The following is a 113,630-nucleotide window of genomic DNA, read 5'->3' as shown; positions in this document are numbered from 1 at the left end:
GGCCCGCGTGCAGGCTGATCACCTCGTTGATCGGGCGCATCAGGTCCGACACGGCCAGATCGCTGAAATCGAGCGAATGGGCCAGGATGTTGCGTTCGTCCTTGTTGTATTTCTCACCAGGCTGGCTGGTGCGCAGGATCATCTTCAATTCCTCGACCGAATAGTGGCTGTCGTGGCCGCCCTTGCCGGCAAGGCCGGCCAGCCGCAGCACCAGGTTGGCGCTGCCGTTGAGCACCCAGATGAACGGATACATGGCCCAGTAAAAAGCGTACAGCAGCGGCGCGCACCACAGGCCGATCGCTTCCGGCATGCGGATCGCCAGCGACTTGGGCGCCAGCTCGCCGACAACGATGTGCAGGAAGGAAATCACGCCGAAGGCGAAGACGAAGGCGATGCTGTGGACCAGCTTGGGCGAATCGATGCCGATGGCGGTCAGAAACGGTTCGAGCAGGCTGGCGAAGGCCGGTTCGCCGACCCAGCCCAGACCGAGCGAGGCGAGGGTGATGCCGAGTTGGCAGGCCGACAGGTAGGCGTCGAGCTGGCCGTGTACTTTGCCGAGGATGCGACCACGTAGTCCCTGGGTCTTGGCGATGGCGCGAACGCGCGTCTTGCGCAGCGTGACGATGCCGAATTCGGCCGCCACGAAGAATCCATTGAGCGCGACCAGGAATAGGGCGAGCACGACAAGCATAACGTTTTGCATAGGGGCCGAGCGGCGATAAGGTAGTTAAAACATGCATCTTAAACGACTGCGCGGAGATGGGGCGCAAATTGCCATTTATCAATCGAAAATGTCTTTGGAGTCGCAGCCGCAGCCGATGAGCGGTTTTCAGTCGCCCGCGCGAATTCCCGCGCGCGTCGTGGTGGAAGCCGGTGCACTTGATGGCTGTCAACCATGCCGATGGTAGGCTGGCCGTGTGGGAATGTGTGATTTTTGCTGCTCGGCGCGGTGATATTCTCGAGACCGGATCAGGAAACGACGGAGAAGACCAAGTGGCATTCACTTTCAAAACCATCAAGCCGTTGGCGGAATCGTCCAGCGCGCGAGAGCATGTCATCAAAATGTTGTCGGCCAGCGCCGAAGATTTTGTGAACGTTGTTTGGCCAGGCATCTCGCAACTGCCGATTGTGGGCGGAGGTAAGCTACAGCCGGTGGAAGCCGTTTCAGACAAAAACTTCATTGACCAGTTGGACCTGCTTGCGGGCATCGACGCCTGGCATATTCAAGCCAATCCGTCGTCGATTCGTGGGTTGGCGAGCCGGGTGCAATGGGGCGTGCCGCGGCGCACCTTCACCATCCGTACGCGGTCCAAGGGCGGTGGAGAGACGGAATTGGAGAAGCGCGCCAGGGCCATTGCGAATCGGGAAGAAGGTCATCTGTATCCGCACCTGACTGTCCAGGCATATCTGGATAAGAAAGGAGGAACGTTGCTATGCGCCGCTGTCATCAAGACGACCGATCTGATCGCACGGGCAAGTTTTCTTCAGGAAAAGATGAAGCACAACAGCAATTGGTTCGGTTACATCGACAATCCCGACGGTAGCCAATTCATGTACATCGCATGGGATGACCTTCTCGCACAGAAGTTCCAATTAGGCATTTTATGAAACGATCGCCAGCGATGGGGGTCAAGTCTGTCATTCGGACACGGTCACATCCGACAGGTCGTCAAGTCGGTCTGCCGGCCCTCGTGAGCGTGAACGCGGCGTCGCGGTCGTTCAACACGGTGCGCGTCCACCCCTGGGCGGCGTAAAACTTGTCGGCGCGCGTGCCGGCCGAGGTGCTCAGGTGCACGCCGTCGTGCCCGAGCGCGAACAACCAGTCCACCGCGACGCCGAGCAAGCGCTTGGCCGCTCCCTTGCCTTCATGCGCCGGCGACACGAACAACGCCCAGATCGATGCGTCGGTCTTGTCGGCATAGGAAAATCCGACGACCTCGCCCGCAATTTCCGCAACCCAGCCGCGCCCGAGCAGGTCCAGATAGTCCAGGTACATCTGCTGCGTCACCCGGCTTGGATCGGTCAGGACGTTTTCCTTGACGTCCAGACGAATGGCCGACATCGCCGCGATGTCGTCGACGGTGGCCTGGCGCACGTGGAGCGTGTCGAAAAACCGCATGCCGGCGTAGGGCTTTTCACGGCAGCGCGCCATGCGCGAAGCGAGCGATCCGACATGTGCTTCGAGCTGATGGCCGTCCGGATCGAGGAAGTAGAACGATTCGCCTTCGCTGCGATTGGCTTTCCATTCCACAACACCCGCAGCCAGCAGGCGCTGGCGAAACCCGGCGAAATCGCCCTCCCGGATCGCGAACGCATAGTGGGTGTATCCGGATGGCTCGGCGCCGGCTCGATCGGCCTCGAGCGACAGGCAAATCCACAACCCGCCCACGGTCAGGTAGGCGCCGGTGTCCCACGTGGCGATCAACTGGAAATCGAGCAGGCGCGTGTAGAAGTCGACGCTGCGCGGCAGATCCGAGGAGGCAAGGGTGAGATGGGAAATTCCAGTAAGCACAAAGATTCCGGCGATCGACTATTTACAGCTATCATTTTAGCAAATGACGCCGAGCCCTCCGTCAGGCCGGGTGCGCCGGATGGTTTTGGTATTTTTATGGATGGGTTCGTGTCCGAATGACAGACTTGACCCCCCTTGGATGGTGGAACGGGAAAATGAAACTGAGAACAATTACCGGTACCACGGCGTCGGCGCTTGGTCTGCTGGCGCTCTTTCTCACATGGCCGGTGGGGGCGCATGCCACCGATGTGCTGCGCCGGCATTTGACGGGCACCTGGGGGACGGCGGCGTCGCTGCACGCCGGCGCCACCGGACAAACCGAATTGCTACTACTGGCGGACGGATTCGGTGTGCTGAGCGGCTCGACCCCGCCCGCCGTGCGACGCGACGGCATCGATGACGGAAAGGCGCCGCCGCGTGCGATCATCGGTTTTCCGTTGCGCGCCACCGCCGACGGCGACACGATCACCGCCAATCAGTTGCCGCTCCGCAACGATTCGAGTATCGAGTCGTCGCCGGGCGTGCGTCCGGGGAACCGGCCTTTTTCGTAGCGTAGGCAGAGGCCCAGCCGTTGCGTCGAGGCCAACCTGCCGTCTTTCAACGTCAGCGTGACCGTGCAAATGAATGGATCGCCGACAAATTCCCAACCTTTGCCGGGTACTTGCACATCGGCGTCGAAGCTTAATTCGACCTTGGCTTCCGCCAGCTCATTTAATGGTATGTCCTTTTTGAGCGCTGCGCGGCGCAGGAATTCCGCATAATTTCGGGCGACCAGCCGCGCGATGTCGGTTGGTGGAATGGTGGTGTGGTCAAGCAGGTTCAGTTGCACGCGCAGGTCCGCCGGCGCGTCGCGGTACAGCAATCCAAGCGCCCACTGGCCGCCGACATCGTTGTTGCGATGGAAGAAGGCGCTCGCCAGGCCGCCCGCGACGTGCCTCAGCCTTTTTACGCTGATCGTCGGCGCGTCGCTCACCTGGTCGGCAGCCAGCGCGGCTTGGTGTCGGTGTGCAGTTCGCGCTCCACCGGGGCGTCGTATTCCGGTTCCATCGTGCCCAGGGTGAGGGCGATGCGGTCCGGACTTTGCGTGCTGCGCCAGAACAAGGTCGAACCGCAGACGCGGCAAAAGCCGCGCCGTCCGTCGCCCGACGACGCGTATTCCGTCACCAGATCGGCGCCGCGCTCGAAGGCGAAGCCGGCTGCGCCGACGTTGGCGTAGGTGCCGGCCGCCGCGCCGTGCTGTTTCTGGCACATGGTGCAGTAGCAGTGGCTGGCGTGGGACACCGGCCCGTCCGCGCGGTAGGCAACGCCGCCGCATAAGCAACTACCTTTCAACATCGCGTCCTCCCATTTCATCAGTGGTCGATAAACTGTAACCGATTTGATAACGCTTGTCAGCTTGCCACCGCGAACGGTCCGCCGTGCACCGCCGACAGGATCGCTTCGACCGCCGGGTGCTTGATCTTGCGGGCGTTGGAGATGGCGTAGAAATGCTCGCGCAACTCGGGCGCGTCGCCGACCAGCACCGCGCCGAATTGTTCTTCGATGTCGTGCGCCAGCGCCGACGTGGCGAAGAACAGCCCCATGCCGTTGCGGCCGAAGGTGTTGAGCATGGCGTTGTCCTCGAATTCGCCGACGATCTCCGGCCGCACCTCGTGCTGCACCAGCCAGGCGTCGATGCGGCCGCGCAGCGCGTTGTTGCGCGTGGGCACGAGCAGCGGCGCGTGGTTCAGGCTGGCAGGAAACCCGGGCCGGTATTTATCGGCCAGGCGCGGCACGCCGAACAGCTTCATGTCGCTTTCGCCCAGCAGGTGGCTGAACACCTTGAGGCTGCCGCCGGCGTGCACCGTGCGGTCGGTCAGCACGACGTCGAGCTTGCCCAGCGCCAAGTCGGCCAGCAAGTCCTCGAACTCGGCCTCCATGCACACCAGCCGCACCTGCTTGTCCATTTCCTGCGTCGCTTGCAGCAGGCGGAAGGCGATCAGCTTGGGCAGCGAATCGGAGATGCCCACCGTCAAGCGCATCTTGCCGGCCTCGGCTTCATCGAGCGCGTCCTGCAATTGCTCGCCGAGCAGGAAGATCTGGTCGCAGTAGCTCAGCGCTAGCCGGCCGGCCTCGGTCGGCACCAGGCGCCGCCCCTGCGGCTCGAGCAATTGCTTGCCGACCGATTGCTCCAGCGACGCCAGCTGCATGCTGATCGTTTGCACCGCCAGCCCGAGGCGCTCGGCGGCGCGCGTGACGCCACCCTCCTTGGCCACCATCCAGAAAAAATACAGGTGCCGGAAATTCAATCCACTGGTCTTCAAAATGCTTCCTTCCCGCTGATCTTCTGTTTTTACGAAGTAATACTTCAATTATCTTCTATTTTTAAATTGTTCGTACGCCTATACACTGCGCTACATCAACTTATAACTGGGGAAAAAATCAATGAAGCATTTTAGAATTTCCTTCCTGGTCAGCTTCATCTGCCTTGCGGCGGCTGGCTGGTGGGGATACTCGCTCAACGGCTGGCCTGGCGCCTTGTCCGCTTTCGGCGTCGCGCTGATTTTGGCGGCGATGGAAGTGTCGCTGTCGTTCGATAACGCGGTGGTCAACGCCTCCGTGCTGAAGGATTGGGACGAGTTCTGGCAAAAGCTGTTCCTGGGCCTGGGCATCATCATCGCCGTGTTCGGTATGCGCTTGCTGTTCCCGCTGGTCATCGTCGCCGTCGCGGCCGACATCGGCATCATGGATGTGTGGACGTTGGCGTTGAACGATCCGAAGACGTATTCGATGCACCTGACGAACCACCACGCGGAAGTGGCGGCGTTCGGCGGCATGTTCCTGCTGCTGGTGTTCCTCAACTTCCTGCTCGATGAAGACAAGGAAGTGCATTGGCTGGGTAACTTCGAGAAGAAGCTCGGCTCGCTGGGCAAGGTCTCGTCGATCTCGGTGATGATTTCGCTGGGCGTGCTGATGGCCTGTATGGGCCTGGTGACCGAGGCGCAAAAGCTGGTGGTCTTGATTTCCGGCCTGTGGGGCATCCTGGTGTACGTCGGCGTGGACGCGATCAGCGGCCTGCTGGAGAAGGAAGAGTCGGGCGGCAGCGATGTCGGCGACATGGTCAAGAAGGGCGGCATCGGTGGTTTCCTGTACCTGGAAGTGCTCGATGCCTCGTTCAGCTTCGACGGCGTGATCGGCGCGTTCGCCATCACCACCGACGTCGTGATCATCATGCTGGGCCTGGCCATCGGCGCGATGTTCGTGCGCTCGATGACGGTGTACCTGGTCAAGAAGGGCACGCTCGACCAGTTCGTTTTCCTGGAGCACGGCGCGCACTATGCGATCGGTATCCTGGCGGCGATCATGCTGGCAAGTATGAAGTTCCACGTGCCGGAACTGTTCACCGGCCTGATCGGCGTGGCCTTCATCGCCGCCTCGGTGTGGTCGTCGGTGCGCCACCGCCGCAAGGAAGCGGCGGCTGAAAAGCTCGCCGCGTGACGGTGGCGTAACAACGCGGTAGTCAAACAAAGTTAGAGTTGTAATAGAACACGGAGGGTCGTTAAATACGGACACGACCCGCCGCATGCAGTACCCAAGTCCGGTTTCTTTAAGGAGTATCACATTATGGCAATCAGTCTGCAAAAAGGCGGTAACGTTAATCTGAGCAAGGAAGCCCCGGGCCTGTCGCAAATCGTCGTCGGCCTCGGCTGGGACGCGCGCGCCACCGACGGCAGCGCCTTCGATCTGGACGGCTCGGCCTTCCTGTTGAAGGTCGACGGCAAGGTCCGCGCCGACAACGACTTCATCTTCTACAACAACCTGAAATCGTCCGACGGCGCCGTCACCCACTCGGGCGACAACCGCACCGGCGCCGGCGACGGCGACGACGAAACCGTCACCATCGACCTGACCAAGGTGCCGGCCGATGTCGAGCGCATCGCCATCTGCGTGACGATCCACGACGGCGACGCCCGCAAGCAAAACTTCGGCATGGTGCAGAAGGCCTACATCCGCACCGTCAACGCCAGCGGCAACGCGGAAATCGCCCGCTACGACCTGTCCGAAGACGGTTCGACCGAATCGGCGATGGTGTTCGGCGAGGTGTATCGTAACGGTACCGATTGGAAGTTCAAGGCCGTCGGCCAGGGCTTCAAAGGCGGTCTGGGCCCGCTCGCCGCCTCGTTCGGCGTCGGCGTTTAATTGTTGTAAAGTAGTGTTTTAATTGAAAGGACTCAGTCATGCCAAAATTTTCGGTCACCGGTGATGTCGACCCGTTTCTGCACGTAACACTGGCGCAGGGAGAGAAGATCTACTGCGAGTCGGATGCGATGGTGATGATGGAGGCGACGCTCGATTTGAAGGGCAAGGTCACCGGCGGTATCGGTGCGGCCATCATGCGTCGCTTCGCCAACGGTGAGTCCTTCTTCCAGCAACACATCGAGGCGGTGCGCGGCGGCGGCGATTGCCTGCTCGCGCCCACCCTGCCGGGCGCCATGCAGGTGCTCGACGTCGGCCAGGTGCAGTACATGCTGAGCGACGGCGCCTTTGTCGCCGCCACCGCCAGCGTGGAACTGAAGGTGCGCACGCAAAGCCTGGGCAACGCCTTGTTCGCCCAGAGCGGCGGTTTCTTCATCACGGAAACGGCCGGCACCGGCCAGGTGGCGGTGTCGGGCTTCGGCTCGATTTCGGAGCTCGACGTCACGCCCGGCAACGATGTGGTCATCGACAATTCGCATGTGGTGGCGTGGGATAACCGGCTGCGCTATGAAATCTCCGTCACCACCGGCGGCAACAGCGGCTTTTTGAGCAATCTGGTCAACAGCCAGACCAGCGGCGAAGGCATGGTGCTGCGCTTTTCCGGAACCGGAAAGATCCTGGTGTGCTCGCGCAACGGCGCGGCGTTCCGGGCTTGGGCCCAGCGCCCGGGGTCGCAGTAATCCATGATCGCCAACTACACCAACTAAGGAGCACACAATGTCAGTCAATTTGAGCAAGGGCCAGAAGATTTCTCTGGAAAAAGAAAGCGGCGGCGCGCTCGGCAAGGTCACCATGGGCCTGGGCTGGGATGCGATCAAGAGCAAGGGTTTCCTGGGCTTCGGCGCCAAGACCGAGGCGGTCGACCTGGACGCTTCCGTCGTCATGTTCGACGAAGGCCAGCGGCCGGTGGACGTGATCTGGTTCCGCCAGCTGAAGAGCAAGGACGGCAGCATCGTCCATACGGGCGACAACCGCACCGGCGCCGGCGACGGCGACGACGAGCAGATCAACGTCGACCTGAACGCCGTGCCGGCCAACGTCAAGAGCCTGGTGTTCACCGTCAACAGCTTCACCGGCCAGACCTTCGCCCAGGTCGAGAACGCCTACTGCCGCCTGCTGGACGCGTCCAACGGCAAGGAAGTGGCGCGTTTCAACCTGTCCGTGCAGGGCCCGCACTCGGCGCAGATCATGGCCAAGGTGTATCGTCACAACGGTGAGTGGAAGATGCACGCGATCGGCGAAAACGGCAACGGCCGTACCTTCGACGACCTGCTGCCGCAGATCGCCGCGCACCTGTAAAGAATTGGGGCGCGTGCGCCCCGATAATAGTTGTACCCGCAGTTGAAGCGCAACACCGTACCGGCGGTGTTGCGCTTTTTTGCGTTAAAACGCGTGGCGGATGCCGAGGCTGACGATGGTGGTCTTGGCGTCAAGGTTCTGGCCGGCGCCGGCGAACAGCGGCACTTCCTGCGAACCGAGCGGCAGCAGCAGCGCGCCCGGACCGCCGGCGATCGGCAGCGGCGTGATGGCGCCGCGGACGATGTTGCCGCGCTTGTCCTTGACGCCGCCGAAACGGGTGTACAGCGCCGTGCGCTTGGAGAAGTTGTAGTCCAGCCCGAACATCAGGCCGCGCTCGCGTCCGCGCGTGTAGTTGGTGAAGCGCGTGTCGAGCAGGTGGGCGCTGAGGTCGACCTGGCCGATGGCCTGCTTGATCGTCGCGCCCCAGGTGTTGACGGTCGGATCGGTGTTGCCGCCCAGATTGAACTTGCCCTGGTGGCCGACCAGGGCGACGGTGGTGCCGGTGCCGGCGAAGATGTACTTGAACGAGGCCATGTAGGCGCGGTAGTTCTCGACGGTGAACAGCGGCACCAGGGTCGAGCCCGAGACCACGCCCAGCGGCACGCCGCCAAAATCGTTGCGGTGGTAGGAGGCGAGCGCGGTCAGGCTCTCGCCGCGCCAGGCCAGCATGGCGCCGACGGCGCGGCCGCGGTCGTCGGTGGTCTCGGCGCCGGCGGTCAGGCCGCCGACGATTTGTCCGGTGGCGGCGGTGGCCACCGGCGTGCTGGCGGTGGCCACCGAGCGCGCGGCGCTGACGCCGCTGCCGACGCCGGCGTTGGTCGAGAACGACGCGATCGCCGTCCACGGCCCCTGCTTGACGGCATAGCTGATCTGGTTGTCCTGGAAGGTTTGCAAGGTGTTCACGGCCAGGCCTGCGCTGAACAGGTCGGTGCTGCCGATCGCTTCCGGCGTGACCAGGTAATAGGCGATCAGCATCGGGCTGGCCTGGCGGCCGAGCTTGACTTCGCCGACCGGCGTGGTCAGGCCGACGTAGGCCTGGCGGCCGAAAATGCGCCCATCGTTGGCGACGCCGCCGTTGTCGAGCGTGAGGCCGCCCTCGAGCACGAACAGGCCGCGATAGCCGCCGCCCAGGTCCTCGACGCCGCGCATGCCGAAGTTGCTCTGCCGCGTGTGCGACGGGCTGACCCGCACCGAGGTGCTGGCCGGCGAGGCGATCGAATTGGGAATCGGCGTGGTGCCGCGCAGCCCGAACAAGGTGCCCTGGACGTTGCCTTCCCCTTTTTCGATGCGGTCGACGCCGACATCCAGGGTGCCATAGAGGGTGACGGACGATTGCGCGAAAGCGTGGCCCATGCCGAGGAGGGCGAGCGCGGACAGGCATGCTGCGGATGCGGCGGTTCGTTTCATATTCTTGTCTCCAGATTTTTTATAGTGGCTATCAAAACCGACCATATGCTCGGTCGTGTTGACGTTTTAAGTGTAGAGCAACATGCCGTGTGTTACGCACAGTTGTCATTAAAAGAAGGCGCGGTGCGTATAATTTGTGTACCGCAAACAACGCCCCTTATTCCATGCCTTCTTCCCGCCTATCTTCCCGGGTGTGCGCGTGACCGGCCACGGCGCGCCGCCGGCCGCCAGCAAATGGATCGCGTTGCTGGTGGCCGGCGCCTTCTTCATGGAGAACCTGGACGGCACCATCATCACCACCGCGCTGCCGGACATCGCGCGGTCGTTCGGGGTGGCGCCGCTGGCGCTGAACATCGGCGTCAGCGCCTATCTGCTGACCCTGGGCGTGTTCATCCCGATCAGCGGCTGGGTGGCCGAGCGGCTGGGCGCGCGGCGCGTGTTCGCGGCGGCGCTGGCGGTCTTCACGCTGGCCTCGGTACTGTGCGGCATGGCCGACAGCCTGACCGGATTCGTCTGGCTGCGCGTGCTGCAAGGCGTGGGCGGGGCGATGATGGTGCCGGTCGGACGCCTGCTGGTGCTCAAGAACACGCCCAAGGAAAAGCTGATCGGCGTGATCGCCACGCTGACCTGGCCGGCGCTGGTGGCGCCGATACTGGGGCCGCCGGTGGGCGGCTTCATCGCCAGCTACCTGTCGTGGCGCTGGATCTTCTATCTCAACCTGCCGCTCGGGCTGATCGCGCTGGCGCTGGCTTGGTGGCTGATCCCGGAACAGCGCGCGCAAACGCGGCGGCCCTTCGATTGGCCCGGCTTCGTGCTCAGCGCGGGCGGGGTGCTGTTGCTGACCTGGGGCACCGAGTCGGTCGGCGGCGCCCATCCGGACTGGTTCGAGGCGCTCTCGTGCATGGCCGCCGGCGCCGTCATGCTGGCGGCGATGGTCTGGCACCTGCGCCGCGCCGCCCATCCGCTGATCGACCTGGGCGCGTTCGCGATCCCGACCTTCGCCATCACGCTGGTCGGCGGCTCGCTGTTCCGCATGGCGATCGGCGCCGTGCCCTTCCTGCTGCCGCTGATGTTCCAGCTGGGCTTCGGACTGGACGCCTTCCAGTCCGGCCTGCTGGTGGTGGCGGTATTCGCCGGCAACCTGATGATGAAGCCGGCCACCACGCCGATCCTGCGGCGCTTCGGTTTCAAGCCGGTGCTGCTGGTGAACGGCCTGGCCAACGTCGCCTCGCTGGCGGCGTGCGCGCTGCTGTCGCCGGCCACGCCGGTGTGGCTGATCGCCGCCGTGCTGTTCGTCGGCGGGCTGACGCGCTCGATGCAGTTCAGCGCGCTGAACACGCTGGCCTTCGCCGACGTGCCGCAGCAGCGCATGGCGGCCGCCAACACGCTGTTCAGCACCTCGTTCCAGGTGGCGGTGGGGCTTGGCATCGCGATGGGGGCGGGCGGGGTGCGGCTGGGCCACTGGAGCGCGCAGCGGCTGGGCATCGCCGACTGGCCGGCGATCGAATACCGGCTGGCGTTTTTACTGGTGGCGCTGGTCAGTTTGCTGGCCATGCTGGACGCGATGTTCCTCAAAGCGGGCGCCGGCGCACAAGTTGTTACAAAGCGGGCTGGCCTTTAACGCTATAATCTTGCTATGGAAAAACTAAAAGACATCTCGCAGATTGTTACGCAAGCCTCACGCGGCGAGTTGGTCTTTCCTACCAGCGTCAACGCGGCGTTGCGGCTGCAATTTGCGCTGTCCGATCCCGATTGCGACACCGAGGACGTGATCCGCAAGGTGCTGGCCGAGCCGTTGCTGGCGGCGCGCACCGTGGCCTTGGCCAACGCGGCCGTGTTCAACCGCGGCGGCGTGCCCGTCACCAGCGTGCGCTCGGCCGTGGCGCGGGTCGGCTACCGCCACCTGTACACGATGGCGGCGGCGATGGTGGTGCGCCAGTTCGGCAGCCGCATCCGCGACGCCGGCCTGCGCGCCAAGGCCGAACAGCTGTGGCGCCACACGGCGCACGTGGCCGCGCTGTCGCACGTGATCGCGCGCAAACTGACCGCCACCGACGCCGACACGGCGATGTTCGCCGGCATCGTGCACGAGGCCGGCGGCTTCTATCTGCTGTCGCGCGCCGACGAGATCCCCGGCCTGCTGGACGATCCGGCCGACTGGATGGGCGCCGCGCACGAAATCATCACCCGCGAGATGATGAAGAAAATGGCGATCCCCGAACCGGTGAGCCTGGCCATCGTCTCGCTGCGCGGGGCGACGTTGACGCCGCCGCCGCTGGGCCTGCGCGACACCTTGCTGATCGCCAAGCGGCTGGCGCCGGTGGCGTCGCCGTTCGCGCCGATGCAGGAGCACGCCGGCCTGGCCGGCTTCATCGACGACAACGCGGCGCTGGAACAGATGCTGGCCGAGTCGGCCGAGGAGGCCGCGACCATGAGCGCGGCCTTGCTGGTGTAGCATTTCCCCGCCAGCGCTTCATGTGGCGAAAACGATGTATAAGCCATCATTTTTGTCGAAAGTCTGGCAATATGCACATCGCACGACCCTCATGGGCGATAATGCCGAATAGTCGTCATACAACAAGCCCTCAGCCATGACTCAAACCGCAACAGTCCCATTGTCCGCCGCGCCGGCGCCCTTGCCCAAGAAGAAGCACCGCAACCTCGCCCAAGGCGTGGTCGAGAGCTTTACCCACAGCATCCAGGCCGGTACCCTGAAACCGGGCGAGAAACTGCCGACCGAATCGGTGATCATGGAGATGCACGGCGTCAGCCGCACCGTGGTGCGCGAGGCCATCTCGCACCTGCAGGCGGCCGGCCTGGTGCAAACGCGCCACGGCATCGGCACCTTCGTGCTGGAGCCGCAACCGGCCAACCTGCGCATCTCGTCCGACACCATCCGCACGCTGGGCGACGTGCTGGCGATCCTGGAACTGCGCATCAGCCTGGAAACCGAGGCCGCGTGGCTGGCGGCGAGCCGCCGCAGCGAAGAGCAGGCGCAGGAAATGGGCGTGGTGCTCAGGCGCATCCAGGAATCGCAAACCCGTCCTGGCTCGGTCGAGTCGGACGTCAAATTCCATCTGCTGATCGCGCAGGCCACCGGCAACCGTTATTTCGTCGATATCTTGAGCGACTTGGGCAACACCATCATCCCGCGCACGCGCGTCGATTCGGCGTCGCTGGCGCACGACGATCCGGTGGTGTACCAGGAGCGGGTCAACCGCGAGCATGACGATATTTACAACGCCATCCTGCGCAAGGATGCGGAAGCGGCCCGCGCCGCCATGCGCACCCACCTGAGCAATAGCCGCGAGCGCCTGCGCCGCGCGCAAGAGGATATCGCCGCCAAGAACGGCTGAAAACGCCGCACGCGGCGGCGGCGGGCGCGGCGCGCAGCGCGGCGGGCCAGGCTTCGGCGCCCGCGCAACAACGTCACGGCCGGCGATCGGCGAGTTTTCGCTAAATCGCTTGCTCCCGTCCGAATATGGTTGTACGATGTCATACAACACGCGACGGGAAGCCCGTCGAACTTCCCCTTCACACAATAGACGTCGATTATTGGAGACCTTATGCAACCGAATGACCTGAAAAAAATCCTTTCCTCTGGCCTGCTGTCGTTCCCGATCACCGACTTCGATGCAGAAGGCAACTTCCGCAAGTCGACCTACATCGAGCGCCTTGAGTGGCTGGCACCGTACGGCGCGACCGCGCTGTTCGCCGCCGGCGGCACCGGCGAGTTCTTCTCGCTGACCCCGAACGAATACACCGACATCATCAAGACCGCCGTCGACACCTGCGCCGGCCAAGTGCCGATCCTGGCCGGCGTCGGCGGTCCGACCCGCGTCGCCGCCGCCTACGCCAAGGAAGCCGAGCGCGTTGGCGCCAAGGGCTTGCTGCTGCTGCCGCACTACCTGACCGAAGCGTCGCAGGACGGCCTGATCGAACACGTCGCCGAAGTCTGCAAAGCCACCAACCTGGGCGTGGTGGTGTACAACCGCGCCAACTGCCGCCTGACGGCCGACTCGCTGACCAAGCTGGCCGACCGTTGCCCCAACCTGATCGGCTTCAAGGACGGCGTCGGCGACATCGAACTGATGGTCTCGATCTGGCGCAAGCTGGGCGACCGTTTCAGCTACCTGGGCGGCCTGCCAACGGCCGAAGTGTACGCGGCGGCCTACAAGGCGCTCGGCACCCCGGTCTACTCGTCGGCGGTGTTCAACTTCATGCCGAAGCTGGCGATGGACTTCTACCACGCGGTCGCGTCGGACAACCACGCCGAACAAAACCGCATGCTGGACGAGTTCTTCCTGCCGTACCTGGAGATCCGCAACCGCAAGGCCGGCTACGCCGTCAGCATCGTCAAGGCCGGCGCCCGCCTGGTCGGCCACGACGCCGGTCCGGTGCGCGCACCGCTGACCGACCTGACCGCGGAAGAGTGCGACATGCTCGACAAGCTGATTCGCAAGCAAGGCGCGCAATAATCCGGTAAGCTAGCGTCATACAACGTCATACAACATAAAGCGCGGCTGGTCCGCGCTTTTCACACATCTAAGGAGTCGATATGCAAGTAGCTGGCGAAATGATCATTGGCCGCAGCGCCGTGGTGGGTAAAGAGGGCACGATGAAGGCGATCGATCCATCGCGCAACGCCGAAATCGAACCGGCGTTCGGCCTGGCCGGCGCCGCCGACCTGGCGCGCGCCTGCGAACTGGCCGACGCCGCCTTCGACGTCTACCGCGCCACCGGCCTGGAAGCGCGCGCCAAGTTCCTCGAAACCATCGCCGACCGCATCATGGATCTGGGTCCGACCCTGATCGAGCGCGCGATGCAGGAAACCGGCCTGCCGCAGGCGCGCCTGGAAGGCGAGCGCGGTCGCACTTGCAATCAACTGCGCCTGTTCGCCAAGGTCGTGCGCGACGGCCGCTTCCAGTCGGCCACCCTGGACAGCGCGCTGCCGGAACGCACCCCGCCGCGCAGCGACCTGCGCCTGCGCAAAATCGGCCTGGGCCCGGTCGCCGTGTTCGGCGCCTCGAACTTCCCGCTGGCGTTCTCGGTGGCCGGCGGCGACACCGCCTCGGCACTGGCCGCCGGTTGCCCGGTCGTCGTCAAAGCCCACTCGGCCCACCTGGGCACCTCGGAACTGGTCGGCAAAGCCGTCGCCAAGGCCGCCGAGGAATGCGGCATGCCGGAAGGCGTGTTCTCGATGCTGATCGGCTCCGGCCAGACCATCGGCCAGGCGCTGGTGAGCCACCCGGCCATCAAGGCGGTCGGCTTCACCGGCTCGCGCGCCGGCGGCATCGCGCTGATGAAAACCGCGGCCGAACGCAAGGAACCGATCCCTGTGTACGCCGAAATGAGCTCGATCAATCCGGTATTCCTGCTGCCGGGCGCGCTGGACAACGCCAAACTGCCGCAAGCCTTCGCCGACTCGCTGACGATGGGCGCCGGCCAGTTCTGCACCAACCCGGGCTTGCTGATCGGCCTGAAAAGCGACAAGCTGCAAGCGTTCGTCGCCGCCGCCGCCGGCTCGCTGGCCGCCAAGCCCGCCGCCACCATGCTGACCCCGGGCATCCACAAAGCCTATGTCAACGGCGTCAACGGCCTGGCCGGCATCGACGGTGTTTCGCAACAGGCCGCCGGCCTGACCACCGAAGCGCCATGCGCCGCGCAAGCGTTCCTGTACCAGGTCGACGCTAAGACCTTCCTGGGCAACCCAGCGCTGGAAGGCGAAATCTTCGGACCGACCTCGCTGCTGGTGGTCGCCGACGACGAAGCCGAGCTGCTGGCCGTGGCCGAACACGTCGAAGGTCAACTGACCGCCGCCGTCCACGCCACCGCCGACGACCGTCAACTGGCCGCGCGCCTGATGCCGGTGCTGGAACGCAAAGTGGGCCGCATCCTGTTCAACGGCTTCGGCACCGGCGTGGAAGTCTCGCACGCGATGGTGCACGGCGGCCCGTTCCCATCGACCTCGGACAGCCGTTCGACGTCGGTTGGCGCCGGCGCCATCGACCGCTTCCTGCGTCCGGTTTGCTACCAGGACGTGCCTTCCTACCTGTTGCCTGAGTCGCTGGCTGACGAAAATCCGCAAAAGCTGCCGCGCATCGTCAACGGTGACCTGGTATGGAACGCGTAAGCGACATCCAATGCGCGGTGGGCGAGAGCCCGACGTGGAGTGCGGCGGAATCGGCCTTTTACTGGACCGATATCCCCGCCAAGCGCGTCTGGCGCCTGGACCTCGCGTCCGGCGCCACGCGTTTCTGGAGCCTGGATGAAATGGCCGGCTGCGTCGCGACCAGGGCCGGTGGTGGCCTGATCGCCGGCATGGAGACTGGTGTTTTCAGCCTGGCGCTGGGCGAAGGCCCGGCCGCCGTGGCCACCAGGCTGGCGGCGCCGTCGGCGGAGTCGGGCGCGCTCGGCGAGGGCAAGCGCTTCAACGACGGCCGCTGCGACCGTCAAGGGCGCTTCGTGGCCGGCACCATGTTCATGGACATGTCGGCCAATCGTGCGGTCGGCAAGCTGTTCCGCTACGACACGGCGCACGGTATCTCGGCGCCGCTGGTGGTGGAGCTGCTGACGCAGAACGGCACCGCCTTTTCGGCGGACGGACGCACGATGTACCTGTCGGATTCGCATCCGCTGCGGCGCATGGTGTGGGCGTTCGATTACGACATCGCCGACGGCGTGCCGTCGAACCAACGCGTATTCGCCGATTTGACGAAGGAGGTTGGCCGTCCGGACGGCGCGGCGGTCGACGCCGACGGCTGCTACTGGGTCGCCGGCAACGACGGCGGCTGCCTGCTGCGGTTCACCCCGGACGGCAAGCTCGATCGCCGTCTCGAGGTGCCGATGAAGAAGCCGTCGATGTGCGCCTTCGGCGGCAAGGATCTGGACACGATGATCGTCACCTCCATCCCGTCCGGCAAGCCGGAGGACGCGGAGTGGGGCGGGGCGGTGTTGCTGCTGCGGCCCGGCGTCAAGGGGCTGGCGGAAACGCCGTTCGCAGGATGATAAAAGGGCAGACGCCTACAGCGTCTGCCCTTTTTCAATCCGCGGTGACGGTGTGCGGCAAGTTAATTTAGCTCGAGCTTTTTGCAGCCATCTCGCGTTCCAGCTTGGCGTGATTGGCCAAATACTCAGCGTGTTGCGCTTCGGTGCGTTTTGGTCCCAGCTTCTCGAAAAGCCCGGTCAGTTTGTCTGCGGTCAGATCGGCACCGTAAGCTGGCGTACCCGGCTGCTGCCGCCACGACTCGTGCAGACTGCCGTCGTCGACGGCGTCAAAGCCCAGTTCCTCGACCAGCGCCATGACTTTTTGCTTCGCCGCGGCGTCGTCGCTGGCGACCGGCAGTGCCACACGGCCGGCCGTGCCTTTTGGCAGACCCTTGGTTGGAATGTGTTCGGCGTGGATGTTGTTGAACACCTTCACAACCTTGCGGCCCAGGTGCTGCTGCACCCACTCGCTTTCGGTGAGATCGCCGGTTTCGAGCTCCGGCATGCGACCGTCGCGCAGGATCGGGTAGTAGTTGCTCGTGTCAATAACCGGCACGTTTTCCGGGACATTCGCAAACAGGTCCTTTGGTAAGTCGGGAATGTTCTTGAGAGGAATGGTGACCACGATAATTTCGCCGTGGCTGGCAGCCTCCTGGATCGTGACCGGCGTCGCGCCGGTTTTTTCTGCCACGTCTTTCAACGTCTCCGGTCCACGCGAGTTGGCGATGTGTACCGAGTGGCCAAGCTTGGTCAGCTGCATGGCAAGGGCGCTGCCGATATTACCTGCACCAACGATTCCGATTTTCATATAAACCTCAACTTTAAGTGTTTTGCAAAACGAGCCTATGTGTTCATCAAACGAAGTTGAAAAACTGGCTCGATGTTATACAACGACCTTGCAGCGTGTCGGTACGCTTCTGCACGCTCAGATCGGGGTCAAGTCTGTCATTCGGACACCGCTCAGATCGGGGTCAAGTCTGTCATTCGGACACGGGCCCGTCTGTAGTCGGCGGCGTCCAGCCGCCCAACACCCACGACGGCGTTTGGTACATGTTGATCAGCTCCGCATCCCGCTCCATCGTCAACTGGCGCGACGCCGGATGGCGCTTGCCAACATCGACCGGGGTCCCATCCACATTGCGGCTGTTGTACTCCCAGAAGCGCACGTTGGAAGCGTCGCCGCCGATCTCACCCCAGCCCTGCGGACTGACGCCGCTCAACGTGGCGTTGATCAGCACCGCCTCCGCATGCGGATAGCCCTTGCCCTTGTTGACCGGCGAGCGCGCAAGGTGCGGCTGACCATCGCCAATGGCGCTGAAGCGGCAATCGACAAAGACGTTTCCGTGGTTGGCGGACGTATTGCGTATCCACATGAACGGCCCGCGCGATTCGATCTCGCAACGGCGGAAAAACGCCGGTCCCCGACCGAGAATGGTATCGCCGTGGCCGACGATTTTTACGCGTTCAAGGTAGGTGCTGCCGTTGACTTGCAGCGCGTCGCCGGAGCCGATGACGGTGACGTCGCTGACGACGTTCTCTTCACCGGTGATCAGCAAGCCTTCCGCCTGACCCTCCAATGTCGTCTGCAGCGTCATGTTCTTCAGATGGACGCCCTTGACATTGTCGGCGGCGAAGGCCGCGCGGCGCGACGGAAAAGTACCCGGCGCCTCGTTGGTGCTGATATTGGCCGGATGCGGATTGAATACCTCGTTGTTGGCATAGTGGACGCGCACCTTGTCGCGATGCTCGCCCTCGATCGTCAGGTTCGACTTGCGCCGGAAGTAGACGATCTCCTCGTAGTCGCCGTTGTGCACGAAGATCGTGGTGCGCCGCGCGGGATGGTCCGGAACGAAGTCCAGCGCACCTTGCAAGGTACTGAAATCGCCGCTGCCGTCGGCGTTGACCGTCACGCGTTCGCTGTCCGCGCGCGGAGGCTTGGCCTTGGTGCTGAAAACCCACGCCGTCTTTCCTCCGATGCCCTTGAAGCCGGCGATCACGCCCGGATCGACCTGCACGTAATAACGCTTGCCGTATTCAAGCAGATTGTGATGCGGGTAGATGGTCGCCGTGTTCCCCTTGACGATCACCGGATGGAAATGGAAGCCGTCCGTAAAGCCACCGATGATGGTGAGCTGGTAGCCTTCCGCCGCCGGTTCCGCGCCGGCCGAAGGCGTGCCTGCCCTGGTGTTTGCATTGGTGCGGCGCGGCCCGTCCGGATAAGGGTAGGGCGTTGCCAGATAAGGCGCGGCCGGCAGCTTGGTGCGTTCGGTCGGACCCGCCGGAATGCCCAGGTCCAGCGTATCGACCAGCCGGTCGTCCGCCGCATCGTAGATGCGGATGCGGCCGGACTTTCCGAGCACCGGCGGCTGCGCGAAACGCAGCACCAGAAGGGTATCCGGGTTGACGTCGCGCGCGCCGCTGGCGGGCGACGCCAGCGGTGCCACCTGCCTGGCCAGGGCGGGCGCCCCGGCGGCCGGCAACGTCATGGCAACCAGCAGCGCCGGCAGCCTCCTGAGCAAAGCACGCCGGTCGATCATGGCTATCCTCAGGCGTTGAGCGTGGTGTTATGGACCTTGCCGCCGATGGCGACGTTCTTCAAGGTCAGCCCTTTGACGTTGTACAGGAACCAGGGCTGCGCGGCGTTGACCGGCATGCCGAAATCGCAGTCGGTGATCGTCACGTCCGTGACCGGCACCACCGGCGGCATCGGCCCCGGACCGTTGTAGTCCGACGCCACCGGCCCGAGGATCACGATGGCCTGGAAGCACGACGCCGTCTTGCCGTCCTTGGTCACGTTGCCGACCTTGATGTTCGAGATCTGGATGTTCGACACCACCGGCGGGCGCGTACGCACGTTGTCGCTGATCGGCGTGTAGTCGCAATCGAAGGTGACGATGGCGCCGGCCGCCGTGGCCACCGTCTTCGACTGGATCGGCGACCCTGGCAGCGAAGCGTAGAACGACGGCGACAGCTGCACGCCGTTCGGTACCGTGCAATCGCGCACGTAGAAATTGCGCAGGTAGCCGCCGCGGTTCATGTTGGTCTTCATGCGGATCGCGGTGTTGAGCGGGTTGGTCTTCCAGTTGGCGTTTTCGAACACCAGCTTTTGCGCGAACACGTTCTGGATGCCGCCGGCCATCTCGCTGCCCAGGGTCACGCCGCCATGGCCGCTGTGCATGATGCAGTTCTGGATCACGATATTCTGCGACGGGCCGAATTGCGTGTCCAGATCCTTGCCGGCCTTGATGGCGATGCAGTCGTCGCCGGTGTCGAAGGTGCAGCCGTCGACCAGCACGTGGTCGCAGGCTTCCGGATCGAAGCCGTCGCTGTTCGGGCCATGGCTTTCGCAGTGCACCTTGCGGATGACGATATTGCGGCAGTGGACCGGGTGATGCATCCAGAACGGCGTGCGCGTGACGTGATAACCCTGCAGCAGCACGTTGGTGCAGCCGATCAGCTGGATCATCGGCGGGCGCAGGTAGTGGCCGATGCCGAACACGCGCTTCGACAGCGGCACGCCCGCTTCGGACAACGCCGGCAGATACTGGGCGTCGGCGCGCCAGCGCTGGCCTTCGCCCTGGATCAGCAGGCGCTCGGCCTCGGTCAGGTTGGGCGCGATGGTCGCCAGCGACACGGCGTTGAGCGGGTTCTCGGTGTTCTCCGACATTTTGCCGGCCTTGAAATTGGGCGTGGTGCCCTGGCCGATCGAGTTGATGGTTTTTTGCTTGCCCTTCCAGGTCCACCAGCAGTCGCCTTCTTCGTTGAACGGCACGCCGCCCTGGCCGTCCAGGGTGCTGGTCCAGTCGTCGCCGGTCAGCGCGATGTTGTGCTGGTTGTAGGCGTACACCATCGGCGAGTAATTCAGCACGTCGTTGCTCTGCCAGCGCGAGATCGACAGCTTGCCATGCTTGCCGCAATCGATGTCGCCGTACCTGGCGTAGTCCGCCGGGTTGTGGCTGAAGTAGACGTGGGCCTTGGCGCTCAGGTGGACGTTCACGTTCGACAGCAGCACGATCGGACCGGCGCAGTACCAGTCGCCGGCCGGGATGACCACGCGGCCGCCGCCGGCGTCGCTGCAAGCCTTGATGGCGTCGCGGATGGCGGCGTAGCAGTCGGGCGATCCGGCCACCGGCGTGGCTATCGTGTCCTGCTCCTCGAACGAGATCCAGGCCTTGACCGTGGACAGCTTGCAGGTCTTGGCGCCGTAGGCGGTGATGTCGAAATCCTGCTTGCGGAACTTGAGCGGCCTGGAGACGTGGTCGACGATCGCCTGCGCCTGCAGCCATGGGTCGGGCGCGGTGGCGGCGTTGACGGTGACGGGAAGGCCGAGCGTCAGGCCGGCGGCCGGCAGGGCTTTCATCAAACTGCGGCGCTGGGTGTTGATAGACATGCTGTATTCCTTATTCGTCCTGATTGTTGAATTCACCGATGAAGATATCGGCGGGAGTAGGTTTTGCGGTATAGCCCAGATCCTTGACCGGATCGATGCCGGCCCTGGTCAAATTGTTCCAGTAGTCGTCGGAGCTGTATTGCGCCGGGCGGTAGGGCAGGCCGCCCGGCTTGTTCCAGTCCGACCACGGCTTGCCGCGGTTGATATGCGCGCCGATGCGGGAATTGAGCACGACCATTTTGCCGACGGCTTCCAGCGAGACGCGGGCGATCGTGCCGGTCGGCGCTTGATAGCCATTGGTGTCGCCCAGCAGGCAGGCGTAGCCCTCGACCGGCACCGGGGCGTAGGGCGTGCAGCGCGCGCTGTGGAACCACTGGCGCAGCAGGTGGAACGTCCCCTGGCGCGCGTTGGCGGAACCGTCGTGCGTGAAGCGGCAGTTATCGAATACGAAGCCGTATTTGCTTTTCAGATGCGTGTCCGGCGCCGCGACATACGACAGGCCACGGTCGCCGATCGACCTGATCTCGGTTTGGTAAAAGTAGGCGGTGCTGTCGCCGAAAATGAAATCGACGTCGCCTTCGATATAGGAGTTGTGGAAGAAGCTGCGCGAGGTGCTGCCGATGCGCGGCGACTTGAGGTACAGCGTGTCCTGGAAGCCGATCAGGCGAATGTTCTCGAACTGCGCCTTGTCCGCGCCATCCACCTGCAACGCCAATGCCTGGTGGTGCACGTTGTTGACGTTCGGGAGCGACTCGGCGCGGGCGTTGCCGATGTCCTTGTTGTAGCCATTCTCGAAGGTCAGGTTGCGCGCCTGGAAGCCGTTGTTTTGCACCCAGACGGTGGCGGTGCCGAAGGTGCCGATGACGGCGCGGTCCTTGACCGTCGCGTACATCGCCTGCGCGCCCGGCGCCGCCTTGGCGAACTGCGCGCCATACCGCGCCGCATAGGCCGCGCCGGTCACCGAGGCGTCCAGTTTCGCGGTGATTTTGGTGGCGGCGGGGTCCTTGCCGTCGCCGTACATCGTCAGCGGCGCGGTGCTGGCGGGCACGTAGACCAGTTCCTGATAGGTGCCGGGTTTGACCAGCATGTACAGGCGCTTGGCGGGGTGCGCGGCGCTATCGAGCACCGCGCGGTTGACCGCCTGCTGCACGGTGTTGAAGGTTTTCACGCGGTCGGCCTTCGCGGCCTGGTCGACGATGTAGTCGGGTGCGAACGCGGCGCCCTTGGCCAGCGGATCGGCCAGCGGGTCCCACGGATCGACGGTTTCCTTGCCGGCGGCGCCGACGTACTTGAGCACCTCGCCGTAAGCGAATTGCTTGGCTTGCGCCGCGCTCAGTTGGGGGCGCGGGCCGGAGCCGGGCCCTGGAACGGCCTGCCCGGCCCACGCGGCGGTGGCGGCCAGCAGCGCGGCGGCGGCAAAACCCGATCGCACCAGCTTCATTGTTCGCCCTCGCGCTTGAACATGCCCACGCTTTCGGGCACCGCGCGCTTCATCTCTTCCACCACCATGTTGGCGAAGAACGCAGCGCCTTTCGGCCCGACGTGGGTGCGGTCGAACGCGGACTTGGCGGCCCCGGCCACTTCGACTTTTCCGGCCGCCGGCGCCGGCGTGGCCTCGGCGGTTTTCTCCGGGCGCGGCGCCATCGCCAGCGTGTCGGCTTCGTCCTGGCCCATCGCCTGCACGGCGGCGTAGCTGTCGGCGTTCAGGTCCAGCAGCGGCACGCGCTGGGCGGCGGCGCTGGCGCGGATCACGTCGGCCCACGGCTGCAGCGTGTTTTCCAGGACGTTGTCCTTGAAGGTGCGGCGCGTCAGCGGCGTGACCAGCACGGGGACGCCGCCAAGCGCCTTCACTTCCTGCGCGTAGCGGTTGATGTTGACCGGGAATTCGGTTTTGAGGTCGGTCGAGCGGCCGGGTTTTCCCGGCTGGTCGTTGTGGCCGAACTGGATCAGCACATAGGTGGCGCGGTAGGCGGCGCTGCCGCGCAGCAGTCCCTCGACCTCGTCCCAGCGGCCCTCGGCGCGGAAGCTGCCGGAGCTGCGGCCACCCCGGGCCAGGTTGATGCAAGTGTTCGAGCGTAGTACGCGGGCGCAGAAGGCGTCGCCGTAGCCGCTGTTGTTGGCCATCGTCGAGTCGCCGACGAGGACGAAGCGCACCGGCTTTGCCGCCGGTGGCGGCGGCGCCGGGTCGGCGGCGTGGGCGCACATCGACATGGCGACGGCGGCGAAAAAGCTGATCGGGAGTTTCATGGGCTTCTCGAATAAAAAAAGGCGCCGGCCGCAATCGCTGCGGTCCGGCGCCGTTGATCAAGCATCGATCGACATCGTCAGATTAATAGAACTTGTAGGTGGCGCGGAAGTTGAAGGCGCGGCCGATCGGGCTGGCGGCGCTGCTCAGATAACCGTTGCTATACTGGCTGCTGTTGGTGACCGGCGGCTTGGCATCGAACAGATTGGTGATGCCCGCGGTCAGCGACAGGTTTTTGAAGCCGGTGTAGGTGGTGGTCCACTGCCAGTTCTTGTACGAGTTGATGTCGCGCCAGTACTGCTGCGCCACCAGGTTCTGGTCTTCGTACTTCGAATTGTAGTTCTGGGTCAGCGTGCTGTTCCAGTTGCCCAGCGCCCAGTTCAACTTGGCCACGTGCTTCCAGCGATAGGTGATGATCGGGAAGCTGCTGGTGGTGCCGTTCGACGCCAGGCCGAAGCGGCCGACGTTGGACACGTACGGGCTGCCGTTGTCGAGTTGGTTGTCGAACTTGGTCAGGTAGGTGCCGTCGATCGATACCTTGAAGTCGCCGAAGGAGCTGCGCGGGAAGGCGTACGAGGCCGACACGTCGATACCGGCCGCCTTCTGGCCACCCAGATTCATGATGGTGTTCTGGATGTAGTTGATGGTGCCGTCGGCGTTGCGCACGAAGTAAGACGCGTACTTGACCGGATCGAGGAAGTAGACCTGCTCCGGCAAGTTCGCCAGCATGTCGGTCATGCGGATGCTCCAGTAGTCGATCGACACCATCGAGGTGGCGGTCGGCTCGAACACGGTACCGAGCGTGAAGCCCTTCGATTTTTCCGGCTGGACGTCGGCGTTGCTGCCGGTTTGCTTGGGCAGCTGCACGTTACAGACGGCGGCCGAGACGTAGCCCGGCTGCGCGGTGCCGGTGCCGGCCACGCCCGGACGGCCGCCGGGGCACAGCACCGGATCGTCCCAGCGCGCCGAGGTCAGGCCGGTGGCGCCCGGCAGGCGGTAGCCGTAGCGGTCGAACAGCGTCGGCGCGCGGAAGCCGGTGTTGGCCGAGCCGCGGAACATCAGCTGCTTGGTCGGCTCGTAGCGGAAGCTGACCTTTGGATTGATGGTGTTACCGAAGTCGCTGAAATGGTCGTCGCGCACGGCGACGTTGACGTTCAGCTTTTTGGTGAACGGCATATCCAGTTCGGCGAACAGCGCGGCGACGTTGCGGCCACCTTCGCCGTGCGACGGGCTGGCGTTGGCGTAGGTGACCTGGCGCACGATGTCGAGGCGCGTGTCCTCGTTGGTGTCGCGGCTAAAGCTGGTGCCGACCGCCAGCGCCAGGTCGCCGCCGCCCAGTGCCATCACGGCGCGGCTGGCGGTGAAGTCGACACCCTTGTAGGTGCTCTTCGATTCGCGGTTCTTCTGGCCGTCGACGTTGATGCTCTCGAGGTAGGCGCGGCCGGCGGCGTCCTGCAGGCCGAATGGATTGAGCTGGCCGTTGCGCAGGCCGTCGAGCAGTCCCTGGCCGGTGAAGTAGCCGTTGTCGTAGTAGTTGTCGCGGTTGGAGATACCGATCACCAAACCGGTCTTGTAGTCCCAGCCCTTGATGGTGCCTTCGGCGGTGAGCGCCACGCGCTGGTTCAGCTGCACATCCTTGGTGGCGGCGGCGCCGTAGTCGGCGACGGCCCAGGTGGGGATCAGCGTGGCGCCGTTCAGGCCCGACATCGCCGGCACGCCGCCGCTGTTACCCGGATACCATTTGCTGGTCGACGGCAGTTGCGGCTGGACGCCGTTGACCGCCAGCGCGTTGGTCGGATTGCGGGTGCCGATGATATGCTCCTCGCCGCGCGAGTAGTCGATCGAGACCACGTGGTCTTCGCCGAATTTCTTCGAGGCGCGGGCGTAGAACGTCACCTGCTGGTTTTCGTACAGCGCGTTGCCGTAGGCGTTCGCGTCCAGCACGCAGGTGTTGGAGCGGCCCGGCAGCGAGTACGGCGCCACGCAGCCGGTGGCGGCGTACGGATTGCGCGCGGTGCGGTTGGTGGCGGTGGTGAAGTTGGCCGGGGTGGCGTTGCCGCCGGTGCCCAGCGACGGCGAGCGGCCGATGCTGGTCAGCAGTTCCGGGGAACTGAGGCTGGCGCGGTCGATCGCGGCCAGGGCCGAGCGCTTGTGCGCGTCGACCGTGCCCCAAACGCTCCAGCCGTCGCGTTCCAGGTTGCCCTTGCCCCATGTCAGGGTGCCGCGTTCCTCTTCGCCGCCGCCGCGACGGCCCACTTCCACGTGCTGCACGGTCGCTTCCAGGCCCTCGTATTGGGTGCGGGTGATGAAGTTGACCACGCCGCCGATGGCGTCGGAACCGTAGATCGACGAGGCGCCGTCGCGCAGGATTTCGACGCGCGCGATCGCGCTCATTGGAATCACATCCAGGTTGGCGTAGCCGTCGGCGATCGCCTCGTTGGCCAGGCGGCGGCCGTTCAACAGCACCAGCGTGCGGTTCACGCCCAGGCCGCGCAGGTTGATGTTGGTGCCCGAGCCGGCGTTGGACGGCGCCAGCGACGCCGATTGCGGCAGCGCCATCATCAGGTCGGCCAGCGTGGTCATGCCCTGCTTGACCAGGTCTTCGGCCTTGACGGTGCTGACCGGCAGCGATGCCTCGGTGGCCAGGCGCTTGATGCTCGAACCGGTCACTTCGACGCGCTGCATCGGCGCCTCGGCTTCCTGCGCCAGCGCGGCGGTCTGGTTGGCCAGCGTCAGCACGGCCAGGGTAATGGCCGACAACATCAGCCGTGGTTGCGCGGGGCGGCTTTGGACCGGGTGCTCGGGCTTGTACATTCTAGTCTCCTTCGTTTTTTGAATAAAGTTAAACGCTTAACCGCCACGGCGGCATTGAACGTGATTGGAGCACCTCGCGTACTCCGCGCCGTTGAGACGAGGGTCGCTGTGCTGGGCACAGTCCGGGGTCGCAAACGGTCAATAACTTGATTACTTTTTTTAGCGGGCAGCTTCGAGGCCGCTCCTGCTTACTACGGGGTGCTGCAAATCGTTGGCGGGGAAGGGCGTCATCCCCGCGAGAAGGTGCGCGTGACGCGTTCGAGGTGCGCGCGCATGGCCTTGCGCGCGGCCGCCGGATCGTGGGCGGCGATCGCCTCCAGGATGCGGCGGTGGTCCTTCAGCGTTTCCTGGCGCAGCTCCTCGGTCTGGAAGTGTTCCTTGAGCTTGTGCCACAGGCGCCCGCGCTGGTCCCACAGGTAGTCGAGCGATCCCACCAGCGCGCTGTTGCCGGTGGCGCGCGCGATCGCGATGTGGAAATTGCGGTCGGCAGCCTCGTTGCTTGAATAATTGGAGTGGTTCTGTTCCATCTCGACGACCGCCTTGAGGATGGCGTCGATGGCGCCGTCGGTGGCCACGCGGGCGGCGATGGCCGCGATCTCCGACTCGATCAGGCGGCGCGCGGACAGCACTTCGAACGGACCCGGGCCGGCTTCGGGCAGGTCGGCCGGGGCGGGGCGTTCGCTGACGTAGACGCCGGAGCCGCCGCGCACCTCGATCACGCCGCCCAGTTCCAGCGCGATGAGCGCTTCGCGCAGCGAGGCGCGGCTGACACTGAGCTTGGTCGCCAGGTCGCGTTCCGACGGCAGGCGCTCGCCGGGGGCGATGTGTTCGTCGCGGATCAGTTGCTGGATACGGTCGGCCACGAGACGGTATAAGCGCGTCTCCGGAGTGGTGCCGTCATTGGCCGCTAAAGTTCTCTTCAGCATCGTTCTTGTCTCGTAGTGTTATGGTCGTGGCGTTTTTGATACTGCCATCTGGTCAGGCCATTCTAAGGTGGTCTGACCAAAAGGGCAACGTGGACTAGCCAAATTTATTTTTAGCTGTCATACTAAATTCGTCAGGTAACCGCTTTCCGACCGTGTTTTCCAGATGAAGAACCTCTAAAAACACGGTAGAATCAGGGCTGTACGGTTGTGGCGCCCCGGATACACACAGAACGCTGGCCGGCCAATATTCAAATTGGTCTGACCAATTTATGCTACCAAAAAACAACGTTAGCCGGGCAGAGACTCCCGGAAAGGAAGCCAGAATGATGCCACCGACTAGCGCCGCCACGCCGCGCTACATCCTCATGCACGACAATGACAACGTCGCCATCGTTGTCAACGACGGCGGCCTGCCCGCCGGCGCGGTGTTCGACGGCGGCCTGACCTTGTTGGAAGCGGTCCCGCAGGGCCACAAGGTCGCGCTGCGCGACGTCGCCAAGGGCGAGGCGGTGATCCGCTACAACGTCACCATCGGCTTCGCGGCCGACGACCTGCCGGCCGGCAGCTGGCTCAACGAGCAGAATGTGCAGATGCCGGCCGCGCGCGAACTGGTCAACCTGCCGATTTCGACCCGCTTGCAACCGCCGGCCGAACCGCTCGAGGGCTACACTTTCCAGGGCTTCCGCAATCCGGACGGCAGCGTCGGCACGCGCAACATCCTGGCCATCACCACCACCGTGCAATGCGTATCGGGCGTGGTGGAATTCGCCGTCAAGCGCATCAAGGAAGAACTGCTGCCCAAGTATCCGAACGTCGACGACGTGGTGGGCCTGGAGCACACCTACGGCTGCGGCGTGGCGATCGACGCGCCGGGCGCGATGATCCCGATCCGCACGCTGCGCAACATCACGCTTAATCCGAACTTCGGTGGACAGGCCATGGTCGTCAGCCTCGGTTGCGAGAAGCTGCAGCCGACACGCCTGTTCCCCAAGGGTTCGATCCCGATCCAGAACGGCGGCGGCACCGAGCCGGCGCTGGTGTGCCTGCAGGACGCGCAGCACGTCGGCTTCATGTCGATGATCGATTCGATCATGAAGCAAGCCGAGTCCAACCTGGTCAACCTGAACCAGCGCCAGCGCGAAACCGTGCCGGCCTCCGAGCTGGTGGTCGGCGTGCAGTGCGGCGGCAGCGACGCCTTCTCCGGCGTGACCGCCAATCCGGCGGTCGGTTTCGCCACCGATTTGCTGGTGCGCGCCGGCGCCACCGTGATGTTCTCCGAAACCACCGAGGTGCGCGACGGTATCGACCAGTTGACGTCGCGCGCGGCGACGCCGGAAGTGGCCGACGCGATGATCCGCGAGATGGCCTGGTACGACAATTACCTGCAGCGCGGCGGCGTCGACCGCAGCGCCAACACCACGCCCGGCAACAAGAAGGGCGGCCTGTCGAACATCGTCGAGAAAGCCATGGGCTCGATCGTCAAATCCGGCAGCAGCGCCATCTCCGGCGTGCTGTCGCCGGGCGAGAAGCTCACGCAGAAAGGCTTGATCTACGCCGCCACGCCGGCCAGCGATTTCATTTGCGGCACCCTGCAGCTGGCCGCCGGCATGAACGTCCATATCTTCACCACCGGCCGCGGCACCCCGTACGGCCTGGCGGAAGTCCCGGTGATCAAGGTCGCCACCCGCAACGACCTGGCCAACCGCTGGCACGATCTGATGGACATCAACGCCGGCCGCATCGCCAGCGGCGAGGCCACCATCGCCGATGTCGGCTGGGAGATGTTCCAGCTGGTGCTGGACGTGGCCAGCGGCCGCGAAACCTGGGCCGAGAAGTGGAAACTGCATAACGCGCTGGTGCTGTTCAACCCGGCGCCGGTGACCTGACGCCCGATTGGCGTCGGCGTCCGCAACGATCATTCCCCAATAAAAACCGAACGAGAGACAAACAACAATGAGTAAGCCATTCAAACGATTGCTGCTGACCGGCGCCGCCGGCGGCCTGGGTAAAGTTCTGCGCGACCGCATCAAGCCCTGGGCCGATGTGGTGGTGCTGTCCGATATCGCCGACATGGGCGAGGCGCGCGAGGGCGAGGAAATCATCCAGTGCGACCTGGCCGACAAGGCGGCCGTCATGAAGCTGCTCGAAGGCGTGGAGGCGGTACTGCACTTCGGCGGCATCTCGACCGAGAACACGTTTGAAAACATCATGCAGGCCAATATCCTCGGCACCTACAACCTGTACGAGGCGGCGCACAAGCAGGGCACCAAGCGCATCATCTTCGCCAGCTCCAACCACACCATCGGCTACTACAAGTGGACCGATTACATCGACGCCGACAGCCCGACCCGCCCGGACAGCTTCTATGGCGTCAGCAAGTGCTTCGGCGAGTCGCTGTCGCGCTATTACTACGACCGCACCGGCCTCGAGACGGTTTGCCTGCGTATCGGTTCGTCGTTCCCGGAGCCGGCCAATCCGCGCATGCTGGTGACCTGGTTGAGCTACGACGATCTGGAGGAGGCGTTGCGCTGCTCGCTGTTTACGCCGCGCGTCGGCCATACGATTTTGTTCGGCGCCTCCGCCAACCCGGCCAGCTGGTGGGACAACAGCAAGGCGGCGCACCTGGGCTACGTGCCGAAGGATAGCTCGGTGCAGTTCTCCGACAAGTTCCCGGATACCGGCGTGTATCCGGCGGCCGACGATCTGGCGACCGTGTATCAGGGCGGCGGCTTCGCGGCCGTCGGTCCGCGTTACCAGGACTGATCCAGGGTCAGGCGCCGGCGTGGGATGAAAACCGGTCGCGGTACTGGCCGGGACTTACTCCCAACTGCCGCTGGAACACGCGGCGCAAATTCTGCTCCTCCACATAGCCCGTGTTGGCCGCGATCGCCTTCAACGGCAGCGCGGTTTTCTCCAGCGCGCGGCAGGCCGCTTCCAGCCGCATCGCCTCCACCATCTTTGCAGGCGTGCGGCCCGACTGCGCGGCGTAGGCCCGCGCGAAGGTGCGCGCCGACATCCCGGCCTGCTCGGCGAGGCGCTCCACCGTCAGGTTCTCGCGCAGGTGCGTGGCGACCCAGGCATGCAATGCGTCGAAACGTCCGCCCTCGTGCGACTGCGCCGCAAGCGGCACGCTGAATTGCGATTGTCCGCCGGTGCGCTTCATGAACACGACCAGCTGGCGCGCCGTTTCGATGGCGATCTGGTGGCCGTAGTCCTCCTCGATCAGCGCCAGCGTGAGGTCGATGCCGGCGCTGACGCCGGCCGAGGTCCATATCGAACCATCCTTGACGAAGATCTTGTCGGCGTCGACGTCGACGCGCGGGTGGCTGTCCCGCAAGCGGTCGGCCCATTCCCAATGGGTGGCCGCGCGCCGGCCTTCGAGCTGGCCGGCGGCGGCCAGCAAGAAAGCGCCGGTGCAAACGGAGCAAAGCCGGCGCACGTGCGGCGCGCGCAGCGCGATCCAGTTCACCAGCGCGGGCGAGGCGTTGAATTCCTGTCCCCTGCAACCGCCGGGCGCGATCAAAGTATCGATGGCGACGCCGTCGAGGGTGGCGATGGACACGGTCGCCAACGGCAATCCGGCGCTGGTGGTGATCAGGCCACCGTCGGCGGAGGCGACGATGGTTTCGTACAAGGCCGGACCACCGCCGGGATGGCGCTTGCTGGCGGTCGCCAGCGCCTGCAGCGGGCCGCACAGGTCAAGCAGGTTCATGTCGTCGTAGGCGAGCAGCACCACGCGCAGCGTTTTTCTTGGATTGGACATTTTCATGGTGCTCAGTCTAGCGCGATCGGCCGCGCCCGGGGCGCGCTTGCGGGGATGTATTCGAATTCGAGCGCTACCAGCTTCGCCGTGCTGGCGCCGTAACGACCGGCGATCGCGCGCAACGACTCGTCCAGGGCCTCGCCGGCCGGGGTGGCGGCCGGCAGGGGTGGCAGCAAGCGCAGTTCCTCCACACCTTCGCCGTCCGGCAGCAGCATCAAACCGTGCATGGTCGGCAGCGCCGAACTGTCGGCGGCGACCGCGTAGACCCTGCTGCGCTTACTGCGCGCCCAGGCGTCGGCGGTGTAGGCCAGCGCGATCTCGTCGACGCCGGCCGCCACCGGCAGGCCAAGCCGGTCGACCGCGTGGAACCATTGATTCGTGTATCCGGTGAGGTAGGCCGCCAGGTTGGTGCCCAGGCGCGGCTTGAAGATGTCGCTGTCGTGTGCCGTGCCCCAGTCGCCGGCGCCGAGCTGCCGCGACACTTCTTCGGCGCGCTCACGGCCGGCGATCGCCTCCACCAGCGCCAGCGCGGTCGGCATGGCGGCGCTGACGCCGGCGCTGGAGACGACTTTGCCGTCGGCCACGTAGCGGACATTGGTGAGCCATTGCGTATCCGGATAGCGCTGCTTGCGATGTGATTCGGTGGCCCAGTGGCCGGTGGCGCGTCGGCCCTTGAACAAGCCGCTGTTGGCGACCACCAGCGCGCCGTCGCAAATACTGACCACGGTGGCGCCCTTGGCGCCTTGCGCCGCGACCCACGCCAGCAGCGCGGGATCGCTGGACTTGGCGACGGCGGGCACGATCAGGTAATCCGCGCCGTCCGGGTAGCGGGCATCGAATTCCTCGATGGTCGCCTGCGGATCGATCTTCAGCGCGGGAAGCATCCTCACCGGACCGGCTTGCGTGGCCACCGCCACCAGTTCGGCGGAGCGCGAACGGGCGACGACGCCATATGGGATGACGAAGTCCGTCAGCTCGGTGCCGTGGTTTTCGGCGATGACGGCGACCACCGGCTTGACGCGGCCGAAACGGTTTTGGTAAGGATCGATTTCCCCCGCGATGGCCAGGCGGCCGATCAGCAGGACGAGTAAGAACAAAGTGCGCATGACATTCCCTGACGGTTGTTGGTCAGGCATTATCGAAGGTGGCAAGGCTGGCGAAATGCCATTAAACAGTCAATTCCTGCCACGCTCCGCTCCCCCTCCGCCATGATTCATAACTGGATTACGACCATCGCGGCGTTGTAGGCCGCGTGCACCAGCATCGGCGCCAGTAGCGTCTTGCTGCGCTCATATACCCAGGCGGTGCACAATCCCACCACGAACACCGGCAGCAGCGACAGGGCCGGATGCACCGCCGCGAAGACCGCCGCGCTGATGACGATCGCTTGCGCGGCCGGCATCGAACGGCGCAGCCCCCCGAAAATCAAGCCGCGGAAGATGAACTCCTCGCACAGCGGGGCGGCCAGCACGGTGAGCGCGAACAGCCATACGCGCGCGTCGGCGGCCGGCGGCAACGCCGGCAGGTGCGCCGCCAGCGACGAATGCTTCAGCGCGTACAGATAGCCGAAAGCCACGGCGCAGCTGACGGCGATGGCGACGGCCGCATCCCGCAGCGACGCGCCGAGCCGGATGCCGCGCCAGATCACCGGTACGTTGGCCGTTTTGCTGCGCCAGTAGATCAGCCGCATCAACGCATAGACCAGCAGGCCTGACAGGCCGAAGGCCAGCGTGACGATGTCCAGGCCGGGCGCCCTGGCGTCATCGGCAAGGACCAGCACCAGGATACCCTGCATGATGAAGAAGGCGGTGGCGGCGATCAAGCCGTCCGAGGTCGACACGCGCGCCGGCGGCGCGGCGGCGGGATCGAGCAAGTAGGGCAGGGCGTCGCGCGCCTTCTGCCACAGGGCCAGCGCGAAGGAGGCGATGAGCACCATCGTGACCAGCTTTTGCGCCCAGTTGTCGCTGTAGATCGACCACGTGTAGAAGCTCGCCAGCAGCATGTACAGATAGGCGTACGTGGGCCGCACCCGCGTGCGCACTTCCACCGCCGTCGGATCGCAAGCGAAGACGCCGAGCGAGACGGCGATCATCGAATAGATCGGAATACCGGCGAGCACCGTCAACGCGAGCACCGGCGCGCGCCAGTCCCACACGTCGGTATGCATGGCGGTAAACACCAGCACGATCAGCGGGTAGGTCATCGCCAGCACGCCCCACAGTTGGGCTTTTTCCTTCAACACGCTCTGCATCGACCGTGGCACCGTGTACAGCAGCCAGAGGACGTGGCCTTCGTTGTTCAAGGTCTGGAAGGCCGACAGCATCAGTACATAGACGCCGATGCCGAACGCGATCGCGGCGGCCACGGTGTGGTGCTGGCCCAGTTCCCCGATGCTGTTCAGCGTACCGTTGAACACCACCTGGCTGCCGACGATGATGAGCGGCAGTAGCAGCGTTTGCACCAGGAAGTTGCGGTCGCGGCTCAGTAGACGCAGTTCGCGGCGCTGGATCGTCGACAGCAGCGATCCGGCCACGGAAAGCGCGCCGGCGGGCGGGCTGACGGCGGCGGCCTTGCCGCGCGTGCTCTCGCGCGAGCTGGAGCCGACCACGCCATTGCGCAACTGGTAGCGCATCAGCGCCACGCCGCTCCACAACAGCACCAGTAGTTGCGCCAGCAGCAGCGCGGCGGCGGACGCGAACTGCGCCAGCGTCTGCGCCTGTATCGCTTGCAGCACGACGCCCGGCGGCGTCCAGAGCATCCACGCCGGGAAGCTGCGCGCCCATTCCATCGCGAAGCCGTCCGCGCGCGGCATGGCGAGCGCCATCACCAGATAGATCAAAGGCATGTTGAACAGCGATGCCACCGCCTGCAGATTGCGCAGCTGCGACGCCGGCAGCCACATGCGCAGGCCGGTGTCGGCCAAGGTGTGCAGCAGCGCCGCCAGCGGCAGCAGCAGCGCCGTCGCCAGCAGCGCGATCGGCAGCGCGGCCCACTTGAAGCCGGAGTACCAGGCGATCATCACGTACGGCGCGGTGAGCGCGACGATGCCGGCGCTGTTGCTGGCGCTGCGTTCGAGCAGCCGCCCCCACAACAAGGTGGAACGCTTGATCGGCAAGGTGACCAGCCATTCCAGATCCCAGTCCGGCTGCGCCATCTCCTTGCCGCCCAGCGGGAGCAGCACGGCGACCGCGAACAGGATCGCCAGCTCCATCGTCAGTCCGTTGAGCAGCGTGGCATCGAACGGCGCCGCGTGCAGTTCGTCGGCCGCGATCTCGACGTCCACATGCCGCCGCCCCTGTTTGTCCACGCTCTGGCAGGCGCTGGCCTCGACCAGCCGGCACTGCATGTTGACGATCACGGTGCGTGCCAGGCTGCCGAACGAAAACGAAAACAGCAACGCCATCACCAAGGTCAGTATCCACAGGTTGCCGCGCTTGGCGGCGATGCCATCGCGCGGCGTCTTCTTTTTGAAGCGGTTGAACACGGCGCTGGCCATGATCTGGTTGGCCTGGCGCGTCAGGCGCATTTTCGCCATCAGCCAGATGGCGCGCGCCGCCGTCGGTTGCCGCATCATTGCTGAATCTCTGCGCCGGCTTCGTCGGTGATCTTCAGGAAGACGTCTTCGAGCGAGCCGCTGGTGGCGGCCTTGGCGCGGATCTCGTCGAGCGTGCCGGTGGCGGCCAGCTCGCCGCGGTGGATGATGCCGACCCGGTCGCACAGCTTCTCGGCCATGTCCAGCAAGTGGGTCGAGACGAAGATGGTCACGCCCCGCGCGGCCGCCGCCAGCAACCGCTCCTGCACTTCGCGCGAGGCGCGCGGATCGAGGCCGTTGATCGGTTCATCGAGGATCAGCACCGACGGCTCGTGGATCAGCGCGCAGGCCAGGCCGAGGCGCTTCTTCATGCCCAGCGAGTAGTTGACGGCGTAGTCCTCGCCGGCTTCGCGCAGGCCGAATTCGTCGATCAGGCGCGCGCCGCGCCCGGCCGCTTCGGCGCGCGAGTAGCCGTGCATCTCGCCGACGAATTGCAGGATTTCGCGCCCGCGCAGGTAGTCGTAGAAGATCGGCGTGTCGGGCAGGTAGCCCACGCGGCGTTTGACTTCGGTCGCCTCGGCGTGGCAATCGAGGCCGTCGATGAGCACCTTGCCGCCGCTCGGCACCAGGATGCCCATCATCATGCGGATGGTGGTGGTCTTGCCGGCGCCGTTGGGACCGAGGAAGCCGAACACTTCGCCGCGCCGGACGGTCATCGACAGCGGCTTGACGGCGTCGAAGCCGCCATAGGTTTTGGACAGGCCCTGAAATTCGATCATGGGTTCTTCGCAGCCGCGGCAGGCAGTCCGCAATGTTAAGGAATTGATATCCATCATAACACCGGTCGCGGCGGCGAAGATAGCCCGCTATGGCGCCTTGTACAGGCTCATGCCGAAGCGTTCGGTGCGCGGCAGCCAGTTGCCCTCGATGTCGGCCGAGGCCAGCACGCGCTCGGCGCGGCCGATCAGCAGCGCGCGCGGCACCAGGCCGATGTAGCGCGAGTCCTCGCTGTTGTCGCGGTTATCGCCCAACATCATGTACTGGCCGGCTGGTACGGTGACGGCGGCGAAGTCGCGCCGCGCGATCACCCGCGGCAGGATCTGGATCGCGTGGCTGCGGCTGTCGCCGCCCAGCGATTCGCCCAGGCGCACGGCGTCGGTGTCGCCGATGCCGGCGAGGGTTTCGGTGGCGGTGCCGATCGGCGCGTAGCTGGCCGGCTGGCCGTTGATGACCAGGTTCTCGTTGCGCATCTCGACCCGGTCGCCCGGCACGGCGATGATGCGCTTGATCAGGCGCGTGCCGTTCTTCGGCGAGGAGAACGTGACGATGTCGCCGCGTTGCGGCTCGCCGGTGGCGCCGAGCACGATGTCGGTCAGCGGCACCTTGACGTTGTAGGCCAGGCGATTGACGAAGACGACGTCGCCCTCGAGCAGGTTGGGGCGCATCGACGCGGACGGGATAGGATTCCAGTCCGCGACGGCGGTGCGGAAGATCCCGAACAGCATCAGGAACATCAGAAAGCCTTTATTCGCGCGCAGCCATTTGTTCATCACGTCTCCGATTTGCGTGGGGTGGGGGAGACGTGATCATGTGGCGAAAAAATTAAGCCTGGCTTAGTGTGGTTTTTTCTGCACCAGCGCGCTGCCGATGCCGTGGCGGCGGCCCTCGCTGACGGCGGTGACGGTGCCGTCGGGGTTGAACACCAGCGCGTTGGCGGCGCCGATTTCCTCCGGCGTGGCGCTCCAGCGCTGGCCGCTTTTTTCCAGCGCGACCGCCTGCGCGCTGCCGGGGAACCCGGGCTCCACATCGGTCGCCTCGCCGTTGCGCTCGGACAAGCGCGGCGCGTTCAACGCGTCCGGCATCGCCATGCCCAGGTCGACGTGGTTGACGATGGTCTGCAGCACGGTGGTGATGATGGTGGCGCCGCCCGGACTGCCGATGGAGAACGCCGGCTTGCCGTTCCTGAACGCCAGGGTCGGCGACATGCTGCTGCGCGGCCGCTTGCCCGCCTCCGGCACGTTGGGACGCGGGCCGGAGAAATCGAAATCGGTCATCTCGTTATTGAGCAGGAAGCCGTAGCCCGGCACCACGATGCCGCTGCCGCCCCAGTCTTCGATCGTGTAGGTGTAGGCGACGATATTGCCGTCCTTGTCCGACACCGTCAGGTGCGTGGTGTGCGCGCTTTCCTTGAGCATTTTGACGGGGGAGGCCGTGGCGGGGCGCAGCGGCACGCTCTGGTCGGACTGGAACGCGTACGGATCGCCGGCGGCCGCCGGCTTGCGCGCCTGCGCCGGATCGATCTGCTGGCGGCGCAGCGCGGCGTAGTCTTTGCTCAGCAGGCCCGCCACCGGTGCGTCGACATATTCCGGGTCGGCCAGATAGGCGTTGCGGTCGGCGAAGGCCAGGCGGCTCGCCTCCAGATACAGGTGCTCGGCGCGCGCGCGCGGCATCGATTTGAGGTCGTAGCCTTCGAGGATATTGAGCGCCTCGGCGATGGCGATGCCGCCGGAACCGGGCAGCGGCATGCCGTAGATGTCGTAGCCGCGATAGGTGCTGTGCACCGGCTGTCGCAGCCGCGCTTCGTAATTGGCCAGATCGGCCAGGGTCATGTTGCCGCCCCGGACCCGCACATCCGGCGCGGTGGCCGGACGGTTGACCGCGTCGACCACCGCGCGCGCCATTTTGCCCGAATAGAAAGCCTTGACGCCGCCGGCCGCCAGTTCGCGATACGCCTTGGCCAGGTCGGGATTGCGCAAGGTGCCGCCGGCCGCGACGGCCTCGCCGTTTTTCAGGTACAGCGCGGCGGTGGCGGGGAACATGGAGAACTTGGCTTTGTTCTCGCCCGCCATGCGCGAGAAATTCTCGCTGACCGCGAAGCCGTCGGTGGCGACCGCGATGGCCGGCGCCAGCACCTGCTTGAACGACATCGAGCCGTAGCGGTCCAGCGCCTCGTGCCAGCCGCGCACCGTGCCGGGCACGCCAACCGACATGCCGCTGTCGCGCACCGTCTCGAACTTCATCGGCGCGCCGTTTTCCTGGAACACGGTGGGCGTGAAGCCGGCCGGCGCCGTTTCGCGGTGGTCGATGGTGATGACGCGCTTGTCCCTGGCCAGGTAGATCACCATGAAGCCGCCGCCGCCGATGCCGCAGCTGAACGGATCGGTCACCCCCAGGGTGGCGGCCGCGGCGACGGCTGCGTCGATGGCGTTGCCGCCCTGGTCGAGAATGGCCAGCGCGGCCCGCGACGCCGGCTCGCTGATGGTCGCGACGGCGCCGCCGGTGCCGGTGACGACCGGGGTTTTGGTCCATGCCGCGGACGGCAGGACCAGGGTGGCGATAAGCGAGTAGAGGAGGACGGTGCGGGCGGGATGGCGGTCAGGTGTCATGAGGGGCGCGGTGTCGGGTCTGAGGGTGGCGTGTTGCTCACTCTCAAGCTTACCCGATAATCCGGCGCCGGTTCATTTTTTGCTGGGACCGCTTGCGGCTCGACGCCGGCCAGCGCGAAGGTCAGGCCGTCCTGGGTCACGCTGGTTTTGCCGTTGGGCATACTGTCGGACAGCACGAAATTGCTGGTCGTGCCGTCGGCCTTGGTCAGGGTGAAGCTGTAGCTGATGTAGCCGGCCCAGACGCAGACGGCGCCGACGCGGCAGCGGCTGTCGTTGACGCGTTCGAGCTTGATGGTGGGCGCGGTGGCGCCGCCGGCGATGCCTTGGGCGGCGGCCGGGGTGATGACGGCGCTGGCGCCTTGCTGCAGCACGTACGTGGTATTGAACGGTTTGTTGGCGGTGGCGCCGGCGCGGCCGTTGGCGGTGCCGCAGGCGTACAGCATGGCCATGACGCCCATTATCACGGGCAGAACGATCAGCTGCCGCAGTATTGTCTTGATCATGCGCGACCTCTTGAATGCAAAGTGGCCGTTAGCTTAGCAAAAGTATCATTTTGATGGCGCACGAACCGCATGCCGCCACGGTTTGCGCAATAAAGGCCACGCGCGGTGGATAAGCTGCGTAGAATGTCTGCTCTGAATTATTTTTGGATTAAAGACATGAAAAAAACGGGCCTGGCAAAGAGTGACGCCAAAAAGTTGATGGGCAAGATGGCCGGGCCGAGCGCGGCGACCTTCGGCAAGGTGGCCGAGGTGGTCGACAAGCGCGAGCAGCGCCGGCGCGATCAGGCGGCCGGTCTAGTGCCGTTCGCGGTGAAGTTGAACGGCGACCTGGTGGCGCAGTTGAATGCGCAAGCCACCGAGCGCGGCGTCGATATGAATCAGTTGGTGGCGGAGTTGCTGGCCAAGGGTTTGGCCGGCGCGTAATTTCCGAGGCACCAAATAAAAAAGCCGCGCGGTTCGCACCGCGCGGCTTTTTGCTTAAACGCCCACGTTTTATACGAAGGCGGCCAGCGAGCCCTTCATTTTCTTCAGCGCGGCCGATTCGATCTGGCGGATGCGCTCCGCCGACACGCCGAACTCGTCGGCCAGCGTATGCAAGGTGGCGCCGGAGCCGTCGTCGTTGGCCAGCCAGCGCGCTTCGACGATGCGGCGCGAACGCGGATCGAGCTTGCCCAGCGCCTGCTCCAGACCTTCCGATTGCAGACGGGTGACCTGTTCCGCTTCCAGCACGCGGGTCGGCTCGCTTTGCTCGGACGACAGGTAGGCGATCGGGGCGAACTTGTCGTCCTCGTCGTCGTTCGGCGATTCCAGCGCGATGTCGCGGCCGCTCAGGCGGGTTTCCATCTCGATCACTTCTTCCCGTTTGACATCCAGCAGCTTGGCCAGGTTGTCGATCTGCGCCGGGCTCATCGCATCCAGGCCGGTCTTGTGGCTGCGCAGATTGAAGAACAGCTTGCGCTGTGCCTTCGTCGTCGCCACTTTGACCAGGCGCCAGTTTTTCAGGATGTACTCGTGCATCTCGGCTTTGATCCAGTGCATCGCGTACGACACCAGGCGTACGCCCTGGTCCGGGTCGAAACGCTTGACCGCTTTCATCAGGCCGATATTGCCTTCCTGGATCAGGTCGGCGTGCGGCAGGCCATAGCCCAGATAGCCGCGGGCGATCGACACCACCAGACGCAGGTGCGACAACACCAGCTCCTGCGCGGCGCCCAGGTCGTTATTGTCCTTGAGGCGCTTGGCCAGCGAGATTTCATCGTCGTGCGTCAGCATCGGCAGGCGATTGACGGCGGAAATATAGGCGTCCAGGTTCCCCAGGTTGCCAGTGAACCCGAGTCCCAAAGCGCCCTTGTTGGTGGGGACCAACGCAGCAGGTGCGGACATCATAGTCATTTTCATTCCTTCGCTCGAAGATTGCCTAGTCTCGATGGGCCGGGGCCATAAGACGGAAATATTGCCTAATTACCATTTCCGCAGAGTGTTATGAACTCTGCAGTTTTCATATATTAGCACTCTCCTCGGTTGAGTGCCAATCACCTTATTTTTATCGCCACGATAGTAAAAATACTATCGGGTTGGTTTGAACAATGGCTTTTGATAAACACAGCATGCGCCATGGAGCTTAGGCCTGACTTAATGCAGAACGGGGGGGATGTGTAGATGGTAGGCGGGTGCGGCGGGGCTTTCCGTGCGCGGGCGCACGGAAAGGCGGACAGAATCAACGGGGCGATTAATTCAGGCGGGACAGGTGGCGTTGCACCGACAGCAGCGCGGCGATCAGGCCGAGGCCGGCCGAGAGGGCCAGCAAGAACGCCATCATCGGCGGTTGCAACGGCACCAGCTGGAATTCGGACGCGTACAATCTTGCGAACTCGGCGATCGCGACGTTCAACGGGCGCAACGCCAGCGTCACCGCGCCCAGCGCCAGCCCGCCGGCGCACAGGCCCAGCAGCGCGCCGGTGTAATAGAAGGGGCGGTGGATGAAGCTGTCGGTCGCGCCGATCAGCTTGGACACCAGGATTTCCTCGCGCTGCGTCATCACCTGCAGGCGGATGGTGTTGAAGATGACGGCCACCACCACGGTGCCGAGGGTTACCGCCAGCAACAGCAGTCCCAGATGCAGGATATTCAGCAGTGCCGCCAGGCGCTTGACCCAGGCCGAGTCGACCTGCACCGTGTCGACGCCGGGCAGGGCGCGGATCTGCTCGGCCAACTGGTCGACGTCGCCGCCGGACTGGGCCAGGCGGAAGGCGTCCAGCTTCAGCACATAGCTGTCCGGCAACGGGTTTTCGCCCAAGGTGGTCAGCACGTCGGCCAGGCCGCTTTTCTCGCGCATGCTCTCCAGCGCTTTCTCGCGCGGGGTGAAGATGATTTTGGCCTGTTTGTCCGGCAGCGTCTGGCGCAGCTGCACGGCCAGCGCCTCGGCCTGCTCGCGCGGCGTCTGCTGTTTGACGAAGACGCTGATTTCCGGATCGACCGACAGTTGCTCGGACATGGGGCGCACGTTGTCGAGCAGGGTCACGCCGGTGAACGGCAGCGCCAGCGCGATCGCCACCACGATGATGTTGAACAGGAAACTACCCGGCGAGCGGCGCAAATGCACCAGCGCGGCGGACAGCGCGTAACGGTGTTGGCGGAACCAGTATGTCATGCCGCCACCTCCAGTTGACCCTGGTTAAGGTGGATGACGCGCGCGGCCGCGTCGAGCATCTGCTCGTCATGGCTGGAAATCAGGCAGGTGACGCCGACCGAATGGAAGGCCTTGAGCGCGTCGAGCACCTTGTTGGCGCTGGCCCGGTCGAGGTTGGCCGTCGGCTCGTCGGCCAGGATGACCTGCGGCCGGTTGACGATGGCGCGCGCGATCGACACGCGCTGCTGCTCGCCGCCGGACAGGGCCAGCGGATGCGAGCTGGCGCGGTCGGCCAGGCCGACCTTGTCGAGCGCGGCGCGGGCGCGTTGCTCGGCCTGGTGGTGCGAGGCGCCCGTCACCAGCAGCGGCAACATGACGTTGGCCAGGATGGTGCGGTCGTTGAGCAGGCGTTGTTGCTGGAAGATCAGACCGAGATTGCGGCGCAGAAACGGCACGGCGGCCGGCTTGATGCGCGCGATGTCCTGGCCGTTGACGATGACGTGGCCGGCCGTGGGCCGCTCGATGGCGGCGATCATCTTCAACAGCGTGGATTTGCCGGCGCCCGAGGGGCCGGCAAGAAACACCAGTTCGCCTTTTTCTACCGTGAGCGAGATGTCGCGCAGCGCCATCGCGTCGGGGGAGTATTGTTTCGAGACGTTCCGGAATTCAATCATGTAATGGGGGTTATCCGAGCAATTTGGGGAAAACTACGGCAGCAAAGCATCGACGAACTCGGTGGCCACGAACGGCTGCAAGTCTTCGATTTTTTCGCCGATGCCGATGAAATACACCGGCACCGGACGCACGCGGGCGATCGCCGCCAGCACGCCGCCCTTGGCGGTGCCGTCCAGTTTGGTGATCACCAGGCCGGTCAGCTTGAGGGCGTCGTCGAACGCTTTCACTTGCGCCAACGCATTTTGCCCGGTATTGCCGTCGATAACCAGCAGCGTTTCGTGCGGTGCGCCGTCCATGCCCTTGCCGATGACGCGCTGCACCTTCTTCAACTCTTCCATCAGGTGCAGCTGGGTCGGCAGGCGGCCGGCGGTGTCGATCATGACCACGTCGAGGCCGCGCGCCTTGCCGGACTGCACGGCGTCGAACGAGACGGCGGCCGGGTCGCCCGACGCTTGCGAGATGACGGTGATGTTGTTGCGCTGGCCCCAGACCATCAATTGCTCGCGGGCGGCGGCGCGGAAGGTGTCGCCGGCGGCCAGCAGCACCGATTGGCCGTTCGATTGCATGTGCTTGGCCAGCTTGCCGATGGTGGTGGTCTTGCCGGCGCCGTTGACGCCGGCGATCATCATCACCATCGGCTGATGGCGGCCCAGCTCGAACGGACGCTGGAGCGGGGTCAGCAGTTCGACCATCAGCTGCTTGAGCGCGGTCTTGACGGCGGCGGCGTCGAGCAGCTTGTCGTCCTTGACCTTTTGCTTGAGGGCGTCGAGCAGGTATTCGGTGGCGTCGACGCCGGCGTCGGACATCAACAGCGCCCCCTCGAGCTCGTCGTAGAGGTCGTCGTCGATCTTGGCGCCGACAAACAGCAGCGACAGGTTATTGGAGGTTTTGGACAGGCCGGCCTTCAGCCGCGTCATCCACGACTGTTTCTGCGCCGGCTCCTCGATCGGCATCAGCGCTTGCTGGACGTAGCTGTCGCTGGCGGCGGGGCTGGAAACAGAGTTGGAAACCGGGCTGGAAACAGAGCTGGAAACCGGGCTGGCAATCGGGCTGGCAATCGGGCTGGAAATCGGCTGGCGCACCGGCGCCGGCGCGGGGATCTGGACCTCTGGCGCCTCGGGGGCGACAGGTTTTTTCTTGAAGAAACTAAACATGGATATGTGGTTGGGGGCGCTTCAAGCTGATGCCCGGCAGCGCCGGACACGGGGAAATGCGGCTATTTTACCAGAGCGCGGCCGGGCGCCCGCGGGCCGCTACCGGAATGACAACTTTTTCAGCCGGTCGCGACGTTGGCGTTGCGCATGCGCCATTCGGCGATGGCGGCGCTGATGTCGGACAGCGCGAACACCCGCACATAGGATGGACGGCGCCGTTTGAGCGCGGCGTTGCCGCCGCCGGCCCACAATTCGACGCTGCCGTTGAGGCGCGTATGCAGCTCGGCCAGGCCGTCGAGCGCTTGGCGCGGATTCATCGCCACCGAGAACGACAGCGCGATGATGTCGACCCGCTGCACCCGCGCCGCCTCGACGATGTCGAGCAGCGGCGTCTGCACGCCCAGCGAGATGCAATGCGCCCCTTCGGCCACGCACATGGCTTCGGCCATCAGCAGTCCCAGCCCGTGGCGTTCCTGCGGCAGGGTGGTCAGCATGACGCGCGGCGCGCCTAGGTTGCTGGCGGCCGCCTGCGGCATGGCGAAGATGGCGCTGCGCATCACCACCGTCAGCGACTCCGTGTACAGGTGTTCCTCGAACGTGGCCAACTGGCCGCTGGCCCAGGCGTCGCCGACCAGGGAGGTCAGCGGCGCCACCAGGTCGATGACGAAACTCTTCAAACCCATCATCAGCAAGGCTTGCGACAACTGGCGGCGCAGCGCCTCCATTTGATGGGTTTTGCACAAGTCGAGATAGCGCTGCAGCTCGGGCGGCGGCAGCGACGGGCCGTTGGCGCCGGTGGCCTGTCCGGTCAAGGTCTGCAATTCCTCCGCGCTGAACTGGATCACCTTGCCGGGACGGAAGCCGAGGTCGATCAAGCGCTTGACCAGACGCAGCTTCTGCACCTGCTCGATCGGGTAGACGCGCTCGCCGTTGGGGTCGCGCAGCGGTTGCGGGAAGTCGTAGCGGCGCTCCCATACCCGCAGGGTTTCCTTGGCAACGCCGGTGTCTCGCTCGACGTCGCTGATCGTGCTCGGAACTGGTTGTGAAGAAACAGTAGTTGTCATTGGGAATCTTAAGCGGTTGCCGTTGGTCGACGGCCGCGAGTGTTGGCACAGGGTCGGGGTGCACGGCGCTGGAAGCGGTTCTGATCCGGCGCGACCTGCATTTTACCTTCGTTTTGCACGCAAAAGTTTCCACATCCAAAGCTCAGTGGGATGCGTATAAGCAGTACTAAAGAGCTTGTCCACGACATGCTGTTGACATTGAGAACTAATTAACAGATTATCGCCTTTGCCCATGAGTTGTCCTGGACAAAATATTTTGTAACGGTGGAAAATAATGAAAATAGCTGTTGTTGGCAGCGGAATTTCCGGGCTCTCCTGTGCGTATCGCTTGGTCCAAGCTGGTCATGAGGTCGTGCTGTACGAGGGCGGGGGCTATTTCGGCGGCCATAGTAATACCGTGGATGTGACTTTCGAAGGTCGAACCCACGGGGTCGACACTGGCTTCCTTGTTTTCAATAATCACACCTACCCGCATCTGACCGCGCTGTTCGCCGAGCTGAAGGTGGACACGGCGGCCAGCGACATGGGTTTTTCGATCAAATTGCCGATCGGCGGTCGGCTGCTGGAATGGGCGGGCGGCAATCTGGACCAGGTATTCTGTCAGCGAAGCAATTTGTTGCGACCCGCTTTCCTGCGCATGCTGCGCGATATCCTGCGCTTCAACCGGGCCGCGACGGCGCTGGCCCTGGCGCCACAGTCGATGCCGCAGGTGTCGCTTGGATCATACCTTGATGCGCACGGTTACAGCGCACAGTTTCGCCATTGGTACCTGTTGCCCATGGCGGCCTGCATCTGGTCGTGCCCGTCGGAGCGGATGCTGGCCTTCCCGCTGGCCAGCTTCGTCCAGTTCTGCCACAACCACGGCCTGTTGCAGGTGAACGACCGGCCGCAATGGCGCACGGTGCGCGGCGGCTCGCGCCGGTATGTCGAGCGCCTGCTGGCCGGCATCCCCGAGCGGCATTCGAATACGCCGGTGACGGCGATCGCGCGCACCGCGCACGGCGTGGCGCTGCGTTCGGCGCAGGGCAACGCGCTGTTCGATGAAGTGGTGCTGGCCACCCATAGCGACCAGTCGCTGGCGCTGCTGACCGACGCCAGCGAGGAGGAGCGCGGCGTACTGTCGGCGGTGGCCTACCAGGCCAACCGCGCCGTGCTGCACACCGACACCAGCTGCCTGCCGGAGAATCGCAAGGCCTGGTCGGCGTGGAATTACCAGGGCAGCGGCGGGGATGGGGCGTCGGCGCGGGTCTGCGTGCACTACCTGTTGAACAAACTGCAGCCGCTGCCGTTCGAGCAGCCGGTGATCGTCTCGCTCAATCCCCTGGCGCCGCCCGACCCGCGCAAGGTGCTGCGCGAATTCGACTACGCCCATCCGGTGTTCGACGCGGCGGCGGTCGACGCGCAACGGCGGCTGCCGCGCATACAGGGCCGCAACCGCGTGTGGTTCGCCGGCGCCTGGACCGGTTACGGCTTTCATGAAGACGGCCTCAAATCGGGGCTGGCCGTGGCGTCGGCCATCGCCGCGCGCGCGCAGGTCGCCCATGCCGCCTGAGCTTTCAGCGCCTTCGGCCGCGCCGCAGCTGTGCTTCGGCCAGGTGCGGCATCGGCGCCTGCGGCCGGTGCGCCACGGTTTTCACTACGGGATGTACTTCATCCGCCTGCCGCTGCGGACCTTGGGACGGCAGGATTTCGGCTGCCGCCTGTTCGCGCGCAACCGCTTTAATCTGCTGTCGTTCCACGACGCCGACCATGGCGACGGCCGCCAGCCCTTGCTGCAGTGGGTCGATGGCCTGCTGGCGGCGGAGGGCGTGCGCGACGCCGATGGCGAGGTCTGGCTGCAAACCATGCCGCGCGTACTGGGCTACGTGTTCAATCCCGTCTCGTTCTGGTTCTGCCATCGCGCCGACGGCACCTTGCGCGCCATCGTCGCCGACGTGCACAACACCTTCGGCGAGCGGCATTGCTACCTGCTGGAGAACGGCGGCGCCATCGGCGCCGGCGAGGAACTGGCGGCGCGCAAGATCTTTCACGTCTCGCCGTTTTGCGATGTGCGGGGCGGCTACCGCTTCCGCTTTTTCCGGGGCCTGCGCGCCGCAGGGCCGCACGCCGGGCAGGAATACACGCTGGCGCGCATCGATCACGACGACCACGCCGGACCGTTGATCGAAACCAGTCTGTCCGGCCGCGCCGGACCGCTGGACAACCGCAATACCGTGCGCGCCTTCTTCACGTATCCGCTGATGACCATCGGCGTGATCGTCCGCATCCATTGGCAGGCCGCCAGGCTTTGGCTCAAGCGCGTGCCATTCTTTTCAAAACCACTACCGCCTCAACAGAAAGTATCACGATGAGCACAGAATCCCTCGCCACCGCGGCCGCCCCCTTGTCGTTGCCATCGCCGGCGCCGTTGTCCTGCCACGCGCCCGCGCATGGCGGCAACACGCCGGCCGCCGCCCGCGTGATCCTCAAGCTGCTGCGGCGCCTGAAGCATGGCGCGCTGCTGCTGCAGCGGCCGGACGGCGGCTTCGAGGTGTTCGGCGACGGCTCCTTTCCGATCGCGCTGGAGCTGAAAAACTGGAATCTGTGCGGCGCGGCCATGCGCTCCGGCGATATCGGCTTCGCCGAGGCGTTCATCGCCGGCGACTGGAAGACCGATAACCTGAGCGGCTTGATCGAACTGTTGATACGCAACCGCGACGAGTTCGAGCAACTGGTGTATGGCAGCTGGTGGGGCAGCCTGCTGTACCGGATCAAGCATCTGATGAACCGCAATTCGCGCGCCGGCAGCCGCAAGAACATCCACGCCCACTACGATATCGGCAACGCCTTCTATCAGTTGTGGCTGGACCCGACGATGACTTATTCGAGCGCGATCTTCCGCGACGGCGACGGCGGCGACCTGGCCACCGCGCAGTTGGCCAAGTACCGCCGCATCGTCGGCGCCTTGAACCTGGGGCAGGGCGCGCGGGTGCTGGAAATCGGTTGCGGCTGGGGCGGTTTCGCCGAAACGGCCGCGCGCGAGGCGCGGGCCCACGTCACCGGCCTGACCTTGTCGACCGAGCAGTTGGCTTATGCGACGCAGCGGCTGGCCGAAGCCGGACTGGCCGCGTCGGCCGATCTGCGCCTGTGCGACTACCGCGACTGCGACGGCCAGTTCGACGCCGTCGCCTCGATCGAGATGTTCGAGGCGGTCGGCGAGAGCTATTGGCCCAGCTACTTCGCCTGCGTGGCGCGCAATCTGAAGCGCGGCGGGCGCGCCTGCATCCAGACCATCACCATCGACGACGGTTTGTTCGAGCGCTATCGCAAAGGCACCGACTTCATTCAGCAGTACATTTTCCCCGGCGGGATGCTGCCGTCGCCGTCGGAGTTCCGGCGCCAGGCCGGCCTGCACGGCCTGCGGGTGGTGGACGAATTCTGCTTCGGCATCGACTATGCCGACACGCTGCGGCAGTGGCGCGCCAGTTTCCTGGCCCGGCGCGCGGAGGTGGAAGCGCAGCGCTTCGACCAGCGCTTCATGCTGACATGGGAGTTCTACCTGGCCTACTGCGAGGCCGCCTTCCGCGCCGGGAATACCGACGTGATGCAGTTCACGCTGGTGAAGGATTGAGGGTGCGCGTGGCGAAGGCCTGGCGTGTGGCCATGGCGGCGCTGTGCGCGCTGATGTTGTCGGCCGGGCCGTTCGCGCGCGCGGCGGAAGCGCCGGCCCACGTCGAACGTGAGCTGGGCGCCGCGCGGCTGGCGGGGCAGGGCGTGTTCACTTATTTCGGGCTGTCGATCTACACGGCCGAATTATGGGTAGGCCCGAAGGGCTACCGGCCGGCGGCGAAGGACGCCGCGCCCTACCTGCTGGATTTGCGCTACGCCCGCGAGATCGACGGCCGCAGGATCGCCGAGGCCAGCGCCGCGCAGATGGAGAAGATAGGCGCGGGCAGCGCGGCGCAGCGCGCCGCGTGGCGGGAAAAGATGCTGGCGATTTTCCCGGACGTGAAGGAGGGCAGCCGCTTGAGCGGCCTGTTCCTGCCGGGCGAGGGCGTGCGTTTTTACCGCGACGGCAAGCCGCTGGCGACGGTGGCCGATCCGGCCTTCGCGCAGGCCTTCTTCGACATCTGGCTCGACGCCGCCACCAGCGCGCCCAAACTGCGCGAGGCGCTGCTGCGCGACGCCGCGCCGAAATCGTGAAGCCCGATTCCGCGCCCGCCTCCTCCGCCGCCGCCGGAGGTGGCGCTGTACGCCCGCCATCGCTGCCGGTGACGGCGATGCTGTATTACGGTTTGTTCGGCCTGCCGCTGGCGATGCTGGCGCTGCCGATCTACGTCTACGTGCCGCGGTTTTACGCGCAGCGCGGCGCGTTGACCCTGGCCGTCATCGGCGCCGCGCTGCTGGCGGCGCGCACGGTCGCGGCATTCATCGATCCGCTGCTGGGTTGGTGGATCACGCGCGCTGGCGGCGCCTACCGGCGCGCGGTGCTGGTCGCGCTGCCGTTGCTGGTCGTTGGCTACGCCATGCTGTTCCATCCGCCGCCGCTGACCGGCGTGTCGGCGTTGTGCTGGTTCCTGCTGTCGCTGATGCTGGTCTACACGGGCTTCAGCCTCGCCACCATCGCCCACCAGAGCTGGGGCGCAGCGCTGACCCAGCTGCCGGGCGAGCGCTCGAAGCTGGCGGCGGTGCGCGAGAGCTGCGGGCTGCTCGGCGTGATGACGGCCGCCGTGCTGCCCGCCGTCTTCGACTACGATGCGTTGAGCTATGCCTTCGCCGCCACGTTGTTGGCGGGCGCGGCGTGCCTTCTATATATGGCTCCGCAGCCGCCCGTAGCCGTGACGGACGCGGCGGCGGCGCCGTTGCGCTTCGCCGAACTGTCCGCGCCGTTCAGGCAGCGCCGCTTCCGCGCGCTGTTCCTGGTGCTGATGGTGAACGGCGTCGCCGCCTCGATTCCCGCCACGCTGTTCCTGTTCTTTGCCGAGGACCGCTTGCGGCTCGGTTCCAACGCCGGCCTGTTCCTGCTGCTGTATTTCGTTAGCGCGGCCGCGTCGATGGCGGCCTGGCCGGCGGCCGCGCGGCGCCTTGGCGAGGCGCGGGCCTGGGTCGCCAGCATGCTGCTGACGGCCGCCGTCTTCGTCTGGGCGTACTGGCTGGGCCCCGGCGACGCCGTGTCGTTCGGCGTGATCTGCGCGGTCTCCGGCCTGGCGCTGGGCGCCGACCTGGCGTTGCCGCCGGCGCTGCTGGCCGGCGTCATCGCCAGCGCCGGCGACAGCGGCCGGCGCGAGGCCGCCTACTTCGGCGTGTGGAACTGGGGCGTGCAAATGACCTTGGCGCTGGCGGCCGGCGTGGCCTTGCCGGTGCTCGCATGGCTGGGCTATACGCCCGGCACGGGGCAGGGCCTGGGGGCGTTGTCGTCCGCCTATGCGCTGCTGCCTTGCTGTTTAAAACTGATCGCGGCCGCGCTGTTGTGGCGCGCGCCGCTACGCGATTGCTGAACTGGAGACCACACCATGAAAATAACCCGCCTTTGCGCCGCCACGGCGATCGCCTGCGCCTTCCTGCTGAACGGCTGCTCGCTGCCCGTGCAGCCGGACCACTACGCGCAGCAGACGCCGAAGCTCGATATCCAGCGCTACTTCAACGGCACCCTCGACGTGCACGGCATGTTCCAGAACCGCGCCGGCACGGTGGAGAAGCGCTTCACGGTGCTGATGCGCTGCAGCTGGAACGGCGATGTCGGTACGCTCGATGAGGAATTCGTCTACTCCGACGGCGCCAGGCAACGGCGCGTCTGGACTTTGCGCAAGGTCTCGGAGGGGCGTTACATCGGCACGGCGCCGGACGTTGTCGGGGAGGCGAAGGTGGAGGTGTCGGGCAACGCGATGCGCTTGCAGTACGTGCTGGCGCTGCCGGTGGGCGACAAGGTTTATAACGTCGACTTCGACGACTGGATGTATCTGATCGACGACCGCGTGATGCTCAACCGGGCGCAAATGAGCAAGTTCAATCTCGGCCTTGGCAGCCTGACGGTGGTGTTCAACCGGCGCGACGCCCAAGGGGCGCGCTGATGGCCATGAACCATGTGATCGAGGACTGGGCCGATCAATATGTCTGGATCGTCGGCGCGTCGACCGGCATCGGCGCCGCCACCGCCCGGCTGCTGCTCGACAAGGGCGCCCATGTGGCATTGTCGGCGCGCCGGCAGCAGGCGCTGGACGATCTGGCCGCGGCCGATGCGCAAGCGCAGCCACGAACCTTGGCGGTGGCGCTCGATGTCACCAGCCACGCCAGCGTGGTGCGCGCGCGCGACGAGATACTGGCCAGCTGGCCGCGCATCGATCTAGTGCTGCTGGTGGCCGGTGGTTATAACGAGATGCGCGCCGACAGTTTCGATCTGGCGCAGGCGAATCAGCTGATCGATCTGAATCTGCGCGGCGTCTTCAATTGCCTGGCGCCGGTGCTGCCGATGCTGATCAGGCAGGGCGGCGGCGGCATCGGCATCGTCAGTTCGGTGGCCGGCTACAGCGGCTTGCCGAAGGCGCTGGTCTACGGCCCGACCAAGGCGGCGCTGATCAACCTGGCCGAGTCGCTGTACTTCGATCTGCACCCCAAGGGCATCGGTGTGTATCTGATCAATCCTGGTTTCGTCGATACGCCGCTGACCAAGGGGAACGACTTTCCGATGCCGGGATTGATGCAGCCTGCCGACGCCGCGCGGGAACTGGTGCGCGGTGTCGAGCGGGGCGCGTTCCATATTCATTTTCCGAGGAAGTTCACCAACACGCTGCGGTTCGCGCGGCTGCTGCCGTACCGGATGTATTTCTGGCTGATCGCCAAGGTGACGCGCTTATGAACGACATGCAGGCGGCGTTGCGCCGGGTGATCGTGTTTTACGAGACGTTGATGCCGGCGACGCTGCCGGGCATCGTCGATGTCTACGCGGCCGACGCGGTGTTCAAGGACCCGTTCAACGACGTCGGGGGACACGCGGCCATCGTCAAGGTCTTCGAGCATATGTTCCTGCGCCTGCGCGAGCCGCGGTTTGTCGTGCTCGAGCACATGGGGCGCGGCGACCAGGCGTTCTTGACGTGGGAGATGCGGTTCCGCTTCGTCCGCTGGCCGGAACGGCCGCAGGTGATACGCGGCGCCACGCATGTGAGGTTCGATGGCGAAGGCAAAGTCGTGCTGCACCGCGACTATTGGGACGCGGCCGAGGAATTGTACGAAAAGCTGCCGCTGCTCGGATCGGTGATGCGGTATCTGAAGCGCTCGGCAGCCCGGTAATCGCCGGCTATAAGGGCCGGACATGAGTTTTGCTCATGCACGGCAGCGCTTGGGCGCACGCGGCCGCCTCCCTTGTTTGGGGCGGCAATGTGTCGAATTGGTGCGTGATGTGTCGTTTCTGTGCAACACGTAGCAATTTCTTACAAATTCCTGATGCACCGCAATAGTTGCCGTACGGACAGAATTTATGACTAGTTTACTCCTGTAACACTATGATCATCGTTGGTTGGACGGCTATTTTGCGGTATTTCCAAGCCAAACATTGTCGCGGGTTGTTAGCTTATTACCATTGAGTGCGGAGGTTCCGGTCGGGGCTTCAGTATAAAATAGCGCCAGAAATAGCAAAGTGGCTATTTTTACTTGGTCCGACAACGATGTAGTACGCATGCATTGATCTTGCATTTGTCACTAGGGCGGTCCGCAAAACGGGTCGCTGCATGAAGTTCATCGTGCGGAAAACTGGGCTAGTTCGCTTGCTCGGCATGAAATATTGCGATGCGTTAAAATACGGATGTTTTGAAAGTCTGACAAGGACATCGACGTTGCAGCATGAACGTTTTTGCACTTGATGGAGTCGTCGAGCATCAGTATAGTGCCGCCTCCGGTGCCTTTGCGCACCGCGAACCTGCGAGCGTCGATTAAATCGGCCGCAACTTAAGTGAGCGCGTTCCGCCTGATGGGACCGCACAGTGGCAGCTGGGGAGTTTGCCCTCACGCACATACGGCGCCTGCTGGTGACGCCGATAAGCACCGTATTTAGCCGCACTACTAGCTATACCTTTTTACAGCAACACAACTGAAGGAAACACGTAATGAAAAAATCCCTGATCTCCATCGCCATCCTGGGCGCCCTGAGCAACGTAGCTATGGCGCAATCGAACGTCACCATGTACGGCATCGTCGATGCCGGCCTGACCTCCGAGCGTGGCGGTGCTGCTGGTAACAAGACTGCAGTACAAAGCGGCGTGGCTTCGGCTTCGCGCATCGGCTTCAAAGGCACCGAAGACCTGGGCAGCGGCTTGAGCGCGATCTTCAAGCTGGAAGCCGGCGTTAAAATCGACGACGGTTCGCTGGACAACGCCAACAACCGCCTGTTCAACCGCGAAGCCTATGTTGGCCTGAGCTCGAAGACCGCCGGTACCCTGACCATCGGTCGTCAGTACACCCCTTACTACGAAACCCTGCGCGACGTGGCTGACCCGTTCGCAATGGGCTACGCTGGTACCGCTAAAAACCTGTTCCCGGTCGCCGGCAACATGACCCGTGCCGACAACGGCGTTGTGTACAAAACCCCATCGCTGTACGGTTTCTCGGCTGCCGCTTCGTACAGCCTGGGCGAAACCGCTGGCGATTCGGCTGCACAGCGTCAGCTGGGCGCGTCGATCGGTTACACCAACGGTTCGCTGAACGTCGCTGCCGCTTACAACAACCGTAACAACGACACCGCTACCGTTAAAACCAACAGCATCGGCCACAACAGCCTGATCGCCGCGAACTACGACTTCAAAGTTGTTAAAGTGTTCGCAGCCTACGGTCAAGACAAGGGCCAGAACAGCGCGCCTCTGGCTAACACCACCAACCCATTCGGCTACACCGTTGCTCCAGTCGCGTCGCAAGACAGCGCTGACGCACTGGTCGGCGTAACCGTTCCAGCCGGTAACGGCGTTGTCATGGCTTCGTACATCCGTAAAAACGATAAAGAAGCCGCTAACAACGACGCAAGCCAGTGGGGCGTTGGCTACTCGTACAACCTGTCGAAGCGCACCAGCGCTTACCTGGCGTACGCTAAAATCAAAAACAAAAACGGCGCAGCTTACACCGTTGGCAACAACACCGAAGTTGGTTCGGGCGACAAAGCCTTCAACATCGGCGTGAAACACAGCTTCTAATCTGTTCATTCAGAGTTAGTATCAACAACGGCTGCCTGGTGCAGCCGTTGTTCTTTTCTGAAAGCGGTTTTACTGATGACGACGACCATGATGATGAAACGACGCGCCATATTCGCCGGCGCCATGCTGATCGCCTCGTGCGCCGTGCTGGCCGCGCCGAAGGCGGCGCGCAAGCCGTCCGCCCATGCCGGCCTGCCGCGTTACGGCATGGTGGTGTTTTCCGATTTGTGCATCAATGGCGAGAGCGGCGAATTCGGCGGCCAGCGCATCACCTTGCAGCGTTTCGCGGAAGTCGATACCGTGTTGTACGAGTACACGGCGGGCGGGTTGAGCTGGCCGGTGGTGGCCAGCGACGTCAATATCGATCCGCGCGGGCGGCAGATGTATTTCACCGTGCGTCCGCCCGATGAGGAGGAGCGCACGATCAGCGGCAAGATCGCCGACGGCGGCAAAACCCTGGTGCTCGACGGCGGCTATTGCGGCGACGAGGCGGTGCCGATGCGCTTGCCGCTGGTGACCGATTTCGGACGCAAGGCCGGCACCTGCAAGGTTTGCCCGCCGAACAAGAAAGACAAAGAGAAGGTCGACGAGGCGCCGGGAAACCAGGCGCCGTCGTGACCGTCAATTAATTTGCGCGTTCCGCCGTGGATTTTTTTGCCGCCTCGGCGTTCTTGCGGATGGTTTCCAGCGTGGCGCCGGGCGTGATCAGGTTGCCGTCGTAGCGCAACTCGATCAGCGCCGGCAGATTGCGGCCGTTGGCGTGGGCCAGCGCGCGCTCCAGCGCCGGGCCGAAATCGGCCGTCTTGTCCACCACTTCCCCGTGCGCGCCATACGCCACCGCCAGCGCGGCGAAATCGGGATTGTGCAGCTCCGTGCCCGAGACCCGCCCCGGGTAGTCGCGCTCCTGGTGCATGCGGATGGTGCCGAACATGCCGTTGTTGAAGACGATGATGACCACCCCCGCCTTGTACTGCACCGCCGTGGCCAGCTCCTGGCCGTTCATCATGTATTCGCCGTCGCCGGCGAAGGTGATCACGGTGCGTTTCGGGTCGATGATCTTGGCGGCGACGCCGGCCGGCACACTGTAGCCCATCGCGCCGCTGGTCGGCGCCAATTGCGTGCGCATGCCGCCGTAGCTGTGGAAGCGGTGCGCCCAGGTGGCGTAGTTGCCGGCGCCGTTGGTGATGATGGTGTCGTGCGGGGCGATCCTGTCGATCTGTTGCACCACCTGCCACAAGTCCAGCGGCGCCTTGCCGTCCTGGAAAATCGCCGGCTGCAGCTGCCATGCCGCCAGATCGGCCTTGGCTTCGGCCACCGACGCGCTCCACGCGCCGGCATCGAGCGGCGCCATCGCCGCCAGCATGGCCGCGATCTGCGGCATGCCGCTGTTGATCATCAATTCGGCCTGGTAGACGCTGCCCAGTTCCTCGGCGTCGGCGTGGACGTGGATCAGGCGCTGGGCCGGCACCGGCGCCGAGATCAGCGCGTAGCCGCCGGTGGTCATCTCGCCCAGGCGCGGGCCGATGGCGAGGATGACGTCGGCCTCGCGCACGCGCGCGGCCAGCTTGGGGTTGACGCCGATGCCGACATCGCCGATGTAGTTGGGATGGGCGTTGTCGAGCAAGTCCTGGAAGCGGAACGCGCAGCCCACCGGCAGCTGGTTGGCTTCGGCGAAGCGCTGCAGGTCGGCGCAGGCTTGCGCGTTCCAGCCGCCGCCGCCCAGCAGGACCAGCGGCTTTTTGGCGCTGGCGAGCATGGCGCGCAGCACGTCGATCTGCGCCGCCGACGGCGACGCCTGCACCGCCTGATAGGCGCGCGTGTCGGCCACCGCAGCCGTGTCGATCAGCATGTCCTCCGGCAGCGCCAGCACCACCGGGCCCGGACGGCCGCTGGTGGCGACCTGGAAGGCGCGCGCGAGGTATTCGGGAATGCGCTCGGCGCGGTCGATCTGCGCCACCCATTTGGCCATCTGGCCGTACATGCGGCGGTAGTCGATTTCCTGGAACGCTTCGCGGTCGATGAAGTCGTTGCCGACCTGGCCGATGAACAGGATCATCGGCGTCGAGTCCTGGTAGGCGGTGTGCACGCCGATCGAGGCGTTGGTCGCGCCCGGGCCGCGCGTGACGAAGCAGATGCCCGGCTTGCCCGTCATCTTGCCGTAGGCGTCGGCCATGAAGGCGGCGCCGCCCTCCTGGCGGTTGATGATGAAGCGGATGTCGGAGTCGTGCAGCGCGTCGAGCACGTCCAGGTAGCTTTCGCCGGGTACGCCGAAAGCGGTGTCGACGCCGTGGATCTTCAGGGCGTCGACCAGGATCTGGCCGCCGGTGCGGGTTGGGTGCGTCATGTTCTCGCCTTTAGGGTATAGGTGGCATGATTCTACGGCCGGGCAGGGGACGGCGCTTTTCAAATGGCGACATCAAATTATAGAATTACCGGGCCGGCTGGTACAATACCGCCTGAAGCAAGCCAGACAGCCGCTGGCCAGCGCGTAATGCCTGGCGGGAGGAAGGTCCGGACTCCATAGAGCGGGGTGACGGTTAACGGCCGTCCGCCGAAAGCCGCAAGCGCAAGCCCAAGGTATAAGGCGAGGAATAGGGCCACAGAGACGAGCGTATTAAGTTACGGTGAAACGCGGTAACCTCCACCTGGTGCAATTCCAAATAGGCACGCGATGATGCTGCTCGCGGAGCGTGCGGGTAGGAAGCTTGAGCGCTGGAGTAATCCAGCGCCTAGAGGAATGGCTGTCATAGCGCGGGTTCGCCCGCGCCGTAACAAAATCCGGCCTATCGGCTTGCTTCAACTTACACACATAGATTCGCGGCCGCCGCGGGACCGACGCGCATACCGCGTCGACCTGGGGACGTGCCGATGAAAAAATACATACTGGCCTTGGATCAAGGCACCACCAGTTCGCGCGCCATCCTGTTCGACCACCAGGGACAGATCCGCGGCAGCGCGGCGGCCGAATATCCCCAGCATTTCCCGCACCCCGGCTGGGTCGAGCACGACCCCGACGATATCTGGAACAGCCAGCTGGCCGTGGCCCGCAAGGTCCTGCACGACAATCAGGTCGATAGCCGCCAGGTCCTCGCCATCGGCATCGCCAACCAGCGCGAGACCACGCTGGTGTGGGACCGCAAGACGGGCGAGCCGATCGCGCCGGCCATCGTCTGGCAGGACCGCCGCACCGCCGACACCTGCGACGCGCTGCGCGCCGACGGCAAGGCCGCGCGCATCGCCGACATCACCGGCCTCGAACTCGATTCCTACTTCTCCGCCACCAAACTGAAATGGCTGCTCGACCACGTGCCCGGCGCGCGCGATCGGGCGCGCCAGGGCGGGCTGGCGTTCGGCACCGTCGACAGTTGGCTGGTGTACAAGCTGACCGGACGCCATGTCACGGATGTCAGCAACGCCTCGCGCACCTTGCTGTTTAATATCCACCTGATGCGCTGGGACCAGGATTTGCTGCAGCTGTTCGACATTCCGGAGCAGATGCTGCCGCAGGTGGTGTCGTCGAGCGAGGAAATCGGCATGACCCGCGCCTCGCTGTTCGGCGCGCCGATCGCGGTGGCCGGCATCGCCGGCGACCAGCAGGCGGCCACCTTCGGCCAGGCGTGCCACACGCCGGGCATGGTCAAGAACACCTATGGCACCGGATGCTTCATGCTGATGCACGTGGGCGAACATCCGGTGGTGTCGCACAACCGGCTGCTGACGACCGTCGGCTGGCGGGTCGACGGCGCCACCGAATACCTGATGGAGGGCAGCGTCTTCATGGGCGGCGCCACCGTGCAGTGGCTGCGCGACGGCCTGGGCATCATCGGCAAATCGTCCGATGTCGAGCCGCTGGCCGCCAGTGTGCCCGATAGCGGCGGCGTGTTCATGGTGCCGGCGTTCGTCGGCCTGGGGGCGCCGCACTGGGATCCGTACGCGCGCGGCGCGCTGGTGGGGCTGAGCCGCGGCAGCAACCGCGCCCACATCGCCCGCGCGGCGCTGGAGGCGATCGCCTATCAAAGCGCGGAGCTGATGGCCGCCATGCGGAAGGATGTGGCGGCGTCGAGCCGGGACATTCCGCTGACCGAGGTGCGGGCCGACGGCGGGGCCGCGCGCAACGACCTGCTGATGCAGTTCCAGGCCGATTTGCTCGGGGTGCCGGTGGTGCGTCCGCGCGTGACCGAGACCACGGCGCTGGGCGCGGCCCATCTGGCCGGCCTGGCGGTCGGCTTTTGGCAAACGCGCGAGGAGGTCGCCGCCCAGTGGAGCTGCGAACGCCGCTTCGACCCGGTCATGGGCGCCGACCGGCGCGGCGCGTTGATGGAGGGCTGGGCGCGCGCGGTGGAGCGTTCCAAAGGATGGGCGGCCTGACCTACAGTAACGGAAATTATGCTTTTGTAATCAAAGTTGACAGTTTTTTCGGCAATCCGCGCTGGAATCAGCCCCCGGCACAGGCGTATAATGGCGCTTTTGGTGCACCGCCGCAGTCCGGGATTTGTATAGACAAATTGCTTGTCGAAAATACATTCGGTCTCAAGCCGTTTCTGACTAGCAAATTTGAAGTTGCAGTTATTAAAAGGTTTCACACTTCCCGTCATCGCGCTGCTGGCGCGCCATTCGACCATTCCCCCATCCATCCACGCCACTTTGCGCGCCATGCGTCGGGCTATTGACCACTTATCAATATGCTACGGCAATGTTGGTGCTTTGCAACTATATGCAAATAATTCAATTATTTTGAACTTACATTTTCACCGCTTTAGTGCATGCATACACATGTGTGTAGATGAGGTAGCACATTCACAGTCATCGATAAGTACTTAATTTGTCGAGTTATTTTATTTCTAGCTGGCTTCAAGGAATTGCGCTAAGTCCTTAATTTCATTACTAAAATCCCTGTTTCGTTTGCCTGAAAGCGCTTGACCGCCATTCTCCCATCCTCTAAAGTGGGCATCTGTGTGAAAAAGTGGCTTTTTGTGGGAAATTTGTCCTGACTTAGCGGCGGGGGAGATGAAACCGGAAACGCGCTGTTCATGCTCCGCTAACCATACTGAGGTCAAAAGGTAATCCCGTGTTTCAAGGCGCGTCCGCAATCAATCTCGATGCAAAAGGCAGGATGTCTATCCCCGCCAAGCATCGTGACGCGCTCTCGATCCAATGCGAAGGCCGCCTCACGCTGACCCGCCACCCCGATGGCTGCGTCATGTTGTTCCCCCGCCCGGTGTGGGAACAGCACCGCCAACAGATCGCCCAGTGGCCGATGCAGGCCCGCGCGTGGCAACGGATATTCCTCGGTTACGCCACCGACGTCGAGATGGACACGGCCGGCCGCATCCTGATTTCGCCCGAGCTGCGCGCCGCCGTCGGCCTGGAGCGCGAAGTCATGATGATGGGCATGGGCTCCCACTTCGAAATCTGGGATGCCGCCAAGCAGGCGGAAAAAGAGCAGCAGGCGATTGAAGCCGGCACCCCCGATGTACTCGCCAATTTCTCTTTCTAAGGTCCCGTGATGACATCCACAACGGTGCCTGAATTTCAGCATCGCACGGTGCTGCTCGACGAAGCGGTCGACGCGCTCGCGCTGGAAGGCGCGCGCGCCGACGGCGTCTACGTCGACGGCACCTTCGGCCGCGGCGGCCATTCGCGCCTGATCCTGTCGAAGCTGGGCGCCAACGCGCGCCTGATCGCCTTCGACAAGGACTTGCAGGCCATTGCCACCGCCGAACAAATCGACGATCCGCGCTTCACCATCGTCCACGACAGCTTCGCCACGATGACCGCCTCGCTGGCCGAGCGCGGCGTCGACAAGGTCGACGGCATCCTGCTCGACCTGGGCATCTCGTCGCCGCAGGTGGACGACGCCGCGCGCGGCTTCAGCTTCCGTAACGATGGTCCGCTCGACATGCGCATGGATACCACGCGCGGCATGTCGGCGGCGGCGTGGCTCGCCACAGAAACCGAACAGACACTGGAAAAGGTGATCAAAGAATATGGGGAAGAACGGTTTGCTTTTCAGATTGCAAAGGCGATTGTTGCTCGCCGGGCAGTCGAACCAATTTCAACCACACGACAGCTTGCCGGCATCGTGGCAGGCGCGGTCAAGACTCGGGAAAAGGGCAAGGATCCGGCAACCCGCACATTTCAAGCTATCCGGATTTTCATCAATAAAGAGCTTGAAGACCTCGAAGTCGGTTTAAACCAGGCCTACGCCAGCCTGGCGCCGGGCGGCATCATCGCGATCATCAGCTTCCACTCGCTGGAGGACCGCATGGTCAAGCGCTTCTTCGCGTCCAAGGCCAATGTCGAACAGCCGGACCGGCGCCTGCCGATCCGCGCGGTCGATTTGCCGCAGCCGGAGCTCAAGCTGCTGTTCAAGATGAAGCCGTCCGACGCCGAAGTCGACGCCAACCCGCGTTCCCGCTCGGCGGTGATGCGGGTCGCGCGCCGCCTTCCGATTCCGGTGGAGGCGCAATGAGCGGCAAGATCAATCTGGTGCTGGCGGCGCTGCTGGTGGGCTGCGGCCTGTCGGTCGTCAACGCCCAGTACCAGGCGCGCCACCTGTTCATCGAACTGGAACGCTCGCAGTCGAAGGCGCGCCAGCTCGATATCGAGTGGGCGCAGCTGCAGCTCGACCAGTCGACCCTGGGCAAGCACGCGCGCATCGAGGAGATCGCGCGCCGCGACCTGGCCATGACGCCGCTGACCGCCGCGCGCACGCAGTACCTGACGCCGGAAGGATCGAAATGAGCCGCGGTTCCAACGTGAACACCTCGCGCGTGGCGCGCTCCAAGGGCGTGCCGTTCTCGAAGAACCCGGTGCTGGCGGTGCGCCTGCCGGTGTGGCGTTCGCGCATCGTGCTGTTCGTGCTGTTCTTCGCGTTCGCTTCGCTGTCGGCCCGCGCCGTGTGGCTGCAGGGCGTGTCGACCCAGTTCCTGCAAAAGCAGGGCGAGATCCGCTACGCCCGCACGCTGGACCTGCCGGCCACGCGCGGCAAGATCACCGACCGCGATGGCCAGGTGCTGGCGTCGTCGGTGCCGGTCAAGGCCATCTGGGCGATCCCGGACGACGTGCAGAACGCGCCGGCCGACAAGCTCAAAGAACTGGCGCAACTGCTCGGCATGAGCAACGCCGAGCTGCAGAAAAAGCTCGATTCGGACCGTGGCTTCGTCTATCTGAAGCGCCAGGTCGAGCAGGACGTGGCCGACAAGATCGTCAAGCTGGGCATCGAGGGCGTGCAGACCCGCAAGGAATACAAGCGTTTCTACCCGCAGGGCGAAGTGACGACCCACGTGGTGGGCTTCACCAACGTCGAAGACGTGGGCCAGGAATCGATGGAATTGGCGCAGCAGAAAACGCTGGTCGGCCAGCCGGGCAGCCGCCGCGTGATCAAGGACCGCCTGGGCCACATCGTCGAGGACATCGAATCGATCCGCGAGCCGCACGACGGCAAGGACTTGACGCTGTCGATCGACAGCAAGATCCAGTACATCGCCTTCACGCAGATCAAGGAAGCGGTCGAGAAGTTCAACGCCAAGGCCGGCGCCGCCGTGGTGCTGGACGTGCACACCGGCGAGGTGCTGGCGCTGGCGAACTATCCGACCTACAACCCGAACGACCGCTCCAAGCTGACCGGCGAACAACTGCGCAACCGCGTGATGACCGACACCTTCGAGCCGGGATCGTCGATGAAGCCGTTCCCGGTGGTGATGGCGCTGGAAGCGAAAAAAATCACGCCGCACACCATGTTCGACACCGGCAACGGCGCCATGGTGATCGCCGACCGCGTGATCCACGATACCCACGCCAACCATACGATCGACGTGCAGACCGTCATCCAGAAGTCGTCCAACATCGGCACCACCAAGATCGCCATGTTGATGTCGCCACAGGATTTGTGGGAGATGTTCACCAAGCTCGGTTTCGGCCAGCAGCCCAAGTGGGGCTTCCCCGGCGCCGTGGCCGGCCGCGTGCGCCCGTATAAATCGTGGCGTCCGATCGAGCACGCGAACATGAGCTTCGGCCAGGGCATCTCGGTGTCGCTGATCCAGCTGGCGCGCGCCTATCTGGTGCTGGCGCGCGACGGCGACATCATTCCGCTGTCGTTCCAGAAGGTGCACGAGGCGCCGCACGGCACCCAGGTCATCAGCCCGAAAACGGCCGCCGAAATGCGCGAGATGCTGGAAATGGTCACCTTGCCGGGTGGCTCCGCCGTCAAGGCGCAAGTGCCGGGCTACCGCGTCGGCGGCAAGACCGGCACCGCGCAGAAATTCATCGGCGGCCGCTACTCGCACACCAAATACATCGGCAACTTCGTCGGCATGGCGCCGATGTCGGACCCGCGCTTCATCATCGCCGTCATGATCGACGAACCAAGCGGCCCGCTTAAATACGGCGGCGACGTCGCCGGTCCGGTGTTTTCCGCGCTGGCGGCGCAGGCCCTGCGCGCCAAGAACGTGGCGCCGGATTCCGACCTGACCCATATCATCATTCCAGAGTCCGCAGCACAGGGGAACATGTGACGACTTTTAACTTCGATCCATCGGCCGATTTCGCGGCCGTCGCGGCGGCGATCCGCAAGCTGGCGCCCGGCGCGCAGCTTGCGTCGGACTCGCGCCGCATCAAGCTGGGCGATGTGTTTTTTGCTTTTGCAGCCGACGCGGCCAACGCCGTCGACGGCCGCAGCTTCATCGACAACGCCATCGAGCAGGGCGCGGCGCTGATTGTGCTCGATCCTGTGCTGGACCCCGCCGGCTTCACCTGGAACGACAGCTGGAGCGTGCCGTATATCACGGTCGACAACCTGAAACAGCACGCCGGCCTGATCGCGCACGCGTTCTACGGGCAGCCGGATGCGGCGCTGTTCACCGTCGCCGTCACCGGCACCAATGGCAAGACCTCCAGCGCGGTGTGGCTGGGGCAGGCCCTGTCGCGCGGCGCCGAGCCGGCCGCCGTCATCGGCACCCTGGGCGTGGGTGTGTTCCGCGCGCGCGGCGACGTCGAATACGACGTCACCGGCTACACCACGCCGGACGCCGTGCTGTTGGCGCGCACCCTGGCATCGCTGCGCGACCAGGGCGCGAAGTCGCTGGCGATCGAGGCGTCGTCGATCGGCCTGGAACAGGGCCGCCTGGCCGGGATGCACTTTGATGTCGCGCTGTTCACCAACCTGACCCGCGACCATCTCGACTATCACGGCGACATGGCGGCGTACGAAGCGGCCAAGACCAAACTGTTCGACTGGCCCGGCCTGAAAACGGCCGTCGTCAACCTGGACGATCCGATGGGGCTGCGCCTGATCGCGCATTTGAAATCGAAGGCGCCATTGGCCGGGGCCATTCCGCTGATCGGCTACACCCTGCGCGACGCCGCCACGCAGCCGGACATCGACGGCGTGTTGATGCTGCGCGCCAGCCAGTTCCGCAGCACCCGCAGCGCCGGCACCGAATTCCATCTGGAGTCGGCGCTGGGCGTGGCATTGATCAAGACCAAGCTGGTCGGCCACTTCAACATCAGCAACGCGCTGGGCGTGATGGGCGCGATGCTGGCGAAGGGCCTGGGCCTGCGCGCCGCCATCGAGGCGGTCGAGGCGCTGCTGCCGGCGCCGGGCCGCATGCAGCAGGTCGGCGGGCAGGACGCGCCGATGATCGTCATCGACTACGCGCACACGCCGGACGCGCTGGAAAAAACCCTGGTGGCGCTGCGCGCCGTGGCCAGCGACCGTGGCGGCCAGCTGTGGTGCGTGTTCGGCTGCGGCGGCGACCGCGATCCGGGCAAGCGTCCGCAGATGGGCAAGATCGCGCAGATGGCCGACCACGTGCTGGTCACCAGCGACAACCCGCGCAGCGAAGATCCGCATTCGATCATCGAGCAGATCGTCGCCGGCATGGACCGGAACAATCCGGCGTCCACGGTGCAGACGCTGGACGACCGCGCCGCCGCGATCCTGTCGGCGATCAAGCACGCCGCCAAGCCGGACGTGATTCTGCTGGCCGGCAAAGGCCACGAGCCGTACCAGGAAATCAAGGGCAAGAAACTGCCATTCTCCGATGTCGACCACGCGCAGCTGGCGTTGTCGGCCCGTTTAACCATGATGAGGACGAATTGATGCGTGCAGCACTCGCACAGATTCTGCCTTCCCTCCCGGGCGCGCGGCTGGTTGCCGATTCGGGTGAAGTTGTATTTGCCGGCGTGTCGACCGACAGCCGCAATGTATCCGCAGGTTCTTTGTTCGTCGCCTTGCGCGGCGAAGTTTTCGACGCCCACAACTTCCTCGCGCAGGTCGCGCAGAAGGGCGTCGCCGCCGTTGTCGTCGAGGAGCTGCCGGAAGGATGGTCCTTGCCTGCGGTTGTCGTACCCGATACCTTGACCGCGCTGGGGCAGATCGCCAATCACTGGCGCCGCCAATTCGCCATGCCGGTCATCGGCGTCACCGGCAGCAACGGCAAGACCACGGTCAAGGAAATGATCGCCGCGATCCTGGCCGCCGCCCATGGCGAAGAAGGCCGCCTGGCCACGCGCGGCAACCTGAATAACGAAATCGGCGTGCCGCTGACGCTGTTCCGCATGGAGGCGAAGCAGCACTCGGCCGTCATCGAGATGGGCATGAACCATCCGGGCGAGATCGGCCGCCTGGTCGCCATCGCCGCGCCGACCATCGCCATGGTCAACAACGCCCAGCGCGAACACCAGGAATTCATGCACACGGTGGAAGCGGTGGCGCGCGAGAACGGCGCCGTGCTGGCCGGCCTGCCCGCCGACGGCGTGGCGGTGTTCCCGCATGGCGACGAGTTCACGCCGGTGTGGGAAGAGCTGTCGGCCGGGCGCCGCATGATCCGCTTCGGCCTGACCAAGGACGCTGAAGTGAGCTGCACCTTCCGTGCCGGCGACTTCGGCAGCGAGATGTTCATCACCATCCGTGCGGCCGATGGCGTGGAGCCCGAGCAGTTCTTCGTGAATCTGCAGGCCGCCGGTGAACACAATGTGCGCAACGCGCTGGCCGCGGTGGCATGCACGTATGCCGCAGGCATCGCGCTGGAAAAAATCAAGCTGGGACTCGACACCTTCGCGCCGGTCAGCGGGCGCTTGCAGAAGAAGGCGGCCGCCAACGGCGCCGTCGTCATCGACGACACCTACAACGCCAACCCGGATTCGGTGCGCGCCGCCATCGACGTGCTGTCGAAAGCGGCCGCGCCGCGCGTGCTGGTGCTGGGCGACATGGGCGAAGTGGGCACGCAAGGACGCGAGTTCCACGAAGAGATAGGCGCTTACGCGCACAGTAAAGGCATCGAACAGGTGCTGGCCACCGGCGAACTGGCATCCCACATGAAGGGGGGCGCGATTCGCCATTTTGAACAGTTCGGCGACTTGCTCGCTGCCGTGGAGGCAGCCGTCGCACCGAATGCAACCGTATTAATCAAGGGCTCCCGCTTCATGAAAATGGAACGGGTCGTGCAGCATTTGATTGGATCGCAACAAGCTAACAAGGAAAGTCACTAATCATGCTGCTCTGGCTCGCACAGTTTTTCCAGGACGAGATCGGCCCGCTGCGGGTCTTCAACTTCATCACCTTCCGCGCGGTGTTCGCCGCCGCCACCGCCTTGCTGATCGGCCTGTGCGCCGGTCCGGCCGTGATCCGCATGCTGACCGCGATGAAGTACGGCCAGGCCGTGCGCACCGATGGTCCGCAGACCCACCTGAAAAAACACGGCACGCCGACCATGGGCGGCTTGTTGATCCTGATCGCCATCGGCGTTTCGACCCTGCTGTGGTGCGACCTGTCGAACCGCTTGATCTGGCCGGTGCTGGTCGTCACCCTGGGCTTCGGCGCCGTCGGCTGGGTCGACGACTACCGCAAGGTGGTGCGCCAGGACCCGGAAGGCATGCGTTCGGCGGAAAAGTACTTCTGGCAGTCGCTGGTCGGCCTGGCCGCCGCGCTGTACCTGGCGTTCTCGGTGTCGGCGCCCAACGCCGGCAAGGTGTTCGAGCTGTTCTTCGCCTGGGTGCAGTCGGGCTTTTCGATGGATTTGCCGCCGAAGGCCGACTTGATCGTCCCGTTCGTGAAGACCATCAGCTATCCGCTCGGCGTGTGGGGTTTCATTGCGTTGACATATTGTGTCATCGTCGGCACCAGCAACGCCGTTAACTTCACCGATGGCCTGGACGGCCTGGCGATCATGCCGACGATTATGGTCGGTTCGGCGCTCGGCCTGTTCGCGTACCTGACCGGCAGCGCCACGTATTCGAAGTACCTGTTCATTCCGCACATTCCCGGCGCGGGCGAATTGATTATCTTCTGCGGCGCGCTGGCCGGCGCCGGTCTGGCTTTCCTGTGGTTTAACACGCACCCGGCGCAAGTGTTCATGGGCGACGTCGGCGCGCTGGCCCTGGGCGGCGCGCTGGGCACCATCGCCGTGATCGTGCGCCAGGAAATCGTGTTGTTCATCATGGGCGGTATCTTCGTCGCCGAGACGGTGTCGGTGATCATGCAGGTGGGCTGGTTCAAGTACACCAAGAAGCGTTTCGGCGTCGGCCGCCGCGTGTTCCTGATGGCGCCCTTGCACCACCACTTCGAACAAAAAGGCTGGAAAGAGACTCAGGTCGTCGTGCGCTTCTGGATTATCACGATGATGCTGGTGCTGGTTGGACTGTCTACTTTGAAACTGCGCTGATGATCTACGAAGGCAAAAACGCACTGGTACTGGGGCTCGGAGAATCGGGCCTGGCGATGGCGCTGTGGCTCGCCCGCAGCGGCGCGCGCGTGCGCGTTGCCGATACCCGTGAGTCGCCGGAGCGTCTGCCGGCGTTGAGGGAGGCGATCGCCGACGTCGAATTCGTCGCCGGTCCGTTTAGTGCCTCGCTGCTGGAAGGCGTCGACTTCGTCGCCGTCAGCCCCGGCCTGGCGCCTTACCGCGAGCTGGCCGAAATCGGTCCGGCCGCCAGCGCCGCCAACATTCCCGTCTGGGGCGAGATCGAACTGTTCGCGCAGGCACTGGAATCGCTGGAGAAGGAACGCGCCTATACGCCGAAGATCATCGCCATCACCGGCACCAACGGCAAGACCACCGTCACCACGCTGGTCGGCCAGCTGTGCGAGCGCGCAGGCAAAAGCGTGCGCGTGGCCGGCAATATCAGCCCGGCGGCGCTGGACGTGCTGCGCCAGGTGATGGACGAAGACGCCTTGCCGGAGATCTGGGTGCTCGAGCTGTCGAGCTTCCAGCTGCAAACCACCTATACCCTGGAGGCCGATGCCGCCACGGTGCTGAACGTGACCCAGGACCATCTGGACTGGCATGGCGACATGGCGTCCTACGCCGCCGCCAAGCATCGCGTATTCGCGGCCGATACCGTGCGCGTGCTCAATCGGGAGGACGCCACCGTCATGCGCATGGCCAGCGCCAACGGCCACAACGTCACCTTCGGCACCGACGCGCCGACGCTGCGCGACGATTTCGGCTTGAACAACGAGCGCGGCGTGTTGTGGCTGGCAACGGCGATTCCATCCGAAGAAGAAGCCGAACCGAAAAAACGCAAGAAGAACGATCCGCCGCCACCGCCGGCAGAATGCATGGTCAAGAACCTGATGCCGGCCGACGCGCTGCAAATTCGCGGCGTGCACAATGCCGCCAACGCGCTGGCCGCGCTGGCGCTGTGCCGCGCCATCGACCTGCCATTGGCGCCGCTGCTGCACGGCCTGCGCGAGTATCGCGGCCAGCCGCACCGCGTGGAGCTGGTCGGCGCGATCAACGAGATCGAATATTACGACGACAGCAAGGGCACCAACGTCGGCGCCACCGTGGCCGCGCTCAATGGCCTGGGCCAGGCGTTCACCGGCGCCGACCAGCGCCTGCTGGTGATCATGGGCGGCGACGGCAAGGGCCAGGACTTCGCGCCGCTGGCCGAACCGGTATCGCGCTACGCGCGCGCCGTGCTGCTTATCGGCCGCGACGCGCCGCTGCTGCGCGCCGCGCTGGAGCCGTCCGGTGTTGAACTTATCGACTGCGGCACCGACCTGCCGCTGGCCGTCAAGCGCGCCAGCGAACTGGCCAGGGGCGGCGACGCCGTGCTGCTGTCGCCGGCCTGCGCCAGCATGGACATGTTCAAGAACTACGCGCATCGCGCCCAGGTGTTTATCGACACCGTGCGCGATATCGCCCTCGACAACGGACAGGAGATCTGATGGCGCTCCAGATGCCGTTCCGTTTTGGCGCGAAATCGACGGTACCGTCGATCGACAGCCGCGCGCGGCAATCGAAGATGATGGAATACGACCAGCCGCTGGTCTGGGTCACCCTGTTGCTGATGCTGCTGGGGATGGTGATGGTGTATTCGGCGTCGATCTCGCTGCCCGATTCGCCCAAGTTCGCCAACTACATCCGCTGGCAGAACACCTACTTCCTGCAGCGCCAGGCGATGTTCGTCGTGGTCTCGCTGATCATCGGCCTGTTCGTGTTCCGCACCCGCATCTCGACCTTGCAGAAGGCGGCGCCGTACCTGTTCATCGCCACGCTGGTGCTGCTGGTGATGGTGCTGATCCCGGGCCTCGGTTCGGTCGTCAACGGCAGCCGCCGCTGGCTGTCGCTGGTGGTGATCAAGATCCAGCCGTCGGAACTGATGAAGGTCGTCGCGGTGCTGTACGCGGCCGACTACACGGTGCGCAAGCAGGAATACATGCACAAGCTGACCAAGGGCTTCATGCCGATGGCGGCGGCGGTCGGCTTCGTCGGCCTGCTGCTGCTGCTGGAGCCGGATCTGGGCGCCTTCGGCGTGATCGTCTGCATCGCGATGGGCATCCTGTTCCTGGGCGGGATCAACGCCATCTGGTTCGGCGGCATCGGCGTCATGCTGGTGGCGATTTTCGGTTCGATCATCGCGTTGTCCAAATTCCGCCGCGAGCGTTACTTCGCCTACCTGAATCCGTGGGAAGAGGACAACGCCTTGAACAAGGCTTACCAGCTGACCCATTCGCTGATCGCCTTCGGGCGCGGCGAGATCTTCGGCGTTGGCCTGGGTGGCAGCGTCGAGAAACTGCACTACCTGCCGGAGGCGCATACCGACTTCCTGATGGCGGTGATCGGCGAGGAACTGGGCCTGGTGGGCGTGCTGGTGGTGATCGGCTGCTTCTACTGGATCGTCAAGCGCGCCTTCGATATCGGCCGCCAGGCGATCGCCATCGACCAGACCTTCGCCGGCCTGACGGCCAAGGGCATCGGCATCTGGATCGGCGTGCAGACGTTTATCAACATGGGTGTGAACCTTGGCCTGCTGCCGACCAAGGGCCTGACCCTGCCGCTGATGAGCTATGGGGGCACGGGCGTTGTGATTAACTGCGTCGGACTCGCGATCCTGCTCCGGATCGACTACGAGAACCGGGTTCTGATGCGTGGTGGCAGATTATGACGCGGACTACGAAGAAATTGATGATTATGGCGGCCGGCACCGGCGGCCACATTTTCCCCGGCCTGGCGATCGCGCAGACGATGCGCGCGCGCGGCTGGGACGTGACCTGGCTGGGTACTTCCACCGGCATGGAGCAGGAACTGGTGCCGAAACACGGCATCGCGATGGACAGCATCGACTTCACCGGCATGCGCGGCAAGGGTTTGAAGCACTCGCTGGGCGGGGCGCTGAAGATGGTCAAGGCGTTCATCGCCTGCCGTGGCTACATCGGCAGCCGCAAGCCGGATGTGGTGCTGGGCATGGGCGGCTACGTGACGGTGCCGGGCGGACTGATGGCGCGCATGGGCGGCGTGCCGCTGGTGCTGGTCAATGCCGACGCCGCGCTGCTGTTGTCGAACAAGACGCTGGTGCCGTTCGCGGACCGCGTGTGCTTCGGCTTCCCGGCCGATTTCGGCAAGGCCGCCGACAAGGCCGTCGTCACCGGCAATCCGGTGCGCAAGGAGATTCTGGACATGCCGGCGCCGGCGCTGCGTTTCGCCGGACGCGAAGGCCCGTTGCGGATACTGGTCGTGGGCGGCAGCCTGGGTGCGAAGGCGCTCAACGACAACCTGCCGGCGGCGCTGGCGCTGATCCCGGCCGGCCAACGGCCGCTGGTGACGCACCAGTCGGGCAAGAAGAACATCGATGCGCTGCGCGCGTCGTACGCGCAGGCCGGCGTGCAGGCCAACGTGGTCGACTTCATCGACGACATGGCCGCCGCCTACAGCGCGGCCGACGTGGTGGTCTGCCGCGGCGGCGCGATCACCGTGTCGGAGCTGACCGCCGCCGGCGTGGCCAGCGTGCTGGTGCCGCTGGTGGCGTCCACCACCAGCCACCAGCGCGACAACGCGCAGTGGATGGCGAAACAGAACGCGGCGATCCACATGCCGCAGACCGAAATGAGCGCGCAGAGTGTGGCGACGCTGCTGGAAACGCTGACCCGCAACGCCTGCCTGACGATGGCGACGGCGGCGCACAAGGTCGGCAAGCGCGATTCGAACGAATCGATCGCCCAGGTATTGGAACAATCTGCATTACAACTGAAACAGGCAAAAGGCTAAGCAGTGAAGCATAAAGTACAGAACATACACTTCGTCGGCATCGGCGGCAGCGGCATGAGCGGCATCGCCGAAGTGCTGCTGACGCTCGGCTACACCGTCTCCGGCTCGGACCTGGGCAGCAACGCTGTCACCCAGCGTCTGGCGGACATGGGCGCGAAAGTGTTCCAGGGCCACGCGGCCGAGAACATCGGCGAGGCCGACGCCGTCGTCACCTCGACCGCGGTCCAGCAGGACAATCCGGAAGTGGTCGCGGCGCGCAGCCGCAAGATCCCGATCGTCCCGCGCGCGGTGATGCTGGGCGAGTTGATGCGCCTTAAACGCGGCATCGCCATCGCCGGCACCCACGGCAAGACCACCACCACCAGCCTGGTGGCGTCGGTGCTGGCGCAGGGCGGCCTCGATCCGACCTTCGTCATCGGCGGCCGCCTGACCGCCGCCGGCGCCAACGCGAAACTGGGCAGCGGCGAATACCTGGTGGCGGAAGCCGATGAATCGGATGCGTCGTTCCTGAACCTGACGCCGATGATCGAGGTGATCACCAATATCGACGCCGATCACATGGAAACCTACGAGCACGATTTCGAAAAGCTCAAGCAGGCCTTCGTCCACTTCACGCACCGCCTGCCGTTCTACGGCCGCGCCATGCTGTGCATCGACGACGCCAACGTGCGCTCGATCATTCCGCACGTGACCAAGCCGGTGACCACCTACGGCTTCCACGAGGACGCCGAGGTGCGCGCCGTGAACGCCCGCGCCGTCGGCGTGGAGATGCACTTCACCGTGATCCAGGAAGGTTATCCGGACCTGGACGTGGTGCTGAACCAGCCCGGCATGCACAACGTGCAGAACGCCTGCTCGGCGATCGCCATCGCCCGCGAGATCGGCATCGAGGACAGCGCCACCCAGGCCGGCCTGGCCGGTTTCGCCGGCGTTGGCCGCCGCTTCACCAAATATGGCGAGGTCGCCATTCCCGGCGGCGGTAGCTTCACCTTGGTGGACGACTTCGGCCACCACCCGCTGGAGATGGAAGTGACCACCGGCGCCGCGCGCGCCGCCTATCCGGGCCGGCGCCTGGTACTGGCGTTCCAGCCGCACCGTTACAGCCGCACGCGCGACCTGTTCGAGGACTTCGTCAAGGTATTGGGCACGCCCGACGTGCTGGTGCTGGCCGAAGTCTACGCCGCCGGCGAGGCGCCGATCGTGGCGGCAGACGGCCGCGCGCTGGCGCATGCCCTGCGCGCGCGCGGCAAGACGGAACCGATTTTCGTAGAGACAATCGGCGATATGCCGGAAACCATCATGAACGTGGTGCGCGACGGCGACGTCGTCATGACCATGGGCGCAGGCTCGATCAGCGGCGTCCCGGCGAAACTGACTAATTATCCAAAGGTCTGATCGTGAACCAGCTTACTCCTATCGATGTAAAAACTTTCGGCAAGGTCGGCGTGCTGTTCGGCGGCCGCTCGGCCGAGCGCGAAGTGTCCCTGATGTCCGGCACCGGCGTGCTGGCCGCGCTGCGCAGCAAGGGCGTCGACGCCCATCCCTTCGACACGGCCGAGCGTTCGCTGGCCGAACTGGCGGCGGAAAAATTCGACCGCGTGTTCATCGCGCTGCACGGCCGCTACGGCGAAGACGGCAGCCTGCAGGGCGCGTTGGAACTGCTGGGCATTCCGTACACCGGCAGCGGCGTGATGGCCAGCTCGGTGGGCATGGACAAGATCACCACCAAGATCGTGTGGCTGGCGGCCGGCCTGCCGACGCCGAACTACGCGGTGCTGGATGCGCGCTCGAATGCGAACCTGGATCTGGACAAGGTCGCCGCCGACCTGGGCCTGCCGCTGATCGTCAAGCCGCCGCACGAGGGTTCGACCATCGGCATCACCAAGGTCAACGCCGCCGAAGAATTCAAGGCGGCCTACGACATCGCCGCCGCGCTGGACGACTCGGTGCTGGCCGAGGCATTCGTCACCGGCCGCGAATTCACGGTCGCGATGCTGGGCGGCGGCGCCGACGCGCGCCCGCTGCCGATCGTCGAGATCATCGCGCCGGCCGGTAACTACGATTACCAGAACAAGTACTTCACCGACGACGTCAAATACGTTTGCCCGGCCGTGCTGCCGGAGGCGCTGGCCGCCGAGATGCAGCGCATCGCCGTGGAAGCATACCGCGCGCTCGGTTGCGAGGGCTGGGGACGGGTCGACGTGCTGCTGCGCGAGCGCGATCAGAAACCGTTCCTGCTGGAGGTGAACACCTCGCCGGGCATGACGACGCACTCGCTGGTGCCGATGGCGGCGCGCGCGACGGGCATCAGCTATGAAGACCTGTGCGTGGAGATTTTGCGCACGGCCCGTTTGAAGATGAAGGGATAAGTATCAGATGTGGCAAGACGCTAAAGCCTTGAATGCGACCGCCAACGGCATTTTCGCCCTGGTGCTGTTGGCATGCATCGCCGCCGGCGTGTGGTGGGTGGCGCAGCGCCCGGCGTTCAACCTGCGCACCATTCGTATCGAGAGCATCGGGCATGACGAGTTACAGCACGTGAACCACCTGACCTTGCGCAACAACGCGCTGGGCCGCCTCAAGGGCAACTTCTTCACGACCAACCTGGACGCGGTGCGCCAGGCGTTCGAGTCGGTGCCCTGGGTACGCCGCGCGACGGTGCGCCGCGAGTGGCCGGACCAGTTGATCGTGGCGCTGGAGGAGCATGAGGCGCTTGGCACGTGGGGCGAGGACGGCCGGCTGCTGTCGGTCAAGGGCGATGTGTTCACCGCCAACCTGGCCGAGGCGGAAGAGGACCACGAGCTGCCGGCGTTCGACGGCCCCGATGGCAGCGAGAAGGAAGTGATATCGCGTTACGAGGAGCTGCGTGGCTGGTTCGCGCCGCTCAAGCTGGTGCCGCAGGCGCTGTCGCTGTCGAGCCGCTATGCGTGGACGGTGCGGCTCGATAACGGCATGAGCGTGGCGCTGGGGCGCGAGCAGACCAGCACCACGTTGAAGGAAAGGGTGGACCGGCTGACGGGGATTTATCCGCAACTGGTGGAGCATTTGCCCGATATAGAGACGATAGATATGCGGTACCAGAACGGTTTGGCCCTGAGCGCGGCGGGATTGAAGATCCCGAAGGAAGGCGCCAAGCCAAAAGCGGCAGCAAAAAAAACGATAAGCGTTAAACCCCAACACTAGGTAGCAACAGACATGACAAAAGACGCTAAAAACCTGATCGTCGGTCTCGACATCGGCACCTCGAAAGTGGTGGCCGTGGTGGCCGAGGTGATGGGCGATGGACGCCACGAAGTGATCGGGCTGGGTCAGCACGAATCGAGAGGCCTGAAGAAGGGCGTGGTGGTCAACATCGAAGCGACCGTCGAATCGATCCAGCGCGCGCTGGAAGAAGCGGAGCTGATGGCCGACTGCAAGATCCGCAATGTCTACGCGGGCATCGCGGGCAGCCATATCCGCAGCTTCAATTCGAGCGGCATGGTGGCGATCAAGGAAAAGGAAGTGACGGCGACCGACGTGGCGCGCGTCATCGAAACGGCAAAGGCGGTTAACATCCCGACTGACCAGCAGCTGCTGCATACGGTGCCGCAGGAATTCATCGTCGACAGCCAGGAAGATGTGCGCGAACCGATCGGCATGAGCGGCATCCGCCTTGAAGTGAAAGTCCATATCGTCACCGGCGCCGTGTCGGCGGTGCAGAACATCGTCAAGTGCGTGCGCCGTTGCGGACTTGAAGTGTCGGACCTGATTTTGCAGCCGATGGCATCGGCCGACGCGGTGCTGACGCCGGACGAAAAAGAGCTTGGCGTTGTGCTGATCGATATCGGCGGCGGCACCACCGACGTGGCGGTGTTCTCGGACGGCGCGATCCGCCACACGGCCGTGATCCCGATCGCGGGCGACCAGATCACCAACGACATCGCGATGGCGCTGCGCACGCCGACCTCGGAAGCCGAAGAGATCAAGATCCGCTACGGCGTGGCCAAGCAGGTGCTGGCCGATCCGGGCGAGAGCCTGGAGGTGCCGGGACTGGGCGACCGCGGTCCGCGCAACCTGTCGCGCCAGGCGCTGGCGGCGGTGATCGAGCCGCGCGTGGAGGAGTTGTTCGCGATGGTGCACCAGGTGGTGCGCGAGTCCGGCTACGAGGGCGTGCTCTCGTCGGGCATCGTGCTCACCGGCGGCACGGCGATCATGCCGGGCATGGTCGAAATGGCGGAAGACATCTTCCTCAAGCCGGCGCGCCTTGGCACGCCGGACTATCGCGGCCAGTTGGCCGACGTGGTGCGCAGCCCGCGCTACGCGACCGTGCTTGGCCTGTTGTTGGAAGCGAAAAAGCAGTACCTGCGTGGTCACATCGTCACGCGGCAGGATGGGTCGGTGAAGGCGGTGTGGCAGCGCATGAAGGAATGGTTCTTAGGTAATTTTTAAGGCGGCACGGGTAAAAGATACGCAGCAAAACACGCAGCAAAATACGGGTGGTTTTTTCACTAAACTTTTTTTAAATTGAACCAGCAGTTTTCAATCCCCAGTTCTCCTACAAATATGAGGACTGGCGCTTGGAAACCGCATTCTGATAGGGAGCACATCATGGAGTTTGATATGGTCGATAACGCAGCTTTGGGCACCGTCATCAAGGTCGTCGGCGTCGGCGGAGCAGGTGGCAATGCAGTTCAACACATGATCGTCAAAGGCATGTCCGGCGTGGAGTTCATCGCCGCCAACACCGACGCGCAGGCGCTGTCGACCTCGCGCGCGCACAACGTCATCCAGATCGGCGAGACCGGCCTGGGTGCGGGGATGAAGCCCGACGTCGGCCGCAAGCTGGCCGAGGAATCGCGCTCGCGCATCGAAGACGCGCTGCGCGGCGCGCACATGGTGTTCATCGCCGCCGGCATGGGCGGCGGCACCGGCACCGGCGCCGCGCCGATCGTGGCCGAAGTGGCCAAGTCGCTCGGCGCGCTGACCGTGGCGGTGGTCTCGAAGCCGTTCTCGCACGAAGGCCAGAAGTGCATGGACATCGCCGACGAAGGCCTGGAGCAGCTGTCGGAACACGTCGACTCGCTGATCGTCATCCTGAACGAGAAGCTCGAAGAGATCTACGAAGACGAATCGCTGATCGAGTGGCTGCAGCACGCCGACGATGTGCTGAACAACGCCGTCGCCGGTATCGCCGAGATCATCAACGTCCCGGGCCACATCAACGTCGACTTCAACGACGTGAAAACCATCATGGGCGAGCAGGGCAAGGCCATGATGGGCACCGCGACCGCGTCGGGCATCGACCGCGCGCGCATCGCGGCCGAACAGGCGGTCGCTTCGCCGCTGCTGGACGGCGTCGACCTGTCGGGCGCGCGCGGTGTGCTGGTCAACGTGACCGCAAGCCGTGGCCTCAAAGGTAAAGAGATCAAGGAAGTCATGGCGGCGGTGCGCGCCTTCGCGGCGCCGGACGCGTCGATCGCGCAGGGTATCGCCTACGACGACACGATGGGCGACGAGATCCGCGTCACCGTGGTGGCCACGGGCCTGGGCAAGGGCAAGAAGCACGTGCAGCTGGTGCCGCAGCAGCTGCTGCGCACCGGTACCCACAACAGCCCGATGATGCCTTCGGGCGCGCTGGGCGGCGCGGCGTCGGCCGGCGTGTCGATGGGCGCGACGAGCGGCATGGGCGGCGGTGGCGCCCCGGCCTTCGACGGCATGAAGGCGCCGGCGGTATGGCGTCGCGAGTCGGCCTCCGAGCAGGTGCGCGCGATGGAGAAGAACGGCATGGAGACGTACGACATTCCAGCCTTCCTGCGCAAGCAGGCCGACTAAGTCGTTCTGGACGTTTTCCGGCGTCCGGGCACGTTGTGCAGGAACGCCGGGCTTCAGGCATACTGTGGTTTCTATGCCGGGAAGAGCCGCGCTTGCCGCGGCTTTTTCACGTTCGATACCCCAACAAAAGGAGTCACACATGACCATCAAAATTGGCGATACCCTGCCGGAAGGCACCCTGTCCGAATTCGTCGAAACCGAAACCGAAGGCTGCTCGCTCGGCCCGAACACGTTCAATGTGCAGGACTTGGTCAAGGGCAAGAAGATCGCGATCTTCGGCCTGCCGGGCGCCTACACCCCGACCTGCTCGGCACAGCACGTGCCAGGCTACGTCAAGCACGCCGCCGACCTGAAGGCCAAGGGCGTCGATGAAATCTGGTGCATCTCGGTCAACGACGCGTTCGTCATGGGCGCCTGGGGCCGCGACCAGAATGCCACCGGCACCGTGCGCATGATGGCTGACGGTAACGCCGCCTACAGCAAGGCGCTGGGCCTGGACGCCGACTTCAGCAAGCACGGCATGGGCACGCGCTCGCAGCGTTATTCGATGCTGGTCGAAGACGGCGTCGTCAAGCAGCTGAACGTGGAACAAGGCGGCAAGTTCGAAGTATCGAACGCCGAGACCCTGCTGGGCCAGGCGTAAGCCGGCTTGACGCAGTGAAAAAGGCGCCGGCGACGGCGCCTTTTTTTACGTCCGCGGCGTTAGTAGATGTCGTCGGCGTCGTGGGTGGCGGTGAACAGCGTCGAGCCGATCGCGAATGAGCCGTCGGCTTGCACGTCGAAGTGTTTCAGCGTTTCTTCCGGCGCGCTGGCGAACAGGCTGCGGATCGCGGCCACCCGCTCGGGCGGCGTGCGCATGCGCGCGGTCCATTCGTCGAATACCATGTGCAGTGTCCAGTCGCCGCCGCGCCGCGGCTGGAAGCCGGCCGCGCGCAGCATCGCGGTCCATTCGGACGGACGATAGTCGCGCACGTGCGAGCCGTCGCGCAGCAGCTCGACCGCTTGCAGGGTGGTGTCGTGCAGCGGCGCTTCGGGGGCGGTGATGTCGATGACGACCAGCAGGCCGTCGGGTTTGAGCACGCGCTTGGCTTCGCGCAGCGCGGCCGGCACATCGAGCCAGTGGTGCGCCGAGAAGCGCGTGACGACCATGCAGAATGCGTCGTCCGCGAACGGCAGGCGGGAGACGTTGCCTTGTTCGGTGACGACGTTGTGCAGGCCGCGCGCTTGCGCGGCGCCGGCCACCACGGCCAGCATTTCGGACGACAGGTCGAACGCGGTGACCGAGCGCGCAACCGGGGCGACGGCGAAGCTGGCGTGGCCGGCGCCGCAGCCCAGATCGAGCACCAGCGGGGTTCCGAGTCCGGCGGCCAGCTCGCGCAGCTTGGCCAGGTCGGCGCCCTGCGCGTGGACCGTGCTGGTCAGGTAGGCGCTGGCGGTTTGGCCGAACTGGCGGGCGACGACGGCTTGCTGTTGCATTTTATTTCTCCTGAAATGTGCGGGTCAGGGCAGAATAGGCGGGTTTATATCCTGTAACAAGACAAGTACTTATCCTGGTATAAAAACCACCATGCACAACAAGTTAGGCGATTTCATCCGGGCCCATCGGGAGCGCACGACGCCGGCCAGCGTCGGCTTGCCCGGAGCAGGGCGGCGGCGCACGCCGGGCTTGCGGCGCGAGGAACTGGCGCAGCTGTGCCAGGTCAGCCCGACGTGGCTGACCTGGCTGGAGCAGGGCAGGCCGGTGTCGGCGTCGGTCAAAATGCTGGCGCGCCTGGCCGAGGTGCTGCAACTGAGCGCGGCCGAGCGGGGTTATTTGTTCAGTCTGGCTGAGCGGCTCGATCCGCAGGGCGAGGCTGGCGGCACTGAGGCCGACGTGGCGCTCGACGCGATCGTGGCGGCCGTCGATGCGCCGGCCTATATCCTCGATTTGCGCTGGGACGCGGTGGCCTGGAACGGCGCGGCGGCGCGGTTGTTCGCCGGCTGGCTCGATGGGCCGTCGCCGAACCTGCTGCGCTTCACGTTCCAGTCGGCGGCCGCGCGCGGGATGATCGTCGACTGGCCGGAGCGCGCGCGGCGGCTGGTGGCCGAGTTCCGCGCCGACATCGGCAAGCACGCCGAGCATCCCGCGGTGCGTGAACTGATCGCCGACGTGGCGCGCGGCAGCGCCGAGTTCCGACAGCTGTGGCGTCTGCAGGACGTGGTCGGCAGGGAGGGCGGGCTGCGGCGTTTCCAGCCGCCGTCGGGCGGGGAGCTCCGCTTCAATCAGGTAACGCTGCATTTGGCCGAGCGTCACGACCTCAAGTTGGTGATGCTGTTGCCGGTGGGCGCATAACGGTCGGGATCGTGTAGCAATGGCGGACCTGCACTGGTGCTGCTCACCACCAACCATTGTCGTCTAAGACGACTTTCCTATAATAGTTGACGTTGGCGTTGAGGAAAAACCAAAAACTGATCATGGTTGTCAGCATGTTCTCGAGAAAAACGAGACTGCCGTCTGGCGCCAATGTGCCGGAGAGTACCACTACGGATAGTGTCAGGACCACCATGGTGATCGCCTTACGCCACATGCCTTTGGCTAGATAATAGAGCGGTCCCAAAAGCAGGGCCCATAGATTGAATCCGAGTCGAAAGCGCTCGCCCAGGCTGAGCTGCTTGAACCGCGGCCGGGTCGGGCCGCCAGCTTTTTCAATCAAATCGAATCGGATGCGCCATAGCGCCGACAGGTCGGCTTCCATGCCGGCGGCTGGTTTGGGAAGCGCGCTTCCGCAGGTGGTACAGAGCGAACGAATGGGTGAATTTCCGATACCGCAATGCTGGCAGGTCGACATGAGATCCTCCTTGAAAGAGAGTCCATCATGTCATGCCAAAATCGAATGAAAGTTGATATTTGGCAATTGCACGCCTGTTCAAGCACCCGGGCGGCGTAGACATTGATTTAGTTCATAGGCGAGGTGGCGGCGTTCCTCGGCACCAAGAAAACGTCCGAGCTCGACCGTGCGATGTTGTCTGTCGTTGAGGCGCACCGGATCGCCATCACGTCGCGGCGACAGCAGGCGGGTGCTCCATAGGTCTAGATGCCGGTAGCTGCACCGATGGCCGCTGCGCTGTTCAATGACAATGCCGTCTTCCGAGATGTCGATGCGGTCGTAGTCGTCGAGGTGGCGGCCGTAGTACCCCAGGCAGGCGGCCAGTGCGGTCATCTCAAGCAGCGCGTACGCCAGCATGTGCCAGTAGCCCCAACAGAGAAATACGATGCTGATTGCCAAGGTCGGGCAGCACAGCGTGGCAAACAGCAGCGACAACTGCGGCCGCCGCAGCACCGCGCGCCGCCGCAACACCCAGCTACGTCGTTCCGAAGGCACATCGCGCGGCATCGCTCGCTCCCGGTCACATCACCTGCGGCGGTTTTTCGAAGGTGTGGAACGGCGCCGGACTCGGCACCGTCCATTCCAGGCCCTCGGCGCCTTCCCACGGCTTGGCCGGGGCCGGCTTGCCGCCGCGTAGGGTCGGCAGCACGATGGCGAACAGGAAGTATACCTGCGTCAGCCCGAACAGCAGCGCACCGACCGTCGCCACCTGGTTGTAGTCGGTGAACTGGGTCGAGTAGTCCGCGTAGCGGCGCGGCATGCCGGCCAGCCCGAGGAAGTGCATCGGGAAGAAGGTGACGTTGACCCAGACGAGCGAGTTCCAGAAGTGGAAGGCGGCGCGCCATTCATCGACCATGTGCCCGGTCCACTTCGGTACCCAGTAATAGTAGCCGGCGAACAGCGCGAACAGCGACCCGGCCACCAGCACGTAGTGGAAGTGCGCGACGACGTAGTAAGTGTCGTGCACCTGGATGTCGATCGGCGCGACCGCCAGGATCAGGCCCGAGAAGCCGCCGATCGTAAACACCCACAGGAAGCCGACCGCGAACAGCATCGGCGCCTCGAACGTCATCGACCCGCGCCACATCGTGGCGATCCAGTTGAAGACCTTGACGCCGGTGGGCACGGCCACCAGCATGGTCGCGTACATGAAGAACAGCTGGCCGGTGATCGGCATGCCGGTGGCGAACATGTGGTGCGCCCAGACGATGAACGAAATGATGGCGATGGCGCCGGCCGCGTACACCATCGACGCATAGCCGAACAGCGGCTTGCGCGAGAACGCCGGGATGATCTCGGAGATCATGCCGAACGCTGGCAGGATCAGGATGTACACCTCGGGGTGGCCGAAGAACCAGAAGATGTGCTGGTACATGACCGGATCGCCGCCGCCGGCCGCGTTGAAGAAGGTGGTGCCGAAGTGGCGGTCGGTCAGGATCATGGTGATGGCGGCGGCCAGCACCGGCATGACGGCGATCAGCAGGTAGGCGGTGATCAGCCAGGTCCAGCAGAACATCGGCATGCGCATCAAGCTCATGCCCTGGGCGCGCAGGTTGAGGATGGTGGTGATGATGTTGATCGCGCCCATGATCGACGACACCCCCATCAGGTGGATGGCGAAGATGGCCATATCCATGCCCACGCCCATTTGCGTCGACAGCGGCGGGTACAGGGTCCAGCCGGCGGCGCTGGCGCCGCCCGCGCTGAAGAACGAGCCCATCAGCAGCAGCGCCGCCGGCGGTAGCAGCCAGAACGAGAAGTTGTTCAGGCGCGCGAACGCCATGTCGGCGGCGCCGATCTGCAACGGGATCATCCAGTTGGCGAAGCCGACGAAGGCCGGCATGATGGCGCCGAAGATCATCACCAGGCCGTGCAGGGTGACCATCTGGTTGTAGAACTCGGGCTGGAAGAACTGCAGCCCCGGCTGGAACAGTTCGACCCGGATCAGCATCGCAAGAAGGCCGCCGGCCATCAGCATCGCCAGCGCAAACCACAGGTAGAGCGTGCCGATGTCTTTATGGTTGGTGGCGTACAGCCAGCGGCGCCAGCCGTGCGGGTGGTGCCGCGCGTGTTCCGTCGCGGGCCTCAGGTCCTCGGCGTGAACAAAACCCTGCGGGGTGGCTTTGGCGGTGGGTTCGAATGCTTCGTCGATCGTCTCGATGGCCATGATGGTGCTCCCTGAGTCAGGCCAGCATATGACGAGCGAAGCGCGGCGCCTGTCGCCGTGCACGCCGCGTCGGCGTAGGCGCCGGCGCTAGCGTTTTTTCGGAAAAATCCGGAGTGCGGCGGGACTGTCCGAGCAGGGGGGCGGCTTGGCTCGGTCAGCCCGCAGGCGCCACCCACACCAGGTTCCACAGATGGCCGTCCAGATCCTCGAAGCCCTGGTCGTACATGAAACCGTGATCCTCGGGCGGATGCGGGGTGCGGCCGCCGGCGGCTACCGCTTTGGCGATCAGGCTGTCCACCTCGTCGCGGCTCTCGCAGCTCAGGCAGATGATGACTTCGTTGGCCTCCCTGGCTTGCGCGAGCGGCTTGTCGATCAGGGACTGGAAGAACGTTTCGGTCATAAGCATGGCACATATGTTGTCGTCCACGATGACCATGAACGCCGCGTCCTCGTTGCTGAATTCCGGCTTGAAACCAAAGCCCAGCGCGGAAAAGAACGCCTTGGACTTGCCCAGGTCCTTGACCGCGAGGTTGAAGATGATCTGTTTATTCACGACGCCTCCATATTAAACACCGGTTGAGTTAAGGGTATTTCATGGTGACGACGAACAAGGGGGGAGGAATTCGACATCCGGGCGCGAGATTTGTTGGCTAGCCATGCGCCAGCCTACGACAACGCAGCGTCCTCGCGGTTGATCAAGTCGCCGTATTCGTCCGAATCGCAAACCCTCGGGGTCAAGTCTGACATTCGGACACGGCCCCGGCTGCAGCCGCCCGCAAACCGTCGGGGTCAAGTCTGACATTCGGACACGGCCCCGGCTGCAGCCGCCAACGTCCTTCGCGTCAGCCGGCATCTTATTGATCAGGACGTGTCCGAATGACAGACTTGACCCCGGCGTTCGGGCATCTTATTGATCAGGACGTGTCCGAATGACAGACTTGACCCCGGCGTTCGCCACCTGCTGCAAAGCAATTGTCAACTTGCTATAATCGGTGTCGATCGCGCGGCCGATGACCATGCGCCACCGTAAGCGATCCTGGCTCCGGACGTCGCCATGATGACGTTCCCAGTGGCCCGCGCCGGGCCCGTAGCAAGGAGCTTCCTCTGTCTTCCGTTTCCACTCCCATTTCCCGTAAAGAAAATCTGCACAGCATTTACGCGATGCTGACCGCCGTGGCCATGTTCTCGTTCATGGATACGGCCATGAAGCTGCTGTCCGCCCATTATCCCGCCATGCAGGTGACGGCCTTGCGCGCGCTGAGCTCGCTGCCGCTGTTGTGCGGCTACATTGTCTATCGCGGCGCCTTCCGCGGCATCTTCCAGGTCCGCTGGTCGATGCAGATTTTCCGCGCCGTGCTCGGCATCGCGATGCTGACCACCTTCGCCTTCGGCCTGAAGTCGCTGTCGCTGGCCGAGGCGTATTCGATCTTCTTCATCGCGCCGTCGCTGATCACGGCGCTGTCGGTGTTCGTGCTGAAGGAGAAGGTCGGCCCGGGCCAGTGGGTCGCCATCGTCGTCGGCCTGATCGGCGTGCTGGTGGTGCTGCGTCCCGAAGGCACCGGCTTCCTGACCATCGGCGGCCTGGCCGTGCTGGCCGCGGCCGCCTGCTATGCGATGTCGGCCATCGCCGCGCGCGTGCTGGCGCGCTCCGACAGCACCGAGTCGATGATGTTCTGGCTGCTGACCATGATGGCGGCCGGCGCCGTGGCGTTGTCGTACCGCGATTGGGTGCCGGTGCGCGCCGAGGACAGCTGGGTGCTGGTGGCGCTGGCGCTGTCGGGCTTTTTCGGCCAGCTGGCCATCACCAAGGCCTTCAGCACCGGCAAGGCGTCGGTGGTGGCGCCGTTCGAATACTCGGCGCTGGCCTGGGGCGTGGCGATCGATTGGCTGCTGTGGCAGACGCTGCCCGACGGCTATACCTTGCTCGGCGCCGGCATCATCATCGCCAGCGGCATTTACCTGGTGCGGCGCGAGGCCGTGCATGCCGAGGCCGAGCATCCTTGACCATGGGAAACGCCGGGCGCAGCGCGGCGATCTCAACTTCGCTATAATCGGACCATGTTAAAACAACGCACCATCAAAGAACTGGTCCGCACCACGGGTGTGGGCCTGCACTCCGGCACCAAGGTCGAGCTGACCCTGCGTCCGGCCGAGCCCGATACGGGCATCGTCTTCCGCCGGGTCGACCTGACGCCCGTCGTCGAATTCCCCGCCAGCGCCATGGCCGTCGGCGACACGCGCATGGCGTCGGTGCTGGTCAAGGACGGCGCCCGGGTCTCGACCGTCGAGCACCTGATGTCGGCCTGCGCCGGCCTGGGCATCGACAACCTGTACATCGAGGTCAGCGCCGAGGAAATCCCGATCATGGACGGCTCGGCGTCGTCGTTCGTGTTCCTGCTGCAGCAAGCCGGCGTGCTCGAGCAACCGGTCGCGAAGAAATTCATCCGCGTGCTGAAACCGGTCGAAGTGCGCGAAGGCAAGGGCGACAAGGAAAAATGGGCGCGCCTGACGCCGCACAACGGCTTCAAGCTGGACTTTTTCATCGAATTCAACCATCCGGCGGTCGACGGCACGCAGCAGCGCGCCAATGTCGACTTCGGCGACGTGTCGTATGTGCACGACGTGGCGCGCGCGCGCACCTTCGGCTTCATGCAGGATGTGGAAATGTTGCGCGGCATCGGCCTGGCGCGCGGCGGTTCGCTCGAGAACGCCATCGTGATGGACGAGTACCGCATCCTCAATTCGGACGGGCTGCGCTATGACGACGAGTTCGTCCGCCATAAGATCCTGGACGCGATCGGCGATTTGTATCTGGTCGGACACCCGCTGTTGGCCAGCTACGAGGCGCACAAATCCGGCCACGCGCTGAACAACCAGCTGTTGCTGGAGTTGCTCAAGCATCCCGATGCCTACGAGATCGTTTCGTTCCCGACCAACGAGTCGGCGCCGCCGTCGTATCTGCGCCAGATGGCGCGTGAGTGGGCGCTAACTTAACCGGGGCGCCGCCGGGCCACCATCGCTTTTAGCGCGGCGATCAGGGTGGCGTTCTGCGGCGTGTCCTCCAGCGTCTCGCCCAGTTCGTCGAAGGCCGTCACGGCCGCTTCCGGCAGCGACAGCGCCCGCATCTGTTCCTTGATTTCGGCCGGCTTGGTCATCTGCACCCGCAGCTTGACGCCGTTGACCTGCCAGCCGCGCCGCGCCAAGGTTTCCTGCAGCTTCGGGATTTGCTGCTTGAGCTTGGCCGCCAGCGAGGCGTTCGGCAGCGACAAGGTCAGCTGGCCGTCGTCGAACGCGAGGATCTCGCAATACTTGAACATCGCCGGCAACGCGGTCGCACAATCCTTTTGCAGCGCCGCCATGCGCTCGATGGCCGGCATCATGGCCGCCAACTTGTCGTCGCGGCGCAGGAAGTCGGTGGCCCCGACCGGGTTGCGGCGGTTGATCGAGACGTTGGAGGAATTAAATCGCATGCGGCGAACCATAGCACGACGCCGGATTCCCGTCATCAGCCCGCTACGTCGAGGCGTCCGCAGCCGTCGCCGGCCGCTGAAATAGGTTGATTTTGTGACATTGTTTGCGGCCGGGGTATTGTTATATAGGCCAATAACCCAACCTTGGCACGGACGCATGATAAAATCACCGTCTTTTGCCATAGTCGAACTCCGTGCGGTAAGGCGTTTTTCACCTACAGAGCTTTTTTTAACGGCGTTTTTTCAAGAATTCAAGCATGTCATTACTGACCCAGATTTTCGGCAGCCGCAACCAGCGTCTGCTCAAGCAATACCAAAAAACGGTACGCGAGATCAATGCGCTCGAGCCGGCGATGGAAAAACTGTCGGATGCCGAGCTGCAAGCGAAGACGCCCGCCTTCAAGGCGCGCATCGCCAATGGCGAGACGCTCGACGCGCTGCTGCCCGAGGCGTTCGCCGTCTGCCGCGAGGCGAGCAAGCGCGTCTTCAAGATGCGCCATTTCGACGTTCAATTGCTTGGCGGTATGGTTCTGCACTTCGGCAAGATCGCCGAAATGGGCACGGGCGAGGGTAAAACCCTGACCGCGACCTTGCCGGCCTATCTGAACGCGCTGTCGGGCAAGGGCGTGCACATCGTCACCGTCAACGACTATCTGGCCCAGCGCGACGCCGAGACCATGGGCAAGCTGTACGCCTGGCTCGGCTTGACCACCGGCATCAACCTGTCGCAGATGGAGCACTCCACCAAGCAGGCGGCCTACGCGTCGGACATCACCTACGGCACCAACAACGAATTCGGTTTCGACTACCTGCGCGACAACATGGTGTTCGAGGCCGGCGACCGCGTCCAGCGCGCGCTCAACTTCGGCATCGTCGATGAAGTCGACTCGATCCTGATCGACGAAGCCCGCACCCCGCTGATCATTTCCGGCCAGGCCGAGAACCACACGGACCTGTACCACAAGATCAACGAGCTGCCGAAACTGCTCACGCAGCAGATCGGCGAAGAGACGTCGGACGGCAAAGGCAAGGTCGAAGTCCCGGGCGACTACGTCAAGGACGAAAAGGCCCATTCGGTGCTGCTGACCGAAGCCGGCCACGAAAAGGCCGAGGGCATCCTGACCCGAATGGGCCTGCTGCCGGAAGGCGCGTCGCTGTACGACTCGGCCAACATCACGCTGGTGCACCACCTGTACGCGGCGCTGCGCGCGCACGCGCTGTACTTCAAGGATCAGCACTACGTGGTGCAGAACAATGAAGTGGTCATCGTCGATGAATTCACCGGCCGCCTGATGACGGGTCGCCGCTGGTCCGACGGCCTGCACCAGGCGGTCGAGGCGAAGGAGGGCGTCAAGATCCAGAACGAGAACCAGACGCTGGCCTCGATCACCTTCCAGAACTACTTCCGCATGTACGCCAAGCTGGCCGGCATGACCGGCACCGCCGACACCGAAGCGTACGAGTTCCAGGAAATCTACGGCCTCGAAACCGTCGTCATTCCACCGAACCGTCCTTCGCAGCGCAAGGACCGCCAGGACCAGGTCTACAAATCGGCGGCCGAGAAGTACAACGCCATGATGCTGGAGATCCGCGAATGCTACGACCGCGGCCAACCGGTGCTGGTCGGTACCACCTCGATCGAAAACTCGGAACTGTTGTCGGGCATCCTGACCAAGGGCGGCCTGCCGCACAACGTCCTGAACGCCAAGCAGCACGCCCGCGAAGCGGAAATCATCGCGCAGGCGGGTAGCCCGAAAGCGATCACCATCGCCACCAACATGGCCGGTCGCGGCACCGACATCGTCTTGGGCGGTAACGTCGAGAAGCAGATCCAGTTCATTGAAGCCAATCCGGACCTGAGCGACGCCGACAAGGCGGCGCAGGCGAAGGCGATGCGCGACGGCTGGCAAGCCTTGCACGAGCAGGTGGTCGCCGCCGGCGGCCTGCATATCGTCGGCACCGAACGCCACGAATCGCGCCGCGTCGACAACCAGTTGCGCGGCCGCGCCGCGCGCCAGGGCGATCCGGGCATGTCGCGCTTCTTCCTGTCGCTCGACGACCAGCTGCTGCGCATCTTCGCGGGCGACCGCGTACGCGCCATCATGGACCGTCTGAAGATGCCGGAAGGCGAACCGATTGAAGCGGGCATCGTCTCGCGCTCGATCGAATCGGCGCAGCGCAAGGTCGAGGCGCGCAACTTCGACATCCGTAAGCAGCTGCTCGAATACGACGACGTCGCCAACGACCAGCGTAAAGTGATCTACCAGCAGCGTAACGAGCTGCTGGAAACCACCGACATTTCGGAACTGATCGAATCGCTGCGCCACGGCGCCTTCACCGACCTGGTACGCGAATACGTGCCGGCCGAATCGGTCGAGGAGCAGTGGAACATCAAGGGCCTGCAAGCGGCGCTGGCCGCGGAGTGGCAGATCGACGTGCCGCTGACGGCGATGCTGGAGTCCGAGCAGAACCTGAACGACGAAGACATCCTGGAGCGCGTGTTGGCCGCGGCCGACGCGGTGTACCAGGCCAAGATCGATATCGTCGGCAAGGAATCGTTCGGCGGCTTCGAGCGCAACGTCATGCTGCAAAGCGTCGACAGCCACTGGCGCGAGCACCTGGCCGCGCTGGACCACCTGCGCCAGGGTATCCACCTGCGCGGTTACGCGCAGAAAAATCCGAAGCAGGAATACAAGCGCGAAGCGTTTGAACTGTTCGGCCAGATGCTGGAAATGATCAAGAACGAAGTGGTCAAGTTGATCATGACGGTTCGTATCCAGTCGCGCGAAGAGATCGACGCGGCCGAAGCGGCGATGCAGCAATCGCACGTGGAGAACGTCAGCTACCAGCACGCGGACTTCAACCCGAACGCGGCGCCGGAAGAGTTGTTGGCGCCACAGGCGGCGCCGAATCTGGGCGGCCTGCCGCCGGAGCTGCAAGGCCTGAGCGGCGAGCAGCTGATGGAGCTGGGCTTGAAGGTCGGACGCAACGACCCTTGCCCGTGCGGCAGCGGCAAGAAGTACAAGGCTTGCCACGGCAAGCTGGCGTAAGACAAAAAAACCGGAGCCAGCTCCGGTTTTTTTATTCCCGCTAACGGCCGGTATCGCGCTGCGGGGCGGAACGCGGCAACAACATCCGCACCGCCGTTCCGGCGCCCGGCGCCGACGATACCGTGATCCGCCCGCCCAGCACCGCGTTGACGATGTTGTACACGATGTGCATCCCCAAGCCCGTGCCGCCCTGTCCCATGCGGGTGGTGAAGAACGGATCGAACACCCGCCGCAGCACCTCGTCCGTCATGCCGGCGCCGTTGTCGCTGAACGTCAGCGCCACCATGCCGTCCGCCGCCGCCTCCGCGTGCACGGTGATGGTTCCGCTCCGGCCGGCCTCGAAGGCGTGATTGAGCGCGTTGTTCATCAAGTTATTGAGCACCTGATACAGACCGCCCGGATAGGAGTCGAAGCGCAGGCCCTCCTGCACCTCCAGCACCACCTCGCAGCCGGCGCGCCGCAAGCGCGGCGTATAGGTGGCGATGGTGTCGCGCACCGCCTCCTGCAGGTCGAATTGGCGCCGCTGGTCGTTGGTCTGGTCGACGGCGATCTGCTTGAACGACGAAATCAGCTCCGCCGCCTTGTGCAGCGAGTTCGATATCAGCTCGCTGGCAATGCGCACCTCCTCCAGATGCACGATCAACTCCGAGCGGCGCAGCGCGCCGGCGGCGACATGGTTTTCGAAATCCTCGACGCGGTCGCGCAGCGAGGTCGAGGCCAGCAGGCTGTTGCCGATCGGCGTATTGAGCTCGTGCGCGATGCCCGCCACCAGCGATCCGAGCGACGCCATTTTCTCCGACGCCAGCAGTTCGACCTGCGTGCGCTGCAAGGTGGACAGGGCGGCGCTCAAGTCGGCGTTGGCGCGTTCCAGCGCGGCCGAGCGCTCGGTCACGCGGCTCTCCAGCGAGATGTTGAGGTCCTTCAGATCGCGCTTGGCTTCGGACAGGCGCAGCTCCGAGTGTTCCAGCTGCGCGATGCGTTCGCGCAGCGCCGCGCTCATCGTGTTGAGCGCGCGCGCGAAGGCGGCGATTTCGTCGTCGCCGTCGACCGCCAGCGCCTTGTTGTAGTCGCCCAGTTCCATTTGCGCGGACTGTCCCATCAGCGCGTGCAGCCTGCGGCCGATGCCGTGGGTGAAGGCGTAAAACAGCAGCAGCCCGAAAGCCAGGCCGGCCAGCGAGATCGCGCCGCCCTGCAGCATGACCTTGTCGCGCGCGTGTTTCAGGTCTTCCGTGGCGAGGCCGAAGTTGATGCTGCCGATGTGGTTATTCTGCAGCAGCAGCGGCGAGCGCGCATGCAAGGTCGCGTCGTCGATGGTGGTGTGGACGCCCTTGAAGCTGGTGCCGCCACCTTGTTTGAGCAGCGCCGGCAGCGGCTCGTCGCGCTTGCCAACTTCAATGATCGGTTGTTCGTTTTCGTCGAGGATGAGCAGGTAGCGCAGCAGGCTGTCGTCCGGGTCGGCCAGCATTTCGGCCAGGTAGCCGCGCAGCTCCGGCAGGCGGCCGCGCGTGGCGTAGGGGCTGAGGGAGAGGTTGAGCGTGACCGCGTACTCCTGCGCGACCCGCTCGGCGTTGGTGCCGACCGCGTGGTTCATCAGCCGGATGCTGTTCCATATCAACAGGCCGACCACCAGCGCCTGGATCACGGCACTCAGCAACAAGAATTTGGCGCGCAGCGATAGGCTCACAATGGTCGGCTCACAATAGTCGCTTCGCCGTGCCGGGGCGGCCGTTGATCGGCCGGCCCGGCATGATGGGTTGAAGCGGGGTGGAAATTAAGGCAGCGTCAGAATCACCTTGACGGTGTCGTCCACCGCCGACTTGTCAATATAACCGATCGCCTTGGGATCGGCTGCAACGGCTTTTTTCACCTCCGCGTTGCCGGCGTGTTCCTTCGGCGGCGTGCCCTTGCCGGTGAACACCAGTTTGGACCACAGCGCCTTGACCTGCGCGGGGTCCTTGTCGGCCACCTTGCGATAGAAGTCGGCGCGGATCGCCGAACCCTCGGGCTGGTCGATCGGCGTAAACAGCGTCGATTTACCGAGGAAGAATTGCGACGCCTGTTCCGAGAACATGCGGGTGGCCGGATTTTTCTGGCTGACGATAACAACGGTTTCCGCCGACGCCGACAGCGCGAAGGAGGCCATGGTCAGCGCGGACAGCGCGAGCGAGATAGCGATTTTTTTCATGTGCGCTCCAATCAGAATACGAAGTCGAGCGAGGCGCCGACGACGGTGACGCTATTGCGGTAGCCGGCGGCCGGCGCGAAGATCAGCATACCCGATTTGGTCTTGGGCTTGACATGGTCGACCTGCACCTTGAGCGCCAGCGATTTGGCGAAGTCCCAGCGCACGCCGACCAAGTCGGAGCTCTGCTCGGCCGACGTCAGCGTGCTGCGCACGGTCGACGACAGCACGCCGGCGCGCGGGAAGTTGGCCGGCAGGTTCACCGAGCTGCCGGCGTCCTTGGTGGCCGCGTGCGAGTAGTACGGCAGGAATTTGCCGAAACGGTAGCCGGTCATGAAGTACCAGGCGTTGGTGTCCGGGATGTAGACCGGGTCCTTGGCGCGGCGCTGCGCGTACTCGGTCTGCACCAGGATGTTGTTCCAGTCCATGGTCGCGCCGAGCGACGTGAAGGCGATCTTCTTGCCATCGGTCAGATTGATGTCGCTGGCCAGTTGCGCGAAGCCGACCTGGCGCAAGGTCGCGCCCAGGCTGTTGATCGGCGCCAGATCCTTGATCTTCAAGTCGGCGCGGGCGTGGCCGACGCGCACCGTGAACGGGCCGTATTCGCCGCCCAGGCTGATGCCGGCGGCGGGCGCGCGGTAGTTGGCCACCGAGCCGGCGCCGGTCGGCACGAACAGCTTGCCGCGGCTGCGGCCGACGAAGGCCTGGCCGGTGAAGTTGAAGTCGCCGAAGGCGCGCTGGTAGTTGATGTCGGCGCCGTCGGCGTTCTCCATCGGTTCCTGGCCGTACATCTCGATCGGTGGACGCATCATGGTGTTGGCGTAGCCGACGTTCTGGTAGTCGGAGATCAGGAAGATCGGCATAACGATGCGGCCCACGCGCACGCTCACTTCATCGTTGACGCGCGCCTTCAGGAAACCCCAGGTCAGGTCGGTGGAGTAGCTGTCGCTGGTGGACTTGCGGGTCAGTACCTGCACGGTGCCGGACAGCCAGTCGTTCATCTTGTAGGTCGCTTGCAGACCCAGGTTGGTATCGAGGCCGATACGGGCCTTGTCGCCGATGCCTTCGGCCTGGTTATAGCGGGCGAATTGCGCGTCGTCGGTGTTGCTCTTGGCGACGCCCAAGGTGCCGAAGCCGCTGATGGTCAGGTTGCCGTCGTCCAGCACGCCGGCGCGCGCCTGCGTGACGACGGTGGCGGTGAAGGCGGACAGCACCGCCGCTACTAAGAGTTGCTTTTTCATGTAATCCAAATCCTTGGTCGTGTTCGATTTTTCGTTGGTTTTGTGTAAGACAATGCGGGGTTGCGGCATTCGTTGCTCACGTTAAACTAATTTCTCAAATGCATGAAACCGAAAGCAATAAAATGTACGGTCGTGCTAAAAGGATGTGGTTTTTGTGCAAAAACTCCCTGCATTCATGGGCTTGAGTTGCAGCGTCACGATTCTTTGACGCGTATTAATCAATTGCACCAGTAGTCTGACGGCCGTGCGGCGTGTGACCAATAGTTACGGACCGTCGCTGCCCGGGGCGCCGCCGGCGAGGGCGCGATGGCTTGCGACGTTTTACCCTGCAGGTATTACAATAGCGGCTCCCACTTTCCACCCACGAGATCACTTATATGGCCGTCAATTCCCCTCTGCCCGTTGCCTCCGCCCTCAAGCCTGTCGCCGGCGTCGACATCGGTTTCGCCGAAGCCGGCATCAAGAAACCGAACCGCAAGGACGTGCTGGTATTGAAGGTCGCGCCGACGGCCACCGTGGCCGGGGTGTTCACGCTCAACCGCTTCTGCGCCGCGCCGGTGCAGATCGCCAAGGCCCACCTGGCCGCCGCCAGGGAGAGCGGCAAGCCGATCGCGGCGCTGCTGATCAACACCGGCAACGCCAACGCCGGCACCGGCGAGCTGGGTCTGTCGCTGGCCAACGAAACCTGCGCCGCGCTGGCCGCGCAACTGGGTTGCGAGCCGTCGCAGATCCTGCCGTTCTCCACCGGCGTGATCCTCGAGCCGCTGCCGGCCGCCAAAGTCATCGCCGGCCTGCCGCAGGCGATCGCCGGCCTGAAGGCCGACAACTGGTACAACGCCGCCGAAGCCATCATGACCACCGACACCCAGCCGAAGGCCGGCTCGCGCACGGTCACCATCGGCGGCCACACGGTCACGATGAGCGGCATCAGCAAGGGCGCCGGCATGATCAAGCCGAACATGGCCACCATGCTCGGCTACCTGGCGCTGGACGCCAAGGTCGCGCAGCCGGTGCTCGACGTGCTGGTCAAGCAGGTCGCCGACCAGAGCTTCAACTGCATCACCATCGACGGCGACACCTCGACCAACGACTCCTTCATACTGATCGCCACCGGCGCCGGCGCCCTGGAAGTGAACTCGGTCGACTCGCCGGAGTACGCCGAACTGGCCGCCGCCGTCACCGAGCTGTCGCTGTTCCTGGCGCAGGCCATCGTGCGCGACGGCGAAGGCGCGACCAAATTCATCACCATCACGGTGGAAGAGGGCGGGAGCGTCGAAGAGTGCCGCAAGATCGCCTACTCGATCGGCCACTCGCCGCTGGTCAAGACCGCGTTCTTCGCCTCCGACCCCAACCTGGGCCGCATCCTGGCCGCCATCGGCTACGCCGGCGTCGATCTGGATGTCGGCAAACTGAATCTGTACCTGGACGATGTCTGGGTGGCCAAGAACGGCGGCCGCAATCCGGACTACAAGGAAGAAGACGGCCAGCGCGTGATGAAGCAAAGCGAGATCACCGTGCGCGTCAAGCTGGCGCGCGGCGCGGCGGCGGCCACCGTCTACACCTGCGACCTGTCGCACGACTACGTCAGCATCAACGCCGACTACCGTTCGTAAGATGGCGACTCCCCTCGAACAATTCCTGGTGCGCGCCGAGGCCCTGCTGGCGCGCGTGGAGGCGGTGCTGCCGCAGGCGCCGCGTGAACCCGACTGGAAGCTGGGCTTCGCCTTCCGCTGGCGCAAACGCAGCGGCGGCGGCGCCAGCTACCTGCAGGCGGTGGCGCACGTGTCGCCGATCGCGCTGGACGACTTGCAGCATATCGGCCCGCAGAAGGAGCAGATCGAGCAGAATACGCGCCAGTTTGTGCAGGGGCGGCCCGCCAACAACGTGCTGCTCACCGGCGCGCGCGGCACCGGCAAATCGTCGTTGATCAAGGCGTGCCTGAACCAGTTCGGCAAGGACGGCCTGCGCCTGATCGAAGTGGACAAGGCCGATCTGGCCGAGCTGCCGGACATCGTCGACATCGTCGCCGGCCGGCCGGAGCGCTTCATCATCTTCTGCGACGACCTGTCGTTCGAAGAGGGCGAGAGCGGCTACAAGGCGCTGAAGGTGGCGCTCGATGGCAGCATCTCGGCGCAGTCGGACAATGTGCTGATCTACGCCACCTCCAACCGCCGCCACCTGATGCCGGAGCGGATGTCGGACAACACCAGCTACAAGCACGACGAGGATGGCGACCTGCATCCCGGCGAGACGGTGGAGGAGAAGATCTCGCTGTCGGAGCGCTTCGGCCTGTGGCTGTCGTTCTACCCGTTCAAGCAGGATGATTACCTGGCCATCGTCGGCCACTGGCTGTCGTCGCTGGGTTGTACCGAGCAGCAGATCGAAGCGGCGCGCGGCGACGCCCTGCGCTGGGCCTTGCAGCGCGGTTCGCGTTCGGGCCGGGTGGCGTGGCAGTTCGCCAAGGACTACGCCGGCAAGCTGCCGCGGGACGGCCAGGCATGAGCGGCGGCGAAGCGAAGATCAAACCGGTCGATGTCGCCGTCGGCATCCTGATGAAGCCGAACGGCGACGTGCTGCTGGGCCAGCGTCCGGCCGGCAAGCCGTACGACGGCTACTGGGAATTCCCGGGCGGTAAAGTCGATCCCGGCGAAACGATACTGCAAGCGCTCAAGCGCGAGTTCGTCGAAGAGCTGGGGTTGACGATCAACAGCGCCGAGGAATGGTGCGGGGTCGAATACGTGTATCCGCACGCGCACGTGCGGCTGCATTTCTACATCAGCCGCGACTGGCATGGCGAGCCGCAAAGCCTCGAAGGCCAGGCCTTCGCCTGGCAGGGCGCGGTCGGCGTCGAACCGCTGCTGCCGGCCACGATCCCTTTGCTCGAGTGGCTCGACGCCGTCCGCGCCGAGTCGGGTGGTTAGTCAGGCATCCACGCTAATCCGCGCTACAAATATATTTGCATCCCGCTGCATCCAAACCCGGCGCTCGCGTGTAGTACTGCCATCAACGGGAAAATCCCGCTGGTCTTACACACTACCCAGGAGCCTGACATGCAAATCCATCATTCCGCCGCCATCCTCGCCGCCGCCGTCCTGCTGTCCGCTTGCGCCAGCGCCCCGACCTTCAGCCAACAGGCCTTGCCCGCCGCCGTCCAGGTACCGGAAGGTAACAAGGTCGCCATGGAAACCGTCGGCGCCGGCGATATCACCTATGAATGCAAGGCCAAGAAGGACGCCGCCGGCCAGTTCGAATGGACCTTCGTCGGCCCCGACGCCGTCCTGAGCGACCGCAGCGGCATGAGCGTCGGTAAATACTTCGGCCCGCCGGCCACGTGGCAGGGCAACGACGGCTCCAAGGTCACCGCCACCCAGGTCGCGGTCGCCCCGGCCGGCGCCGGCAATATTCCATCGCAGCTGGTCAAGGCCAATCCGGCCACGGGCAGCGGCGCCATGACCGGCGTCACCTATATCCAGCGCGTCGCCACCAAGGGCGGCGTGGCCCCGGCCGGCGCCTGCGCCGCCGCCAACCTGGGCGCCAAGGAAACCGTGAAGTACCAGGCCGACTACATCTTCTGGAAAGCCGCGTAATTCCGTAGCGGGACCGGCGGTTGCGCGGATGTGATCGGCTATAATCGGCCGACACTCAGCAGATCACCGCCGGGGCCGCGCCCACCCTTTTTTCCCGACTGCTGATGCCGAACGCCCCGGACGGTTTTGACTACGACGCCGCGCTGCACGCCTGTGCCCAAGGCGACCAGCGTGCCTTGCAGCGCCTGTACGAACAGGACGGCCGCCATTTGCTGGGCGTGGCGCTGCGCATCGTGCGCCGCCGCGACGTGGCCGAGGACGTGCTGCACGACGCCTTCGTCAGCATCTGGCAAAAGGCCGCCAGCTTCGACCCGCAACGCGGCGCCGCGCGCGGCTGGATTTTCACCGTCGTGCGCCACCAGGCGCTCAACACGCTGCGTTCGCGCGAGCGGGAAGTGTATGCCGAGGCCGACACGCTCGACGCCTTGCAGGAAGACCGGACCGACACCGTGGCCGAACAATTTGAACTGCAAGCCAGCATGGGCCGCCTGAACGATTGCCTCGGCCATCTCGATAGCGCCAAGCGCAACAGCATCGTTTGCGCCTATGTCGATGGCTGCAGCCACAGCGAGATCGCGACGCGGCTGAACGCGCCGCTGGGCACGGTCAAGGCCTGGCTCAAGCGCGGCCTGGCCGCATTGCGGGAGTGCATGGGATGAACGAATCACTGGAGGAACTGCAGCAGTTGGCCGGCGAATATGTGCTGGGCACCCTGCCGCTGGCCGCGCGCCTGCGGGTGGAGCGCCGCATGCAGGACGAACCGCTGCTGCGCGCCGAAGTGGACGCGTGGGAGCGCCGCCTGCTGCCGTTGACGGCGCTGGCCGAGCCGGTCGAACCGTCCGCCAGGCTGTGGCCGCGCATCGTCGGCAACCTGCGCCCGCAGGCGGTGGCCGACGCCGGCGGCTGGCGCCGCTGGTGGGACGATCTGCGGCTGTGGCGCTCGCTCGCGGGCCTGGCGATGGTCGCCACCTTCGTGCTGGGCAGCATCGTGCTGGTGCGTCCCGAGCCGGCGCAGCCGGCCTATATGGTGGTGCTGGTGTCGCCGCAGGAACGCAACGCCGGCTATGTGGTGCAGGCCGGCATGAACAATCAGCTGACCCTGACGCCGCTCGAAGGCACGCCGGTGCCGAGCCAAAAATCGCTGCAGTTCTGGACCAAGGGGAAAAACTGGGGCAAGCCGGCATCGCTGGGCTTGGTGACGCCGAACCAGCCGCTGAAGGTGGCGCTGGGCAAGCTGCCGCAGGTCGAGGCCGGGCAACTGTTTGAAATCACCCTGGAGCCGGAAGCCGGCTCGCCGACCGGCCGTCCGACCGGGCCGATCCTGTACATCGGCAGGGCCGTCAAGGTGAAATCGACCGCCATGTAAGCGGCAGTCGCGGCCTTACTCTTCTTCCAATGGATCTTTGGGCGGCGCGGCGGGGATGGCGTACTTTTCCTCGGCCCAGGCGCCGAGATCGATCTGTTTGCAGCGTTCCGAGCAGAACGGGCGATACTTATTCTCTTCCTTCCACTCCACTTTGGCGGAGCAGGTAGGGCAGTCAACTACGGTGGCCATGATAATTCTTTAGAAGTTACAGAGTGTGAGCTCGAATGGTACATCATCTTCCAGCGCCTTGGGTTTCAGGTCGCCGCCCTGGGTGGTGAAGCGCACCCACAGCATGTACTTGTTGGCGGAGATCTCCGGGATCGCGCCCAGCGATTCGTCCAGGGTCAGCCGCAGCATTTGATAGACCTTGCCCTGCAACATTTGCTGGTAACTGCCGGCGACGGCGATCATCTTGACCGGTCCGCCGGAGTCGCGCAGCAGGCGCAGCACCAAGGCCAGCGCGTCGAACAGCGGCGCCAGCGGCGCGAACCAGGCGGCGATGTCGTTGAAGCGCTGCTGGGCCGGTCGCTTTTGCCAGGCGTAATACGACGGCAGGTCGAATTCGCAGGCGCCGCCGGGAATGATGGTGCGGCCGCGGATGCTCATCAGCCATTCGTTGTCGCGCACGTTCTGGCCGGTCTTGCCCTGGGCCGCGACCAGCGCGCCGCTCACGCCGTCGAGCTCGGCGAGAATCGCGTCCAGGGTTTCGGTCTGGACATTCGGATTCATGCGGTAGCCCAGCAGGCTTTGACGCTGGCGTTCCAGTTCTTGCAGCAGGTCGGATTTGAGGTCGGCGCGGCCGGCCACTTCCAGCATATCGAAGATCGTCGACAGGGCGACGTGATGCTGCATCGGATGTTCCTGATGCACAAAGAATTTGAATTTCTCGTACAGATCCTCTAATCGCAACAACGTGCGGATGCGCTCGTTGAAAGGATATTCGTAGACAATCAAAATAACATCCCTCTATTTGTGGACCTGCGGTGAATCACGTGATTCTGAAGCAAGCCAAGCAAAAATACAAACGTTGCGAAGGTATTGTTACCGTTCTTTTTGAAAATGCTAGCGAATTTTCATGTACAGGGCGTGTAAACGGTCGATTTGGGGCGCCAGGGCGGTGATTCCGTCATTGTTTTCGATAATGTCGTCGGCGGCGGCCAGCCGCTGCGCGCGGCTCGCCTGGGCCGCCATGATGGCCAGCACTTGCGATTCCGGAAGATTGTTACGCGCCATTACACGGGCGATTTGCACTTCCTCGCGGCAGTCGATCACCAGCACGCGCGCCACCCGGGACCGCCAAGTGCCCGACTCGACCAGCAGCGGCACCGCGTAGATGACGTAGCTGCCGGTCGCGGCGGCGCCGGCGGCCAGCGCGCCGTCGCGGATGCGGGGATGGAGGATGGCTTCCAGGCGCGCCTTGGCGCCGGCGTCGGCGAACACCAGCCGGCGCATGCGGGCGCGGTCGAGCGCGCCGGCCGCGTCGGCGAACTCCGGGCCGAATTCGGCGAGGATGGCCGGCATCGCCGGGCCGCCGGGCGCGGTCAGGCTGTGGGCGATGATGTCGGTGTCGACGATGCTGGCGCCGCGTTCGGCGAACATATTGGCCACCGTGGTCTTGCCGCTGCCGATGCCGCCGGTCAGGCCGATGGAGAAGGGCGGAGTGCTCATGCCGTGGCTTTGCTTTTAATAGTAAGGATAAACGACGCGGGTGAAGGCGGTCAGCGGCTCCCGGTACAGGAAGGTGATCAGGCCGGCGGCGGCCAGATACGGCCCGAACGGAATCTGGTAATCGAAGCCGCGCCGGTTCGCCACCATCAGCGCGATGCCGGTCACCGCGCCGACCAGCGAAGCCATCAGCACGATGGCCGGCAAGGTCGCCCAGCCCATCCACGCGCCCAGCGCGGCCAGCAGCTTGAAGTCGCCGTAGCCCATGCCCTCGCGGTGACGCACCAGTTTATACACCCAATAAATGGTCCACAGCGCCAGATAGCCGGCCGCCGCGCCGACCACCGCATCGTGCAGCGACACGTAGGTGCCGTTGATGTTGATCAGCAGCCCGGCCCAGATCAGCGGATAGGTCAGGTCGTCGGGCAGCAACTGGGTGTCGGCGTCGATGAAAGTGAGCGCCACCAGGAAATACAGGAAGAACAGGCCGCCCAGGCCCTGCCAGCCGGTGCCCAGTTTCCACACCACCAGCGCCGACAGCACGCCGGTCAGCAGTTCGATGGCCGGGTAGCGCGGCGAGATCGGCGCCTTGCAGTTGCTGCATTTGCCGCGCAGGACCAGATAGCTGACGACCGGAATGTTCTCCATCGCCGTGATCTGATGGTGGCAATGGGGACAGGCCGAGCGCGGCACCATCAGGTTGTAGCGCTCGATGTGGACCTCGGGCTTGCCCGCTTCGACGGCGCAGTAATTGTCCGACTCGCGCTGCATCATCTTCGGCAGGCGGTGGATGACGACGTTGAGGAAGCTGCCGATCAGCAGGCCGAACAGGCCGGCGATCAGGCTGATGGCCAGGTCGGCGGCGGGAGCGAACAGCAGCGGCGATTGCGGCATCGAGTCGAGCATACGGGTCAGCGGCCCTGGACGGGCGGGTAGGTGGTCACAGGCCCATATTAAAGCATCACGGCAACATTGCGGGGCGTTTTTGACGGCGTGCGGCGCGGGACGGTGCGCAAGCTGCCTCCCTCGTTGGGGATATGGGAAGGATATTGGAATGATGGCAATGTGCGGGGACGGGATATCGGAACCGATATTCAAACCACACGGAGCCGTTTTTGCTGTTGTTCATACAGACCCCTTTATTTGCGATGTTGGGCGTAACCCTGGAATGTTTGCTGCTGGGCGTGTTATTCCGGATTTGCCTGCGCAACATCGCGCGCCGCTACCAAGCCCGGCTCAAGCAACTGGAGCAGCGCGAGCGCGTCGCCTTCGATCTGCACGACACGCTGCTGCAAAGCATGCAAGGTGTCCTGCTGCGCGTGCAGAGCGTCGGCCAGCGGCTGCCCGGCGGCAGCGCCGAGCGCGACACCATCGACAACATCCTCGACCAGGCCGACGAGGTGCTGGCCGACGGCCGCCACCAGGTGCTGGCGCTGCGCACGCCGCTGGTGTACGGGGACAATGTCAGCCGGGCGTTCGCGCAGGTCGGGCATTCGCTGCAGGACAGCTTCAAGACGCCGTTCCGGATGATTGCCACCGGCCCGGCGCTGCCGCTCGACGGCGACGTCGGCGACGAGATTTTCCGCATCGGGCGCGAGGCGCTGTTCAATGCGTTCCAGCATGCGCAGGCCGGGCATATCGAGCTGGAGCTGGTGTACGGCTGCGAGTTCTTCTCGCTGTTCGTGCGCGATGACGGCAAGGGCATTGATGCGGCGCTGGCGCCGGGGGCCGGCTATCGCGGCCTGGCGGGCATGCGCGAGCGGGCCGAGCGCATGGGGGGCGGCGTGGAGGTGTTGAGTTTGCCCGAGCGCGGGACGGAAGTGATTTTGAAGGTGCCGGGCAAGGTGTGTTACGCGCCGCAGCGCGGGCGGCGCTGGCGGCGACGGCTCGCGGCCTGGCTTGGCCGCACCGAATCGCGCGGGTGACCGAGGCCGGCTGCAGCGCCAACGCCGCCTTCCGCATCGTCCGTTTTACACCACCGACCCCAATTTGAAGATCGGCAAATACATCGCGATGACCAGTCCGCCGATCAGCACGCCAAGGATGACCATGATCGCCGGCTCCATCAAGCTCGACAGCGACGCCACGGCCTCGTCCACTTCCTCTTCGTAGAAATCGGCCACCTTGCCCAGCATGGCGTCGAGCGAGCCCGATTCCTCGCCGATGGCGACCATCTGCGTGACCATGTTGGGAAACACCTCGACGTTCTGCATCGCCACCGTCAGGCTGGTGCCGGTGCTGACCTCGTTCTGGATCTTGCGCGTGGCGTCCAGGTACACCGCGTTGCCGGCCGCGCCACCGACCGAGTCGAGCGATTCGACCAGCGGCACGCCGGCCGCGAACATCGTCGCCAGGGTGCGGGTCCAGCGGGCGATCGTCGCTTTGCGGATCACCTCGCCGAACACCGGCAGCTTGAGCAGCAGCTTGTCCATGAAGCGCTGCATTTGCAAGGAGCGCTGCCAGGCCCGGAAGAACAGGTACAGCCCCATGCCGATGGAGAAGAAGATCACGTGCCACCACGTGACGAAGAACTCCGACAGCGCCATGACGAACAAGGTCGGCGCCGGCAGGTTGGCGCCGAAGCTGGCGAACACCTCCTTGAACGCCGGCACCACCCAGATCATGATGACCGCCGTGACGACGAACGCCACCGCCAGGATCGACACCGGATACATCAGCGCCGATTTGATCTTGGCCTTCATGGCCAGCGTTTTTTCCTTGTAGATCGCCAGCCGCGTCAGCAGGTCCTCCAGGATGCCGGCCTGTTCGCCGGCGCCGACCAGGTTGCAGAACAGCGGGTCGAAGTACAGCGGAAACTTGCGGAAAGCCTGGTTCAGGCTGGTGCCGGTTTCGATGTCGGCGCGCAGGTCCATCACCAGCTTGGAGACGGACGGGTTGGCGTGGCCCTTGCCGACGATGTCGAACGATTGCAGCAGCGGCACGCCGGCCTTCATCATCGTCGCCAGCTGGCGCGTGAACAGCGAGATGTCCTTGTCGGTGATGCGCTTGCCGCTGCGGTAGGCTTTCTTCTTGACCTTGGTGACCATGATGCCCTGGCGGCGCAAGGTGACGTTGACCACGGCTTCGCCGCCGGCGCGCATCTCGCCGCGCACCGTCTTGCCGGTCTTGTCCTTGCCTTCCCAGGCGAAGATCATTTCCTTGACCTGGTTGCCCGCGTTGCCCGAAGTCGCCATGATCGTTGTCCTTTTTTAGCGCTTATTCGTTGGTACAGCCGAGCACTTCTTCCAGGCTGGTCAGGCCGCTCCTGACCTTCACCAGCCCCGACTGGCGCAGCGACTTCACGCCTTCCTCCTCGGACTTGGCGGCGATCTCCATCGAGTTGCCGTGCGCCAGGATGATGCTCTCGATGGCCGGCGTGATCGGCATGATCTGGTAGATGCCGACCCGGCCCTTGTAGCCGCCGCCGTTGCAGCGCTCGCAGCCGACCGGGCCGTAGGGCTTCCAGCTGCCGTCCAGCTCGTGCTGCTTGAAACCGGCCTTGAGCAGCAGGTCGTGCGAGATCTCGACCGGCTGCTTGCAGCTGCACAGGCGCCGCGCCAGCCGCTGCGCGGTGATCAGGATCACCGACGAGGCGATGTTGAACGGCGCCACGCCCATGTTCATCAGCCGCGTCAGGGTCGACGGCGCGTCGTTGGTGTGCAAGGTCGAGAACACCATGTGGCCGGTCTGCGCCGCCTTGATGGCGATGTCGGCCGTTTCGAGGTCGCGGATCTCGCCGACCATGATGATGTCCGGGTCCTGGCGCAGGAAGGATTTCAGCGCCACCGGGAACGTCAAGCCGGCCTTGTCGTTGACGTTGACCTGGTTCACACCGGGCAGGTTGATCTCGGCCGGGTCCTCGGCGGTGGAGATGTTGATGCCGGGCTTGTTGATGACGTTCAGGCAGGTGTACAGCGACACCGTCTTGCCCGAGCCGGTCGGGCCGGTCACCAGCACCATGCCGTAGGGCCGCTGGATGGCGTCGAGCAGCAATTCCTTCTGGTCCGGGTCGTAGCCGAGCGCGTCGATGCCCATCTGCGCCTGCGTGGCGTCGAGGATACGCATGACGGTCTTCTCGCCGAACAGGGTCGGCAGGGTCGAGATGCGCAGGTCGATGGTCTTGGTCGGCGAGACGATCAGGCGCATGCGCCCGTCCTGCGGCACGCGCTTTTCCGAGATGTCGAGCTTGGCGAGCACCTTGATGCGCGAGACCAGCTTTTCCTTGATCGAGATCGGCGGCTGGGCGTGTTCCATCAGCACGCCGTCGACGCGGAAGCGCACCCGGTAGAATTTCTCGAACGGTTCGAAGTGCAAGTCCGACGCGCCCATGTTGACCGCGTCCATCAGCATTTTGTTGAGGAAGCGCACCACCGGCGCGTCCTCGACGTCATTGGTGGCCGACTCGGCCGCCGCCGTCACCGCCGCCGCCGCGCTTTCCTCCTCGGCGAACTGGATGTCCGCTTCGTCGCCGGCCAGGTCCGAAATGCTTTGTTCGCTGGTCTTGTTGAGCCGCGCCAGCAGTTGCAGCAGCGCGTCGTGCGGCACGATCACCGGCTCGACCGTGGACTCGGTCTGGAACTTGATCTGGTCGAGCGCCTGCAAATTGGTCGGATCGGAAATGGCCACCGACATCTTGTTGCCGCGCTTGGCCAGGGCGATGACGCGCTGGGCCTGCATCAGCTTGTTGTCGATGGCCTTGGCGGGCAGCGCGTCGAGGTTCAGCGCGGCCACATCCATCAGCGGATAGGCGAACGTTTCGGCGCAGAAGGCGGCCAGCGCGCGGGCGTCGATCACGCCGCTCGAGAGCAGCACGTCGATGAAGGCCAGCCTGTCGAGCGCGGCCTTTTTTTGCAGCGCCTCGGCTTGCAGGGCGGAGAGCCGTCCGGCTTGCAGCAATGCGCGCGCCAACCCCGACATCGGGGCGCCTGGCGCGGCGTTGGGTAGGACTGCTGCCATAGAAGCATCTATCTTGATAGGGGACGGGCGGTCAAAGAATCATGCTCTTGAGCATTAATTTTGTAAAGCCTTGTCGTCTATTTTTCGCTGCCAAGAAACGATTGTACGCCCGGGTGTTGCGTTAGCCGCGTGGGCTTAGCAATCAGACACCGCGTTTAATCCCGTTTGCTGCCGGGACGTATCAATTTGACGACTTTGATGGATTGATCATGGGCCTGGATCACCTCGATGATGCAGTTGCCGATTTTGATACTGATCGGCGCTTCTGGAATTTCTTGCAACAGTTCCAGCAGCATGCCGTTCAGCGTTTTGGGGCCGTCGAGCGGGAAGTTCAAGCCCAGGCGTTTGTTGACGTCGCGTAACGCCGTGGCGCCCTCCAGCAGACACTCGCCCTGCTCGTTCCAGGCGAAGCTGTCGGCGCGGGCGTCGCCCGGCATCGACGTCGTGAATTCGCCGATCATTTCCTCGATGATGTCGTCCAGGGTGACCAGGCCCTGCACCTCGCCGTACTCGTCGACGATGATGCCCAGGCGCTCCTTGCGCTCCTGGAAGTACTGCAACTGCGTGAAGACGCCGGTGTCCTGTGGAATGAAGTAGGGCGTGGTCAGCAGCGCGCGGAAATGCTCGACCGTCAATTCTTCTTCCTGGTTCAGCAGCGCCACCGCCTTGCGCACGTGCAGGATGCCGACGATGCGGTTGATCTCGCCTTCGTACACCGGCAGCTTGTTGTGGTAGCAGGTGGTCAGCTCGCGCTTGATCTCCTCGACCGACTGTTCCAGGTCCAGCGCCTCGATCTGCGAGCGCGGCGTCATGATGTCCTCGACGACGATGGTTTCCAGGTCGAACAGGTTGAGCAGGATGCTCTTGTGCTTTTGCGGAATGAAGTTGCCGCCCTCGAGCACGATCGAGCGCAGTTCCTCGGGCGACACCCGCTCGTCCTGCAGGTGGGCGCCGGCCTTGGTGCGGAACAGCCGCAGCACTTGCGTGACGAACAGGTTGACGAACCACAGCACCGGCTTGAACAAGGTCATCAGCGGCCGCAGCACCACGCTGGTGGGCAGCGCGATGCGCTCCGGATAGGTGGCGCCGATCATCTTCGGCGAGATCTCGGCGAACACGATCAGCAGGAACGCCACCACGCCGGTCGAGATGATGATGACGTTGTCGTCGTGGCCGAAATATTCGATGGCGATCGACGTCACCAGCGCGGTGGCCATGGCGTTGACCAAGGTGTTGGCGATCAGGATCAGCGACAGCAATTTATCGGTGCGGTCGAGCAGCCACAACGTGGTGATCGCGGCGCGGCTGCCGCGCTTGGCCTCGTGGCGCAGGCGATAGCGGTTGGCCGCCATCAGGGCGGTTTCGGCCATGGCGAAAAAGGCCGAGCACAGGATCAGAAGGGCGAGTGCAAGAAGTTGCACCCATAAGGGCACGGTATCCAATAGTCACCGTAAAGAGTCTGGAAAACTGGGCACCGTGCTGCTGCACGCCCAGAGCGTATCAGCTCGGAATTTTAAGGCAAGGATGAGTTGGGTGCAAGTTTGCCTATGTTTTCCCCGAGTCCGCACGGTACTATGGAAGCCACTTTCATATTGCGATAAGGGTGCCCACCATGCGTAAGGACTTTGTTTTGCTTGGCTTGATGTTGGGGTTGGGCGGCGCGGCGGCGCACGCCGCGCCGTTGAACCAGGCTTTGCTGACGCAGGCCGAACAGGCCAAGCCGGAGGCATTGGCGCTGCTCGAGCGGCTGGTCAACATCGATTCGGGCACCTACAACGAAGCGGGGCTGGACAAGGTCGGCGCCATCGCGCGGGAAGAGTTGAAGAAACTCGGCGCGCGCATCGAGGTGCTGCCGGCGTCGCCGGCCAGGTCGCGCAACATCGTCGCCACCTGGACCGGCAAGGGCAAGGGCCGCATCCTGCTGGTGGCGCATATGGACACGGTGTTCGGCGATGGCGCCGCCGCCGCGCGGCCGTTCCGCGTCGACGGCAAGCGCGCCTACGGTCCCGGCATCATGGACGACAAGGGCGGCATCGTCATGGCGTTGTATGCGATGAAGCTGCTGCGCGACGCCAGATTCGACGGCTACGCCAAGGTGACGCTGATCCTCAACACCAACGAGGAAACCGGCTCGACCGGCACGCTGGCGCTGATCGACAAGCAGGCGCGCGAACACGATGTGGCCTTCAACCTGGAGCCGGGCCGTCCGGCCGACGGCCTGGTGATCTGGCGCAAGGGCAGCGGCGGCATCGAGCTCGACGTCAAGGGCAAGGCGGCGCACGCGGGCGTGGCGCCGGACTCGGGCCGCAACGCCGCCATGGAGGCTGCGCACCAGGTGCTGCAACTGAGCAAACTGGGCGACGCCGGCAAGCAGACCACGGTCAATTTCACGGTCATCAAGGCGGGCGAGCGCAGCAACGTGATACCGGACGCGGCGCATGCCGAGGCCGACGTGCGGGTGGCGGTGGCGGAGGAGTTCGACCGGGTCGAGAAGGACATGGCGCGCATCGCCGCCAACAAGCTGATTCCGGACACGCAGGTCAGCGCCAAGCTGCGCCGTGGCTTCCCGCCGATGCCGCAAAACGCCGCGACCGACGCCATGGCGGCGCGCGCGCAGGCCATTTACGGCGAGCTGGGCAAGAGGCTGACGCTGGAAGGCAGCGGCGGCGCGGCCGATTCGAGCCTGATCGCGGCGGCCGGCGTGCCGACCATCGACGGCCTGGGCATCGTCGGCGGCGGCATCCACACGCCGGACGAATATATCGAGGTCGACAGCATCGCGCCGCGCCTGTACCTGTTGACACGCTTGATCATGGACTACAGCAAGTAAATCACGTCGTGTTGCGTAGGACCACGGCGTGGCCGGCGATGGTCGCGCCGTTCTCCTGGCGGGCGGCAAGCGGCTCGGCAGCCAGCAGCTCGAAACCCGTCTCGTTCGCCAGGCGCTCGATATAGCCCAGCGTGTGGGCATAGCGGTTGGTCGGGCGCAAGGTGAAGTCGGCGCCATCGCCGGCTTCGACGGAGAAGCAGAAGCGCCCGCCGGGCTTCAACGCGCGCCGCACCCGCTCGAACACCGGTTGCAGGTCGCCGATGTAGACGAAGACGTCGGCGGCGACCGCCAAATCCCAGCGGTCCGTATGGGCGTCCAAATAACCCAGCAGATCGGCGCAGGCCAGTTCGTCGTAGCCGCCGCGTGCGGCCGCCTTGTCCAGCATCTGTTGCGACAGGTCGACGCCATCGAGGCGGCGCGAATACGCCTTCAGATACGGGGCGCACAGGCCGGTGCCGCAGCCGATGTCCACGGTGTCGAGATCGGCCGCCGGCGCCACGCGCCGCAGCATCCCGTCAAGAAATGCCGGCGTCTGGTAGTCCAGCACCTGCAACAGATGCTCGTCGAAGTGGTTGGCGTACTGGTCGAACAGCGAGCGCACGTATTCGGCCGGCAGCACCGCCGGCGTCGCGCCCACGCCGAGCGACGCCAGCGCGAAGGCGATGGTTTCCGGATTGTCGCCATGGGCCAAGGCGGCGCGGTAGGCGGCGATCGCCTCGGCGTTGCGGCCCAGCGAGCGCAGCGCGTTGCCGCGATGGTAGTGCGCCAGCGCGTGGTCGGGTTTGAGTTTGAGCGCGTAATCGTAGCTGTCCAGCGCCGCCTCGAACTCGCCAAGCTTGAACAGGCTCGAACCCTGCGCGCTGTACGCCTCGGCCCATTGCGGACGCAGATGGATGGCGCGGTCGAAGCTCTCGACGGCGTCCGGCAGCAGGCGCAGGCAGTGCAGTGCGTTGCCGCGCGCGAACCAGGCGTCGGCGTAGCGGTCCTTGATGTTCAGCGCATCTTCCGCCGCGCCCAGCGCCTCCAGATAGCGGGCCTGGTCCTGCAGCACGATGGCGCGGTTGCAGTGCGCCTCGGCGTAATTCGGTTGGATCTCGATCGCGCGTTGGTAGCTGCGCAGCGCGTCATCGAGGCGCCCGAGCCTGCGCAGCGCGTTGCCGCGATTACTCCAGGCCATGGCGTAGTCCGGCAGCAGGGCGATGGCGCGGTCGTGGCTGGCGAGCGCTTCGTCGGCGCGTCCGGCGTCGAGCAGCGCCGCGCCGAGGTTGGCGTGGGCCTTGGCTTGCTGGCCATCGATGGCGATCGCCTGCGAGATCAGCGCGATGGCCTGCGCCGCGTCGCCTTGCTGGCGGGCGATCACGCCCAGCAGATGTAGCGCGTCGAACTGGCGGGGATTGAGGTCCAGCACCTGGCGGTACAGCGCCTGCGCCGGCTGGAGGCGGCCTTGCTGATGGAGTTCGACGGCCTGTTGCAGGAAGGACGCTTCGAGCGCGGAAGTGGATTCGGTCATGGTGCGCGCATCTTAGACTCAACTGCCCCGATACGTCGAATACGCCCACGGCGACACCACCAGCGGCACATGGTAATTCTGCTCCGCGCCGGCCACGCCGAAAGCGATGGTCACCTCGTCGATAAAGCGCGGCTCCGGCAGCTCGACCCCCTGCGCGGCGAAATAGTCGCCGGCGCCGAACACCAGCTCATACTTTCCGGCCTTCATGGTCTCGCCCTCGAGCAGCGGCGCCGAACAGCGGCCGTCGGCGTTGGTGACGTCGGTTTTGATCAGGGTGCGCCCCTGTGCGCCGACGGCGTACAGCGCCACCTTGACGCCGGCCCCCGGCTTGCCTTGCGTGATGTCGAGAACGTGCGTACTGAGCTTGCCCATGGTTGTCCTATATGTGTACGTCATAAGTATCTATTGTACAAATCATATACCGATGACGGCCTACGCATATATGATTACAGATATATTCCCCATCGACTTGCCGGCGCCCATGACCACTTACGACAACTATCCGCGCGACATGATCGGCTACGGGCCGAAACCGCCCCACGCCCAGTGGCCGAACCAGGCCCGGGTGGCCCTGCAATTCGTGCTGAACTACGAGGAGGGCGGCGAAAACAACGTGCTGCACGGTGATGCCGGATCGGAAACATTTCTGTCCGAGATCATCGGCGCCGCCTCGTTCAGCAACCGCCACATGAGCATGGAATCGCTGTACGAGTACGGCTCGCGCGCCGGTCTGTGGCGCCTGCTGCGCATGTTCGAGGAGCGCAAGCTGCCGCTGACGGTGTTCGGCGTGTCGATGGCGCTCAAGCGGCATCCGGAGGCGGTGGCCGCGTTCCAGTCGCTGGGCCACGAAATCGCCTGCCACGGCCTGCGCTGGATCACCTACCAAAACATGGACGAGGCGACCGAGCGCGCGCACATGAAGGAAGCGGTCGATATCATCCGCGAACTGACGGGTAGCGCGCCGCAAGGCTGGTACACCGGCCGCGATTCGCCCAATACGCGCCGGCTGGTGGTGGAGCACGGCGGCTTCCGCTACGATTCCGACCACTACGGCGACGACTTGCCGTTCTGGCAAAAGGTCGGCTACACGGACGCCGGCGGCAAGGCCGCGACGGCGCCGCAGCTGATCGTGCCGTACACGCTGGACACCAACGACATGCGCTTCGCCGCCGCGCAGGGCTTCAACTCCGGCACGCAATTCTTCGACTACCTGAAGGACGCCTTCGACGTGCTGTACGCGGAGGGCGATCCGAATGGCTTGAACCAGCCGAAGATGCTGTCGATCGGTCTGCACTGCCGTATCGCCGGGCGGCCGGCGCGGGCGGCGTCGCTGGCGCGCTTCCTCGACTACGTGCAGGGGCACGACAAGGTCTGGATCACGCGCCGCATCGATATCGCCGATCACTGGCACGCCACACACCCATTTGCAGATTGAGACCACGATGTCCGAACCGATTCGTTTTTATTTCCGTGGCGCGGTCCAGGAGATCACCAACGCCGCGCCGACGCGCACCGTGCTGCAGCACCTGCGCGAAGACCTGCATTGCACCGGCACCAAGGAAGGCTGTGCCGAGGGCGATTGCGGCGCCTGCACGGTCGTCGTCGGCAGCCTGAACGCCAGCGGCCAGCTGGAGATGAAGTCCGTGAACTCCTGCATCCAGTTCGCGCCCACGCTGGACGGCAAGGCGCTGTTCACGGTCGAGGATTTGCAGCAGGCCGACGGCGCGCTGCATCCGGTACAGCAGGCGATGGTCGAATGTCACGGCTCGCAATGCGGCTTCTGTACGCCCGGTTTCGTCATGTCGCTGTGGGGCATGTATCTCGACAAGGACGGCCAGCCTGCGCAGCGCAAGGAAATCGACGATTGCCTGTCCGGTAACCTGTGCCGCTGCACCGGCTACCGCCCCATCATCGATGCCGCGCACCGCATGACGGAGCTGCCCAAGGTCGGCTTCGACCGCGAAGCCCTGGCGGAGCAATTGCGCGGCTTGCGGCGCGACGCCGGCGCCAGCTACACCGCGCACGGCCAGAGCTTCCACGCGCCGCGCACGCTCGAGGAGTTGGTGGCCCTGCGCGCCGCGCATCCGAAGGCGACGCTGCTGGCCGGTTCCACCGATATCGGCCTGTGGGTCACCAAACAGATGCGCGAGCTGGGCGACATCATCTACCTTGGTCACGTCACCGCGCTGCAAACCATGGGCGAGAAAGACGGCATGCTGGAAATCGGCGCCGGCGTCTCGCTCGACGAGGCGTATCAGGCGCTGGCGGAACGGTATCCGTCGCAGCTGGGCGAGATGCGCCAGCGCTTCGCATCCCTGCCGATCCGTAACGCCGGCACGCTGGGCGGCAATGTCGCCAACGGTTCGCCGATCGGCGATTCGATGCCGTGGATGATCGCGCTCGGTAGCGAAGTGGTGCTGCAAAGCGCGTCCGGCCGGCGTGTGCTGCCGCTGGAGGCCTTCTACCTCGATTATCAAAAAAAGGATATGCGGCCGGACGAATTGGTCGTCGCCGTGCGGGTGCCGTTGCCGCGCGCCGGGATCGCATTCCGCACCTATAAGCTGGCCAAACGCTTCGACCAGGATATCTCCGCCGTCTGCGCCGCGTTCGCGTTCAAGCTCGATGGCGACGTCGTGGTCGACGCCCGCATCGCTTTCGGCGGCATGGCCGCCACCCCGCGCCGCGCGCCGCGTGCCGAGTCCTCGCTGATTGGGCTGCGCTGGAACGAGGCCAATCTGCGCGTGGCGATGGACATGCTGGCGCGGGACTTCGCGCCGCTGTCGGACATGCGCGCCTCCAGTACCTATCGCATGCAGACGGCGCAAAACCTGCTGCGCCGCTTCTGGTTCGAGACCCGCGCCGACGCGCCGCTCGCGGCCGATGCCGTCAACGCCTTCGCCTGCCGCGCCTGAAAGGAGCCATCATGAACCATCCAGCCGCTCCCGAACTTGCGACCACCGCGTTGGACGCCGCCAAGGCCGCCGCCGCCGAGGCGTGGAAAGCCGTCGGCGTCGCCCGTCCGCATGAATCGGCCGAGCTGCACGTGCTCGGCCAGGCCACGTACACCGACGACATCCCCGAGCTGCAAGGCACCTTGCACGCGGCGCTGGGCCTGTCGTCGAAGGCGCACGCGCGCATCACCGCGATCGACCTGGCGCCGGTGCGCGCTTCGGCCGGCGTGGTGGCGGTCTACACCGCCGGCGACATCGTCGGCACCAACGACTGCGGGCCGATCATCCACGATGATCCGATTTTCTGCGTGGAGGAGGTGATGTACGTCGGCCAGCCGATCTTCATCGTCGTCGCCGACACGCACGACAACGCCCGCCGCGCCGCGCGCCGCGCCGTCGTCGATTACGACGAGCTGCCGGCGATCTTCACGCCGCAGGAAGCCAAGTCCGCGCAATCGTATGTGCTGCCGCCGATGCGGCTCAAGCGCGGGGAATTCCAGGCCGCCTTCGACACGGCGCCGCGCGTGGTCAAGGGCCAGTTGTTCGTCGGCGGCCAGGAGCAGTTCTACCTGGAGGGCCAGATCGCCTACGCGATCCCGAAGGAGGACAACGGCATGCTGGTGCAGTGCTCGACCCAGCATCCGAGCGAGATGCAGCACGTGGTCGCCCATGCGATCGGCGTGCATTCGCACAAGGTGCAGGTCGAGTGCCGCCGCATGGGCGGTGGTTTCGGCGGCAAGGAGTCGCAATCGGCGTTGTGGGCCGCCGCCGCCGGCATCGCCGCCGCCAAGCTGCGCCGGCCGGTCAAGCTGCGCGCCGACCGCGACGACGACATGCTCGTCACCGGCAAGCGCCATTGCTTCTTCTACGAATACGAAGTCGGCTACGACGACAACGGCAAGATCCTCGCAGCGAAGGTCGACATGACCCTGCGCGCCGGCTATTCGGCCGACTTGTCGGGGCCCGTGGCCACGCGTGCCGTCTGCCACTTCGACAATACCTATTATTTGTCGGACGTCGACATCCGCGCCGCCTGCGGCAAGACCAACACGCAATCGAACACCGCCTTCCGTGGCTTCGGCGGCCCGCAGGGCGCCATCGCCATCGAATACGTGATCGATGAAATCGCCCGCAACCTTGGCCGCGACGCGCTCGACATCCGCCGCCTGAATTTCTATGGCAAGACCGAGCGCAATGTCACGCCTTACGGCCAGGAGATCGTCGACAACGTGATCGAGGCGCTGACGGCGGAGCTGGAGCAAACCAGCGAATACCGCGCGCGCCGCAAGGCCATCGACGCTTACAACGCGAACAGCCCGGTGCTGAAGAAAGGGCTGGCGCTGACGCCGCTCAAATTCGGCATCGCCTTCAACGTCACCCACCTGAACCAGGCCGGCGCGCTGGTGCACGTGTATGTGGACGGCTCGGTACTGGTCAACCATGGCGGCACGGAGATGGGGCAAGGCATCAACACCAAGGTGATGCAGGTGGTGGCGCATGAACTGGGCGTGGACATGGAGCACGTGCGCGCGACGGCGACCGATACCAGCAAGGTGTCGAACACCTCGGCGACGGCGGCATCGACCGGCGCGGATTTGAACGGCAAGGCGGCGCAGGACGCCGCGCGCCAGATCCGCGAGCGCTTGGCCGCCTACGCGGTCAAACTGTATGGCGACGAGGACGGCCAGCCGGTGCGGTTCTTCGACAACGCCGTGCACGTGAACGGTCACGTCGTACCGTTTCCGGAGCTGGTGCAGAAGGCGTATCTGGCGCGGGTGCAGCTGTGGTCCGACGGTTTCTACGCCACGCCCGGCCTGCACTGGGACCCGAAGACGATGAACGGCCATCCGTTCTCGTATTATGCCTACGGCGCCGCCGTGTCCGAGGTGGTGGTCGACACCTTGACCGGCGAGTGGAAGCTGCTGCGCGCGGATGCGTTGTACGACGCCGGCCGCTCGCTCAATCCGGCCATCGATATCGGCCAGGTGGAGGGCGCTTTCATCCAGGGCATGGGCTGGCTGACCACCGAGCAGCTGTGGTGGAACCCGGCCGGCAAGCTGATGACGCACGCGCCGTCGACCTACAAGATTCCCGGCGTGTCCGACTGCCCCGAGGACTTCCGCGTCACGCTGTATGACAACGGCAACGTCGAGGACAGCATCCACCGCTCCAAGGCGGTGGGCGAACCGCCGCTGCTGCTGCCGTTCTCGGTGTTCTTCGCGATCCGCGATGCGATTTCCAGCGTCGGCGGCCATCGCGTCAATCCGCCGCTGAACGCGCCGGCGACCAGCGAAGAGATACTGCGCGCGGTATCCGCAGTGGAAATGGCGGCTTAAGTGAACGAGTGGCTGACAGCGCGGATCACGCAACCGGCGGTGCTGGTGACGGTGGCCATCGTCGAAGGTTCCGGTCCGCGCGAGCCGGGCGCCAAGATGTTGGTGACGGCGCAAGGCCAGGTCGACACCATCGGCGGCGGGCATCTGGAAATGTGCGCGGTCGAGGTGGCGCGCCGGATGCTGGACGGCGGGGTTGCGGCGCGGCTGGAGCGCTATGCGCTCGGCCCGACCTTGGGCCAGTGCTGCGGCGGCGTGGTGCACCTGGCGTTCGAGTTGGTCGATGCTTCGCTGCGCGCGGTGCTGGAGAGTTTAAGAAGTCGCCGTCGCGAAGAGAGCTGGCGCCTGAGCGCCATCGACGGTCCGTCCGCCGCGCTGCTGCTGGATGCCGATGGCAGGACGGTGGCGGGGCAGGGCGAGCGCGCGCCACTGGTCGACCGCACGCGCGGCACGCATGTATTGAAAGACGCTGCCGGGCGTCGCTGGCTCGCCGACCCGTGCCTGGCGCCGCGCGCGCATCTGCTATTGTTCGGCGCGGGCCATGTCGGCGCGGCCATCGTCCGCATGCTGGGCGAGCTGCCGTGCACCGTAACCTGGATCGACGAGCGGGAGGATATGTTCCCGTCGACGATACCAGCCAACGTGACGATCGAAGCGACCGATACGCCGGAGGCGCTGGTCGCCGGCGCGCCGGCCGACGCCAGTTACCTGGTGATGACCCACAGCCACGAGCTCGATCAGCGGTTGAGCGAAGCGATTTTGGCGCGCCCCGACGTCGGTTGGTTTGGCCTGATCGGCTCCAAGACCAAGCGGGTGCAGTTCGAACGCAGGATGGCCGCGCGCGGCCTGCCGCGGGACCGCATCGACGCCATGGTTTGTCCGATCGGCCTGGCCGGCATCACGAACAAGCTGCCCGCCGCGATCGCGGCCTCCGTCTGCGCCCAGTTGCTGATCGTGTGGGAAGCGCAGCAGAGCGTCGCGTTGAATCAGGATCGCGCGGGGCGGATTAGCGCAGCGTAATCGGCCATGCCGGCGCCGCCGACGCCCAATCGACGGCCGATTACGGCGTTCCGCCTAATCCGCCCTACGTGGAACCACGAAATTTTTGAGAGAACCTATGTCGAACCAAGACCTGCAAGCCTACCGGGGTAGCTTGCTCCACTTCCTCGCCGACCCGGCCTTCAGCGACCAGTCGCACGACTGGTACGAGGACGGCTTGCTGATCGTCGCCGACGGCAAAGTCCAGGCGGCCGGCGACTACGCCACGCTGCACGCGACCCTGCCGCCGGGAACCGAAGTGCACGACTACAGCGGAAAGCTGCTGATGCCCGGCTTTATCGACACCCACGTCCACTATCCGCAAACCGACATGATCGCCTCGCCGGCCGAGGGCCTGCTGCCCTGGCTGGAGACCTACACCTTCCCGGTCGAGAGCAAATTCGGCGACCCGGCGCACGCCGCCGGCGTGGCCGACTTCTTCCTCGACGAGCTGCTGCGCTGCGGCACCACCACCGCCATGGTCTATTGCAGCGTGCACCCGCAATCGGTGGACGCCTTCTTCACCGCCAGCGAACAGCGCGGCCTGCGCATGGTCGCCGGCAAGGTGATGATGGACCGGAACTGCCCCGACTACCTGCGCGACACGGCCGAATCGAGCGCCCGCGACACCGAGGCGCTGATCCGGCGCTGGCACAACCACGGCCGCTCGCTGTACGCGATCACGCCGCGCTTCGCGCCCACCTCCACCGAGGAGCAGCTGCACCTGGCCGGCGAACTGGCGCGGGCCTACCCGGACACCTTCATCCAGACCCACGTGTCGGAGAACGAAGCCGAATGCGCGTGGGTGCGCGAACTGTTCCCCAAGTCGCGCAGCTACATCGACGTCTACGACAGCTACGGCATGATGCGCCCGCGCGCGATGTACGGCCACTGCATCTGGCTCGATGCGCGCGACCGCGAGCGCATGGCCGAAACCAGTTCCGCCGCCGCCATCTGCCCGACCTCCAACCTGTTCCTCGGCAGCGGCCTGTTCGACTTCGAGCGCGCCGACCAGGCCGGCGTGCCGCTGTCGCTGGCGACGGACGTCGGCGGCGGCACCTCGTTCTCGATGTTGCAAACCATGAATGAAGCCTATAAAGTAGCGCGCTTGGGCGGCAGTTATCTGCCGGCTTTGCGGATGTTCTACCTGGCCACGCTGGGCGCGGCGCGCAGCATGCAGCTCGAAGGCACGATCGGCAATTTCAGCGCCGGCGCGGAGGCCGACTTCATCGTCGTCGACCCGCAGGCCACGCCGCTGCTGCGGCGGCGCACCGACCGGATCGAAAGCCTGGAGGAGCTGCTGTTCGCCCTGGCGCTGCTGGGCGACGACCGCGCCATCGCGGCGACGTATTCCGCCGGCCGCAAGGTGCACGCCCGCGCCTCGACTTGAAGGTCGGGATAAGAACGGACTAAATTCACATTGGAAGCCACATGCA

The 113,630-nt window shown here is 64.7% G+C and carries 105 protein-coding genes, 1 other RNA gene and 1 pseudogene (2 of these 107 cut by a window edge); 62 read left to right on the top strand and 45 right to left on the bottom strand.

What is annotated here, in order from left to right; translation table 11 throughout:
- A protein-coding gene (locus tag BMX85_RS10280; RefSeq protein ID WP_090316703.1) for a hemolysin family protein crosses the window boundary here: on the bottom strand, nt 1-703 show its 5' portion. 635 nt of this gene lie to the left of the window's left edge; only the first 703 of its 1,338 coding nucleotides appear in the window; it begins with the start codon at nt 701-703; the stop codon falls past the left edge of the window.
- A gap of 179 nt (nt 704-882) precedes the next feature.
- On the opposite strand from BMX85_RS10280, the gene BMX85_RS10275 reads away from it, so the two are divergent.
- Entirely contained in the window at nt 883-1,608 is a 726-nt protein-coding gene (locus BMX85_RS10275) for a hypothetical protein (RefSeq protein ID WP_090316701.1), read from the top strand.
- Nucleotides 1,609-1,669: 61 nt separating this feature from the next.
- Here the strand turns inward: BMX85_RS10275 and BMX85_RS10270 are convergent, their stop codons facing one another.
- Nucleotides 1,670-1,996 carry a GNAT family N-acetyltransferase gene (locus BMX85_RS10270; RefSeq protein ID WP_229210409.1) on the bottom strand — a complete coding sequence of 109 codons (327 nt, stop codon included), beginning with the start codon at nt 1,994-1,996 and terminating at the stop codon, nt 1,670-1,672.
- 108 nt (nt 1,997-2,104) lie between these two features.
- Nucleotides 2,105-2,512 (bottom strand): annotated as a pseudogene (locus tag BMX85_RS30445) (VOC family protein); the annotation flags it as partial.
- 155 nt (nt 2,513-2,667) lie between these two features.
- Between BMX85_RS30445 and BMX85_RS30045 the strand changes: the two are divergent.
- Nucleotides 2,668-3,063: a hypothetical protein gene (locus BMX85_RS30045; RefSeq protein ID WP_143067943.1), complete on the top strand. Its 396-nt coding sequence runs from the start codon at nt 2,668-2,670 to the stop codon at nt 3,061-3,063.
- Here BMX85_RS30045 and BMX85_RS10265 read toward each other — a convergent pair.
- The 3 genes from BMX85_RS10265 to nhaR form a co-directional block, all read right to left on the bottom strand.
- Nucleotides 2,988-3,485, bottom strand: a complete 498-nt coding sequence (locus BMX85_RS10265; RefSeq protein ID WP_090316698.1) for a hypothetical protein — start codon at nt 3,483-3,485, stop codon at nt 2,988-2,990. The two genes, BMX85_RS30045 and BMX85_RS10265, sit on opposite strands and share 76 nt — an antisense overlap.
- Nucleotides 3,482-3,793 (bottom strand): GFA family protein, encoded by a 312-nt coding sequence (locus BMX85_RS10260; RefSeq protein ID WP_177196703.1) that lies wholly within the window; start codon nt 3,791-3,793, stop codon nt 3,482-3,484. The genes BMX85_RS10265 and BMX85_RS10260 overlap by 4 nt, the downstream gene beginning before the upstream one ends.
- 110 nt (nt 3,794-3,903) lie before the next feature.
- On the bottom strand, nt 3,904-4,815 hold the full coding sequence (gene nhaR / locus BMX85_RS10255; RefSeq protein ID WP_090316692.1) for a transcriptional activator NhaR: 912 nt from the start codon (nt 4,813-4,815) through the stop codon (nt 3,904-3,906).
- A gap of 121 nt (nt 4,816-4,936) precedes the next feature.
- Here nhaR and BMX85_RS10250 point away from each other — a divergent pair, with 121 nt between their 5' ends.
- The 4 genes from BMX85_RS10250 (at nt 4,937) to BMX85_RS10235 (ending at nt 8,047) form a co-directional block, all read left to right on the top strand.
- Nucleotides 4,937-5,989: a DUF475 domain-containing protein gene (locus BMX85_RS10250; protein ID WP_090316689.1), complete on the top strand. Its 1,053-nt coding sequence runs from the start codon at nt 4,937-4,939 to the stop codon at nt 5,987-5,989.
- Nucleotides 5,990-6,115: 126 nt separating this feature from the next.
- Nucleotides 6,116-6,691, top strand: coding sequence for a TerD family protein (locus tag BMX85_RS10245; RefSeq protein WP_090316687.1), 576 nt, complete (start codon nt 6,116-6,118; stop codon nt 6,689-6,691).
- Nucleotides 6,692-6,729: 38 nt separating this feature from the next.
- The gene (locus BMX85_RS10240; RefSeq protein ID WP_090316684.1) at nt 6,730-7,428 is read left to right on the top strand and encodes a TIGR00266 family protein; all 699 of its coding nucleotides are present in this window, start codon (nt 6,730-6,732) and stop codon (nt 7,426-7,428) included.
- A gap of 37 nt (nt 7,429-7,465) precedes the next feature.
- Nucleotides 7,466-8,047, top strand: a complete 582-nt coding sequence (locus BMX85_RS10235) for a TerD family protein (protein ID WP_090316681.1) — start codon at nt 7,466-7,468, stop codon at nt 8,045-8,047.
- 84 nt (nt 8,048-8,131) lie between these two features.
- On the opposite strand, the gene BMX85_RS10230 is transcribed toward BMX85_RS10235, so the two are convergent.
- Nucleotides 8,132-9,454, bottom strand: a complete 1,323-nt coding sequence (locus tag BMX85_RS10230) for a porin (RefSeq protein ID WP_090316678.1) — start codon at nt 9,452-9,454, stop codon at nt 8,132-8,134.
- A 136-nt stretch (nt 9,455-9,590) separates the two neighbouring features.
- On the opposite strand from BMX85_RS10230, the gene BMX85_RS10225 reads away from it, so the two are divergent.
- From BMX85_RS10225 to BMX85_RS10200, 6 genes are all read left to right on the top strand, one after another.
- Complete coding sequence (locus BMX85_RS10225) at nt 9,591-11,075, top strand: DHA2 family efflux MFS transporter permease subunit (RefSeq protein ID WP_229210377.1); 1,485 nt, start codon at nt 9,591-9,593, stop codon at nt 11,073-11,075.
- A gap of 15 nt (nt 11,076-11,090) precedes the next feature.
- On the top strand, nt 11,091-11,909 hold the full coding sequence (locus BMX85_RS10220; RefSeq protein ID WP_090316675.1) for an HDOD domain-containing protein: 819 nt from the start codon (nt 11,091-11,093) through the stop codon (nt 11,907-11,909).
- Nucleotides 11,910-12,045: 136 nt separating this feature from the next.
- On the top strand, nt 12,046-12,810 hold the full coding sequence (locus BMX85_RS10215; protein WP_090316670.1) for a FadR/GntR family transcriptional regulator: 765 nt from the start codon (nt 12,046-12,048) through the stop codon (nt 12,808-12,810).
- Nucleotides 12,811-13,020: 210 nt separating this feature from the next.
- The gene (gene kdgD / locus BMX85_RS10210; protein ID WP_090316668.1) at nt 13,021-13,932 is read left to right on the top strand and encodes a 5-dehydro-4-deoxyglucarate dehydratase; all 912 of its coding nucleotides are present in this window, start codon (nt 13,021-13,023) and stop codon (nt 13,930-13,932) included.
- Between the two features lie 80 nt (nt 13,933-14,012).
- Nucleotides 14,013-15,587, top strand: a complete 1,575-nt coding sequence (locus tag BMX85_RS10205) for an aldehyde dehydrogenase (NADP(+)) (protein WP_090316665.1) — start codon at nt 14,013-14,015, stop codon at nt 15,585-15,587.
- Nucleotides 15,575-16,462 carry an SMP-30/gluconolactonase/LRE family protein gene (locus tag BMX85_RS10200; RefSeq protein WP_090316662.1) on the top strand — a complete coding sequence of 296 codons (888 nt, stop codon included), beginning with the start codon at nt 15,575-15,577 and terminating at the stop codon, nt 16,460-16,462. Before BMX85_RS10205 ends, BMX85_RS10200 begins: the two co-directional genes overlap by 13 nt.
- A gap of 67 nt (nt 16,463-16,529) precedes the next feature.
- On the opposite strand, the gene BMX85_RS10195 is transcribed toward BMX85_RS10200, so the two are convergent.
- From BMX85_RS10195 to BMX85_RS10165, 7 genes are all read right to left on the bottom strand, one after another.
- Nucleotides 16,530-17,249, bottom strand: coding sequence for an NADPH-dependent F420 reductase (locus BMX85_RS10195; RefSeq protein ID WP_090316660.1), 720 nt, complete (start codon nt 17,247-17,249; stop codon nt 16,530-16,532).
- Between the two features lie 172 nt (nt 17,250-17,421).
- The gene (locus BMX85_RS10190; protein WP_090316657.1) at nt 17,422-18,978 is read right to left on the bottom strand and encodes a pectinesterase family protein; all 1,557 of its coding nucleotides are present in this window, start codon (nt 18,976-18,978) and stop codon (nt 17,422-17,424) included.
- An 8-nt stretch (nt 18,979-18,986) separates the two neighbouring features.
- Complete coding sequence (locus tag BMX85_RS10185) at nt 18,987-20,831, bottom strand: glycoside hydrolase family 28 protein (RefSeq protein ID WP_090316656.1); 1,845 nt, start codon at nt 20,829-20,831, stop codon at nt 18,987-18,989.
- Between the two features lie 10 nt (nt 20,832-20,841).
- Complete coding sequence (locus tag BMX85_RS10180) at nt 20,842-22,272, bottom strand: pectinesterase family protein (RefSeq protein ID WP_090316653.1); 1,431 nt, start codon at nt 22,270-22,272, stop codon at nt 20,842-20,844.
- Nucleotides 22,269-23,078: a rhamnogalacturonan acetylesterase gene (locus BMX85_RS10175; protein ID WP_090316651.1), complete on the bottom strand. Its 810-nt coding sequence runs from the start codon at nt 23,076-23,078 to the stop codon at nt 22,269-22,271. Before BMX85_RS10175 ends, BMX85_RS10180 begins: the two co-directional genes overlap by 4 nt.
- 82 nt (nt 23,079-23,160) lie before the next feature.
- Entirely contained in the window at nt 23,161-25,890 is a 2,730-nt protein-coding gene (locus BMX85_RS10170; protein WP_090316649.1) for a TonB-dependent receptor plug domain-containing protein, read from the bottom strand.
- Nucleotides 25,891-26,117: 227 nt separating this feature from the next.
- Nucleotides 26,118-26,816 (bottom strand): FadR/GntR family transcriptional regulator, encoded by a 699-nt coding sequence (locus BMX85_RS10165; RefSeq protein WP_090316646.1) that lies wholly within the window; start codon nt 26,814-26,816, stop codon nt 26,118-26,120.
- Between the two features lie 323 nt (nt 26,817-27,139).
- Between BMX85_RS10165 and garD the strand changes: the two genes are divergently transcribed.
- Together garD and BMX85_RS10155 are read left to right on the top strand one after the other, a co-directional pair.
- On the top strand, nt 27,140-28,702 hold the full coding sequence (garD, locus tag BMX85_RS10160) for a galactarate dehydratase (RefSeq protein ID WP_090316643.1): 1,563 nt from the start codon (nt 27,140-27,142) through the stop codon (nt 28,700-28,702).
- A gap of 67 nt (nt 28,703-28,769) precedes the next feature.
- A complete protein-coding gene (locus BMX85_RS10155; RefSeq protein ID WP_090316640.1) occupies nt 28,770-29,579 on the top strand; it encodes an NAD-dependent epimerase/dehydratase family protein in 810 nt (269 codons plus the stop codon).
- 7 nt (nt 29,580-29,586) lie between these two features.
- Here BMX85_RS10155 and BMX85_RS10150 read toward each other — a convergent pair whose 3' ends face one another.
- From BMX85_RS10150 to BMX85_RS10120, 7 genes are all read right to left on the bottom strand, one after another.
- Nucleotides 29,587-30,579, bottom strand: a complete 993-nt coding sequence (locus BMX85_RS10150) for a GlxA family transcriptional regulator (protein WP_090317675.1) — start codon at nt 30,577-30,579, stop codon at nt 29,587-29,589.
- Nucleotides 30,580-30,590: 11 nt separating this feature from the next.
- Nucleotides 30,591-31,685 (bottom strand): DJ-1/PfpI family protein, encoded by a 1,095-nt coding sequence (locus BMX85_RS10145; RefSeq protein ID WP_090316637.1) that lies wholly within the window; start codon nt 31,683-31,685, stop codon nt 30,591-30,593.
- Nucleotides 31,686-31,792: 107 nt separating this feature from the next.
- Nucleotides 31,793-34,153 carry a CPBP family intramembrane glutamic endopeptidase gene (locus tag BMX85_RS10140; RefSeq protein WP_090316634.1) on the bottom strand — a complete coding sequence of 787 codons (2,361 nt, stop codon included), beginning with the start codon at nt 34,151-34,153 and terminating at the stop codon, nt 31,793-31,795.
- Nucleotides 34,150-34,890: an ABC transporter ATP-binding protein gene (locus BMX85_RS10135; protein ID WP_090316631.1), complete on the bottom strand. Its 741-nt coding sequence runs from the start codon at nt 34,888-34,890 to the stop codon at nt 34,150-34,152. The genes BMX85_RS10140 and BMX85_RS10135 overlap by 4 nt, the downstream gene beginning before the upstream one ends.
- Nucleotides 34,891-34,977: 87 nt before the next feature.
- Nucleotides 34,978-35,661, bottom strand: a complete 684-nt coding sequence (gene lepB / locus BMX85_RS10130; RefSeq protein ID WP_090316628.1) for a signal peptidase I — start codon at nt 35,659-35,661, stop codon at nt 34,978-34,980.
- A gap of 63 nt (nt 35,662-35,724) precedes the next feature.
- Nucleotides 35,725-37,497, bottom strand: coding sequence for a gamma-glutamyltransferase (gene ggt / locus BMX85_RS10125; protein ID WP_090316626.1), 1,773 nt, complete (start codon nt 37,495-37,497; stop codon nt 35,725-35,727).
- Nucleotides 37,494-38,000 carry a hypothetical protein gene (locus BMX85_RS10120; RefSeq protein ID WP_090316622.1) on the bottom strand — a complete coding sequence of 169 codons (507 nt, stop codon included), beginning with the start codon at nt 37,998-38,000 and terminating at the stop codon, nt 37,494-37,496. Before BMX85_RS10120 ends, ggt begins: the two co-directional genes overlap by 4 nt.
- Nucleotides 38,001-38,156: 156 nt before the next feature.
- Between BMX85_RS10120 and BMX85_RS10115 the strand changes: the two genes are divergently transcribed.
- Complete coding sequence (locus tag BMX85_RS10115) at nt 38,157-38,423, top strand: hypothetical protein (RefSeq protein ID WP_090316620.1); 267 nt, start codon at nt 38,157-38,159, stop codon at nt 38,421-38,423.
- A gap of 69 nt (nt 38,424-38,492) precedes the next feature.
- Here the strand turns inward: BMX85_RS10115 and rpoH are convergent, their stop codons facing one another.
- From rpoH to BMX85_RS10090, 5 genes are all read right to left on the bottom strand, one after another.
- Nucleotides 38,493-39,386 (bottom strand): RNA polymerase sigma factor RpoH, encoded by an 894-nt coding sequence (gene rpoH / locus BMX85_RS10110; RefSeq protein WP_090316617.1) that lies wholly within the window; start codon nt 39,384-39,386, stop codon nt 38,493-38,495.
- 343 nt (nt 39,387-39,729) lie between these two features.
- Nucleotides 39,730-40,650, bottom strand: coding sequence for a permease-like cell division protein FtsX (gene ftsX, locus BMX85_RS10105; protein ID WP_090316615.1), 921 nt, complete (start codon nt 40,648-40,650; stop codon nt 39,730-39,732).
- A complete protein-coding gene (locus tag BMX85_RS10100) occupies nt 40,647-41,303 on the bottom strand; it encodes a cell division ATP-binding protein FtsE (RefSeq protein WP_090316612.1) in 657 nt (218 codons plus the stop codon). Before BMX85_RS10100 ends, ftsX begins: the two co-directional genes overlap by 4 nt.
- Nucleotides 41,304-41,336: 33 nt before the next feature.
- Entirely contained in the window at nt 41,337-42,458 is a 1,122-nt protein-coding gene (gene ftsY / locus BMX85_RS10095; RefSeq protein ID WP_090316609.1) for a signal recognition particle-docking protein FtsY, read from the bottom strand.
- 119 nt (nt 42,459-42,577) lie between these two features.
- Entirely contained in the window at nt 42,578-43,522 is a 945-nt protein-coding gene (locus BMX85_RS10090) for a MerR family transcriptional regulator (protein WP_090316607.1), read from the bottom strand.
- Between the two features lie 274 nt (nt 43,523-43,796).
- Here BMX85_RS10090 and BMX85_RS10085 point away from each other — a divergent pair, with 274 nt between their 5' ends.
- From BMX85_RS10085 to BMX85_RS10040, 10 genes are all read left to right on the top strand, one after another.
- Nucleotides 43,797-45,074 (top strand): NAD(P)/FAD-dependent oxidoreductase, encoded by a 1,278-nt coding sequence (locus BMX85_RS10085; RefSeq protein WP_090316604.1) that lies wholly within the window; start codon nt 43,797-43,799, stop codon nt 45,072-45,074.
- Complete coding sequence (locus BMX85_RS10080; protein ID WP_090316601.1) at nt 45,064-45,873, top strand: DUF1365 domain-containing protein; 810 nt, start codon at nt 45,064-45,066, stop codon at nt 45,871-45,873. Before BMX85_RS10085 ends, BMX85_RS10080 begins: the two co-directional genes overlap by 11 nt.
- A complete protein-coding gene (locus BMX85_RS10075) occupies nt 45,870-47,132 on the top strand; it encodes an SAM-dependent methyltransferase (RefSeq protein WP_090316598.1) in 1,263 nt (420 codons plus the stop codon). Before BMX85_RS10080 ends, BMX85_RS10075 begins: the two co-directional genes overlap by 4 nt.
- 2 nt (nt 47,133-47,134) lie before the next feature.
- Nucleotides 47,135-47,704, top strand: coding sequence for a chalcone isomerase family protein (locus tag BMX85_RS10070; RefSeq protein WP_229210376.1), 570 nt, complete (start codon nt 47,135-47,137; stop codon nt 47,702-47,704).
- Nucleotides 47,701-48,999 carry an MFS transporter gene (locus BMX85_RS10065; RefSeq protein ID WP_229210375.1) on the top strand — a complete coding sequence of 433 codons (1,299 nt, stop codon included), beginning with the start codon at nt 47,701-47,703 and terminating at the stop codon, nt 48,997-48,999. The genes BMX85_RS10070 and BMX85_RS10065 overlap by 4 nt, the downstream gene beginning before the upstream one ends.
- Nucleotides 49,000-49,014: 15 nt before the next feature.
- Nucleotides 49,015-49,572, top strand: coding sequence for a DUF3833 domain-containing protein (locus BMX85_RS10060; protein ID WP_090316592.1), 558 nt, complete (start codon nt 49,015-49,017; stop codon nt 49,570-49,572).
- Nucleotides 49,573-49,577: 5 nt separating this feature from the next.
- Nucleotides 49,578-50,357 (top strand): SDR family NAD(P)-dependent oxidoreductase, encoded by a 780-nt coding sequence (locus tag BMX85_RS10055; RefSeq protein ID WP_090317669.1) that lies wholly within the window; start codon nt 49,578-49,580, stop codon nt 50,355-50,357.
- Nucleotides 50,354-50,788 (top strand): nuclear transport factor 2 family protein, encoded by a 435-nt coding sequence (locus BMX85_RS10050; RefSeq protein ID WP_090316589.1) that lies wholly within the window; start codon nt 50,354-50,356, stop codon nt 50,786-50,788. The genes BMX85_RS10055 and BMX85_RS10050 overlap by 4 nt, the downstream gene beginning before the upstream one ends.
- An 812-nt stretch (nt 50,789-51,600) precedes the next feature.
- Nucleotides 51,601-52,677, top strand: coding sequence for a porin (locus BMX85_RS10045; RefSeq protein WP_090316585.1), 1,077 nt, complete (start codon nt 51,601-51,603; stop codon nt 52,675-52,677).
- A gap of 87 nt (nt 52,678-52,764) precedes the next feature.
- Nucleotides 52,765-53,295: a hypothetical protein gene (locus BMX85_RS10040; protein WP_090317666.1), complete on the top strand. Its 531-nt coding sequence runs from the start codon at nt 52,765-52,767 to the stop codon at nt 53,293-53,295.
- A gap of 7 nt (nt 53,296-53,302) precedes the next feature.
- Here BMX85_RS10040 and BMX85_RS10035 read toward each other — a convergent pair whose 3' ends face one another.
- Nucleotides 53,303-55,021 carry a thiamine pyrophosphate-binding protein gene (locus BMX85_RS10035; RefSeq protein WP_090316582.1) on the bottom strand — a complete coding sequence of 573 codons (1,719 nt, stop codon included), beginning with the start codon at nt 55,019-55,021 and terminating at the stop codon, nt 53,303-53,305.
- A gap of 114 nt (nt 55,022-55,135) precedes the next feature.
- On the opposite strand from BMX85_RS10035, the gene rnpB reads away from it, so the two are divergent.
- The 19 genes from rnpB (at nt 55,136) to BMX85_RS09945 (ending at nt 75,624) form a co-directional block, all read left to right on the top strand.
- Nucleotides 55,136-55,479, top strand: an RNA gene (gene rnpB / locus BMX85_RS10030) — RNase P RNA component class A.
- A gap of 66 nt (nt 55,480-55,545) precedes the next feature.
- The gene (glpK, locus tag BMX85_RS10025) at nt 55,546-57,045 is read left to right on the top strand and encodes a glycerol kinase GlpK (RefSeq protein ID WP_090316579.1); all 1,500 of its coding nucleotides are present in this window, start codon (nt 55,546-55,548) and stop codon (nt 57,043-57,045) included.
- Complete coding sequence (locus BMX85_RS30035) at nt 57,033-57,347, top strand: hypothetical protein (protein ID WP_143067941.1); 315 nt, start codon at nt 57,033-57,035, stop codon at nt 57,345-57,347. Before glpK ends, BMX85_RS30035 begins: the two co-directional genes overlap by 13 nt.
- A 398-nt stretch (nt 57,348-57,745) precedes the next feature.
- Nucleotides 57,746-58,174, top strand: coding sequence for a division/cell wall cluster transcriptional repressor MraZ (gene mraZ / locus BMX85_RS10020; RefSeq protein WP_090316576.1), 429 nt, complete (start codon nt 57,746-57,748; stop codon nt 58,172-58,174).
- A 9-nt stretch (nt 58,175-58,183) separates the two neighbouring features.
- Nucleotides 58,184-59,149: a 16S rRNA (cytosine(1402)-N(4))-methyltransferase RsmH gene (gene rsmH / locus BMX85_RS10015; RefSeq protein WP_090316573.1), complete on the top strand. Its 966-nt coding sequence runs from the start codon at nt 58,184-58,186 to the stop codon at nt 59,147-59,149.
- On the top strand, nt 59,146-59,421 hold the full coding sequence (ftsL, locus tag BMX85_RS10010) for a cell division protein FtsL (RefSeq protein ID WP_090316571.1): 276 nt from the start codon (nt 59,146-59,148) through the stop codon (nt 59,419-59,421). The genes rsmH and ftsL overlap by 4 nt, the downstream gene beginning before the upstream one ends.
- Nucleotides 59,418-61,193: a peptidoglycan D,D-transpeptidase FtsI family protein gene (locus BMX85_RS10005; protein ID WP_090316569.1), complete on the top strand. Its 1,776-nt coding sequence runs from the start codon at nt 59,418-59,420 to the stop codon at nt 61,191-61,193. The genes ftsL and BMX85_RS10005 overlap by 4 nt, the downstream gene beginning before the upstream one ends.
- The gene (locus BMX85_RS10000; protein ID WP_090316566.1) at nt 61,190-62,779 is read left to right on the top strand and encodes a UDP-N-acetylmuramoyl-L-alanyl-D-glutamate--2,6-diaminopimelate ligase; all 1,590 of its coding nucleotides are present in this window, start codon (nt 61,190-61,192) and stop codon (nt 62,777-62,779) included. Before BMX85_RS10005 ends, BMX85_RS10000 begins: the two co-directional genes overlap by 4 nt.
- A complete protein-coding gene (gene murF / locus BMX85_RS09995) occupies nt 62,779-64,170 on the top strand; it encodes a UDP-N-acetylmuramoyl-tripeptide--D-alanyl-D-alanine ligase (RefSeq protein WP_090316564.1) in 1,392 nt (463 codons plus the stop codon). Before BMX85_RS10000 ends, murF begins: the two co-directional genes overlap by 1 nt.
- Before the next feature lie 2 nt (nt 64,171-64,172).
- Nucleotides 64,173-65,342: a phospho-N-acetylmuramoyl-pentapeptide-transferase gene (gene mraY, locus BMX85_RS09990; protein ID WP_090316561.1), complete on the top strand. Its 1,170-nt coding sequence runs from the start codon at nt 64,173-64,175 to the stop codon at nt 65,340-65,342.
- A complete protein-coding gene (gene murD, locus BMX85_RS09985; RefSeq protein WP_090316558.1) occupies nt 65,342-66,850 on the top strand; it encodes a UDP-N-acetylmuramoyl-L-alanine--D-glutamate ligase in 1,509 nt (502 codons plus the stop codon). The genes mraY and murD overlap by 1 nt, the downstream gene beginning before the upstream one ends.
- Nucleotides 66,850-68,070, top strand: coding sequence for a putative lipid II flippase FtsW (gene ftsW, locus BMX85_RS09980; RefSeq protein WP_090316555.1), 1,221 nt, complete (start codon nt 66,850-66,852; stop codon nt 68,068-68,070). Before murD ends, ftsW begins: the two co-directional genes overlap by 1 nt.
- The gene (murG, locus tag BMX85_RS09975) at nt 68,067-69,170 is read left to right on the top strand and encodes an undecaprenyldiphospho-muramoylpentapeptide beta-N-acetylglucosaminyltransferase (protein ID WP_090316553.1); all 1,104 of its coding nucleotides are present in this window, start codon (nt 68,067-68,069) and stop codon (nt 69,168-69,170) included. The genes ftsW and murG overlap by 4 nt, the downstream gene beginning before the upstream one ends.
- A gap of 3 nt (nt 69,171-69,173) precedes the next feature.
- Nucleotides 69,174-70,565 carry a UDP-N-acetylmuramate--L-alanine ligase gene (gene murC / locus BMX85_RS09970; RefSeq protein WP_090316550.1) on the top strand — a complete coding sequence of 464 codons (1,392 nt, stop codon included), beginning with the start codon at nt 69,174-69,176 and terminating at the stop codon, nt 70,563-70,565.
- Between the two features lie 2 nt (nt 70,566-70,567).
- Nucleotides 70,568-71,539 (top strand): D-alanine--D-alanine ligase, encoded by a 972-nt coding sequence (locus BMX85_RS09965; RefSeq protein WP_090316548.1) that lies wholly within the window; start codon nt 70,568-70,570, stop codon nt 71,537-71,539.
- Between the two features lie 7 nt (nt 71,540-71,546).
- Nucleotides 71,547-72,353 (top strand): cell division protein FtsQ/DivIB, encoded by an 807-nt coding sequence (locus tag BMX85_RS09960; protein ID WP_090316545.1) that lies wholly within the window; start codon nt 71,547-71,549, stop codon nt 72,351-72,353.
- Between the two features lie 12 nt (nt 72,354-72,365).
- Nucleotides 72,366-73,598, top strand: a complete 1,233-nt coding sequence (gene ftsA, locus BMX85_RS09955) for a cell division protein FtsA (RefSeq protein WP_090316542.1) — start codon at nt 72,366-72,368, stop codon at nt 73,596-73,598.
- A 159-nt stretch (nt 73,599-73,757) separates the two neighbouring features.
- Nucleotides 73,758-74,981 (top strand): cell division protein FtsZ, encoded by a 1,224-nt coding sequence (gene ftsZ / locus BMX85_RS09950; RefSeq protein ID WP_090316539.1) that lies wholly within the window; start codon nt 73,758-73,760, stop codon nt 74,979-74,981.
- A 139-nt stretch (nt 74,982-75,120) separates the two neighbouring features.
- Entirely contained in the window at nt 75,121-75,624 is a 504-nt protein-coding gene (locus BMX85_RS09945; protein ID WP_090316534.1) for a peroxiredoxin, read from the top strand.
- A gap of 59 nt (nt 75,625-75,683) precedes the next feature.
- Here BMX85_RS09945 and BMX85_RS09940 read toward each other — a convergent pair whose 3' ends face one another.
- Nucleotides 75,684-76,457 (bottom strand): class I SAM-dependent methyltransferase, encoded by a 774-nt coding sequence (locus BMX85_RS09940; RefSeq protein WP_090316532.1) that lies wholly within the window; start codon nt 76,455-76,457, stop codon nt 75,684-75,686.
- A 91-nt stretch (nt 76,458-76,548) separates the two neighbouring features.
- Here BMX85_RS09940 and BMX85_RS09935 point away from each other — a divergent pair, with 91 nt between their 5' ends.
- Complete coding sequence (locus BMX85_RS09935) at nt 76,549-77,313, top strand: helix-turn-helix transcriptional regulator (protein WP_090316529.1); 765 nt, start codon at nt 76,549-76,551, stop codon at nt 77,311-77,313.
- Nucleotides 77,314-77,356: 43 nt separating this feature from the next.
- Here BMX85_RS09935 and BMX85_RS09930 read toward each other — a convergent pair whose 3' ends face one another.
- The 4 genes from BMX85_RS09930 to BMX85_RS09915 form a co-directional block, all read right to left on the bottom strand.
- Nucleotides 77,357-77,809, bottom strand: coding sequence for a DUF2628 domain-containing protein (locus BMX85_RS09930; protein ID WP_090316527.1), 453 nt, complete (start codon nt 77,807-77,809; stop codon nt 77,357-77,359).
- A 78-nt stretch (nt 77,810-77,887) separates the two neighbouring features.
- Entirely contained in the window at nt 77,888-78,355 is a 468-nt protein-coding gene (locus tag BMX85_RS09925; protein WP_090316523.1) for a DUF2244 domain-containing protein, read from the bottom strand.
- 13 nt (nt 78,356-78,368) lie between these two features.
- Nucleotides 78,369-80,015: a cytochrome c oxidase subunit I gene (gene ctaD / locus BMX85_RS09920; RefSeq protein WP_090316520.1), complete on the bottom strand. Its 1,647-nt coding sequence runs from the start codon at nt 80,013-80,015 to the stop codon at nt 78,369-78,371.
- Nucleotides 80,016-80,169: 154 nt separating this feature from the next.
- A complete protein-coding gene (locus tag BMX85_RS09915; protein WP_090316517.1) occupies nt 80,170-80,568 on the bottom strand; it encodes a VOC family protein in 399 nt (132 codons plus the stop codon).
- Nucleotides 80,569-81,176: 608 nt separating this feature from the next.
- Here BMX85_RS09915 and BMX85_RS09910 point away from each other — a divergent pair.
- Nucleotides 81,177-82,019: a DMT family transporter gene (locus BMX85_RS09910; RefSeq protein ID WP_090316514.1), complete on the top strand. Its 843-nt coding sequence runs from the start codon at nt 81,177-81,179 to the stop codon at nt 82,017-82,019.
- Between the two features lie 54 nt (nt 82,020-82,073).
- Entirely contained in the window at nt 82,074-83,009 is a 936-nt protein-coding gene (gene lpxC / locus BMX85_RS09905; protein WP_090316511.1) for a UDP-3-O-acyl-N-acetylglucosamine deacetylase, read from the top strand.
- Here the strand turns inward: lpxC and BMX85_RS09900 are convergent.
- Complete coding sequence (locus BMX85_RS09900; protein WP_229210373.1) at nt 83,006-83,485, bottom strand: DciA family protein; 480 nt, start codon at nt 83,483-83,485, stop codon at nt 83,006-83,008. The two genes, lpxC and BMX85_RS09900, sit on opposite strands and share 4 nt — an antisense overlap.
- A 257-nt stretch (nt 83,486-83,742) precedes the next feature.
- On the opposite strand from BMX85_RS09900, the gene secA reads away from it, so the two are divergent.
- The gene (gene secA, locus BMX85_RS09895; RefSeq protein ID WP_090316505.1) at nt 83,743-86,535 is read left to right on the top strand and encodes a preprotein translocase subunit SecA; all 2,793 of its coding nucleotides are present in this window, start codon (nt 83,743-83,745) and stop codon (nt 86,533-86,535) included.
- Between the two features lie 40 nt (nt 86,536-86,575).
- On the opposite strand, the gene BMX85_RS09890 is transcribed toward secA, so the two are convergent.
- From BMX85_RS09890 to BMX85_RS09880, 3 genes are all read right to left on the bottom strand, one after another.
- Nucleotides 86,576-88,219, bottom strand: coding sequence for a sensor histidine kinase (locus tag BMX85_RS09890; protein ID WP_090316502.1), 1,644 nt, complete (start codon nt 88,217-88,219; stop codon nt 86,576-86,578).
- Between the two features lie 87 nt (nt 88,220-88,306).
- Nucleotides 88,307-88,720, bottom strand: coding sequence for a type 2 periplasmic-binding domain-containing protein (locus BMX85_RS09885; RefSeq protein WP_090316499.1), 414 nt, complete (start codon nt 88,718-88,720; stop codon nt 88,307-88,309).
- An 11-nt stretch (nt 88,721-88,731) separates the two neighbouring features.
- Entirely contained in the window at nt 88,732-89,958 is a 1,227-nt protein-coding gene (locus tag BMX85_RS09880; protein WP_090317663.1) for a porin, read from the bottom strand.
- A gap of 377 nt (nt 89,959-90,335) precedes the next feature.
- Between BMX85_RS09880 and argJ the strand changes: the two genes are divergently transcribed.
- From argJ to BMX85_RS09850, 6 genes are all read left to right on the top strand, one after another.
- Entirely contained in the window at nt 90,336-91,571 is a 1,236-nt protein-coding gene (gene argJ / locus BMX85_RS09875) for a bifunctional glutamate N-acetyltransferase/amino-acid acetyltransferase ArgJ (protein ID WP_090316496.1), read from the top strand.
- Nucleotide 91,572: 1 nt separating this feature from the next.
- Nucleotides 91,573-92,460: an ATP-binding protein gene (locus tag BMX85_RS09870; protein ID WP_090316493.1), complete on the top strand. Its 888-nt coding sequence runs from the start codon at nt 91,573-91,575 to the stop codon at nt 92,458-92,460.
- Nucleotides 92,457-92,879: an NUDIX domain-containing protein gene (locus tag BMX85_RS09865; protein WP_090316490.1), complete on the top strand. Its 423-nt coding sequence runs from the start codon at nt 92,457-92,459 to the stop codon at nt 92,877-92,879. The genes BMX85_RS09870 and BMX85_RS09865 overlap by 4 nt, the downstream gene beginning before the upstream one ends.
- Nucleotides 92,880-93,008: 129 nt before the next feature.
- Complete coding sequence (locus tag BMX85_RS09860; protein WP_090316487.1) at nt 93,009-93,545, top strand: DUF3455 domain-containing protein; 537 nt, start codon at nt 93,009-93,011, stop codon at nt 93,543-93,545.
- A 104-nt stretch (nt 93,546-93,649) separates the two neighbouring features.
- Nucleotides 93,650-94,204 carry a sigma-70 family RNA polymerase sigma factor gene (locus BMX85_RS09855; protein WP_090316485.1) on the top strand — a complete coding sequence of 185 codons (555 nt, stop codon included), beginning with the start codon at nt 93,650-93,652 and terminating at the stop codon, nt 94,202-94,204.
- Complete coding sequence (locus BMX85_RS09850) at nt 94,201-94,911, top strand: anti-sigma factor (RefSeq protein ID WP_090316482.1); 711 nt, start codon at nt 94,201-94,203, stop codon at nt 94,909-94,911. The genes BMX85_RS09855 and BMX85_RS09850 overlap by 4 nt, the downstream gene beginning before the upstream one ends.
- Nucleotides 94,912-94,926: 15 nt before the next feature.
- Here the strand turns inward: BMX85_RS09850 and yacG are convergent, their stop codons facing one another.
- From yacG to BMX85_RS09830, 4 genes are all read right to left on the bottom strand, one after another.
- Nucleotides 94,927-95,100: a DNA gyrase inhibitor YacG gene (yacG, locus tag BMX85_RS09845; protein WP_090316479.1), complete on the bottom strand. Its 174-nt coding sequence runs from the start codon at nt 95,098-95,100 to the stop codon at nt 94,927-94,929.
- Between the two features lie 9 nt (nt 95,101-95,109).
- On the bottom strand, nt 95,110-95,865 hold the full coding sequence (zapD, locus tag BMX85_RS09840) for a cell division protein ZapD (protein WP_090316475.1): 756 nt from the start codon (nt 95,863-95,865) through the stop codon (nt 95,110-95,112).
- Between the two features lie 108 nt (nt 95,866-95,973).
- Entirely contained in the window at nt 95,974-96,579 is a 606-nt protein-coding gene (gene coaE / locus BMX85_RS09835; protein WP_090316472.1) for a dephospho-CoA kinase, read from the bottom strand.
- Nucleotides 96,580-96,594: 15 nt separating this feature from the next.
- Nucleotides 96,595-97,470, bottom strand: coding sequence for a prepilin peptidase (locus BMX85_RS09830; protein ID WP_090317660.1), 876 nt, complete (start codon nt 97,468-97,470; stop codon nt 96,595-96,597).
- 254 nt (nt 97,471-97,724) lie between these two features.
- On the opposite strand from BMX85_RS09830, the gene BMX85_RS09825 reads away from it, so the two are divergent.
- Nucleotides 97,725-98,501, top strand: coding sequence for a sensor histidine kinase (locus tag BMX85_RS09825; protein WP_090316469.1), 777 nt, complete (start codon nt 97,725-97,727; stop codon nt 98,499-98,501).
- Between the two features lie 45 nt (nt 98,502-98,546).
- Here the strand turns inward: BMX85_RS09825 and BMX85_RS09820 are convergent, their stop codons facing one another.
- The 3 genes from BMX85_RS09820 to BMX85_RS09810 all read right to left on the bottom strand — a co-directional run bounded on the left by BMX85_RS09820 (nt 98,547) and on the right by BMX85_RS09810 (nt 102,974).
- Nucleotides 98,547-99,770 (bottom strand): type II secretion system F family protein, encoded by a 1,224-nt coding sequence (locus BMX85_RS09820; protein ID WP_090316465.1) that lies wholly within the window; start codon nt 99,768-99,770, stop codon nt 98,547-98,549.
- Between the two features lie 22 nt (nt 99,771-99,792).
- On the bottom strand, nt 99,793-101,532 hold the full coding sequence (gene pilB, locus BMX85_RS09815; protein ID WP_090316463.1) for a type IV-A pilus assembly ATPase PilB: 1,740 nt from the start codon (nt 101,530-101,532) through the stop codon (nt 99,793-99,795).
- A gap of 155 nt (nt 101,533-101,687) precedes the next feature.
- Complete coding sequence (locus BMX85_RS09810) at nt 101,688-102,974, bottom strand: HlyC/CorC family transporter (RefSeq protein WP_090316460.1); 1,287 nt, start codon at nt 102,972-102,974, stop codon at nt 101,688-101,690.
- A gap of 170 nt (nt 102,975-103,144) precedes the next feature.
- Here BMX85_RS09810 and BMX85_RS09805 point away from each other — a divergent pair, with 170 nt between their 5' ends.
- Nucleotides 103,145-104,362, top strand: coding sequence for a glutamate carboxypeptidase (locus BMX85_RS09805; protein ID WP_090316458.1), 1,218 nt, complete (start codon nt 103,145-103,147; stop codon nt 104,360-104,362).
- Between the two features lies 1 nt (nt 104,363).
- Here the strand turns inward: BMX85_RS09805 and BMX85_RS09800 are convergent, their stop codons facing one another.
- A complete protein-coding gene (locus tag BMX85_RS09800) occupies nt 104,364-105,872 on the bottom strand; it encodes a tetratricopeptide repeat protein (RefSeq protein ID WP_090316456.1) in 1,509 nt (502 codons plus the stop codon).
- A gap of 18 nt (nt 105,873-105,890) precedes the next feature.
- Nucleotides 105,891-106,244 carry a hydroxyisourate hydrolase gene (gene uraH / locus BMX85_RS09795; protein WP_090316452.1) on the bottom strand — a complete coding sequence of 118 codons (354 nt, stop codon included), beginning with the start codon at nt 106,242-106,244 and terminating at the stop codon, nt 105,891-105,893.
- A 109-nt stretch (nt 106,245-106,353) separates the two neighbouring features.
- Here uraH and puuE point away from each other — a divergent pair, with 109 nt between their 5' ends.
- From puuE to BMX85_RS09765, 6 genes are all read left to right on the top strand, one after another.
- Nucleotides 106,354-107,307, top strand: coding sequence for an allantoinase PuuE (gene puuE / locus BMX85_RS09790; RefSeq protein WP_090316449.1), 954 nt, complete (start codon nt 106,354-106,356; stop codon nt 107,305-107,307).
- Between the two features lie 7 nt (nt 107,308-107,314).
- On the top strand, nt 107,315-108,784 hold the full coding sequence (xdhA, locus tag BMX85_RS09785; protein ID WP_090316446.1) for a xanthine dehydrogenase small subunit: 1,470 nt from the start codon (nt 107,315-107,317) through the stop codon (nt 108,782-108,784).
- Between the two features lie 11 nt (nt 108,785-108,795).
- Nucleotides 108,796-111,159: a xanthine dehydrogenase molybdopterin binding subunit gene (xdhB, locus tag BMX85_RS09780; RefSeq protein WP_090316443.1), complete on the top strand. Its 2,364-nt coding sequence runs from the start codon at nt 108,796-108,798 to the stop codon at nt 111,157-111,159.
- On the top strand, nt 111,160-112,176 hold the full coding sequence (gene xdhC / locus BMX85_RS09775) for a xanthine dehydrogenase accessory protein XdhC (RefSeq protein ID WP_090316440.1): 1,017 nt from the start codon (nt 111,160-111,162) through the stop codon (nt 112,174-112,176).
- Between the two features lie 97 nt (nt 112,177-112,273).
- Nucleotides 112,274-113,584, top strand: a complete 1,311-nt coding sequence (guaD, locus tag BMX85_RS09770) for a guanine deaminase (RefSeq protein ID WP_090316437.1) — start codon at nt 112,274-112,276, stop codon at nt 113,582-113,584.
- A gap of 41 nt (nt 113,585-113,625) precedes the next feature.
- Nucleotides 113,626-113,630: the 5' end (the start) of an adenosine deaminase family protein gene (locus BMX85_RS09765; protein ID WP_090316434.1), read on the top strand. It continues 1,471 nt past the right edge of the window; 5 of the gene's 1,476 nt are visible here — the first part of the coding sequence; its start codon is at nt 113,626-113,628; the stop codon falls past the right edge of the window.

The sequence above is a fragment of the Duganella sp. CF517 genome (genome assembly GCF_900110275.1).
In the GTDB taxonomy this organism is placed as follows: Bacteria; Pseudomonadota; Gammaproteobacteria; order Burkholderiales; family Burkholderiaceae_D; genus Rugamonas.
This window is presented reverse-complemented; position numbering and strand designations above follow the sequence as displayed.

What these genes read in the sequence shown, in the direction of transcription:
- BMX85_RS10275 (WP_090316701.1), top strand. Translation starts at nt 883, where the DNA reads ATGGCTGTCAACCATGCCGATGGTAGGCTGGCCGTGTGGGAATGTGTG.
- glpK (WP_090316579.1), top strand. Translation starts at nt 55,546, where the DNA reads ATGAAAAAATACATACTGGCCTTGGATCAAGGCACCACCAGTTCGCGC.
- BMX85_RS10220 (WP_090316675.1), top strand. Translation starts at nt 11,091, where the DNA reads ATGGAAAAACTAAAAGACATCTCGCAGATTGTTACGCAAGCCTCACGC.
- BMX85_RS10190 (WP_090316657.1), bottom strand. Translation starts at nt 18,978, where the DNA reads ATGATCGACCGGCGTGCTTTGCTCAGGAGGCTGCCGGCGCTGCTGGTT.
- lepB (WP_090316628.1), bottom strand. Translation starts at nt 35,661, where the DNA reads ATGAACAAATGGCTGCGCGCGAATAAAGGCTTTCTGATGTTCCTGATG.
- BMX85_RS10055 (WP_090317669.1), top strand. Translation starts at nt 49,578, where the DNA reads ATGAACCATGTGATCGAGGACTGGGCCGATCAATATGTCTGGATCGTC.
- BMX85_RS10150 (WP_090317675.1), bottom strand. Translation starts at nt 30,579, where the DNA reads ATGTCCAATCCAAGAAAAACGCTGCGCGTGGTGCTGCTCGCCTACGAC.
- BMX85_RS10075 (WP_090316598.1), top strand. Translation starts at nt 45,870, where the DNA reads ATGAGCACAGAATCCCTCGCCACCGCGGCCGCCCCCTTGTCGTTGCCA.
- BMX85_RS10040 (WP_090317666.1), top strand. Translation starts at nt 52,765, where the DNA reads ATGATGATGAAACGACGCGCCATATTCGCCGGCGCCATGCTGATCGCC.
- pilB (WP_090316463.1), bottom strand. Translation starts at nt 101,532, where the DNA reads ATGGCAGCAGTCCTACCCAACGCCGCGCCAGGCGCCCCGATGTCGGGG.
- BMX85_RS10140 (WP_090316634.1), bottom strand. Translation starts at nt 34,153, where the DNA reads ATGATGCGGCAACCGACGGCGGCGCGCGCCATCTGGCTGATGGCGAAA.
- BMX85_RS10050 (WP_090316589.1), top strand. Translation starts at nt 50,354, where the DNA reads ATGAACGACATGCAGGCGGCGTTGCGCCGGGTGATCGTGTTTTACGAG.
- BMX85_RS30035 (WP_143067941.1), top strand. Translation starts at nt 57,033, where the DNA reads ATGGGCGGCCTGACCTACAGTAACGGAAATTATGCTTTTGTAATCAAA.
- BMX85_RS09945 (WP_090316534.1), top strand. Translation starts at nt 75,121, where the DNA reads ATGACCATCAAAATTGGCGATACCCTGCCGGAAGGCACCCTGTCCGAA.
- BMX85_RS09885 (WP_090316499.1), bottom strand. Translation starts at nt 88,720, where the DNA reads ATGAAAAAAATCGCTATCTCGCTCGCGCTGTCCGCGCTGACCATGGCC.
- BMX85_RS10120 (WP_090316622.1), bottom strand. Translation starts at nt 38,000, where the DNA reads ATGATCAAGACAATACTGCGGCAGCTGATCGTTCTGCCCGTGATAATG.
- BMX85_RS10045 (WP_090316585.1), top strand. Translation starts at nt 51,601, where the DNA reads ATGAAAAAATCCCTGATCTCCATCGCCATCCTGGGCGCCCTGAGCAAC.
- ftsZ (WP_090316539.1), top strand. Translation starts at nt 73,758, where the DNA reads ATGGAGTTTGATATGGTCGATAACGCAGCTTTGGGCACCGTCATCAAG.
- BMX85_RS10195 (WP_090316660.1), bottom strand. Translation starts at nt 17,249, where the DNA reads ATGAAAATCGGAATCGTTGGTGCAGGTAATATCGGCAGCGCCCTTGCC.
- BMX85_RS10270 (WP_229210409.1), bottom strand. Translation starts at nt 1,996, where the DNA reads ATGTACCTGGACTATCTGGACCTGCTCGGGCGCGGCTGGGTTGCGGAA.
- BMX85_RS09855 (WP_090316485.1), top strand. Translation starts at nt 93,650, where the DNA reads ATGCCGAACGCCCCGGACGGTTTTGACTACGACGCCGCGCTGCACGCC.
- ggt (WP_090316626.1), bottom strand. Translation starts at nt 37,497, where the DNA reads ATGACACCTGACCGCCATCCCGCCCGCACCGTCCTCCTCTACTCGCTT.
- BMX85_RS09850 (WP_090316482.1), top strand. Translation starts at nt 94,201, where the DNA reads ATGAACGAATCACTGGAGGAACTGCAGCAGTTGGCCGGCGAATATGTG.
- lpxC (WP_090316511.1), top strand. Translation starts at nt 82,074, where the DNA reads ATGTTAAAACAACGCACCATCAAAGAACTGGTCCGCACCACGGGTGTG.
- BMX85_RS10185 (WP_090316656.1), bottom strand. Translation starts at nt 20,831, where the DNA reads ATGTCTATCAACACCCAGCGCCGCAGTTTGATGAAAGCCCTGCCGGCC.
- BMX85_RS09960 (WP_090316545.1), top strand. Translation starts at nt 71,547, where the DNA reads ATGTGGCAAGACGCTAAAGCCTTGAATGCGACCGCCAACGGCATTTTC.
- BMX85_RS09805 (WP_090316458.1), top strand. Translation starts at nt 103,145, where the DNA reads ATGCGTAAGGACTTTGTTTTGCTTGGCTTGATGTTGGGGTTGGGCGGC.
- BMX85_RS09935 (WP_090316529.1), top strand. Translation starts at nt 76,549, where the DNA reads ATGCACAACAAGTTAGGCGATTTCATCCGGGCCCATCGGGAGCGCACG.
- BMX85_RS10060 (WP_090316592.1), top strand. Translation starts at nt 49,015, where the DNA reads ATGAAAATAACCCGCCTTTGCGCCGCCACGGCGATCGCCTGCGCCTTC.
- BMX85_RS10155 (WP_090316640.1), top strand. Translation starts at nt 28,770, where the DNA reads ATGAGTAAGCCATTCAAACGATTGCTGCTGACCGGCGCCGCCGGCGGC.
- BMX85_RS10200 (WP_090316662.1), top strand. Translation starts at nt 15,575, where the DNA reads ATGGAACGCGTAAGCGACATCCAATGCGCGGTGGGCGAGAGCCCGACG.
- garD (WP_090316643.1), top strand. Translation starts at nt 27,140, where the DNA reads ATGATGCCACCGACTAGCGCCGCCACGCCGCGCTACATCCTCATGCAC.
- BMX85_RS10080 (WP_090316601.1), top strand. Translation starts at nt 45,064, where the DNA reads ATGCCGCCTGAGCTTTCAGCGCCTTCGGCCGCGCCGCAGCTGTGCTTC.
- BMX85_RS10205 (WP_090316665.1), top strand. Translation starts at nt 14,013, where the DNA reads ATGCAAGTAGCTGGCGAAATGATCATTGGCCGCAGCGCCGTGGTGGGT.
- BMX85_RS10230 (WP_090316678.1), bottom strand. Translation starts at nt 9,454, where the DNA reads ATGAAACGAACCGCCGCATCCGCAGCATGCCTGTCCGCGCTCGCCCTC.
- kdgD (WP_090316668.1), top strand. Translation starts at nt 13,021, where the DNA reads ATGCAACCGAATGACCTGAAAAAAATCCTTTCCTCTGGCCTGCTGTCG.
- BMX85_RS10005 (WP_090316569.1), top strand. Translation starts at nt 59,418, where the DNA reads ATGAGCCGCGGTTCCAACGTGAACACCTCGCGCGTGGCGCGCTCCAAG.
- ftsY (WP_090316609.1), bottom strand. Translation starts at nt 42,458, where the DNA reads ATGTTTAGTTTCTTCAAGAAAAAACCTGTCGCCCCCGAGGCGCCAGAG.
- BMX85_RS10035 (WP_090316582.1), bottom strand. Translation starts at nt 55,021, where the DNA reads ATGACGCACCCAACCCGCACCGGCGGCCAGATCCTGGTCGACGCCCTG.
- BMX85_RS10235 (WP_090316681.1), top strand. Translation starts at nt 7,466, where the DNA reads ATGTCAGTCAATTTGAGCAAGGGCCAGAAGATTTCTCTGGAAAAAGAA.
- uraH (WP_090316452.1), bottom strand. Translation starts at nt 106,244, where the DNA reads ATGGGCAAGCTCAGTACGCACGTTCTCGACATCACGCAAGGCAAGCCG.
- xdhA (WP_090316446.1), top strand. Translation starts at nt 107,315, where the DNA reads ATGTCCGAACCGATTCGTTTTTATTTCCGTGGCGCGGTCCAGGAGATC.
- BMX85_RS09825 (WP_090316469.1), top strand. Translation starts at nt 97,725, where the DNA reads ATGTTGGGCGTAACCCTGGAATGTTTGCTGCTGGGCGTGTTATTCCGG.
- argJ (WP_090316496.1), top strand. Translation starts at nt 90,336, where the DNA reads ATGGCCGTCAATTCCCCTCTGCCCGTTGCCTCCGCCCTCAAGCCTGTC.
- ftsW (WP_090316555.1), top strand. Translation starts at nt 66,850, where the DNA reads ATGGCGCTCCAGATGCCGTTCCGTTTTGGCGCGAAATCGACGGTACCG.
- mraY (WP_090316561.1), top strand. Translation starts at nt 64,173, where the DNA reads ATGCTGCTCTGGCTCGCACAGTTTTTCCAGGACGAGATCGGCCCGCTG.
- ctaD (WP_090316520.1), bottom strand. Translation starts at nt 80,015, where the DNA reads ATGGCCATCGAGACGATCGACGAAGCATTCGAACCCACCGCCAAAGCC.
- BMX85_RS09910 (WP_090316514.1), top strand. Translation starts at nt 81,177, where the DNA reads ATGCTGACCGCCGTGGCCATGTTCTCGTTCATGGATACGGCCATGAAG.
- BMX85_RS09830 (WP_090317660.1), bottom strand. Translation starts at nt 97,470, where the DNA reads ATGCCGCAATCGCCGCTGCTGTTCGCTCCCGCCGCCGACCTGGCCATC.
- BMX85_RS10250 (WP_090316689.1), top strand. Translation starts at nt 4,937, where the DNA reads ATGAAGCATTTTAGAATTTCCTTCCTGGTCAGCTTCATCTGCCTTGCG.
- BMX85_RS10240 (WP_090316684.1), top strand. Translation starts at nt 6,730, where the DNA reads ATGCCAAAATTTTCGGTCACCGGTGATGTCGACCCGTTTCTGCACGTA.
- guaD (WP_090316437.1), top strand. Translation starts at nt 112,274, where the DNA reads ATGTCGAACCAAGACCTGCAAGCCTACCGGGGTAGCTTGCTCCACTTC.
- BMX85_RS09880 (WP_090317663.1), bottom strand. Translation starts at nt 89,958, where the DNA reads ATGAAAAAGCAACTCTTAGTAGCGGCGGTGCTGTCCGCCTTCACCGCC.
- BMX85_RS10100 (WP_090316612.1), bottom strand. Translation starts at nt 41,303, where the DNA reads ATGATTGAATTCCGGAACGTCTCGAAACAATACTCCCCCGACGCGATG.
- yacG (WP_090316479.1), bottom strand. Translation starts at nt 95,100, where the DNA reads ATGGCCACCGTAGTTGACTGCCCTACCTGCTCCGCCAAAGTGGAGTGG.
- murG (WP_090316553.1), top strand. Translation starts at nt 68,067, where the DNA reads ATGACGCGGACTACGAAGAAATTGATGATTATGGCGGCCGGCACCGGC.
- murD (WP_090316558.1), top strand. Translation starts at nt 65,342, where the DNA reads ATGATCTACGAAGGCAAAAACGCACTGGTACTGGGGCTCGGAGAATCG.
- BMX85_RS10165 (WP_090316646.1), bottom strand. Translation starts at nt 26,816, where the DNA reads ATGCTGAAGAGAACTTTAGCGGCCAATGACGGCACCACTCCGGAGACG.
- ftsX (WP_090316615.1), bottom strand. Translation starts at nt 40,650, where the DNA reads ATGACATACTGGTTCCGCCAACACCGTTACGCGCTGTCCGCCGCGCTG.
- puuE (WP_090316449.1), top strand. Translation starts at nt 106,354, where the DNA reads ATGACCACTTACGACAACTATCCGCGCGACATGATCGGCTACGGGCCG.
- BMX85_RS10115 (WP_090316620.1), top strand. Translation starts at nt 38,157, where the DNA reads ATGAAAAAAACGGGCCTGGCAAAGAGTGACGCCAAAAAGTTGATGGGC.
- BMX85_RS09820 (WP_090316465.1), bottom strand. Translation starts at nt 99,770, where the DNA reads ATGGCGACTTCGGGCAACGCGGGCAACCAGGTCAAGGAAATGATCTTC.
- ftsA (WP_090316542.1), top strand. Translation starts at nt 72,366, where the DNA reads ATGACAAAAGACGCTAAAAACCTGATCGTCGGTCTCGACATCGGCACC.
- BMX85_RS09900 (WP_229210373.1), bottom strand. Translation starts at nt 83,485, where the DNA reads ATGCGATTTAATTCCTCCAACGTCTCGATCAACCGCCGCAACCCGGTC.
- BMX85_RS10170 (WP_090316649.1), bottom strand. Translation starts at nt 25,890, where the DNA reads ATGTACAAGCCCGAGCACCCGGTCCAAAGCCGCCCCGCGCAACCACGG.
- BMX85_RS10145 (WP_090316637.1), bottom strand. Translation starts at nt 31,685, where the DNA reads ATGCGCACTTTGTTCTTACTCGTCCTGCTGATCGGCCGCCTGGCCATC.
- BMX85_RS10175 (WP_090316651.1), bottom strand. Translation starts at nt 23,078, where the DNA reads ATGAAACTCCCGATCAGCTTTTTCGCCGCCGTCGCCATGTCGATGTGC.
- BMX85_RS10180 (WP_090316653.1), bottom strand. Translation starts at nt 22,272, where the DNA reads ATGAAGCTGGTGCGATCGGGTTTTGCCGCCGCCGCGCTGCTGGCCGCC.
- BMX85_RS10215 (WP_090316670.1), top strand. Translation starts at nt 12,046, where the DNA reads ATGACTCAAACCGCAACAGTCCCATTGTCCGCCGCGCCGGCGCCCTTG.
- BMX85_RS09940 (WP_090316532.1), bottom strand. Translation starts at nt 76,457, where the DNA reads ATGCAACAGCAAGCCGTCGTCGCCCGCCAGTTCGGCCAAACCGCCAGC.
- ftsL (WP_090316571.1), top strand. Translation starts at nt 59,146, where the DNA reads ATGAGCGGCAAGATCAATCTGGTGCTGGCGGCGCTGCTGGTGGGCTGC.
- BMX85_RS10135 (WP_090316631.1), bottom strand. Translation starts at nt 34,890, where the DNA reads ATGATCGAATTTCAGGGCCTGTCCAAAACCTATGGCGGCTTCGACGCC.
- rpoH (WP_090316617.1), bottom strand. Translation starts at nt 39,386, where the DNA reads ATGATGTCCGCACCTGCTGCGTTGGTCCCCACCAACAAGGGCGCTTTG.
- BMX85_RS10245 (WP_090316687.1), top strand. Translation starts at nt 6,116, where the DNA reads ATGGCAATCAGTCTGCAAAAAGGCGGTAACGTTAATCTGAGCAAGGAA.
- rsmH (WP_090316573.1), top strand. Translation starts at nt 58,184, where the DNA reads ATGACATCCACAACGGTGCCTGAATTTCAGCATCGCACGGTGCTGCTC.
- BMX85_RS09930 (WP_090316527.1), bottom strand. Translation starts at nt 77,809, where the DNA reads ATGTCGACCTGCCAGCATTGCGGTATCGGAAATTCACCCATTCGTTCG.
- BMX85_RS09865 (WP_090316490.1), top strand. Translation starts at nt 92,457, where the DNA reads ATGAGCGGCGGCGAAGCGAAGATCAAACCGGTCGATGTCGCCGTCGGC.
- BMX85_RS09870 (WP_090316493.1), top strand. Translation starts at nt 91,573, where the DNA reads ATGGCGACTCCCCTCGAACAATTCCTGGTGCGCGCCGAGGCCCTGCTG.
- BMX85_RS09800 (WP_090316456.1), bottom strand. Translation starts at nt 105,872, where the DNA reads ATGACCGAATCCACTTCCGCGCTCGAAGCGTCCTTCCTGCAACAGGCC.
- BMX85_RS10090 (WP_090316607.1), bottom strand. Translation starts at nt 43,522, where the DNA reads ATGACAACTACTGTTTCTTCACAACCAGTTCCGAGCACGATCAGCGAC.
- secA (WP_090316505.1), top strand. Translation starts at nt 83,743, where the DNA reads ATGTCATTACTGACCCAGATTTTCGGCAGCCGCAACCAGCGTCTGCTC.
- murF (WP_090316564.1), top strand. Translation starts at nt 62,779, where the DNA reads ATGCGTGCAGCACTCGCACAGATTCTGCCTTCCCTCCCGGGCGCGCGG.
- BMX85_RS09925 (WP_090316523.1), bottom strand. Translation starts at nt 78,355, where the DNA reads ATGCCGCGCGATGTGCCTTCGGAACGACGTAGCTGGGTGTTGCGGCGG.
- BMX85_RS30045 (WP_143067943.1), top strand. Translation starts at nt 2,668, where the DNA reads ATGAAACTGAGAACAATTACCGGTACCACGGCGTCGGCGCTTGGTCTG.
- BMX85_RS09860 (WP_090316487.1), top strand. Translation starts at nt 93,009, where the DNA reads ATGCAAATCCATCATTCCGCCGCCATCCTCGCCGCCGCCGTCCTGCTG.
- coaE (WP_090316472.1), bottom strand. Translation starts at nt 96,579, where the DNA reads ATGAGCACTCCGCCCTTCTCCATCGGCCTGACCGGCGGCATCGGCAGC.
- xdhB (WP_090316443.1), top strand. Translation starts at nt 108,796, where the DNA reads ATGAACCATCCAGCCGCTCCCGAACTTGCGACCACCGCGTTGGACGCC.
- BMX85_RS10085 (WP_090316604.1), top strand. Translation starts at nt 43,797, where the DNA reads ATGAAAATAGCTGTTGTTGGCAGCGGAATTTCCGGGCTCTCCTGTGCG.